General features: G+C 71.1%; 105 protein-coding genes and 2 pseudogenes (2 of these 107 running past the window's edge). 67 read left to right on the plus strand and 40 right to left on the minus strand.

The genetic code is table 11. The features are described 5' to 3' along the window. A protein-coding gene (locus AB0K12_RS02225) for a YbaB/EbfC family nucleoid-associated protein (RefSeq protein ID WP_364555043.1) crosses the window boundary here: on the plus strand, positions 1–210 show its 3' end. It extends 234 nt beyond the left edge of the window; 210 of the gene's 444 nt are visible here — the last part of the coding sequence; the start codon falls outside the window, past its left edge; the stop codon is at positions 208–210. A gap of 31 nt (positions 211–241) precedes the next feature. Here the strand turns inward: AB0K12_RS02225 and AB0K12_RS02230 are convergent, their stop codons facing one another. Genes AB0K12_RS02230 through AB0K12_RS02255 form a run of 6 tightly spaced genes read right to left on the minus strand, consistent with a single transcriptional unit; the run spans position 242 to position 4,652 of the window. Continuing rightward, positions 242–1,681 carry a hypothetical protein gene (locus tag AB0K12_RS02230; RefSeq protein ID WP_364555044.1) on the minus strand — a complete coding sequence of 480 codons (1,440 nt, stop codon included), beginning with the start codon at positions 1,679–1,681 and terminating at the stop codon, positions 242–244. Positions 1,682–1,700: 19 nt separating this feature from the next. Beyond that, a complete protein-coding gene (locus AB0K12_RS02235; RefSeq protein WP_364555045.1) occupies positions 1,701–2,111 on the minus strand; it encodes a hypothetical protein in 411 nt (136 codons plus the stop codon). Further along, complete coding sequence (locus AB0K12_RS02240; RefSeq protein WP_364555046.1) at positions 2,108–3,583, minus strand: hypothetical protein; 1,476 nt, start codon at positions 3,581–3,583, stop codon at positions 2,108–2,110. The genes AB0K12_RS02235 and AB0K12_RS02240 overlap by 4 nt, the downstream gene beginning before the upstream one ends. After that, positions 3,583–3,942 (minus strand): hypothetical protein, encoded by a 360-nt coding sequence (locus AB0K12_RS02245; protein WP_364555047.1) that lies wholly within the window; start codon positions 3,940–3,942, stop codon positions 3,583–3,585. Before AB0K12_RS02245 ends, AB0K12_RS02240 begins: the two co-directional genes overlap by 1 nt. Positions 3,943–3,982: 40 nt before the next feature. Continuing rightward, the gene (locus AB0K12_RS02250; RefSeq protein ID WP_345396304.1) at positions 3,983–4,294 is read right to left on the minus strand and encodes a WXG100 family type VII secretion target; all 312 of its coding nucleotides are present in this window, start codon (positions 4,292–4,294) and stop codon (positions 3,983–3,985) included. 19 nt (positions 4,295–4,313) lie between these two features. Beyond that, positions 4,314–4,652, minus strand: coding sequence for a WXG100 family type VII secretion target (locus AB0K12_RS02255; protein WP_355411184.1), 339 nt, complete (start codon positions 4,650–4,652; stop codon positions 4,314–4,316). A gap of 180 nt (positions 4,653–4,832) precedes the next feature. Between AB0K12_RS02255 and AB0K12_RS02260 the strand changes: the two genes are divergently transcribed. Both AB0K12_RS02260 and AB0K12_RS02265 read left to right on the plus strand, forming a co-directional pair. Then, a complete protein-coding gene (locus tag AB0K12_RS02260; RefSeq protein ID WP_364555048.1) occupies positions 4,833–5,945 on the plus strand; it encodes a hypothetical protein in 1,113 nt (370 codons plus the stop codon). Between the two features lie 6 nt (positions 5,946–5,951). Continuing rightward, complete coding sequence (locus AB0K12_RS02265; protein WP_364555049.1) at positions 5,952–6,758, plus strand: hypothetical protein; 807 nt, start codon at positions 5,952–5,954, stop codon at positions 6,756–6,758. A gap of 12 nt (positions 6,759–6,770) precedes the next feature. Here AB0K12_RS02265 and eccB read toward each other — a convergent pair whose 3' ends face one another. The 3 genes from eccB to AB0K12_RS02280 form a co-directional block, all read right to left on the minus strand. Further along, positions 6,771–8,186, minus strand: coding sequence for a type VII secretion protein EccB (eccB, locus tag AB0K12_RS02270; protein WP_364555050.1), 1,416 nt, complete (start codon positions 8,184–8,186; stop codon positions 6,771–6,773). Between the two features lie 123 nt (positions 8,187–8,309). Continuing rightward, on the minus strand, positions 8,310–9,236 hold the full coding sequence (locus AB0K12_RS02275) for a M23 family metallopeptidase (protein ID WP_364555051.1): 927 nt from the start codon (positions 9,234–9,236) through the stop codon (positions 8,310–8,312). A 104-nt stretch (positions 9,237–9,340) separates the two neighbouring features. Continuing rightward, entirely contained in the window at positions 9,341–14,014 is a 4,674-nt protein-coding gene (locus AB0K12_RS02280; RefSeq protein WP_364555052.1) for an FtsK/SpoIIIE domain-containing protein, read from the minus strand. Positions 14,015–14,334: 320 nt separating this feature from the next. Here AB0K12_RS02280 and AB0K12_RS02285 point away from each other — a divergent pair, with 320 nt between their 5' ends. The 12 genes from AB0K12_RS02285 to AB0K12_RS02340 all read left to right on the plus strand — a co-directional run bounded on the left by AB0K12_RS02285 (position 14,335) and on the right by AB0K12_RS02340 (position 24,687). Next, entirely contained in the window at positions 14,335–15,000 is a 666-nt protein-coding gene (locus AB0K12_RS02285; protein ID WP_364555053.1) for a hypothetical protein, read from the plus strand. Position 15,001: 1 nt separating this feature from the next. Beyond that, complete coding sequence (locus AB0K12_RS02290) at positions 15,002–15,718, plus strand: hypothetical protein (protein WP_345396327.1); 717 nt, start codon at positions 15,002–15,004, stop codon at positions 15,716–15,718. Further along, entirely contained in the window at positions 15,715–17,010 is a 1,296-nt protein-coding gene (locus AB0K12_RS02295) for an ATPase, T2SS/T4P/T4SS family (RefSeq protein ID WP_364555054.1), read from the plus strand. Before AB0K12_RS02290 ends, AB0K12_RS02295 begins: the two co-directional genes overlap by 4 nt. A gap of 2 nt (positions 17,011–17,012) precedes the next feature. Further along, complete coding sequence (locus AB0K12_RS02300; protein WP_364555055.1) at positions 17,013–17,915, plus strand: type II secretion system F family protein; 903 nt, start codon at positions 17,013–17,015, stop codon at positions 17,913–17,915. Continuing rightward, positions 17,908–18,828: a type II secretion system protein gene (locus AB0K12_RS02305; protein WP_364555056.1), complete on the plus strand. Its 921-nt coding sequence runs from the start codon at positions 17,908–17,910 to the stop codon at positions 18,826–18,828. Before AB0K12_RS02300 ends, AB0K12_RS02305 begins: the two co-directional genes overlap by 8 nt. Further along, the gene (locus AB0K12_RS02310; protein WP_355411205.1) at positions 18,828–19,073 is read left to right on the plus strand and encodes a hypothetical protein; all 246 of its coding nucleotides are present in this window, start codon (positions 18,828–18,830) and stop codon (positions 19,071–19,073) included. The genes AB0K12_RS02305 and AB0K12_RS02310 overlap by 1 nt, the downstream gene beginning before the upstream one ends. Before the next feature lie 29 nt (positions 19,074–19,102). Next, positions 19,103–19,501 carry a TadE/TadG family type IV pilus assembly protein gene (locus AB0K12_RS02315; protein ID WP_364365078.1) on the plus strand — a complete coding sequence of 133 codons (399 nt, stop codon included), beginning with the start codon at positions 19,103–19,105 and terminating at the stop codon, positions 19,499–19,501. After that, complete coding sequence (locus AB0K12_RS02320) at positions 19,498–19,899, plus strand: TadE family protein (RefSeq protein WP_345396345.1); 402 nt, start codon at positions 19,498–19,500, stop codon at positions 19,897–19,899. Before AB0K12_RS02315 ends, AB0K12_RS02320 begins: the two co-directional genes overlap by 4 nt. Then, positions 19,896–20,312, plus strand: coding sequence for a pilus assembly protein TadG-related protein (locus AB0K12_RS02325; RefSeq protein WP_364555057.1), 417 nt, complete (start codon positions 19,896–19,898; stop codon positions 20,310–20,312). The genes AB0K12_RS02320 and AB0K12_RS02325 overlap by 4 nt, the downstream gene beginning before the upstream one ends. Positions 20,313–20,381: 69 nt before the next feature. After that, a complete protein-coding gene (locus AB0K12_RS02330) occupies positions 20,382–23,117 on the plus strand; it encodes a BTAD domain-containing putative transcriptional regulator (protein WP_364555058.1) in 2,736 nt (911 codons plus the stop codon). After that, on the plus strand, positions 23,114–23,752 hold the full coding sequence (locus tag AB0K12_RS02335) for a hypothetical protein (RefSeq protein ID WP_364555059.1): 639 nt from the start codon (positions 23,114–23,116) through the stop codon (positions 23,750–23,752). Before AB0K12_RS02330 ends, AB0K12_RS02335 begins: the two co-directional genes overlap by 4 nt. Next, positions 23,749–24,687, plus strand: coding sequence for a hypothetical protein (locus AB0K12_RS02340; protein WP_364555060.1), 939 nt, complete (start codon positions 23,749–23,751; stop codon positions 24,685–24,687). The genes AB0K12_RS02335 and AB0K12_RS02340 overlap by 4 nt, the downstream gene beginning before the upstream one ends. Positions 24,688–24,801: 114 nt before the next feature. On the opposite strand, the gene AB0K12_RS02345 is transcribed toward AB0K12_RS02340, so the two are convergent. The 7 genes from AB0K12_RS02345 to AB0K12_RS02375 all read right to left on the minus strand — a co-directional run bounded on the left by AB0K12_RS02345 (position 24,802) and on the right by AB0K12_RS02375 (position 31,163). Further along, positions 24,802–25,065, minus strand: coding sequence for a hypothetical protein (locus tag AB0K12_RS02345; RefSeq protein ID WP_364555061.1), 264 nt, complete (start codon positions 25,063–25,065; stop codon positions 24,802–24,804). Between the two features lie 166 nt (positions 25,066–25,231). After that, entirely contained in the window at positions 25,232–26,146 is a 915-nt protein-coding gene (locus AB0K12_RS02350) for a hypothetical protein (RefSeq protein ID WP_364555062.1), read from the minus strand. A 31-nt stretch (positions 26,147–26,177) separates the two neighbouring features. Beyond that, on the minus strand, positions 26,178–26,690 hold the full coding sequence (locus AB0K12_RS02355; RefSeq protein WP_364555063.1) for a methylated-DNA--[protein]-cysteine S-methyltransferase: 513 nt from the start codon (positions 26,688–26,690) through the stop codon (positions 26,178–26,180). Further along, complete coding sequence (locus tag AB0K12_RS02360) at positions 26,687–28,144, minus strand: DNA-3-methyladenine glycosylase 2 family protein (protein ID WP_364555064.1); 1,458 nt, start codon at positions 28,142–28,144, stop codon at positions 26,687–26,689. The genes AB0K12_RS02355 and AB0K12_RS02360 overlap by 4 nt, the downstream gene beginning before the upstream one ends. 177 nt (positions 28,145–28,321) lie before the next feature. Next, positions 28,322–29,263, minus strand: coding sequence for an NYN domain-containing protein (locus AB0K12_RS02365; protein ID WP_364365102.1), 942 nt, complete (start codon positions 29,261–29,263; stop codon positions 28,322–28,324). Positions 29,264–29,370: 107 nt separating this feature from the next. Further along, positions 29,371–29,580 (minus strand): acyl-CoA carboxylase subunit epsilon, encoded by a 210-nt coding sequence (locus tag AB0K12_RS02370; protein WP_364555065.1) that lies wholly within the window; start codon positions 29,578–29,580, stop codon positions 29,371–29,373. Beyond that, a complete protein-coding gene (locus tag AB0K12_RS02375) occupies positions 29,577–31,163 on the minus strand; it encodes an acyl-CoA carboxylase subunit beta (RefSeq protein WP_364555066.1) in 1,587 nt (528 codons plus the stop codon). The genes AB0K12_RS02370 and AB0K12_RS02375 overlap by 4 nt, the downstream gene beginning before the upstream one ends. A gap of 36 nt (positions 31,164–31,199) precedes the next feature. Between AB0K12_RS02375 and AB0K12_RS02380 the strand changes: the two genes are divergently transcribed. From AB0K12_RS02380 to AB0K12_RS02390, 3 genes are all read left to right on the plus strand, one after another. Further along, complete coding sequence (locus AB0K12_RS02380; protein ID WP_364555067.1) at positions 31,200–32,018, plus strand: ABC transporter ATP-binding protein; 819 nt, start codon at positions 31,200–31,202, stop codon at positions 32,016–32,018. Continuing rightward, positions 32,015–33,574 (plus strand): hypothetical protein, encoded by a 1,560-nt coding sequence (locus AB0K12_RS02385; RefSeq protein ID WP_364555068.1) that lies wholly within the window; start codon positions 32,015–32,017, stop codon positions 33,572–33,574. The genes AB0K12_RS02380 and AB0K12_RS02385 overlap by 4 nt, the downstream gene beginning before the upstream one ends. 68 nt (positions 33,575–33,642) lie before the next feature. Further along, positions 33,643–36,264 (plus strand): phosphoenolpyruvate carboxylase, encoded by a 2,622-nt coding sequence (locus tag AB0K12_RS02390; protein ID WP_364555069.1) that lies wholly within the window; start codon positions 33,643–33,645, stop codon positions 36,262–36,264. A gap of 67 nt (positions 36,265–36,331) precedes the next feature. Here the strand turns inward: AB0K12_RS02390 and fdhD are convergent, their stop codons facing one another. Then, a complete protein-coding gene (gene fdhD / locus AB0K12_RS02395) occupies positions 36,332–37,195 on the minus strand; it encodes a formate dehydrogenase accessory sulfurtransferase FdhD (protein WP_364555070.1) in 864 nt (287 codons plus the stop codon). Positions 37,196–37,227: 32 nt separating this feature from the next. Here fdhD and AB0K12_RS02400 point away from each other — a divergent pair, with 32 nt between their 5' ends. The 8 genes from AB0K12_RS02400 to AB0K12_RS02435 all read left to right on the plus strand — a co-directional run bounded on the left by AB0K12_RS02400 (position 37,228) and on the right by AB0K12_RS02435 (position 43,522). Beyond that, positions 37,228–38,049, plus strand: a complete 822-nt coding sequence (locus tag AB0K12_RS02400) for a biotin--[acetyl-CoA-carboxylase] ligase (protein ID WP_364555071.1) — start codon at positions 37,228–37,230, stop codon at positions 38,047–38,049. A gap of 59 nt (positions 38,050–38,108) precedes the next feature. Beyond that, positions 38,109–38,621, plus strand: a complete 513-nt coding sequence (locus AB0K12_RS02405; RefSeq protein WP_364555072.1) for a PH domain-containing protein — start codon at positions 38,109–38,111, stop codon at positions 38,619–38,621. A 91-nt stretch (positions 38,622–38,712) separates the two neighbouring features. Next, entirely contained in the window at positions 38,713–39,798 is a 1,086-nt protein-coding gene (locus AB0K12_RS02410) for an S-(hydroxymethyl)mycothiol dehydrogenase (protein WP_364555073.1), read from the plus strand. Next, a complete protein-coding gene (locus AB0K12_RS02415) occupies positions 39,798–40,418 on the plus strand; it encodes an MBL fold metallo-hydrolase (RefSeq protein WP_364555074.1) in 621 nt (206 codons plus the stop codon). Before AB0K12_RS02410 ends, AB0K12_RS02415 begins: the two co-directional genes overlap by 1 nt. Positions 40,419–40,559: 141 nt before the next feature. Then, the gene (locus AB0K12_RS02420; RefSeq protein ID WP_345396402.1) at positions 40,560–40,736 is read left to right on the plus strand and encodes a (2Fe-2S)-binding protein; all 177 of its coding nucleotides are present in this window, start codon (positions 40,560–40,562) and stop codon (positions 40,734–40,736) included. Between the two features lie 24 nt (positions 40,737–40,760). Beyond that, positions 40,761–41,246 (plus strand): bacterioferritin, encoded by a 486-nt coding sequence (gene bfr, locus AB0K12_RS02425; protein ID WP_345396405.1) that lies wholly within the window; start codon positions 40,761–40,763, stop codon positions 41,244–41,246. A 327-nt stretch (positions 41,247–41,573) separates the two neighbouring features. Beyond that, positions 41,574–42,242, plus strand: coding sequence for a response regulator transcription factor (locus AB0K12_RS02430; RefSeq protein ID WP_012888073.1), 669 nt, complete (start codon positions 41,574–41,576; stop codon positions 42,240–42,242). A gap of 2 nt (positions 42,243–42,244) precedes the next feature. After that, on the plus strand, positions 42,245–43,522 hold the full coding sequence (locus AB0K12_RS02435; RefSeq protein ID WP_355411254.1) for an ATP-binding protein: 1,278 nt from the start codon (positions 42,245–42,247) through the stop codon (positions 43,520–43,522). On the opposite strand, the gene AB0K12_RS02440 is transcribed toward AB0K12_RS02435, so the two are convergent. Next, on the minus strand, positions 43,506–43,988 hold the full coding sequence (locus tag AB0K12_RS02440; RefSeq protein WP_364555075.1) for a GtrA family protein: 483 nt from the start codon (positions 43,986–43,988) through the stop codon (positions 43,506–43,508). The genes AB0K12_RS02435 and AB0K12_RS02440 overlap by 17 nt on opposite strands. Positions 43,989–44,292: 304 nt before the next feature. On the opposite strand from AB0K12_RS02440, the gene AB0K12_RS02445 reads away from it, so the two are divergent. The 3 genes from AB0K12_RS02445 (at position 44,293) to AB0K12_RS02455 (ending at position 47,077) form a co-directional block, all read left to right on the plus strand. After that, positions 44,293–45,441, plus strand: coding sequence for a 5-(carboxyamino)imidazole ribonucleotide synthase (locus tag AB0K12_RS02445; RefSeq protein WP_364555076.1), 1,149 nt, complete (start codon positions 44,293–44,295; stop codon positions 45,439–45,441). Beyond that, positions 45,438–45,977, plus strand: coding sequence for a 5-(carboxyamino)imidazole ribonucleotide mutase (purE, locus tag AB0K12_RS02450; RefSeq protein WP_364555077.1), 540 nt, complete (start codon positions 45,438–45,440; stop codon positions 45,975–45,977). The genes AB0K12_RS02445 and purE overlap by 4 nt, the downstream gene beginning before the upstream one ends. Before the next feature lie 209 nt (positions 45,978–46,186). Continuing rightward, entirely contained in the window at positions 46,187–47,077 is an 891-nt protein-coding gene (locus tag AB0K12_RS02455; protein ID WP_364555078.1) for a GNAT family N-acetyltransferase, read from the plus strand. A gap of 65 nt (positions 47,078–47,142) precedes the next feature. Here the strand turns inward: AB0K12_RS02455 and AB0K12_RS02460 are convergent, their stop codons facing one another. Beyond that, the gene (locus tag AB0K12_RS02460; RefSeq protein WP_364555079.1) at positions 47,143–48,486 is read right to left on the minus strand and encodes a UDP-glucose/GDP-mannose dehydrogenase family protein; all 1,344 of its coding nucleotides are present in this window, start codon (positions 48,484–48,486) and stop codon (positions 47,143–47,145) included. Positions 48,487–48,583: 97 nt separating this feature from the next. On the opposite strand from AB0K12_RS02460, the gene AB0K12_RS02465 reads away from it, so the two are divergent. The 6 genes from AB0K12_RS02465 (at position 48,584) to AB0K12_RS02490 (ending at position 53,961) form a co-directional block, all read left to right on the plus strand. Continuing rightward, positions 48,584–49,747, plus strand: a complete 1,164-nt coding sequence (locus tag AB0K12_RS02465; protein WP_364555080.1) for an acyl-CoA dehydrogenase family protein — start codon at positions 48,584–48,586, stop codon at positions 49,745–49,747. Positions 49,748–49,898: 151 nt separating this feature from the next. Beyond that, complete coding sequence (locus tag AB0K12_RS02470) at positions 49,899–50,471, plus strand: HAD family hydrolase (protein WP_364555081.1); 573 nt, start codon at positions 49,899–49,901, stop codon at positions 50,469–50,471. A gap of 96 nt (positions 50,472–50,567) precedes the next feature. Next, on the plus strand, positions 50,568–51,668 hold the full coding sequence (locus AB0K12_RS02475) for a hypothetical protein (protein WP_364555082.1): 1,101 nt from the start codon (positions 50,568–50,570) through the stop codon (positions 51,666–51,668). 861 nt (positions 51,669–52,529) lie between these two features. Continuing rightward, positions 52,530–52,679 carry a hypothetical protein gene (locus AB0K12_RS02480; RefSeq protein WP_364555083.1) on the plus strand — a complete coding sequence of 50 codons (150 nt, stop codon included), beginning with the start codon at positions 52,530–52,532 and terminating at the stop codon, positions 52,677–52,679. Between the two features lie 82 nt (positions 52,680–52,761). Beyond that, positions 52,762–53,388, plus strand: coding sequence for a DUF4240 domain-containing protein (locus AB0K12_RS02485; protein WP_364555084.1), 627 nt, complete (start codon positions 52,762–52,764; stop codon positions 53,386–53,388). Between the two features lie 117 nt (positions 53,389–53,505). After that, the gene (locus AB0K12_RS02490; RefSeq protein ID WP_364555085.1) at positions 53,506–53,961 is read left to right on the plus strand and encodes a hypothetical protein; all 456 of its coding nucleotides are present in this window, start codon (positions 53,506–53,508) and stop codon (positions 53,959–53,961) included. Between the two features lie 84 nt (positions 53,962–54,045). Here AB0K12_RS02490 and AB0K12_RS02495 read toward each other — a convergent pair whose 3' ends face one another. Beyond that, a complete protein-coding gene (locus tag AB0K12_RS02495) occupies positions 54,046–54,375 on the minus strand; it encodes a helix-turn-helix transcriptional regulator (RefSeq protein ID WP_364555086.1) in 330 nt (109 codons plus the stop codon). A 31-nt stretch (positions 54,376–54,406) separates the two neighbouring features. After that, positions 54,407–55,798 carry a hypothetical protein gene (locus AB0K12_RS02500; protein WP_364555087.1) on the minus strand — a complete coding sequence of 464 codons (1,392 nt, stop codon included), beginning with the start codon at positions 55,796–55,798 and terminating at the stop codon, positions 54,407–54,409. 236 nt (positions 55,799–56,034) lie between these two features. Between AB0K12_RS02500 and AB0K12_RS02505 the strand changes: the two genes are divergently transcribed. Further along, positions 56,035–56,514, plus strand: a complete 480-nt coding sequence (locus AB0K12_RS02505; protein ID WP_364555088.1) for a hypothetical protein — start codon at positions 56,035–56,037, stop codon at positions 56,512–56,514. A gap of 113 nt (positions 56,515–56,627) precedes the next feature. Beyond that, positions 56,628–57,005, plus strand: a complete 378-nt coding sequence (locus AB0K12_RS02510; RefSeq protein WP_364555089.1) for a VOC family protein — start codon at positions 56,628–56,630, stop codon at positions 57,003–57,005. A 54-nt stretch (positions 57,006–57,059) separates the two neighbouring features. On the opposite strand, the gene AB0K12_RS02515 is transcribed toward AB0K12_RS02510, so the two are convergent. Beyond that, complete coding sequence (locus AB0K12_RS02515) at positions 57,060–57,860, minus strand: hypothetical protein (protein ID WP_364555738.1); 801 nt, start codon at positions 57,858–57,860, stop codon at positions 57,060–57,062. Positions 57,861–57,969: 109 nt separating this feature from the next. Here AB0K12_RS02515 and AB0K12_RS02520 point away from each other — a divergent pair, with 109 nt between their 5' ends. From AB0K12_RS02520 to AB0K12_RS02530, 3 genes are all read left to right on the plus strand, one after another. Continuing rightward, positions 57,970–58,776: a helix-turn-helix transcriptional regulator gene (locus AB0K12_RS02520; protein ID WP_364555090.1), complete on the plus strand. Its 807-nt coding sequence runs from the start codon at positions 57,970–57,972 to the stop codon at positions 58,774–58,776. Positions 58,777–59,027: 251 nt separating this feature from the next. Beyond that, the gene (locus tag AB0K12_RS02525; protein ID WP_364555091.1) at positions 59,028–60,158 is read left to right on the plus strand and encodes a hypothetical protein; all 1,131 of its coding nucleotides are present in this window, start codon (positions 59,028–59,030) and stop codon (positions 60,156–60,158) included. An 80-nt stretch (positions 60,159–60,238) separates the two neighbouring features. Continuing rightward, positions 60,239–61,060 (plus strand): hypothetical protein, encoded by an 822-nt coding sequence (locus AB0K12_RS02530; RefSeq protein WP_364555092.1) that lies wholly within the window; start codon positions 60,239–60,241, stop codon positions 61,058–61,060. 273 nt (positions 61,061–61,333) lie between these two features. On the opposite strand, the gene AB0K12_RS02535 is transcribed toward AB0K12_RS02530, so the two are convergent. Then, entirely contained in the window at positions 61,334–61,507 is a 174-nt protein-coding gene (locus AB0K12_RS02535) for a type II toxin-antitoxin system prevent-host-death family antitoxin (protein ID WP_364365171.1), read from the minus strand. Positions 61,508–61,560: 53 nt separating this feature from the next. Between AB0K12_RS02535 and AB0K12_RS02540 the strand changes: the two genes are divergently transcribed. Next, complete coding sequence (locus AB0K12_RS02540; RefSeq protein ID WP_364555093.1) at positions 61,561–62,712, plus strand: transposase; 1,152 nt, start codon at positions 61,561–61,563, stop codon at positions 62,710–62,712. Positions 62,713–62,804: 92 nt separating this feature from the next. On the opposite strand, the gene AB0K12_RS02545 is transcribed toward AB0K12_RS02540, so the two are convergent. The 5 genes and pseudogenes from AB0K12_RS02545 to AB0K12_RS02565 all read right to left on the minus strand — a co-directional run bounded on the left by AB0K12_RS02545 (position 62,805) and on the right by AB0K12_RS02565 (position 66,589). Then, positions 62,805–63,533: a DUF4097 family beta strand repeat-containing protein gene (locus tag AB0K12_RS02545; RefSeq protein ID WP_364555094.1), complete on the minus strand. Its 729-nt coding sequence runs from the start codon at positions 63,531–63,533 to the stop codon at positions 62,805–62,807. Positions 63,534–63,623: 90 nt separating this feature from the next. Then, entirely contained in the window at positions 63,624–64,460 is an 837-nt protein-coding gene (locus AB0K12_RS02550; RefSeq protein ID WP_364555095.1) for an LLM class flavin-dependent oxidoreductase, read from the minus strand. Further along, positions 64,457–64,645 (minus strand): annotated as a pseudogene (locus AB0K12_RS02555) (GNAT family N-acetyltransferase); the annotation flags it as partial. The gene AB0K12_RS02550 and the pseudogene AB0K12_RS02555, both read right to left, overlap by 4 nt. A 122-nt stretch (positions 64,646–64,767) precedes the next feature. Then, entirely contained in the window at positions 64,768–65,115 is a 348-nt protein-coding gene (locus tag AB0K12_RS02560) for an STAS domain-containing protein (RefSeq protein WP_364555096.1), read from the minus strand. A gap of 34 nt (positions 65,116–65,149) precedes the next feature. Beyond that, positions 65,150–66,589 carry an LCP family protein gene (locus AB0K12_RS02565; protein ID WP_364555097.1) on the minus strand — a complete coding sequence of 480 codons (1,440 nt, stop codon included), beginning with the start codon at positions 66,587–66,589 and terminating at the stop codon, positions 65,150–65,152. 82 nt (positions 66,590–66,671) lie between these two features. On the opposite strand from AB0K12_RS02565, the gene AB0K12_RS02570 reads away from it, so the two are divergent. After that, a complete protein-coding gene (locus tag AB0K12_RS02570; RefSeq protein WP_364555098.1) occupies positions 66,672–67,688 on the plus strand; it encodes a glycosyltransferase family 2 protein in 1,017 nt (338 codons plus the stop codon). Positions 67,689–67,833: 145 nt separating this feature from the next. Here AB0K12_RS02570 and AB0K12_RS02575 read toward each other — a convergent pair whose 3' ends face one another. Together AB0K12_RS02575 and AB0K12_RS02580 are read right to left on the minus strand one after the other, a co-directional pair. Then, complete coding sequence (locus AB0K12_RS02575; protein ID WP_364555099.1) at positions 67,834–69,570, minus strand: CDP-glycerol glycerophosphotransferase family protein; 1,737 nt, start codon at positions 69,568–69,570, stop codon at positions 67,834–67,836. Between the two features lie 26 nt (positions 69,571–69,596). Further along, a complete protein-coding gene (locus AB0K12_RS02580; protein ID WP_364555100.1) occupies positions 69,597–70,856 on the minus strand; it encodes a bifunctional cytidylyltransferase/SDR family oxidoreductase in 1,260 nt (419 codons plus the stop codon). A 111-nt stretch (positions 70,857–70,967) separates the two neighbouring features. On the opposite strand from AB0K12_RS02580, the gene AB0K12_RS02585 reads away from it, so the two are divergent. The 6 genes from AB0K12_RS02585 (at position 70,968) to AB0K12_RS02610 (ending at position 76,699) form a co-directional block, all read left to right on the plus strand. Continuing rightward, a complete protein-coding gene (locus AB0K12_RS02585; protein ID WP_364555101.1) occupies positions 70,968–72,386 on the plus strand; it encodes a CDP-alcohol phosphatidyltransferase family protein in 1,419 nt (472 codons plus the stop codon). Positions 72,387–72,397: 11 nt separating this feature from the next. Then, positions 72,398–73,006, plus strand: coding sequence for a DUF5941 domain-containing protein (locus AB0K12_RS02590; RefSeq protein ID WP_364555102.1), 609 nt, complete (start codon positions 72,398–72,400; stop codon positions 73,004–73,006). 76 nt (positions 73,007–73,082) lie between these two features. Further along, positions 73,083–73,817, plus strand: a complete 735-nt coding sequence (locus AB0K12_RS02595) for a phosphocholine cytidylyltransferase family protein (RefSeq protein ID WP_364365206.1) — start codon at positions 73,083–73,085, stop codon at positions 73,815–73,817. Between the two features lie 28 nt (positions 73,818–73,845). Then, positions 73,846–74,886: an iron-containing alcohol dehydrogenase family protein gene (locus AB0K12_RS02600; protein WP_345409547.1), complete on the plus strand. Its 1,041-nt coding sequence runs from the start codon at positions 73,846–73,848 to the stop codon at positions 74,884–74,886. Beyond that, a complete protein-coding gene (locus AB0K12_RS02605; RefSeq protein ID WP_364555103.1) occupies positions 74,864–75,631 on the plus strand; it encodes a CDP-alcohol phosphatidyltransferase family protein in 768 nt (255 codons plus the stop codon). Before AB0K12_RS02600 ends, AB0K12_RS02605 begins: the two co-directional genes overlap by 23 nt. Positions 75,632–75,814: 183 nt before the next feature. Continuing rightward, positions 75,815–76,699 carry a glycosyltransferase gene (locus AB0K12_RS02610; RefSeq protein ID WP_355411320.1) on the plus strand — a complete coding sequence of 295 codons (885 nt, stop codon included), beginning with the start codon at positions 75,815–75,817 and terminating at the stop codon, positions 76,697–76,699. A 43-nt stretch (positions 76,700–76,742) separates the two neighbouring features. Here the strand turns inward: AB0K12_RS02610 and AB0K12_RS02615 are convergent, their stop codons facing one another. The 5 genes from AB0K12_RS02615 to AB0K12_RS02635 form a co-directional block, all read right to left on the minus strand. Then, entirely contained in the window at positions 76,743–77,456 is a 714-nt protein-coding gene (locus tag AB0K12_RS02615) for an acetoacetate decarboxylase family protein (RefSeq protein WP_364555104.1), read from the minus strand. 12 nt (positions 77,457–77,468) lie between these two features. After that, positions 77,469–78,509 (minus strand): glycosyltransferase, encoded by a 1,041-nt coding sequence (locus tag AB0K12_RS02620; RefSeq protein WP_364555105.1) that lies wholly within the window; start codon positions 78,507–78,509, stop codon positions 77,469–77,471. A 56-nt stretch (positions 78,510–78,565) separates the two neighbouring features. After that, positions 78,566–80,347, minus strand: coding sequence for an acyltransferase family protein (locus tag AB0K12_RS02625; RefSeq protein ID WP_364555106.1), 1,782 nt, complete (start codon positions 80,345–80,347; stop codon positions 78,566–78,568). A 305-nt stretch (positions 80,348–80,652) separates the two neighbouring features. Next, positions 80,653–82,308: an LCP family protein gene (locus AB0K12_RS02630; RefSeq protein ID WP_364555107.1), complete on the minus strand. Its 1,656-nt coding sequence runs from the start codon at positions 82,306–82,308 to the stop codon at positions 80,653–80,655. Between the two features lie 163 nt (positions 82,309–82,471). Further along, positions 82,472–83,938, minus strand: a complete 1,467-nt coding sequence (locus AB0K12_RS02635) for a hypothetical protein (protein ID WP_364555108.1) — start codon at positions 83,936–83,938, stop codon at positions 82,472–82,474. A gap of 350 nt (positions 83,939–84,288) precedes the next feature. Between AB0K12_RS02635 and AB0K12_RS02640 the strand changes: the two are divergent. From AB0K12_RS02640 to AB0K12_RS02655, 4 genes and pseudogenes are all read left to right on the plus strand, one after another. After that, positions 84,289–84,438, plus strand: a pseudogene (locus AB0K12_RS02640) (transposase); the annotation flags it as partial. Between the two features lie 229 nt (positions 84,439–84,667). Continuing rightward, on the plus strand, positions 84,668–86,686 hold the full coding sequence (locus tag AB0K12_RS02645; RefSeq protein ID WP_364555109.1) for a hypothetical protein: 2,019 nt from the start codon (positions 84,668–84,670) through the stop codon (positions 86,684–86,686). A gap of 100 nt (positions 86,687–86,786) precedes the next feature. Next, entirely contained in the window at positions 86,787–87,716 is a 930-nt protein-coding gene (locus AB0K12_RS02650) for a glycosyltransferase family 2 protein (RefSeq protein WP_355411334.1), read from the plus strand. Positions 87,717–87,719: 3 nt separating this feature from the next. Then, on the plus strand, positions 87,720–88,781 hold the full coding sequence (locus tag AB0K12_RS02655) for a glycosyltransferase family 4 protein (RefSeq protein WP_364555110.1): 1,062 nt from the start codon (positions 87,720–87,722) through the stop codon (positions 88,779–88,781). On the opposite strand, the gene AB0K12_RS02660 is transcribed toward AB0K12_RS02655, so the two are convergent. Both AB0K12_RS02660 and AB0K12_RS02665 read right to left on the minus strand, forming a co-directional pair. Continuing rightward, on the minus strand, positions 88,682–89,653 hold the full coding sequence (locus AB0K12_RS02660; protein ID WP_364555111.1) for a lysylphosphatidylglycerol synthase transmembrane domain-containing protein: 972 nt from the start codon (positions 89,651–89,653) through the stop codon (positions 88,682–88,684). The two genes, AB0K12_RS02655 and AB0K12_RS02660, sit on opposite strands and share 100 nt — an antisense overlap. A gap of 70 nt (positions 89,654–89,723) precedes the next feature. Continuing rightward, positions 89,724–89,924 carry an SPFH domain-containing protein gene (locus AB0K12_RS02665; RefSeq protein WP_364555112.1) on the minus strand — a complete coding sequence of 67 codons (201 nt, stop codon included), beginning with the start codon at positions 89,922–89,924 and terminating at the stop codon, positions 89,724–89,726. Between the two features lie 46 nt (positions 89,925–89,970). On the opposite strand from AB0K12_RS02665, the gene AB0K12_RS02670 reads away from it, so the two are divergent. The 7 genes from AB0K12_RS02670 (at position 89,971) to AB0K12_RS02700 (ending at position 99,367) form a co-directional block, all read left to right on the plus strand. Then, the gene (locus tag AB0K12_RS02670; protein ID WP_364555113.1) at positions 89,971–90,798 is read left to right on the plus strand and encodes a class I SAM-dependent methyltransferase; all 828 of its coding nucleotides are present in this window, start codon (positions 89,971–89,973) and stop codon (positions 90,796–90,798) included. After that, positions 90,795–91,700 (plus strand): lysylphosphatidylglycerol synthase domain-containing protein, encoded by a 906-nt coding sequence (locus tag AB0K12_RS02675; protein ID WP_364555114.1) that lies wholly within the window; start codon positions 90,795–90,797, stop codon positions 91,698–91,700. The genes AB0K12_RS02670 and AB0K12_RS02675 overlap by 4 nt, the downstream gene beginning before the upstream one ends. 93 nt (positions 91,701–91,793) lie before the next feature. Next, complete coding sequence (locus AB0K12_RS02680) at positions 91,794–92,909, plus strand: glycosyltransferase family 1 protein (RefSeq protein ID WP_364555115.1); 1,116 nt, start codon at positions 91,794–91,796, stop codon at positions 92,907–92,909. Between the two features lie 20 nt (positions 92,910–92,929). After that, complete coding sequence (locus AB0K12_RS02685; RefSeq protein ID WP_364555116.1) at positions 92,930–94,021, plus strand: NDP-sugar synthase; 1,092 nt, start codon at positions 92,930–92,932, stop codon at positions 94,019–94,021. A gap of 20 nt (positions 94,022–94,041) precedes the next feature. Beyond that, entirely contained in the window at positions 94,042–94,938 is an 897-nt protein-coding gene (locus AB0K12_RS02690) for a DNA-3-methyladenine glycosylase 2 family protein (RefSeq protein ID WP_364555117.1), read from the plus strand. Between the two features lie 50 nt (positions 94,939–94,988). Next, entirely contained in the window at positions 94,989–97,535 is a 2,547-nt protein-coding gene (locus AB0K12_RS02695) for a bifunctional FO biosynthesis protein CofGH (RefSeq protein ID WP_364555118.1), read from the plus strand. 83 nt (positions 97,536–97,618) lie between these two features. Next, positions 97,619–99,367: a substrate-binding and VWA domain-containing protein gene (locus tag AB0K12_RS02700; protein WP_364555119.1), complete on the plus strand. Its 1,749-nt coding sequence runs from the start codon at positions 97,619–97,621 to the stop codon at positions 99,365–99,367. 3 nt (positions 99,368–99,370) lie between these two features. On the opposite strand, the gene AB0K12_RS02705 is transcribed toward AB0K12_RS02700, so the two are convergent. Continuing rightward, positions 99,371–100,648, minus strand: a complete 1,278-nt coding sequence (locus AB0K12_RS02705) for a coenzyme F420-0:L-glutamate ligase (RefSeq protein ID WP_364555120.1) — start codon at positions 100,646–100,648, stop codon at positions 99,371–99,373. Continuing rightward, positions 100,645–101,583 (minus strand): 2-phospho-L-lactate transferase, encoded by a 939-nt coding sequence (gene cofD, locus AB0K12_RS02710; protein WP_364555121.1) that lies wholly within the window; start codon positions 101,581–101,583, stop codon positions 100,645–100,647. The genes AB0K12_RS02705 and cofD overlap by 4 nt, the downstream gene beginning before the upstream one ends. Positions 101,584–101,764: 181 nt before the next feature. On the opposite strand from cofD, the gene AB0K12_RS02715 reads away from it, so the two are divergent. From AB0K12_RS02715 to AB0K12_RS02730, 4 genes are all read left to right on the plus strand, one after another. Next, a complete protein-coding gene (locus AB0K12_RS02715) occupies positions 101,765–103,609 on the plus strand; it encodes a hypothetical protein (protein ID WP_364555122.1) in 1,845 nt (614 codons plus the stop codon). Positions 103,610–103,925: 316 nt separating this feature from the next. After that, positions 103,926–104,186, plus strand: a complete 261-nt coding sequence (locus AB0K12_RS02720) for a WhiB family transcriptional regulator (protein ID WP_176903063.1) — start codon at positions 103,926–103,928, stop codon at positions 104,184–104,186. Positions 104,187–104,300: 114 nt separating this feature from the next. Further along, complete coding sequence (locus tag AB0K12_RS02725; protein WP_364555123.1) at positions 104,301–107,282, plus strand: glycosyltransferase family 2 protein; 2,982 nt, start codon at positions 104,301–104,303, stop codon at positions 107,280–107,282. Positions 107,283–107,293: 11 nt separating this feature from the next. After that, positions 107,294–108,586, plus strand: a complete 1,293-nt coding sequence (locus AB0K12_RS02730; protein WP_364555124.1) for a DUF5719 family protein — start codon at positions 107,294–107,296, stop codon at positions 108,584–108,586. Between the two features lie 268 nt (positions 108,587–108,854). Here the strand turns inward: AB0K12_RS02730 and AB0K12_RS02735 are convergent, their stop codons facing one another. Next, complete coding sequence (locus AB0K12_RS02735; RefSeq protein WP_364555125.1) at positions 108,855–109,295, minus strand: metallopeptidase family protein; 441 nt, start codon at positions 109,293–109,295, stop codon at positions 108,855–108,857. A 287-nt stretch (positions 109,296–109,582) separates the two neighbouring features. Between AB0K12_RS02735 and AB0K12_RS02740 the strand changes: the two genes are divergently transcribed. The 4 genes in view from AB0K12_RS02740 to AB0K12_RS02755 are tightly spaced (at most 44 nt apart) and all read left to right on the plus strand, a layout consistent with a single transcriptional unit that may run on beyond the window. After that, on the plus strand, positions 109,583–109,951 hold the full coding sequence (locus AB0K12_RS02740; protein WP_106236645.1) for a DUF3499 domain-containing protein: 369 nt from the start codon (positions 109,583–109,585) through the stop codon (positions 109,949–109,951). Positions 109,952–109,995: 44 nt separating this feature from the next. Continuing rightward, positions 109,996–111,351, plus strand: a complete 1,356-nt coding sequence (locus AB0K12_RS02745; protein ID WP_364555126.1) for a phosphomannomutase/phosphoglucomutase — start codon at positions 109,996–109,998, stop codon at positions 111,349–111,351. After that, entirely contained in the window at positions 111,348–111,515 is a 168-nt protein-coding gene (locus tag AB0K12_RS02750; protein WP_345396568.1) for a Trm112 family protein, read from the plus strand. Before AB0K12_RS02745 ends, AB0K12_RS02750 begins: the two co-directional genes overlap by 4 nt. Next, positions 111,512–111,902, plus strand: partial view of an SIS domain-containing protein gene (locus AB0K12_RS02755; protein WP_364555127.1) — the 5' end (the start) only. 716 nt of this gene lie beyond the right edge of the window; the window shows 391 of its 1,107 coding nt (coding positions 1–391); it begins with the start codon at positions 111,512–111,514; the stop codon falls past the right edge of the window. The genes AB0K12_RS02750 and AB0K12_RS02755 overlap by 4 nt, the downstream gene beginning before the upstream one ends.

Here is a 111,902-nt window from a genome sequence, read left to right on the forward strand (position 1 = left end):
AAGCAGGCGTTCACGGAGGCCGCCGCCGATCTGGAGCGGCAGACCTCGGAGGTGATGGAGGACATGTTCGGCGAGGACAACCCGATGCGCTGGGCCCGAGACCCCGACGGCGCGATGGAGATGATCCACCGGGCCGAGTCCGCCTACAACCGCACCTTCGAGGACGTCATGGGCGAGCTGGTCCGCATCCGCAACCGGATGGAGGGCTGACCGGGTCCCGTCGCGGGACCCGGCCGGCTCCTCAGCAGAGCTTGTCCGGGCTGGTCGGCACCGGAGGCGACCAGATGTCGGGCTCGGAGTCGTAGTACTCCCTGGTGTGCTCGTCGCAGTGGTCCTGGGCGCCCGCCCCCATGGCGCCGGGCGGGAAGGCCATGACGCCGTTGCCGGGGGCGCCGCCGCCGCGCAGCACGGCGGGGCTGGTGGCGGCCGGGCCGCCGGTGCCGTACCAGGGGCCGCCGGCCGTGGGGCCGCCGCCGGTGAACGGGGCGCCGCCGGGCGGCTGGGTGGTCGGCAGGACCCCGGGCGGCGTCGAGGTGTAGGGGTTCGACGTCGTGGCGTACGGGTTCGGGGTGGTGGTCGTGGCCGGCGGCTGGGTCGTGGTCTGGGCCAGATCCGTCCCCGAGTCCTCGGCGGTGATGACGGGGGGCACGTCCTGCTGCTGGTCCTGGTCCTGGTCCTGGTCGCCCGGCTGGTCCTGCTGCGGGGTCTCCGTGCCCGGCTGCTGGGTCGCCGGGTCGTCGCCCGTGGACGGGCCGTCCTGGCCCTGCCCGCCCGGGTCCTGCGGCTGGGTCGTGCCGTCACCCTGGTCGCCCTTGCCGGTGCCGTCGCCCTTGCCCGTGCCGTCTGAGCCGTTGCCGGCGCCGTCGGAGCCGGATCCGGTGCCGTTGCCGGTCGAGCCTGAGCCGGTCTGGCCGCCGGAGCCCGCCGTGACGCCGGGGTCGGACGTGCCGCCGTTCCAGCGGCCGTCGCCGTTGCCGTTCGACAGGTCGGTGACCGTGGGCGCGTTCAGCTTGTTCGCCGGCTGGGTGTCCACGGTCAGCGGGTTGATCGTCGGCAGCTCGAACGCGAGCCCGTCGGCGATGCGCGCGTTGATGTCGGCGATCTCGTTGTTCAGGCTCTCCAGATGCTTCCTGGCCCGCTCGTCGGCGTCGGCGTCGAGGGGCGCGTAGCCCATGCTGCCCGAGCCACCGCCACCACCGCTGCCGCCGCTGCCCTGGATCACCGGTGGCGCCGTCTCACCACTGGGCTCGCCGCTGGGGCCGCCGTTCGTCATGCCGCCGCCGGAGTTCTGCTCCGGGTTGCCCGCCGGGGCGGGCACGGTCGAGCGGTAGTGCCGGACCCGCTCGGCGTACTTCTGCATCGGCTCGCCGGTCTTCTGCATGGCCTCGCCCAGCGCGCCCGCGCTGGCGTGCAGCAGCCGCAGCGCCTTCAGCGCCTGCTTGGCGTCGTCGCCGCTCCAGACCTCGGACAGGTCCTTGGCCGCCTTCATCAGCGCGCCCTGGACACCGCCCTCGCCCTTGATCAGCTTGGCCGCCTCGACGTAGCTCTTGCCCGCCCTCTCGACGCTGTCCGGGTCGGCGCCGTTCAGATAGCTGACCACCCGCTCCCTGGTGACGCTCAGGTCCGGCCTGCTCTCACCGAGGTAGCTGTAGATCCTGATGGGCTCCCACTGATCGGCCATCTCTCATCCCTGCCGCTTCTCACGCACTGCTGTCGGCGTGACCCTTCTCATAGTTCGCGACGGCCCGCTCGACCGCCTCCGCCCACTTCTCGACGTAGTCGATGAGCTTGGTGTAGCTGTCGCCGAACACTTCGTACGCGCGGGCGGTGTTGTAGCCGAAGCTGCTGGCCACCTCCCAGGGCCCGGTCTCGCCAGGCCCGACGTTGCCCAGCCCGGCCACCTCGCCGAGCGTGCCAGGGCCGCTCCAGGTGGCGCTCATGCTGGCCGGCTGGTTCCCGTACACCGAGCCGAGCTGCTCGCGCAGCCGCGAGACGACGGCCCTGACCTCTGAGTGGTCGATGTACGGGCCGCGCCCGTCGTCCTCCAGGCCGGGGAAGTCCTTGGCCAGCTCCAGTTCGGGCACCGGAGAGCTGTTCTCAGCCGGTCTCATGCTCTGCCTTTCGTACCGCCGTCGATGTTGGCGTCGATGGTCGGCACGTCGCTGGTGAAGTAGTCCTCTTCGTCCCACACGTACGTGCTGCGCCCCATCTCGCTCCTTTTCTCCTCCTGCTTCTGGCCGCTCGGCGGGGCCATCGGCATCATCGGGAGGCCGGCTCCGCCCAGCCCGCGCATGGCGGCCGCACCGGCCGGTCCGCCGAGGGCGCCGCCCACAGCGCCGTAACCACCGGCGCCCCCTCCGCCCGGGCCGCCGGCGTAGCCGGTGCCGATCCCGGTGGACGTGGGCGGGTTGAGGCCGGTGTTGGGGTTCGGGAGGCCGCCGAGCTGGGACGGGTCCGGCAGGCCGGCCAGCGTGGTGCTGCTCGGGGTGCCGGGGCGCTTGAGGTCGGCCCCGTCGACTCCGGTGCCGTTCGGGAGGTTCGCGCCGTTGGTGGCGTCGAGCCCGGTGCCGTCCTGGCCCGCGCCGTCGAGGCCGGTGCCGCCTGGTCCCGCGCCGTCGGAGCCGGTGCCGTCGGAGCCGATGCCGTCGAGCCCGGTCCCGTTCTGACCCGTGCCGTTCTGGCCGTCGCCGGGGCCGCCCACGCCGCCGAGGCCGGGGATCTGGTGCTGGCTCGGGTCGTAGAGGCCGTCCTGGTTGGGCGGAGCGAACTCGCCCAGGTCGGTGTCCTTCGGATTGGAACTGACGTTGCGCACGTTGGGGTCGCCGCCGTAAGGCGTCCTCGGCAGGTCACCCGGGCCCAGGTCGAACAGCGGGATGTCGGTCCGCAACTGGGGCGGGAAGACCTGGTTGTTCGCCGCGGTGGCCTGACTGAGCAGCCGGAGGTGCTCCTTGGCGAGCCGCCTGTCCTTCTCCTCCTTGGACTCGCCGACGAGGTTGGCGAAGGGCCCGTCGGTGAAGAGGGACGTGATGCCGCCCGCGACCGTGCCGAAGACGGCGCCGATCACCGCGCCGGGTCCCGCCCCCACGCCGCCGAAGAACGCGCCGCCGATCGCACCGACGCCTGCTCCCGTCGTCCCTCCCTGGAAGGCGGCCTCCAGGAAGGAGACGTCTCTGTCGGGCGTCTCGGGCAGCTTGCTCCCGCTGTAGGCGGCCAGTGTGTGGGCCTGCAGCAGGAGGGCGGGGGCGACGCCCGAGGGGTTCGTGGGGCACTGCTTGGCGTCCGCGGGCTGGGCGCTGATCGTCGTGGAGACGTCGGCGGCCGAGTCGCGCAGCTTGCGCAGCGCCTTCTTGACGATCTTGGCGTCATCGCCCTGGGTCCAGCGCGCGTCCAGCGCCCGCAGGTGCCTGTCGAGCACCTCGACCAGGTTGTCGAGGCGCTTCTTGGCGGTCATCAGCTCACCCGCCGCCGTGCGGAGCAGCTCCGGCTTGTTGGCGGTGAGCGTCTCACGCACCATCTGCGTGGTCGCGCCGTCGAACTCGGTCTGGTCGATCTGCGTCCTGATCGGTTGCTGTTGCTCGGCCATCAGACCCGCATCGTGTTCGAGCGCTCGGAGCTGTCCTTCTCCACCTCGTCGTAGCCGCCCACGGCCTCCTCCAGGAGGTCGATCGCGTTCTTCAACTGGCTGACGATGTTCTCGTACGAGGCGGTGACCGCGGCGATGCCGTTGTTGGCGCTCGCCTGGAAGCCCATCGCGGCCGGCCAGAACCCGTACATGGCCTGAGGGTCGGTGGTCAGTTGGTTGACGCCCCCTTGCGACGCGAAGGCCGGCGACGCGTCACCGCCGGCCTTCTCCGGGGCCAGCTGCTTGAGGGCCTCGAGCAGGTCTCTCCGCGCCGCCTTGATCGCTTCCTTGCTGAGGTCCACTCCACGATCGGTGCCCATGCTCCCCCTTGGTCAGGGCCCCGGCGAGATCGCCTGGGTCTTACTTGTGGTCGAAGATCCGGCTGTTGATCATCTCGACCTGCTGCATGTTCATGTTCGTGACGTTGATGTTCGACTTCAGCGCTTCCACGAACTGCGACATGTCCCTGGCCTCGAGCTCCCAGAGCTTGCGGACCTCGTCGAAGACGGTCTTGGTCTGGCCCTGCCAGATCGCGCTCTTGGCCAGCAGGTCGCGCTCGAGCTCGTCGAGGCAGGTGACCATGTCGTTGAACGCCTTGGCGAAGGCTTCCTCGCCCTTGCCCAGGCCCTGGAAATTGACCTTTGTGACGTCGAAGATGTCGTCTGCAGGCATGCTGTCCTCCTGGAGTGCGTCAGGTCCGGCCGTTGAATCCAGCGTTGATCGCGGCGGCGATCCTGTTGGTCGCCTCCTCGCGCTCCTGGTTGAACTGGACGTAGTTCCTGTTGCTCGTCGTGATGTTCTCGGCCAGGGTCTTCAGGCTCTGCAGCACCCTGTCCATGCGCTGGTGCCAGATCTTGTGCACGGCGTCGAACGCCGCCTCCGACTGGCCGACCCAGTTGTGCTTGAGTTCCACGCCCGCGGTGTCGAGGTTGCGCTGGATGGTACGCAGCCGGATGGCCGCGTCCTCGATACGCTGCACCGCCGCGACGAGATCGGCTTGGCTTACTTGAGTCTGCGGTTCGGCGCCCACAGGCTCTCCTTCCTTGCTGGTCGGCTTACTACCGCCGACCGCGCACTGTCGGCATGGTCGTCACAGTAGTGAACATCGATCACTAGGGTCGCACGTGATCACGTCAATTTTCCATATCAATGGGGTGGATGGTGCCGGTTTGCCAGATAACGTATGTGATGGATGTGACAAGGGGGGCGTATGTCGAATCCATCGGCCGCTAGTGACCCGTTCTCCTCGGCGCTGAGCAGCTTCGGGAGTGCCGTCGATCCTTTCAAGAAGGATCCCGAGCTCGACATGAAGCCGGACAAGGTGCGCAGCCTCGGCAAGAACGTCGGGAGCTACGCCCCCACCATGGGCGACCTGAGCGAGAAGACCCGCGCCATCGACATGAGCCCGTTGACGTTCGGCGTGATCGGGGGCGGCCTCAACGTCGTGCACCGCAACGTCCGCGACGGCGCCGCCGACGCGCTGGCGAGCGGCCGGCAGGTGCTGGAGTCCTGGGAGGCCGCGATCAACCAGATCGCGGAGAACGTCGACGCCGCGGAGCAGGCCAGCAAGGCCAAGAACAAGAACCCCGGTGGCCCGGGGGACATCAAGATGCCCCAGGGGCCCGGCGACATGAAGAACATCGGCCCGTTGGACCCGAACCTGAAGCCCCCCGGCGGCCCGGACGTGCCGGGCATGGAAGACATCGACGGCCCCGGCACCCCCGGCGTGGACATCCCCGGCCCCGGCCGCCCGGACGCGCAGAACCCGGACATACCCAACCCGAACGTCCCGGACCCGAACCTGCCGGACCCCAACGCGCAGAACCCGGACATACCCAACCCGAACGTGCCGGACCCGAACCTGCCGGACCCCAACGCGCAGAACCCGAACCTGCCGAACCCCGACTTGCAGAACCCCGACCTGCCGAACCCCGACTTCAAGGGCCTCGACCAGCCCGGGACCTCGGACCTGGCCGGGATCGACCGCAACCTCGCCAACCAGATCCCGCAGACCCGCATCCCCGACCCCAACGCCTTCGACCCGCGCACCACGAGCACCATGCCGCGGACGAGCCTGGTTCCCGAGAGCGGCATAGGCGGCGGTGGCGTCGGCGCCGCCTTGGGCGGCGCGCCGCCCGGCAGCATCTCCAAGGCGCTCAACTCCGGCATGCCGTTCTACCCGCCGCCCATGGGCGGCGGCGCCGGCGCCATGAACCGGGACGAGAAGAACGGCGAGAGCGGCCCGTACCTCAGCGAGGACGAGAGTGCCTGGGGCTTCGACGAGGAACACGGCCCGGCCGTCATCCGCAACGAGGAGGTGTAGCCGCGCATGGCCTATGAGTCGGATCGCAACGAGTACCTGGTCGCCCTGGGCTTGGCTGGACTGGCGTCAACGGTCATGCCGTACGCGCGGCCGCTGGTCGCCCTCATGGCCATGGTCACGATGGACCCGGCCGAGCAGGACCGGGCCGCGGACCAGTGGCTCGACGCGACCCCGGTCGGCGTGAAACCCGTCGCCGACTCGAAGGGGTCGCCGGGCGCGGCCGTCGGCGCCGGCGACCTCGCGGTCCTGCGCTCGGAGCTGAAGCGGATGGTCGCGGAGATCGGCAAGCAGGACTGGAAGGGCCAGGCCTACACGACGTTCCAAAAGAGGGCGGAAGAGCTCGATCGGAAGCTGGAGACGCTCGACAGGAACAGGGAGGGTTGCGGCCAGACGCTCAAGGCATCGGCCCACATCTCCCACTGGGTGCTGCAGTTCTTCAAGTGGATCGCCCGCGCTCTTGCCGGGTTCGCGGCGCTCGTGGTCGCCTCCACCTTCAATCCGGTCGCCCGCATCGCCGTCATGCAAAGCGTCATGAAGGTCGTGGTGAAGATCCACGCGACGGCTTTGCGGATCTTCACGAATCACCGCAAGGTCATCTTGAGGGTCGCGATGGCGGTGGGCGCGGCGGGTGTGGTCTATAACCAGGCCAGCAAGGATCTGCTGGCCATGAACGCCGTCCCCACCAAGACGCCGGACCTGATCGACGGAGCCATCCAGTACGACGTGGAAGAGGTGGACTTCACCAAGTCCCCGCTCGCCGAGGCGGGCGCCAACAAGCCCGATCTGGGCATTCTCGGGAACATGGGCGTCTGAGCCGGGCCCGCGTCACTTGCTCCCGGCCGTCAGCGGTGTCCAGGCGGCGGCCGGGTCCAGGGCGGGGCCCTGCGGGATCGCGTGCATGATGCTCGCCGGCACCGGCGCGACGTCGCCCGCGTCGTAGCCCAGCTTGGCCAGCACGTCGCCCGACGGCAGCGGGTGGCGCACGCCCTGATCGGTGATCAGGGACAGCGCGTTGTTCACCGCGTTGATCTGGCCCTCGCCCGGCAGCAGCCCGGCCACGACGGCGCTGCCCGGCGGCAGCAGGATCTGGTCGTACTGGCCCTGCACGGCCGAGCTCGCCGGGGTGGGGATCGGGATCTTGCTGCCCGCCGTCACCTTCGTGGCCAGCGAGCCGGCCTGTGTGGCGCCGTACACGATGCACAGCGGCACCGAGCCGTTGACGCCCATCACCTTCGGCATGGCCTGCGGCAGCGAGGTGTCCATGACGTTCGTCTTCGAGGGCGAGGCGTTGGCGGAGGCGGCGTCGATCGGGATGGCCCTGACGGCGGCCCTGCCGTACGCCTTCTTGCTCTCGGGGTTCTCCAGCAGGAGCGTGGCCTGCACGGGGGAGATGGGGGCGAGGCCGTCGGCGAGCAGCACGTAGTAGCGGGCCGGCGTGCCCTGCGCGGCCGGCACCGTGAACACCTGGCCGACCGTCGCGGCCACCTTGCCGCCGCCGCGGATCTTCTTGCCGCGCTGCTGCACCCGCGGCCCGTCGAAGTCGTGGCCGACGGGCAGCGCGTTGAGCCAGGCCGCCGGTACCTGCCGGGGCTGCGCGTTGAGGGCGCGCACGCCGTGCGCGGGCACCCGCATGCGGCGCTCGCCCCAGATGAGCCAGTTCTGGCGGCCGTCGGAGACCACCATCGCGTCCCCGCCGATCGGCCGGCCGCCGACGTCCTGCCCGCCCACCAGGCTCGTGTACGACTTGCGACCGAGGAGCTTGTCGGGCCCCTCCACCACGCACACCGACCAGGGCGCCTTGACCAGCTTCTCCTTGACCGGCAGCGAGTCGGGGGCCCCGGAGATGCCGATGAGCGGCCCGCGGGCGTAGTCGGCCAGGGAGGCCGCGGTCACGGTCTTGGTCGTGATCTCGGCGGAGTCGAGCACCAGCCGCGCCGAGACGTAGTTGGCGACCGGCAGCATCCGCCGCTGCTGCTCGCTGTAGATGTACTTGGCGCCGCTCTCCTCCTCGACCAGCAGCTGCCCGGGGTCGGTGAGCTTGGTGGCGTTGCCCGGCTTGATCATCCCCCAGATCCCGAACACCGCCATGATGAGTACGGCGACCAGGATGCCGCCGAAGGTGGCGACGTTCTGCCGCCGGGTGGGCGGCTCGGCCACGTCGGGCTCGGCCTGCAACAGGGCCATGCCGAGCCGCTGCTGCTGCAGCCGGTGGGCCTGGTAGAGGTCCTTCTTGGTCTGCACGGCACCTCCCTGCGACAAAACCCGCGCATCAGCATAAAGGCCCTGCCGTCTCAGCAGCCCCTCAGGTACCGCTGAGACGGCAGGGCCCTGCCGTGAACACCGCTGTGAACGTCCCTGTGGACGTCAGGAGCAGTGCTCGAACGGGCTGTCGTACTTGGCGGAGCCGATCGAGCCGCCCCACTTGACGCAGGTGCGCAGCGCCTTGGCGCGGACCGGGCCCGCGTAGTACTGGAAGCTGCCCTTGTCGATCGCCCGCTTCTTGCCCTTGACCTCCAGGTAGGCGGTCATGGACGCCTTTCCTGATGAGCTGTTGCGCAGCGCGACCACGCAGTTCTGGCCGTTGGAGGCGTTGTAGAGCAGCGCCACCCGGCCCTGGCTGCCCAGCGCGGCCGAGTCGATCTGCCTGAAGCCCGAGCCGCAGACCTGGGGCGCCGAGTACGGGTTGCCGCCGCCGCCCGGCTTCGACGTGTCGCTGGTCGGGGAGCTGCCCCCGCCGCAGTTCCTCGAGGTCACGGTCGCGTTCGGGTAGCCGAACCTGCTGCCGTTGAAGGTGGCCGGAACGATCTTGCCGGCGGAGGTGCGCACCTCGAAGTGGAGGTGCGCGGCCATCTTGTACTTGGCCGACGACTTGCCCAGCGTGCCGATCTTCTGCCCCTGCTTGACGCTCGCGCCCTTGGCGACCGAGCGGCTGTTGAGGTGGGCGTACAGCGTGACCGTGCCGTCGGTGTGCTGGATCTTGATGACGTTGCCGAAGCCGTCGGTGGTCCGGTACTCCGACATCACGACCTTGCCGGCGGCCGCCGCGACCACGGTACGGCCGAGGTCGGCGTCCCCGTCCGTCGCGCTGCCGTTGAAGTCGATCTCGTAACCGGCGGTGTGGGCGGAGCTCTTGCTGCTGCCCACCCACTTCTCCCCACAGGGGAAGGGGAGCTGGTAGGTGACGCCGGCGGCGGCCGCGCTCGCAGTGGAGACGGCCGAGGCGGGGGTCGTCCAGAGGAGGGGGAGCGCCGCGGTGACACACGCGCTCGCGATGAGGATCTTCTTACGCACGGCACCGAAGCCTGCCAGTTCGATGATCGACCCGGCTAGCGGTTTCGCCGGATGTTCACCGTAATGAGTCGATTTTTGTTGATATAAGGGTCGCGCCGGCGGGGTCACTCGTCCGGCAGGGCCGCCTGGATCGGGGTGATCGTCCCGGCCGTCACCAGGAAGCCGCGGCCCTGGGGCCCACCCGTCGCGCCGCGCGGCAGCCGGATCGTGAACAGGTCCCCGTCGGTCTGCCCCTGCACCGCGAGCAGCACCCCCGTACGCGCCTTGCGCGTCTCCGCCACGAACCCCCGGTACGCCACCGCGAGGTCCCCTGTCGTCCCCGCGATCAGCAGCCCGTGGTCGCCGTCCCGCCCGGAGCGCAGCACCTCCTCCAGCGCCGTGCCGAGCGGCCCGTCCGGGTTGATCAGCTCGGCGTCGTCCACCAGCACCACGTAGTCGTGCAGGTCGGCCACCAGCTCCGCCAGGTCGGTGGCCTCGCCGTCCAGCACCGCCACGGCGCCCTCCAGGTCCCGCAGCGGGCTGCGCCTGGGCGCGACCGCGACCACCGGCGTGCCCTGCGCGATCAGCGACCGGGCGGCCGTCACCAGCACCGACGAGCGCCCCGAGCGGGACGGCCCGGCGACCACCGCGCCGGGACCCTGCGCCAGCAGGTCGAGGCCCAGCGGCGCGAGCGCGTCGCCGCCCGCGCCGATCAGCGCCCACAGCGGCGACGGCGGGCTGAAGCCGGGCTCCAGCTCCATCGCCTGCGTGGCGGTGATCCGCAGCGGCAGCGCGTCCACCCGCAGCGGCGGGCCGCCCGCACCCCAACGCCGTCCCGCGGCCGGGCCCGCCTCCCGGGCCAGCGCCTGCAGCGCCGCCACCTGCGCGGGACCCGCCGGGTCGGCGGCGAGCAGCGCGATCTGGTGCTCGACGATGCCGTGCTCGCCCATCGACAGCGCCCGGCCCGGCGGCAGCACCGACGGCAGGCCCTTGAGCGGGAAACCCGCGAGCCCGTAGTCGGCGGCGTCGGACAGCCGCAGCAGCAGCCGGTCGTCGAAGACCGTGGACACCTGGCCGAGCAGCCCCGACCGGTCGCTGGTGACCACCGCGCGCAGCCCAACGGCGGGGCCCTCGCGCAGCAGCTGCAGCAGCGACTCGATGAGCCTGCCGTAGTCGTAGCCCTCGAACGCGGCCACGAAGCCCTCCCAGCGGTCCAGCATGAACACCAGCCACGGCAGCCGGTGCCCCGCCTGCCGGTACTCCGCCAGCGAGGCGTGCCCGGCCTCGGCCAGCAGCTGCTGGCGCCGCCCCACCTCGGTCTTCAGCCGGTTCAGCAGCCGTTCCATGCGGTCGAGCTGATCGCGGGTGATGACCGCGCCGCAGTGCGGCATCGCCACCAGCGGCAGCAGCGCGCCTGAGCCGCAGTCCACCGCGTGCACGTGCACGTCGTCCGGGGAGGTGCGGGCGGCGATCGAACCCGCGATCGTGCGCAGCACCGTCGAACGCCCGCTGCGCGCCGCGCCCGCGACGAGCAGGTGGCCACCGTGCGCCACGTCGAGCGCCAGCGGGCTGCGGTCCTGCGACCACGGCCGGTCGGTGATGCCGAACGGCAGCGGCCGCACCTCGTCGTCCTGGGCCGGCGGGCCTGCGGGAAGGTCCAGGACGAGGCGGTCGGGGAGCGGCTCAAGCCACGGGCTCGGCTGCGCGGGCACGCCCGCCAGCTCGGCGGCCTCGATGAGCGCGTCGGCGACCAGCGTGAGGTCCGTGGTGGCGGCGTCCTCCTCGTCACTCTGAGGGGGCGGCGGCAGCGGCTTGCCGAGGGCGCGCCAGCCCACGTCAAGCACCCGTACGCGGGCCGCGTCGCGCTCGCCGCCCGCCGCCGGGCCGCGCCCGCCCACCCTGGCGGTCTGGACGGCCACCGCCGCCCCCGCGCCCGAGCGCACGTAGCACCGGCCCGGCGTGTTCTTGGAGATGTGCGCCGCGTCCGGCTGGTCGATGACGTCGGCCGACTCGGCCGGCTCGGTCACCCGCAGCGCGATCCGCAGCGAGGTGTTGGCCTGGATGTCGGCCGTCACCACGCCGGCCGGCCGCTGGGTCGCCAGGATGAGGTGGATGCCGAGCGACCGGCCCCTGCGGGCGATGTCCACCAGGCCCGTCACGAAGTCGGGCAGCTCGGCCACCAGCGCGGCGAACTCGTCGATGATCAGCACCAGCCGGGGCAGCCCCGGCCCCTCGTAGTCATCGATGTCCTTGGCCCCCGCCGACAGCAGCAGGCGTTCCCTGCGCCTGATCTCGGCGGCCAGCGAGTCGAGCGCCCGCTGGGTCAGGTGGCCATCCAGGTCGCTGACCATGCCGACCGTGTGCGGGAGCCGTACGCACTCCTTGAAGGCCGCCCCGCCCTTGTAGTCGATGAGCACGAACGTCAGCTGGTCGGGCCTGTTGGCCACGGCCAGCGAGCAGATCAGCGTCTGCAGCAGCTCCGACTTGCCCGCGCCGGTGGTGCCGGCGATCAGCCCGTGCGGGCCGTCGAGCTTGAGGTCGACCGAGAAGGGGCCGTCGGGGCCCACCCCGATCAGCGCCTTCGTGCTGCCCCGCTTCCCCCACCTCGCGGCCAGTTCCGCGGCCGAGGGCGCCGGCATGGCCATCAGGTCGAGCAGGCGGGCCGCGTCGGGCAGGTTGCCGCCGGGGTCGTCCCTGCTCACGTCGCGGATGGGGGCGAGGGCCCTGGCCAGCCGGTCGCACCAGGCGGGCGAGACCCGGTCGGACAGCACGGGACCGATCACGTCGAGGCCGCCGCCGCGCAGGTGGACGAGCCCGTCGTCGCCGCACGCGGCCACCGTCTGGCACTCCTCGGGCAGCAGCCGCTGGTCCTCGTCGATGGCCAGCGTGAACACCCCGGCGCGCGGCCCCTGCCGCAGCACCTGCGGCATGTTCGGCAGGCCGCGCAGCACCTGGGCGCCGTCGAGGATCACCAGCACGTCGTACGGGCGCACGTCGTAGGAGGAGAACGTGGGCTTCTCGGGCCCGCCGAGGTCGTCCCAGCCGGTCGGCACCTTGCCCAGCTCGGGGATCGTGGTGTTCTGGCGCTCGTCGATGAGCGCGGCCAGCTCCGAGACCCGGCGCGCGGCCGACTCGGGGTCGGTGCCCACCAGCACCACGCACTCCTGGCCTGCCTGCGGCGTGCAGTGCGGCAGCCAGCGCAGCCAGCCCCAGCGCCGCTCGGCGTCCGCGTGCGCCGACACCACCACGATGGCCAGGTCACGCGGGCTGTGCAGGGTCGCCGCCTGCGCGATCAGCCAGCCGGCCAGCCCGGTCGCCGCCGTACGCGGGCCCGTCACGCCCGCCACGCCCAGCCGGCGCATCGGCAGCGCGACCGGCACGGAGCGGCAGACGGGCGGATCGATGGGCCCGCCCTGCTCCTCCGACAGCTCCAGGTCGGCGGGCAGGTCGGCGAGCCCCACCCGCAGCCGCAGCGCGTCGGAGTCGTGGATCCTGCGCTCCCACAGCCGCCGGCGCGGCCCCGTCGCGGTCAGCAGCACCTGGGCCGGGTCGGGCGCGTCGGCCCGGCGAGCCGCCTCGTCGGCGGCGCGGGCCCGCTCGACGGCCTCGTCGTACGCCCGCACCTCCTCCTGATGCTCCCTGACCGCCTTCTTGTACTGCTTCTTGCCGTGCCGGCGGTCGCTCCACCACTGGCCGATCATGATGATCGGCGTCATGAAGGCGACGAGCAGGTAGTACCACTGCTTGAGCGCGATCGCCAGCGTCAGCCCGAGCACGGCGGGCAGGCACGCGGCCAGCAGCTGCAGCCGCATGCCCTCGCTCCTGGTGGGCGCCTTCGGCTTGACGAACGTGCGCTGCGGCTCCGGCCTGCGCAGCCGGGGCGGCCGGTTGTAGGCCACGCCGCCCTCGGTGAGCGGCGCCAGGTGCGCGTCCTTCGGCTCGATCGAGGTGAGCACGAACACCGAGGAGCCGCAGGTCAGCACGGCCTGGTCGGGCCACTCGACGGGTTCGGTGACCGGCGTGCCGTCCAGCTCGGGCACCTCGCCGTAGCCGGCCGACAGCTCCGCCGCCTGCCGCTCCGCGGTCCGCGCGGTGAGCTCGGCGACCTCCTCGGCCCAGCGTCCCTTGAGCTTCAGCTTCGGCGCCTCGCCCGGCGGCCGCCAGGCCGGCTCCACGGTGATCGACTCCGGTCGCACGCGTACGGTGACCGCCTCGGGCGCGAGCGCCGGGTCGCGTACCGCGATCGCGCACATCGGGTCGGCCCCGATGACGTGCACGCCGAGCCCCAGCCGGTGCACGGCTCCTGCGGCGGGGCCGCCGACCACGCGGACCTCGGCGACGCCGCCCGGCTCCTCGACGAGGGTGGCGCGGGCGAGCGCGGCGTCCAGCGTGACCTTGTCGCCGTCGCGCAGCACGGCGGTGACCTTGGCCGCGGGGTCCAGCGGGCGGCCGTCGCGCCACAGCACGGGCGGCCCCATGTCGGAGCGCCCGGGGCGGCGTGGCCTGGGCACGTGGGCGCCCGCGGCGGCGGGGGCGTACGGCGCCCGTGATGGGGCCCGTGATGGGGCCCGTGATTGGGCCCGTGCCTGGGGCAGGCGGAGGACGTCGGCCAGCGGGCGCTCGTCGCGGAGCGCCGCGCTCAGCCTGGCCACCGTGAGCCCGTCGTCGGCGTCGATCACGACGTCACGGTCACCCTGCCCGGCGTTGCGCTCGCCGCCGGCTTCGCCGGCCTGCCCATAACGGGGCCCGCTTCCCTGCCCATCACCGGGCCCGCCGATCACGGTGAGCATGATCCGCATGTGCCGTCTCCTGGGTCGACTTCGGGCGCCCAAAGTAGCGTCCGGAACGTGGCCGGGTGCGCCTGTTGACGGGAATGGCATGGCGAGCGAGATCAGGGGGCCGGAATCGCTGTGAAAGCTGTGACGGGAGTTACCCCAGAGGCGACGTGCCGGAAATTTCGAGATTCGTCAACTCGGTAGAAACGATAAGCATCGATGAATTCGGCTTGACACCATGTCACCTGCGAAAGAAGCATGGGTCACCGAATTCCGCCACCTCCGCCGGAGTGATCCCCACATAATGGCGTGAATTCCGCAATTCACTCCGGGAGCCCCCACCCATGAGGACCAGTGAAAAGCCTGCCGCCAACGCGGCGGGGTTGTCCGGGCCGGCCTCGCGCAAGCTCCCCGTGCCTCCCAGGGAACGCAAGCCCGCGCTCGCCGCGCTGGCCGTCCTGCTCATCCTGGGCGGGGCGCTGGCCACGACCATGCTCGTGCTCAACAGCGGCGACAGGGTGTCCGCCATTCGCGTCACGCAACAGGTCGGCGCGGGCCAGAAGTTCACCAAGGAGGCGATCGAAGAAGTGAAGATCGCCGACACCGGCATCGACTTCGTCGCGTGGTCGCAGCGCCAGCAGGTGCTCGACAGCTTCGCCTCCGTCACCATCCTGCCGGGCACGCTGCTCACCAATGAGATGGGCGTACGGACGAGCAGTGAGCTGGGCGAAGGAAAAGCGACCGTCGGATTGTCCCTCAAGCCAGGACAAATGCCAGCGGGAGTAGACAAAGGCGATCGCGTACAGGTGATTCTCGTACCCAGCCGGCAGAGCCAGGGAGAAAGCCGCGTGCTCGCCGCGAGCGCGCTCGTCTTCTCCGTGGGCGAGCGGTCGAGAAGCGCGGCCTCCGGCCAGATCACCGTGGTCGTCGACGCCCCGGCCGCGCCCGAGATCGTGGCCGCCGCCTCCGCCGGTGAGATCGCGGTGGCCGAACTTCCGGGAGCGCGCTGACGTGGGGCTCATCGTACTGGCGGCCGACAAGGGCGCGCCGGGGGTGACCACCGCCGCCACGGCGCTGGCGGCGGTCTGGCCGCGTCCGGTGCTGCTGGCCGAATGCGACCCCGCCGGCGGCGACCTCGCCTACCGCCTGCCCGCCGCCGACGGCGGCGTGCTCAACCCGGCCAAGGGGCTGCTCACGCTCGGCGCCACCGCCCGGCGCGGCCTGGAGGCGGCGCAGATCCAGCAGCACACCCAGAAGATCGTCGGCGGGCTCGACGTGCTCGTCGGGCTCGGCCACGGCGAGCAGGCGGCCGGCCTCACCTGGCTCTGGGGCCCGCTCGGCAGGGCGCTGGCTGCCATACCGGGCGCCGACGTCATCGCCGACTGCGGCAGGCTGGGCGCCCACCCGCAGCTCGGCGACCTCATCGCCGAGGCCGAACAGGTCGTCCTGCTCACCAGGGCCACCCTCGACCACGTCGCCCACCTGCGCGAGCGGCTGCAGATCACCAAGGCGCACGGCGTCGTCGTGATCGCCGACCCGCGCAACTACCGCGGCTCGATCGAGGACGTCCGCAGGATCGTCGGCAACACCGTGCAGTACGTGCACGGCCTGGCCCACGACCCCAAGGGCGCCGAGCTGCTGCGCGGCCAGTGGGGCGGCAGGCTCGACCGCTCCCTGCTCATCCGTACGGCCCGCGACCTCGCGCAGAGGCTGGTGAGCCACCGATGATCGACCACTCCCTCGTCAAGCGCTTCCGCCAGGAGGTCGGCGACCGCCTGGCCCACCAGCGCCGGCTCGACCAGGCCAACGGCCTGCCCCCGATGACCGGCGAGGACGAGCGCCAGTTCGCCAGGGCGCTGATCTCCCAGGTGCTGGAGGAGCACGCCCGCAACGAGATCGGCTCCGGCCGTACCCCGCCCACCGTGGAGGAGGAAGAGGCGCTCGCGGCCGGCATCCACGCGGCGCTGTTCGGGGTGGGCAGGCTCCAGCCGCTGCTCGACGACCCCCAGGTCGAGAACATCGACATCAACGGCTGCGACAAGGTCTTCGTCAGCTACGCCGACGGCCAGGAGCTGATGCACGACCCGGTCGCCGAGTCCGACGAGGAGCTCATCGAGCTCATCCAGATCCTGGCGGCCTACTCAGGGCTGTCGAGCCGGCCGTTCGACACCGCCAACCCCCAGCTCGACCTGCGGTTGCCGGACGGCTCCCGGCTCAGCGCGGTCATGGACGTCACGGTCAGGCCGGCCATCTCGATCCGCCGCGCCCGGCTCGGCAAGGTCTTCATGACCGACCTCGTCGGCAACGGCACGATAAGTCCGGACGTGGGGCGGTTTCTGGCGGCGGCCGTCGCCGCCCGCAAGAACATCATGATCGCCGGCTCCACCAACGCGGGCAAGACCACCCTGCTGCGCGCCCTGGCCAACGAGATCCCGGCCACCGAGCGCCTCATCACCGTCGAACGCGCCCTTGAGCTCGGCCTCGACCAGTTCCCCGAGCTCCATCCCAACGTCGTCGCCTTCGAGCAGCGCCTGCCCAACTCCGAGGGCCAGGGCGAGATCTCCATGGCCGAGCTGGTCCGCCGCTCCCTGCGGATGAACCCCAGCCGCGTCATCGTCGGCGAGGTGCTCGGCGACGAGATCGTCACCATGCTCAACGCGATGACCCAGGGCAACGACGGCTCCCTGTCGACCATCCACGCCAACTCCAGCATGGAGGTCTTCAACCGCATCGCCACGTACGCGCTGCAGGCCTCCGAGCGCCTGCCCATCGACGCCACCCACATGCTCATCGCCGGCGCCATCGACTTCGTCGTCTTCATCGAGAAGCGCAACGACTACCACCTCGGCGGCAAGCTGCGCCGCTACGTCTCCAGCATCCGCGAGGTCAACGGCTGCGACGGCCGCGTGCTGTCCAGCGAGGTCTTCGTGCCAGGTCCCGACGGCGCCGCCGTCCCGCACGCGCCGCTCTCCTGCCTGGAGGAGCTGGCCGCGCACGGCTACCACCCGGGGGGCTGGTGAGCATGCCGTTCACGTTCGATCCGCTCGCGCTGCTGGCCGGCGCCGTGGCAGGCGGCGGCCTGTTCCTCTTCGTCGTCGCCCTGTACGGCCTGCGCCCCCGCCCGGGCCGCCCCAAGCGCCACCTGGTCAAGATGCTGACCACCCGCGCCGCCGTGGCCGCCGTCGCCGCCGTGCTCGTCCTCGTCGTCACCCGCTGGCCGGTCGCCGCCGTCGGCACGGTGCTGCTCGTCTTCGCCTGGCGCGGCCTGGCGGGCGGCGCCGCGGAGGAGCGCGCCGCCATGCGCCGCCTCGAAGGGCTGGCCGCCTGGACGGAGTCGCTGCGCGACACCATCGCCGGCGCCGCCGGGCTCGAACAGGCCATCCCGTCCTCCATCAGGGCCGCCGCGCCCACGCTCAGACCGCACCTGCGGGCCCTGATCGACCGGCTGCACACCAGGATGGCCCTGCCCGAGGCGCTCGCCCGCTTCGCCGACGACCTCGACGACCCCTCGGCCGACCTGGTCGTGGCCGCGCTCATCCTCAACTCCAAGCTGCGCGGCCCCGGCCTGCGCGACGTGCTGGGCGCGCTCGCGGTCTCCGCCCGCGAAGAGCTCGACATGCGCCGCCGCGTGGAGGCCGAGCGCCGCGCCACCCGGCGCAGCGTGCAGATCGTGGTGATCACCGCGCTCGCCTTCGCCGGGCTGCTCGTCGTGTTCAACCCGTCGTACGTGGCCGAGTACGAGGGCTTCCTCGGCCAGGCCGTGCTCGTGGTCGTGGCCGGGCTGTTCGGCGCCGGGTTCGCGTGGATGCGGCGGCTGGCCAGGTTCGACAAGCCCACCCGCCTGCTGATGGGCGGTGCGGCGGTCGTCTCCGCGCCTGCCGCGGAACGGCCGGTCGTCCCCAAGGGAGGTGGTGGCCGTGGTTGAAGGCGCGATCGCCGGAGCGGTGCTCGGGCTCGGCATGTTCGTCCTGTTCCGTGCGCTCTTCCCGGCCCGTCCAGGACTGGTGGCGCGGCTGCTAGCGCTCGACGCCGTGCGCGAGGACGCCGGCGCCCCCCGCATCCAGCTCATACTGCCGGACGAGGAGGTCAGCGCGTTCCGGCGCGGACTCGGCGTCCGGCTGGCCGCCATCTACGGCGCCCGAGGCTGGGAGGTCAGGTCGGTCAAAGCGGACCTGGCCCTGCTCGGCCGCTCGTTCGAGGCGTTCCTCGCCACGAAGGCGCTGCTGGCGGCCAGCGGCCTGCTCGCGTTCCCGCTGCTGCTGGCCTGGCTCGTGCTCATGGAGTGGGGCACCTCCCTGGCCATCCCGTTCTGGGCCGCGCTGCTGGTGGCCGCGATCTTCTTCTTCCTGCCCGACCTGCAGGTCAAGAAGGACGCGGCGGCCAAGCGGCGCGACTTCCGCCACGTCGTCGGCGCCTTCCTCGACCTCGTCTCCATGAACCTGGCCGGCGGCCGCGGCGTTCCCGAGGCACTGATGATGGCCGTCTCGGTGAGCGGCGACCAGCCCAACTGGGCCATGGGCCGCATCCGCGACGCCCTCAGCGGCGCCCGGATCGTCGGCATCACGCCGTGGCAGGCGCTCGGCCAGCTCGGCGAGGAGATCAACGTCGACGAGCTGCGCGACCTGTCCGCGGCGCTCGGCCTGGTCGCCGACGACGGCGCCAAGGTGCGCGCCTCGCTCACCGCCAGGGCCGCCACGCTGCGCCGCCGCGAGCTGGCCGAGATCGAGGGCAGGGCGGGCGAACGCTCGCAGTCGATGCTCGTCGCCCAGCTCCTGCTCTGCGCCGGCTTCGTGATTTTTCTCAGTTTTCCCGCCGCTATGAAGATGTTGGGGGTCTGATGCACCATCCCTGGATCGTTTATCTCACCGCTTATCTCGGCGTGCGCGTCCACCGCGCCCGCACCGCGCCCACCCGGGGCGCGTCGGCCGTCGAATGGGTGATCATCACGGCGATCATCGCCGGTGTCGCGCTCGGCCTGGCCACGCTGATCAAGACGCTGGTCGAGAACCAGCAGAACCAGATCGAGCAGAGCTTCGGCGGCGGTGGCGGCAGTGGCGACGGCGGAGGTGACGAGGCCCCGTGAGAGCCCGGCCACGGCGCGATGAGCGCGGTGTGACGGTGATCGAGCTGGCCATGCTCATGCCGGTCATCCTCGCCACCGCGCTGCTCATCGTGCAGGTCGCCCTCTGGTTCCACGCCCGCCAGGTGGCGGAGGCGGCGGCCAGGGAGGGCGCCCGCGTGGCCAGGTCCGCGCCGTTCGACTCGGGGGCCTGGGAGGGCGCCGCCACCGGCAAGGCCACCGAGATCGTCCGTACGATCGGGCCCAGCCTGCTGCGCGAGGCCACCGCCACGACGTCCGAGAAGGAGCCGGACGAGCGGTTCGTCACCGTGACCGGCAGCGCCGTCCAGGTGATCCCGCTGCTGCCCGAGCTGGCCTTCACGATCACCGCCACCTCCGGTGGGCCCGTGGAGTGCTTCCGTCCCGACAACGGCGGCGAGGACTGCCAATGACCACCCACCCGGACGGTGAGCGCGGGTCCATGGCGGTGGAGACCGTCATGCTGGCCCCGGTCTTCCTGCTGTTCCTCATGTTCCTGGCCGGTGCGGGGGTGCTGGTCGAGGCGCAGGGCCGGGTCAACGGGGCGGCGCGCGACGCCGCCAGGGCCGCGTCCGTGCAGCGCACGCGAGACGACGCCGAGGCCGCCGCCGAGGCCATCCTCACCAGCGTGCTCGACGACCGCTGCCGGTCGTCGGCCGTCTCGCTCGACGGCTCCGAGTACGAGCAGGGCGGGCACGTCCAGGCCGAGGTGACCTGCGAGCTCGACCTCGCCTTCCTCGGCTTCGGCGGCACCAAGCAGCTCACGGGGACGGCCGTGGTGCCGTTGGAGCAGTTCAGGAGGATCGAGTGAGACGGGGCGAGCGCGGCTCGATGTCGGTGTTCACCGTGCTGTTCTCCGTGGTCGTGTTCCTGCTGGCCGGGCTGCTGGTGGACGGCGGCTCGGCGATCAACGCCCGGCTGCGCGCCGCCGACGTGGCCGAGCAGGCCGCCAGGGCCGCCGCCGACCAGCTCGACGTCGACCACCTCCGCGAGACCGGCGAGACCCGGCTGCTCGGCGAGGACGAGGTGTGCGCCAGGGCCGACGAGATCGTCGCGGCCCAGGGCGGCGACGACGTCAGCCCGAGGGAGTGCACGGTCGGGCAGGGCGGGGCCCAGGTGACGGTCACCGTGTCGGTGCGGTGGGAGGCGTTCTTCCTCGGCGCGATCGGCTTCTCCGGCGCCGAGATGACCGGCGAGGCCACCGCCGCACCCGAAGCGAGATAGACCGAATCCCGCCGGTCGATGGCAGCGGGACTTTTCACGGCACGACCCTGGACCAGGAAAGGAGAGGCGATGCCGACGCGACAGCCCGCGCGTCCTCACGGACGGCATGTCCCCGCGCGTGCCTCGGGCAGGCGCAGCGCCGGTGACGTGCTGGCCGGCCTCGCCGCGCTGGTCGTGCTGGCCGGGCTCGTGGGCGGCGTGCCGTACGCGCTGCTCACCTTCGTCGGGCCGCCCATCAGGCCCGAGCTGCTCGACCTGGAGGTGCTGACCGGCAACGTCGGCCCGAGCACGATCATCGCGGTGCTCGTGCTGCTGGTGTGGCTGGCCTGGTTCCAGCTCTTCGTGTGCGTGCTCGTCGAGGTCTACGCCGGCGTCCGCAGGGTCGGCATGCCCGCCAGGGTCCCGCTGTCCGGCGGCACCCAGTTCCTCGCCAACAAGCTCGTCTCGGCCGCGTTGCTGCTGTTCACGGCGGGGGCGATGGTCGCGCCGCTGGTCAAGCTGGCGCCCACGCCCGCCGCGCCGCCGGTGACGGCCGTCGCGTACTCCGCGCCGCTCGTCGAGCAGACGCTGGAGACCCCCAAGACCAAGAAGGTGTACGTGGTGCAGCCCCCGCACGGCCGCCACCACGAGAGCCTGTGGGAGATCGCGGAGAAGTGCCTGGGCGACGGCCGCCGCTACCACGAGATCTACCGGCTCAACCAGGCCAAGGAGCAACCCGACGGCACCCGGCTGAAGATGGCCGACCTGATCAGGCCCGGCTGGGTGCTCGACATGCCGGACGACGCGCGTAACGTCCACATCGTCCCCGCCGACCAGCCGCGCGAGAAGACGCTGCGCGAGCATCCCGGCCGCGCGCAGGTGGAGCGGGAGCTGCCGAAGAAGGCTCCCGGCAAGCACAGCAAGCCGGATGCCGCCCAGGAGCAGCGCCGCGATCAGCGCCCCGACCAGCGCCCCGAGCAGCGCCAGGAGCGGCAGGAGCGCCAGGAGCAGCAGCCGGTCATCCAGGAGAGCCGGGACGGCGACCTCGTCGACTACCTCGCCGCCGCCTCCCTGGCCGCCGCGGGCCTGCTGTTCGTGCTGGCCGGCAAGCGCCGCGAGCAGCTCTGGCGGCGGGTGTTCGGCCGCAGGATCGCCCGGCCGCACGACGACGCCGCGCAGGCCGAGGTCGCGCTCAGGCTCGGCAGCGACGCGCCGGGCGCCCGCGTGCTCGACGTCGGCCTGCGCATGCTGGGCGCCGAGCTGGCCGCGCGCCGCCGCACCCCGCCCACCGTGTACGGAGCCCACCTGTCGCCACGCACGCTCGACCTGTGGATCCACCCGCCGGACCCCGACCCGCCCGCGCCCTGGATCGCCGTGGACGGCGGCCAGGTCTGGCGCCTGCCCGCGCACGAGGGCCGCCTGCTGCCCGACCCGCCCGACAGGGGGCACGCGGGCGCCCCTTACCCGGGGCTCGTGTCCATCGGCACCGACGACGGCGGGCGCGTGCTCATCGACCTTGAGGCCGCGCAGGGCCTGATCAACGTGCGCGGCGCGCAGACCACCGCCGCGCTCGCCGCGCTCGCCGTCGAGCTGGCCACCAACCGCTGGTCCGACCGCATGCGCATCACGCTCGTCGGCTTCGGCGCCGAGCTGACCGCGATCGCGCCCGGCCGCATCAGGGCGGTCGGCGGCCTGGCCGAGGTGCTGCCCGAGCTCGAAGCCGGCGCCGCGCCGCGTACGGAGGTGCTGACCGGCCGCATCACCGGCAGCCCGCGCCGCGCCCACTACCTGCTGTCCGCCGTCGCCCCCACCCACGAGGAGGCGCGCAGGCTGGCGCTGCTGGCCCGCCGCGACACCGCCGGCTACGTGGTGGCGGGCGAGGTGCCGCACGCCACCTGGACGCTGGAGATCGGCGACGACGGCCGGGCCAGGATCGCCGAGCTCGGCTTCGAGGTGGACGCCCAGCTCCTTCCCCGCCGCCACTACCGCGCCCTGGTCGACCTGTTCCGCACCGCCGACCGGCTCGACGGCGAGCCCATGCGCGAACCCGAGCCGCTCGACGGCCTCCAGCAGCCCGCCGTCGAGGTCAGGATCCTCGGCCCCGTCGAGATCACCGGCCTGCCCCCGCTGGAGGAGGGCCGCATGGGGCTGGCCGCCGAACTGCTGGTCTACCTCGCCACGCACGTCGGCGGCGTGCATCCGGTCGTGCTCGGAGGCGTGCTGTGGCCGCGCGGCGTCCAGGACATCGTCAGAGACGCCACCATCGCCAGGGTCGCCGAGTGGCTCGGCCCCCGGCACCTGCACACCGACGCGGCGGGGCGGCTCAGCCTGGGGCCCGGCGTGCGTACCGACTGGGCGGTCTTCCGCGAGCTGGTACGCCGCGCGAAGGGCGACCCCACGGCCGGGGCCGTCCTGCTGGAGAAGGCGCTCGGCCTGGTCAGAGGCCCGCTGCTGGCCGGTCGCCGGCCCGGCGGCTACGCCTGGCTGGCCGCCGACGACCTGGAGTACGACGTGACGGCCGCCGTCGCCGACGCCGCCCACCAGCTCTGCGAGATCCGGCTCGCCCACGGGCAGCCGGACGCCGCGGTGGCCGCCGTACGCGCCGCGCTGCTGCTCGCGCCCGACGACGAGGGCCTCTGGCGTGACCTGCTCAGGGCCACGCACGCGACCGAGGACACCGTACGCCTGCGGGCCGTCGTCGAGGGGCTGACCAGGCGGGCCGCCTCGCACCCGTACGGGGGCGGCATGGCCCCCGAAACCGAGGCGCTGATCGAAGAACTGCTGCCCACGTGGCGCATACATGTGGTGAGGGAGTCATCGGCATGAGACGTACGGCGATGGTGATCGCCTTATTGCTTGCGGCCGGGTGCGGTACGGCGGATCCCCCGTACCGCCCCCAGGAGGCCGCGCAGCCCGCTCCGGCGCGGAGCGCCGCGAGCGCCGAACCGGAGACCGATCCGCCGGAGTCCGCACCCGCGCCGTCACCGGCGGCCGTCCCGACCGGTACGCAGACGGTCGAGGTCGGGGAGGCCATGTGGGTGCGCGTCGAGTGGCCGGCGCGCCCCGACCCGCTGGTCAAGACCATGGTCGACTACTACCTCGGCGTCCGCAGAGCCATCGCGGAAGGCGCGTCGGGCTACGGGCACAACCTGGAGTACGAGGCCGAGGTGTCCATCTCCGACTGGATCCGCGCCTTCACCGACGAGGGCGAGACGATCCGCGGCACGGCACGCCTCTACAACCTGCGCGTCGCCGCCGTGTACGGCAAGGGCGCCCAGATCAACGCCTGCATCGACGAGAGAGACGTCAAGGTGGTCTCGGCCGACACCGGGAAACCCATCCCGAACCAGCCCCGCTGGATGCGCAGCCCGTACCCGCAGAGCGTGCTCGCGCACCGGGGTGACGACGGGGTGTGGCGCATCAGGAGCCGCGCGAGAGTCGAGGAACGGTGCACCCGATGAGAACCCTGATCTCCGTACTGCTGGCGAGCAGCCTCATGGCCGCCTACCAGGCGCCCCCCGGCGAGGGGGAACCGCCCGATGTGAACGTCCGGGGCGGTGGTGAGGGGCGCACCCGCCACCTCGACCTCTCCACGGACACCATCAAGATCAGCGGCTCCAAGGGCGGCGAGGGTGACGGCTACCGCATCAAGCGGCCCTGCTGGTACGAGCCGGCCGGGAACGCCGAGGAGATGTTCAAGAAGATCTCCGACCCCCGGGGCAACAGGACGCAGGCGGACACCGATCGCTTCCGCGAGTTCATCCAGCCGTTCAAGGACAAGCTGGGCCAGGAGGGGCTGTGGTGGGTGCCCGCCTACAACAAGGCCGACCCCAACGGCGCGGCCTGCTGGGCCGGCCTTGAGCTGTTCGTGTTCGCCCCGCCGAACACCACCCCGCCGTCGGGCATCACCCTTGAGCAGCTGGCCGAGGTCGCGCGGGCCGCGCTGACCGTCCCCAAGCCCACGATCAAGCTCAACCCCGACGCCAAGAGCTACGTCAACCTGCCCACCTGGGTGTGGCTCGACGGTGTCGGCGAGCCGACCCGCACGGTCACCGCGTCCATCCCCGGCGTCATGAGCGTCACCCTGGTCGCCACCCTCAAGGAAATCAAGATCGACCCCGGCACCTCGCAGGATCGCGCCGAGGTGACGGAATCGGGCTGCGGGGCCGCGGGCAGGCCGTTCACCAAGAGCGGCACGTTCTCCTGCGGCGTCCGCTACCTGCACTCGTCGATCGACCAGCCGGGCGAGAAGTACACGCTGACGGTCTCCACGGTGTGGCCGGTCGAGGTGGCCGACAACGCGGTGCCGGTGCAGTTCGCCCCGGTAGAGGTCAGCGCCACCCGAGACGTCCCGGTGGGCGAGATCCAAAGCAACGTCACCCCACCGGCGAACTGACCCTCTATAGGCGCGACCCGGCCGCTCCCCGAAGGGGCTCAGCGGCCGGGCCCCGCACGACGCGTGGCACCGAGTAACGCCGGGATCTGACGACCGACGCCGCAGGACTGAGACCTACGCCGCGCCCTCCTCAACCTCCTCGAAGAGCTCGTCGACACTGTCGGCCTTGAGTGCTTTGCCGATCCAGTTCTCGAGCGTTTCGTGGTCGGTGCAGGAGCGGATGCGTTCCTCGGCCTCGGGTGAGACGGAGAGGCCTCGCTCGTTGAGCACCCTGATAAGGGCGTTAGCCATGCCCCTTGCTTCGGCCAGAGCCGCGCCCAATTCAATGTATCGGCGGACGTATGGGACTTCCATAAGTTGTTCGAAGGTTACCGGCACGCGAAATTCTTTCAGTAGGGGGTGTCGCATGTTGGCAGCCCGGTTTCTGGCATCGTCTGTCGGCTGTGCCCGGCTGATGCCGCAGATGTGGCTTACCAACATGCCGTGGCTGGACCTCCGGGCCGGAGCCCACCGTGATGGTGCGGCGCGGCCCGGAGGGTTGAGGTCAGTCGAAGAGCTCGTCCACGTTGTGGATCTTGAGTGCTTTGCTGATCCAGTTCTCGACCATTTCGTGGTCGGTGCAGGAGCGGATGCGTTCCTCATCTTCGGGAGAGATGGAAATGCCCCGCTCGTGGAGTATCTTGATGACGGCCTTGGCCCCGCCCCTTGCCTCGCCCCTTGCCTCGCCCCTTGCCTCGCCCCTTGCTTCGCCCTTAACTTCGCCCAATTCCATCCATCGGCGGACGTATGGGACTTCCTCAAGCTGTTCGACGGTTACCGGCATTCTGGCCTCCTCCAATGGTTGAGTGAAGTTGAAGTCGCGCAGCACGACGGCTACCAGGTCAGCATAATCGGGCCGGCCTTTCGGTCGCTCGACTGCGGCCTGCATGAAAGTCTCTACGACCTGCTTACCCTCTGGAGTGCCGGATTTCCCATGCACGATGACCGAGAGCGCAGTGAGTTCCGGGTTGTCGATCGCCTCATGGAGATCGGTGATCTTAGGGACTTTCGAGGGATCGACGACGATGGGTTTGAGGATCCAGCCCGGGTGGCCCATGTCTATGGGAGTGGCGCAGTACTTGGCGGTTGCCTCGTTCTCGCAGTAGACGATGAGCTTGACCGGACATTTCCGAGATGCCCGTAGTGTCGATATATATACGGGCCAGGACCATGTTTTGCCCTTGTCGGGCTGTCGTTGCACCTCCACGACGACCGCTTGTACCGGTTCGTTCCTCTTCTTGAAGACGACGACCGCGTCGGCCCGGTATTCCGTGGGCCGACGGTCGTTGAAGTCGCCTGAGCCCAGCTCGGCCGCATCGAATGCAGGTACGGGAAGTCCTGACCCGATCAGCAGGTCCCCGACCATGGCGGGGTTGTTGGTCACTAATTCGAGGAGGTACTCATGTTCGATTGTCACCATGCAGAGAACATTACCGAAAGCTACTCGCCCTTTACGCAGGGTTGATGATACCTCCACGTTCGTGGGCGAGCAGCCATTCTTTTACCGGTACGCCGTAGTAATAGCCGCCATATCCACCACCACTGGGCAAAACCCGGTGGCAGGGGACGAAGGGGGCGATGAGGTTTTGGGCGCAGGCTGAGCCGGCGGCTCTCGCGGCTGTCTTCGGGAGGCCGGCCCGCTCGGCCAGCTCCGCGTACGAGACCGTCGTTCCCGCCTTGACCTCGCGGAGCGCCGCGTGCAGGCGGCGGCGGGTGGGGGAGCCGGGTTGCGAGACCGGTACGGCGTCCAGCGCGTCCAGGTCACCCGCGAGGTATGCCTGAGCCGCCTCGGCGGCGGCGCCCAGGTCGTCCACGATCTCCAGGCCCTCCGCCTGCAGGGCGGGCGTGAGCCGGGCGAACATCTCCTTCGGCTCGGCGGTGAAACCGGCCGCGACCAGCACGCCCTCGCGGGCGAGCAGCGCCAGCGGGCCGACCGGCGACGGTACGAGCTGAGCAGCGATCATGATGAACTCCAGAGGTGCAGGGCGGCGTACGCCCGCCACGGGCGCCACCGCTCGATGTGGTCGTTCGGAATGCCCAGGGCGGCCATGCGCTTGACCAGCACCAGGTCGCCCGTGGGCCAGGCGTCGGGGTCGCGCAGGGCGCGCAGGGCGATGTAGCCGGCCGTCCACGGCCCGATGCCGCGGACCTCCAGCAGCGCCGCCACCGCCTCGGCGGGGTCCTGCCCGCCGTCCAGGTCGAGCTGCCCGTCGGCGAGGCGGGCGGCCAGGTCTTTGAGTGTGTCGATGCGGCGGTTGGTCATGCCGAGGCCGCTCAGGTCGGTGTCGAGGAGCTGGGCGGGCGTGGGGAAGAGGCCGCCGGGCGCGGCGGCCCTGGCCACGATCCGGCCGAGCAGCGTACGCGCCCCCGCCACCGAGATCTGCTGGCCCACGACCGCCCGTACGGCCAGCTCGAACCCGTCGAACGTGCCCGGCACCCGCAACCCGGGCCGGGCCGCGACGAGCGGGCCGAGTGAGGTGCGGCCGAGGACGTCCGAGATGGCCTCGGGGTCGGCGTCGAGGTCGAGCAGGCGGCGGCAGCGGGCGACGATCCTCGCGAGCTGCCTGGTGTCCTCGACGGCCACGTCCAGCGCGATGTGGTCGGGGCGCGGAGTGAGGGTGATCGTCCCGCCCTGGACTGATCTGCGGTACGACGTCCGGTCCGCCACCTCCAGGCCAGGTATGGCGCGAGAGGCGAGGAACGAGAAGACGCCGTCCACTTCGTACGGCTCCCGCCGGTGCAACCGCAGCCGAAGCGTCACCGCCCCCGCAGCCGTGCTGTCCACGGGTCTCGCCGCCTCCTCGTCCACGGCCGGAACGGACGCGTGGGCGAGGAGGGCGGGGCGGGGGCCGGCGGTGGCGCGCAGCTCGCTGGGCGTGAACCCGTACGTCTCGCGCATCGTCGCGTTGAACTGCCGCACGCTGCCGAACCCGGCCGCGAACGCCACCTCCGTCACCGGCAGCGCCGTCTCCGTCAGGAGCTGCTTGGCGAGCAGGAGCCGCTTGGTCCGTGCGACCGCCAGCGGCCCGACGCCCAGCTCGGCGACGAAGAGCCGGTGCAGGTGGCGTTCCGTGATGTGCAGCCGCCTGGCCAGCCCCGCCACGCCCTGCTCGTCGGCGGCGCCGTCGTCGATGAGCCGCAGGGCCCGGCCGACGAGATCGCCGCGCAGGTCCCAGCCGGGATCGCCGGGCGACAGCTCGGGCCGGCAGCGCTTGCACGGCCGGAACCCGGCCGCCTCGGCCGAGGCCGCGTGCCGGTAGAAGCGGACGTTCCGCGACGCCGGCGTACGGGCGGGACAGATCGGACGGCAGTAGATGCGCGTGGTCGTCACCGCCGTGTAGAAACGGCCGTCGAACCGGGGGTCCCTGGCGGAGACGGCCCGGTAGCAGGAGTCGAAGTCGAGCTCTTGTAGGGCCATGTCTCCGACGGTATGCGCTCCCCAGGGGTGGCGACTGGCGGAAATCGGACCATGCCGTGACACCCCAGGTGACGGCCTCAGGGCTCCTCACGCGCGACGGCCGGAGTCAGGGCCTTCGGGCGGGAGGGCCCGCACGGGCCGCCCGAGGTGCGGGCCTTTCCGACAGAAGGCCCCCTGCTACTTGGACGAGACGCCCACCCCCAGGTCGAACTCGCGGTACACCCGCGCCCAGAACCCGTCACGCAGCCACACCCGCGCCTCCGGGTAGGGCCGCAGCGAGTGGCCGAGCTCCTTCTCCGCCTCGATCAGCAGCTCGGTGTCGATCACGGTCGGCAGGATCGGTCCGGGGAGCAGGTCGCGGATGTTGTCGCGGCCCCGGGTCAGGATCCATTTCTGGGCGACGTGCTCGCCCACGTCCTCCACGCGCGGCCGGCTGGGCCCCAGCTTGGCGACCTGGCCGGGTTTGGCGTGCGGTTTGACGGGGGCGCGCCCGGCGAAGACCTGCGCGGGCGAGGGCGCGGCGGCGGGTGGGGTGACGGGGACGGGCTGGGGAGCACGGCTGAAAAAGGGCCTCAGGAAATCTGCACTGATCACTTCGACGGTGTCGGACTCCCACACCAGGCGTTCCGCCTGGTTGGTGCCGTAAGGCGGTTCGACGCCCCACAGGTGGATGCGCACGCCGTACGCCTGCGCCGCCTCGACCGCCGGGACCATGTCCTCATCGCCCGCGAGCAGGATCGTGTCGGTGACCGCGTGATGCCTGGCCAGTGCCTCCAGATCGCTCCGGATCTGCGCGTCGACGCCTTTCTGCTGGCCACGGGCGTTCAGGTTGCCGAGGCGCACCTTGACCCACGGAAGCTGGGCGATCACACGCTGGTCGACGGTCGGCACGCGATCACGGGCGGCGTCATACCAATAGATCCGCAGAAGTTCGCCAGAAATACGTGCTTCTGCATGTTTCTGTAGACTCTGGATGAGCTCATCGGCGGCCACCCGATATTCCTTGCGCTCCTTCGCGGCGAGCAGCACTTCACCTGCCGCCGCGTACAGATAACCGACATCCACTAGGACGGCGTACTTGGCTGCCACAGGATGCGGCATGAGGTCTGGGATGGCCATGTCGTCCTCCAGGCCGCGGTGTTAGTTGATCGGCTGACTATATACGCCTACTTTCTCTAGATAGTCCCAACTCCCGGGGAACTTGACACCCGATTCGCAGGATCTATCTAGGGTAGTGCGCTCATCCGCCATGCCGACTTCCCTGGGACGACAGGCTTACGCATAGCTCTGGCGGGGTTTCGCCAGGTTTGGCGACGCGGAACTGGAGTGCCCTCCGTTTCGGCCGCCGGACGGCGCCGCACCGCCAGTGCGGTGACCAACGCGGCGATCTCCTCGGGCGTGGCGTCGCCCCGGACAATACGCAGATGTGGCGTCACAGCGGGATGTTCCCATGCTTCTTGGGCGGGAGCGTGGCCCGCTTGTTCCGCAGCGCGCGCAGCGCCCTGACGACTTGCGGCCGGGTGTCGGCCGGCCGGATCACCGCGTCCACATAGCCCCGTTCGGCCGCGATGTACGGATTGGCCAGCGTGTCCTCGTACTCGGTGACGAGCTCGGCCCGGCGCGCGTCGGGGTCGTCGGAGGCGGCCAGCTCGCGCCGGTAGAGGATGTTGACCGCGCCCTGTGCCCCCATGACCGCGATCTGCGCGGTGGGCCAGGCCAGGTTGACGTCCGCGCCGAGGTGCTTGGACCCCATGACGTCGTACGCGCCGCCGTACGCCTTGCGGGTGATCACGGTGATGAGCGGGACGGTGGCCTCGGCGTAGGCGTAGAGGAGCTTGGCGCCGTGGCGGATGATTCCGTTCCATTCCTGATCAGTGCCGGGCAGGAAACCCGGTACGTCAACAAAAGTCAAGATAGGAATATTGAAGGCATCACATGTTCGAATAAATCGGGCGGCCTTCTCCGATGCCTTGATATCCAGGCATCCGGCGAAATGCATGGGCTGGTTGGCCACCACGCCCACCGGCTGCCCGTCCACCCGGCCGTACCCGACCACGATGTTCGGCGCGAACTGCGCGTGGACCTCCAGGAACTCGCCGTCGTCCAGCACGTGCTCGATCACCCGGTGCATGTCGTACGGCTGGTTCGCCGAGTCGGGGATCAGCGCGTCCAGCTCCGGATCGGGGTCGAGATCGTCGGCCGCCTCGTACGCGGGCGCCTCGTCGAGGTTGTTGGACGGCAGGTACGACAGCAGCGCCTTGACGTAGTCGAGCGCGTCCTGCTCGTCGGTGGCCTGGTAGTGGGCCACGCCCGACTTCGTGTTGTGCGCGTGCGCCCCGCCCAGCTCCTCGAACGTCACCTCCTCACCGGTCACCGTCTTGATCACGTCGGGACCCGTGATGAACATGTGCGAGGTCTGGTCCACCATCACCACGAAGTCGGTGACCGCGGGGGAGTAGACGTGGCCGCCGGCCGCGGCGCCCATGATGAGCGAGATCTGCGGGATCACGCCGGAGGCGTGCACGTTGCGCTTGAAGATCTCGGCGTACAGGCCGAGCGCGACCACGCCCTCCTGGATGCGGGCGCCGCCGCCCTCGTTGATGCCGATGATCGGGCAGCCGGTCTTGAGCGCCAGGTCGAGCACCTTGACGATCTTCTCGCCGTACACCTCGCCGAGCGAGCCGCCGAAAACCGTCACGTCCTGCGAGAACACGCACACCTGCCGGCCGTCGATCGTGCCGTGCCCGGTGATCACGCCGTCGCCGTACGGCCGCCGCTTCTCCAGCCCGAACATGGTCGAGCGGTGCCTGGCGAACGTGTCGAACTCCACGAACGAACCCTCGTCGAGCAGCGCCAGCACCCGCTCTCTGGCCGTCATCTTGCCTTTGGCGTGCTGTTTCTCCACCGCCGCCGCGGACCCCGCGTGCACGGCCTCATCAAGCCGAAGCTCCAGGTCGGCGATCTTCCCGGCGGTGGTGTGGATGTCCGGCTCTTCCGGCATCGGCTCGGCAGTGGTCATGCGCGCAAGGCTAGCCCCTCCTCCTAGAGTGGTTCCATGACGGACGCCGTACGCACGCACGCCCTGTTCAAGCGCTACGGGCAGCAGATCGCCGTCGCCGGCGTCGATCTGGTGGTCCCCGCGGGCAGCTTCGCGGGGCTCGTCGGGCCCAATGGAGCCGGCAAGACGACCACGCTCAGCATGATCACCGGCCTGCTGCGCCCCGACGGCGGCGTCGCCGAGATCGCCGGCCACTCCGTCTGGCACGACCCGGTCGCGGTCAAGGCCCGCATCGGCGTGCTGCCGGAGGGGTTGCGGCTGTTCGAGCGGCTGTCGGGTCGCGAGCTGCTGATCTACAACGGCCGCCTGCGCGGCATCCCCAGGGCCGACGTCGAGGAGCGCGCGAACGAGCTGCTCGCCGTGATGGACCTCACCGCCAGCGCCGACAAGCTGGTCGTCGACTACTCCACCGGCATGCGCAAGAAGATCGGCCTGGCCGCCGCGCTGCTGCACAACCCGTCGGTGCTCTTCCTCGACGAGCCGTTCGAGGGCGTCGACCCGGTCAGCGCCAACACGCTCACCGAGGTGCTGCGCCGCTACACCGCCTCAGGCTCCACCGTCATCTTCTCCAGCCACGTGATGGACCTGGTCGAGCGGCTGTGCGACTGGGTGTCGGTGATGAGCGCGGGCCAGATCGTGGCGCAGGGCCCGTTAACGGACGTACGCGGTGCGCGCAGCCTCAACGAGGCGTTCCTCGACCTGGTCGGCGGCGCGCCGGGCGGCGGCGAAGCGGGCCTCACCTGGCTCGGCTCCCAGTCCGGCCAAGCCCCAGGCCGAGCATCCGGCCAAGCCCCCAAGCAGGGGCCCGCGTCATGAGCACGGTCGCGCTCTTCGCGCAGCTCAAGCTGCGCCTGCTGGCCGGCAACCTGCGCGGCGACCTGCAACGCAAGATCGGCTTCCTGTTCACCCTCGTCGTAGCGGCCGGCCTGGCCGTGCTCGGCTTCTTCCTCATGAGCCTGCTGCGGCTGGCACCGCCCGACGTCGCCGCCTCGCTCGTCACCCTCGCCTTCGCCGCCCTGCTGCTGGGCTGGATGATCGTGCCGCTGCTGGCGTTCGGCCTGGACGACACGCTCGACCCGGCCAAGCTGGCGCTGCTGCCGCTCGGCACGCGCAGGCTGGCGATCGGCATGTTCACCGCGTCCGTCACCGGCGTCTGGCCGGTCGCGCTGCTCGTCATCACGCTCGGCGCGCTCGTCGGTCTGGCTTCCGGGCCGGGCGGCTGGCTGATCGGGCTGCTCGCGGTGCTGGTGCAGTTCGCGCTCTGCGTGGTGGCGTCCCGGCTGATCACCACGGCGCTGTCCAGCGCGCTGCGCACCCGGCGCGGACGTGACGTGCTGGCCGTGGCCGCGCTGCTCGTCGTCCTGCTCGCGCAGCTGCCCAACCTGCTCGTCAACCGCGGCTTCGGCGACCCCGCCGCGCTGCTGCACGGCCTGGCCGGCGTGCTGCGCTGGACGCCGCCCGGCATGCTGGCCCACGCGATCACCGACGGCGGGCTGCTCGCGCTCGGCGAGGTGGCGCTGGTCGCGCTGGTCGCCGTGGCGCTGGCGGTGCTGTGGATCAAGGCGCTCAGCCGGGCCCTGGTCACGTCCGACGTCTCCACGCAGGCGGCCTCCGTCCGCAGGGAGAGCGGCCTGGCCGACCGGTTCCTGCCCGACGGCCCGCTGGCCGCCGTGGTGACCAAGGAGCTGAAGTACATCAGGCGCGAGCCGCGCTACCGCATCGGCTGGTTCAGCGCCATCGTGGTCACCGTCATCCTGGCGTTCTCGCTGACCAGCCAGGGCGGTGGCGGCTTCGGCACACCGATCGGGCTGACCGCGCTCGGCGCCGGGATGATCGCCCTGCAGTCCGTCAACGCGTTCGGCATCGACGGCCGCTCCATCTGGATGAACGCCGTCGCGTTCGGCACCGAGCGCGGCCTGGCCGCCGACCTCGCGGGCCGCCACCTCGCCAACGCGCTCATCGCCGTGCCGCTGCTGACCGTGATCGCCGCAGGCTCCTCCCTGTACGTCGGCCACCCCGAGGCCATCCTGCCCGCTGCGCTCGCCGGGTGGGGCGTGCTCGGCGTCGGGCTCGGCGTGGGCTCGGTGAGCAGCGTCGTGCTGCCGTACACGGTGCCCGACCGGATGAACGCCTTCACCGGCGCCGCCCCGGGCCAGGGCGGGCAGGCGTTCGCGTCGGCGGCGGGCGCCATGGTCGCCATCGCGGTGCTCGTGCTGCCGTTCGTGGTGCCACTCGCGTTCGGGCTCACCTGGATCACCGTGCTCGCGCCCTTCTACGGGCTGCTGCTGGAGACGCTCGGGCGGCGGCTGGCCGCCAGGGTCGGCTTCCGCCGTACGCCGGAACTGCTCGCGGCGGTCTCGAAACCCACCTGACCAGTGGTCTAGTCCAATACCGGAGACCGGTCTGCGGCCGCGAAATCCGACTCGCTACCCTTCGAAACATGATTGACCAGGGGCTCGAGCGTCGCAGTGCCGCCGTAACCGAGATGCCGGACGAGCTACGCCATGATGTGCGCATGCTTGGCAAACTGCTCGGCCAGGTGCTCGCCGAGCAGGGCGGCGAAGACCTGCTGGCCGATGTCGAACGCTTGCGCAAAGCCGTCATCTCGGCGCGCAAGGGTGAGATCTCGGCCGACGTGATCACCGAGATGGTCGCCGGGTGGGAGATCGAGCGGGCCGTGGCCGTGGCCCGCGCGTTCACCTGCTACTTCCACCTGGCCAACCTGGCCGAGGAGCACTACCGCATCCGTACGCTGCGGGAGCGCGACGCCGAGGGCCGGGTTCAGCGCGAATCGCTCGCGCAGGCCGTACAGGAGCTGGGGCACGAACGGGTCGGCGAGCTGCTGGAGGGCCTTGAGCTGCATCCCGTGCTCACCGCCCACCCCACGGAGGCCCGCAGGCGGGCCGTCGTCACCGCGATCCAGCGCATCAGCGGCCAGCTCACCGAGTACAACGCGCCAGGGCGCGGCGCCTCCGAGCGCGCCGAGAACAAGCGGCGCATGCTGGAGGAGATCGACCTGCTGTGGCGTACGGCCCAGCTCCGCTCCACCAAGCTCGACCCGCTCGACGAGGTGCGCACCGCCATGGCCGCCTTCGACGAGACGCTGTTCCGTACGGTGCCGCAGGTCTACCGCTCGCTCGACGCGGCGCTCGACGAGCGCACCGGCACCCGCCCGCCGCAGGCCAGGCCCTTCATCAGGTACGGCAGCTGGATCGGCGGCGACCGCGACGGCAATCCCAACGTCACCGCCAAGGTCACCCGCGAGACCGTGCAGATCCACTCCGAGCATGTGCTGACGGCGCTGGAGACCGCCTGCAGCCGCATCGCCCGCACGCTGACCGCCTCCGCCCAGTTCGCGCCGCCCTCGCCCGAGCTGCGGACGCGCCTCGCGGCGACCGTGGACGCCCACCCCGACGTGGTGTCGGAGCTGGCGACCCGCTCGCCGCGCGAGCCGCACCGGCAGTGGCTGCTGTTCGTGGCCGCCCGCATCGCCGCCACCCACCGCCGCGACCTCGATCTCGCCTACCGCTCGCCCGACGAGCTGCTCGCCGACCTGCGGCTGGCCCAGGAGTCGCTGGCCGCCTCCGCGCCGCGCCAGGCGTACGGGGAGCTGCAGCACCTCATCTGGCAGGTGGAGACGTTCGGCTTCCACCTGGCCGAGCTGGAGGTGCGCCAGCACTCCCAGGTGCACGCGGCGGCCCTGGAGGAGCTGCGCGCTGGCGCGGAGCCGTCGGAGCGCACCGAGGAGGTGCTCGCCACGATCCGGGTGATCGGCTGGATCCAGGAGCGCTTCGGCGTCAAGGCGTGCTCCCGCTACGTGGTCTCCTTCACCCGCACGGCCGACGACATCGCCGCCGTCCACGAGCTGGCCCGGCACGCGCTCGGCGACCGCGCGCCGGTGCTCGACGTGGTGCCGCTGTTCGAGTCGGGCGAGGACCTCGCCAACTCGGCCCGCGTGCTGACCGGCATGCTGGACATCCCGCAGGTGCGCCGGCGGCTCGCCGACACCGGCCGGCGCATGGAGATCATGCTCGGCTACTCCGACTCGGCCAAGGAGCTCGGCCCCGCCGCCGCCACGCTGCGGCTGTACGAGGCGCAGGAGGCGCTGACCGCCTGGGCCGCCGAGCACGACGTCAAGCTGCGCATGTTCCACGGCAGGGGCGGCGCGCTCGGGCGCGGCGGCGGCCCGGCCAACCGCGCGGTGCTGGCCCAGGCGCCCGGCTCGGTCGCGGGCCGGTTCAAGGTCACCGAGCAGGGCGAGGTCATCTTCGCCCGCTACGGCCACATCGCCATCGCCCGCCGGCACCTGGAGCAGGTGGCCAACGCGGTGCTCATGGCCTCCTCGCCCACCGTGAGCGAGCGCACGGCCGCCGCCGCCGAGCGCTTTCGCGGGCTGGCCGAGCAGGTGGCGACCGCCTCCGAGCAGGCGTATCGGGCGCTGACCGAGGCGCCCGGCTTCCCCGAGTGGTTCGGGCTGGTCAGCCCGCTGGAGGAGATCGGCACGCTGCGGCTCGGCTCCCGCCCGGCGCGGCGCGGGCTCGGCGCGCCCCGCTCGCTGGACGACCTGCGGGCCATTCCGTGGGTGTTCGCCTGGGCGCAGACCAGGGTCAACCTGCCCGGCTGGTACGGCCTCGGCACCGGCCTCGCCTCCGTCGGCTCCGTCGACGAGCTGCGGGCGGCGTACCAGGAATGGCCGCTGTTCAACGCGCTGCTGGACAACGCCGAGATGTCGCTGGCCAAGACCGACCGCTCGATCGCCAAGCGCTACCTCGCGCTGGGCGGGCGGGAGGACTTCAGCAGGCAGGTCCTGGAGGAGTACGACCGCACCCGCGAGCTGGTGCTGCGCGTCACCGGGCACACCCGGCTGCTGGAGAACCGCAAGGTCCTCAGCAGGGCCGTGCAGCTGCGCGACCCGTACGTGGACGCGCTGTCGCACCTCCAGCTCCGCGCCCTGCGCGCGCTGCGCACCGGCAACCCGTCGGAGCAGGAGCGCGACCGGCTGTCCACGCTGCTGCTGCTGTCGGTCAACGGGGTCGCGGCCGGCCTGCAGAACACCGGCTGATCGTCAGGTGAGCCCGTGCCGGGAACGGCACGGGCTCACGCCACAACGCGCTGGGGCCTCCGCGCGCTCACGCCTGGACGCGTTCGGCGCCCGCGTACACGTTGCAGCGCTCGCCGCGCAGGAAGCCCACCAGCGTCAGGCCGAACTCCCTGGCCAGCTCCACCGCCAGCGACGACGGCGCCGACACCGCGCACACCACGGGCACGCCTGCCGCCAGCGCCTTCTGCATGATCTCGTAGCTGGCCCGGCCGCTCACCATGAGCACGTGCTCGGCCAGCGGCAGCCGCCCGGTCAGCGCCGCCCAGCCGGTCAGCTTGTCCACGGCGTTGTGCCGGCCGACGTCCTCGCGCACCGCCACCGGCGTCCCGTCGGCCGCGAACAGGCCCGCCGCGTGCAGGCCGCCCGTCTTGCCGAACACGCCCTGGGCCCGCCGCAGCGCGTCGGGCAGCGCGTACAGCAGGTCGGGGGAGAGCTCCAGCCGGCCGCGCGGCACCGGGCGGCAGCGGTCGCGCAGCGCGTCGAGGCTGGCCGAGCCGCACACGCCGCACGCGCTCGAGGTGAGGAAGTGCCGGTCGAGCGCGGGCAGCTCGGGGATGGGGCCGTTCAGGCGCACCGTCACGGTGTTGTAGCGCGCCTCGGGCGGCAGGTCCTCGTCAGTGCAGTACGCGATCGCCGCGATGTCACCGGGCCCCGCCAGCCCCTCGCCGTGCAGGAACCCGGCCGCCAGCTCGAAGTCGTGGCCCGGCGTGCGCATGGTGATGGCGACCGTCCTGCGGGCGCCGTCGGGCGCGGTGAGCCGGATCTCCAGCGGCTCCTCCGTCGCCAGGTCGTCACGCCGGTCGCGCCCCGACGCGCCGGACAGCTCCCTGACGCGGACGCGGGTGATCGGCCCCGGCCGCGCCCGCGCGACCTCACCGGTAGGCATGCTCATCCCTCCGTCCTCCCCCCTGCGAAGATAGGGGGATGCCCGACTCACGCTACTCCGACCTGGAGCGCCCGCCCCTGTCCGAGGCGGCGCTCAACCGCGCCCTGGTCCGCCCCGGCTCGCTGTGGACCGCGCTCACCGTCGTCGACAGCACCGGCTCCACCAACGCCGACCTGGCCGCGGCGGCCCGCGACGGCGCGCCGGAGGGCACGGTGCTGGTCGCCGAGTCGCAGCAGGCGGGCCGCGGCAGGCTGGGCCGCGCCTGGTCGGCGCCGCCGCGCTCGGGGCTGACGTTCTCGATCCTGCTCAGGCCCACGGTGCCGGTGGCGGCACAGGGCTGGCTGTCCCTCCTGTACGGCGTCGCCGCCGCCTCCGCCGTCCGCCGCCTGGCCGAGGTCGACGTCCGGCTGAAGTGGCCCAACGACCTGCTGATCGGCGAGCGCAAGCTGGCCGGGGTGCTGGCCGAGCGGGCCGACGACGCCGTGATCATCGGCATGGGCCTGAACGTCTCGCTCCGCGAGGACGAGCTGCCCGTCGAGACCGCCACGTCCTTGGCCGTCGAGAAGGCGGCCTGCGCCGACCGCGACCCGCTGCTGCGGGCCGTGCTGCGCGAGGTCGAGAGCCACTACCGCGAATGGACGCAGGCCGGCGGCGACGCCGAGGCGGCCGGGCTGCGCTCGGCCTACCTGGCCTCCAACGCCACCGTCGGCCGCAGGGTCAGGGTCGAGCTGCCCGGCGACCGCACGCTCACCGGCCTCGCGACCGGCGTCGACCTGGCCGGTCACCTGCTGGTGGAGGCGGGCGGCGAGCGCCACACGCTGAGCGCCGGCGACGTCGTGCACGTCAGACCGGCGGGGTGATCAGCCCGGTTCGTCCGGTGGCATGGCAGGCCGGTGGCGTTGGTGGCACGATACGGGCCATGACCATTCCCGACCACCATCTGACGCAGGGTGAGCGGCGCGTCCGGTCCTTCCACCCCCACTGGAAGCGGCTCGTCGTCCCCTTCATCGCGCTGGTCCTCATCGCCGCCGCGTCCGGCGCCGCGATCTACTTCATCCCGGGCGACTTCGAGTACGCCTTCTACGCCAGGATCGCGGTGGCCGTCATCGGGCTCATCCTGCTGACGATCTGGTCGTTCGTCCCGTACCTGCAGTGGAAGAACACCGGCTACGTGCTCACCACCCACCGCTTCACGATCAGCACGGGCGTGCTCAACAAGTCGACCGACGAGATCCCGATCGCCAAGGTCAACACGGTGAGCTCCGACCAGACCTTCCCCGAGCGGCTGCTCGGCTGCGGCACGCTGACGGTCGAGTCGGCGGGCGAGCGGGGCGAGATCGTGCTGCGCGACATCCCGAAGATCCAGGACGTCCGCACCGACCTGTTCCGCCTCGTGGAGGATGCCTCCGACGGCGAGATCGACGGCCGCTGACCGCGAGCCGCCGGTCCGTGTGAGAAGTGGTCCCGGCGTGGTCCAGCCCTATGTCTTGCGGAGATCATCCTCCTGACACAAGATGGCTGGCATGCCGTACGAAGTGCAGGGCGTCGTCGCCCGGGGCAAGGGCCAGGAAGTTTCGCTCGAGACGGTGCTCGTGCCGGACCCAGGTCCGGGCGAGGCGGTGGTGAATGTGCAGGCCTGCGGCGTGTGCCACACCGACCTGCACTATCGGGAAGGCGGGATCAGCGACGACTACCCGTTCCTGCTCGGCCATGAGGCGGCGGGCGTCGTCGAGGCGGTCGGCCCCGGCGTCACCGAGGTCGAGCCGGGCGACTTCGTCATCCTCAACTGGCGGGCGGTGTGCGGCCAGTGCCGGGCCTGCCTGCGCGGCCGTCCGTGGTACTGCTTCAACACCCACAACGCCACCCAGAAGATGACGCTCAAGGACGGCACGGAGCTTTCTCCGGCGCTCGGCATCGGGGCGTTCCTGGAGAAGACGCTCGTCGCGGCCGGCCAGTGCACGAAGGTCTCCGCCGAGGCGCCCGCGCAGGTCGCGGGCCTGCTGGGGTGCGGCGTGATGGCCGGGCTCGGCGCGGCGATCAACACCGGCGGCGTCACCCGCGGCGACAGCGTGGCCGTCATCGGCTGCGGCGGCGTCGGCGACGCGGCCATCCTCGGCGCCTCGCTGGCCGGCGCGAGCCGGATCATCGCCGTCGACGTGGACGACCGCAAGCTGGAGTGGGCCCGCCAGTTCGGCGCCACCCACACGGTCAACTCCCGCGCGAACGACCCGGTCGCGGCCATCCGCGAGCTGACCGGGGGCAACGGCGCCGACGTGGTGGTCGAGGCGGTGGGCAGGCCCGAGACGTACGAGCAGGCGTTCTACGCCCGCGACCTGGCCGGCACGGTCGTGCTGGTCGGCGTGCCGACCCCCGAGATGCGCATCGACCTGCCGCTGCTCGACGTGTTCGGCCGCGGCGGCGCGCTGAAGTCCTCCTGGTACGGCGACTGCCTGCCCTCGCGCGACTTCCCGATGCTCATCGACCTGTTCTTGCAGAACCGCCTGCCGCTCGACAAGTTCGTCTCCGAGACGATCGCGATCGACCAGGTGGAGGAGGCGTTCGCGAAGATGCACAGGGGCGAGGTGCTGCGTTCGGTGGTGGTCTTCTGATGATCGACCGGGTCATCACGTCGGGCACGTTCTCGCTGGACGGCGGCACGTGGGACGTCGACAACAACGTCTGGCTGGTCGGTGACGCCCGCGAGGTCGTGGTCATCGACGCCGCCCACGATGCGGCGGCGATCGCCGAGCGGGTGGGCGGACGCGCGGTGCGGGCCATCGTCTGCACCCACGCGCACAACGACCACATCAACGCCGCCCGCGACCTGGCCGAGCGCACGGGCGCGCCGATCCGGCTGCACCCGGCCGACCAGGTGCTGTGGGAGCAGGTCTACGGGCCCGAGGTGGCGTACGAGCCGCTGGGCGACGGCGACAAGCTGACCGTGGGCGGCATCGCGCTGCAGGTGTTGCACACGCCGGGGCACGCGCCAGGCGCGGTCTGCCTGTACGCGCCCGACCTGGGAGCCTTGTTCAGCGGCGACACGCTGTTCAAGGGCGGCCTGGGGGCGACCGGCCGGTCCTACAGCTCGTTCGAGACCATCGTCGACTCGATCAAGGAGCGGCTGCTGACGCTGCCGCCAGAGACCGTGGTGCACACCGGCCACGGTGACTCCACCTCGATCGGCGCGGAGGCCCCGCATCTGGAGGAGTGGATCGCCCGCGGTCACTGATCGGCGGCAGGCCCTCCACCTGCGGGGATAGACGACTGTGACCGACCCAACGTAGGCATGCCTAACCTCAGTGGGCTATCTTAGGTGTGCCTTACCTAAGGCTGTCCCCCGGTTGTCCCTGCGTGAAAGGCCTGCCCCCGCATGTACGTGTGCATCTGTCGTGCCGTGACCGAGAACGAGGTGCACGACTGCATCGCAGAAGGGGCGACCAGCGCCAAGCAGATTCGCGACACCACTGGTGCCGGTGGTGACTGTGCCCGTTGTGTACGGAAGATCTGTGCGATCCTGAAAAGGTCTCAAGAACTGACGACCGCATGACCGGATAGCGATGAGGGGCCCGTTATGCAGGGCGACAAGCAGATCATCGAGTTGCTCAACGAACAGCTGACCGCGGAGCTGACCGCGATCAACCAATACTTCCTGCACGCCAAGATGCAGGAGAACTGGGGTTACACCAAGCTCGCCAAACACACCCGCGACGAGTCCTTCGAGGAGATGCGCCACGCCGAGCGCCTCACCGACCGCATCCTCTTCCTCGAGGGCCTGCCCAACTACCAGCGCCTCGGCACGCTGCACATCGGCCAGACCGTCCCCGAGCAGCTCCAGGCCGACCTGGAGGTGGAGCTGGCGGTGGTGCAGCGCCTGCGGCCGGCGATCCAGCTGATGCGCGAGAAGGGCGACATCACCTCGGCCAACATCTTCGAGGACATCCTCAAGGACGAGGAAGAGCACATCGACTACCTGGAGACCGAACTGGAGCTCATCCAGAGCCTGGGCGAGCAGCTCTACCTGGCCAGGTACACCGAGCCGCGCTCGTACGACGACTGATCCGCCCGGTCCCTCGGGGCGCGCCGCATCCCCTCAGCCGCGCGCCCCGGCGTCCGGCGCGCTATCTGGGCGCGATATCCGGAAATCAGCGGCATTTCCGCTTGATCGAAAATCCGAGTGTTATGGGAGAAACGCCGAACCCCACGGGGTTGCGGCGTTCACGAGCGGGCATGACCACCCGATGACTCCGGCCCCACGGGCCCCGGTGTTTTAATCACCACCTACCGTATTTTAGCTGTGTTTGCCCAGGTCAATGGATAGGTCAACGACGAGTCAAACCGCGCGCTGTGCCCGGGAAACGATCGCCTAAGGTCCTACGATCGCTTTATGACCTGCGTTCTTCTCGCCGAGGATGACACCTCGATTTCCGAGCCGCTCGCGCGCGCGCTGCGCCGCGAGGGCTATCAGGTCGAGGTGAGTCCCGATGGCCCTCAAGCGCTTGAGAGGGCCCTTTCGGGCGGCATCGACCTCATTGTTCTCGACCTTGGCCTGCCGGAGATGGACGGCCTCGAGGTCGCCCGCCGGATCCGCGCCGAAGGCCACGGCACTCCGGTCCTGATCCTCACGGCACGTGTCGACGAGGTCGACACCGTCGTCGGCCTCGACGCCGGCGCCGACGACTACGTGACGAAACCGTTCCGCCTCGCCGAACTGCTCGCCAGAGTGCGGGCGCTGCTGCGGCGGGGCACGTCCGAGACCCCGGTCGTCCAGGGGGTGCGCATCGACGCCGACTCGCGCCGCGCCTGGATGGGCGACAAGGAGCTGCATCTGACCACGAAGGAGTTCGACCTGCTGCGGGTGCTCGTCCGCGACGCCGGCAAGGTCGTCACCCGCGAGCAGATCATGCGCGAGGTGTGGGACACCAACTGGTGGGGCTCCACCAAGACGCTCGACATGCACATCTCCTGGTTGCGTCGCAAGCTGGGCGACGACGCCGCCAAGCCGCGTTACATCACCACGGTCCGGGGGGTCGGCTTCAGGTTCGAGCGCGAGTAGGGATGCGCCGCCGACTGCTCTCCTCCACTCTGCTCGTCGCGGTCATCGCGGTCCTGCTGCTGGGGGTCCCCCTGGGCGTCGTCGTCAGCCGTCTGATCGTCGATGAGGCGGCTCAGGAGCTCGGGGCTGAGGCCAAGCGTCTCGTGGGAGAGGTGGAGTACGCCCGCGTCCAGGAGGCGCCGCTCGACCCCCAGCAACTGGAACAGAAATACCCGGGCAGATTCATTCAGATCTGGGAACGCGGAACCCCCCTGAGGGTGACCGTCGTCGGCGACCCCCCGCCGTCGGGTCACCTCATGACCGAGGACGCCCAGACCAACACCGGTGTCTACGTACGCATCAGCCGCGACCGCGACCAGGTCGAGCAGGACGTACGGGCTCGCCTGCTGCTCATCGTGGCCCTCGCCGGCGCCGCGCTGGCGGTGGCCGTGAGCCTGGCCGTCGTGCAGTCGCGGCGGCTCACGCTGCCCTTGCAGGACCTGGCGAAGATCGCCGACCGGCTGGGCTCAGGAGACGCGCGGCCGAGCAAGCACCGCTACGGCATCCCCGAGCTCGACCGCGTGGCGCAGGTGCTCGACCGCAGCGCCACCCGCATCTCCGACCTGCTCACCCGCGAGCGCGAGTTCGCCACCGACGCCTCCCACCAGCTCCGCACCCCCTTGACGGGGCTGACGATGCGTCTTGAGGAGATCGTGGCCTCATCCGACGAGCCCGAGGTCGTCCGCGAGGAGGGCGAGGCTGCGATCGTGCAGGCCGAGCGGCTCACCGCGGTCATCGACGAGCTGCTGGCCGCGGCCCGCCGCCAGCGGCACGCCCAGGCCGAGCCGGTGGCCGTGGACGAGGTGCTGGTGCAGCAGATGACCGAGTGGGAGCCGGTGTTCAAGGACGCGGGCCGCGTGCTGCAGCTCGAAGGCACGCGCGGGCTCAAGGCGATGGCCACCACCGGCGGCTTCGGCCAGGTCATCGCCTCGCTGCTGGAGAACTCCCTGCGGCACGGCGGCGGCGCCGTCACCGTCACCACCACCTGCGGCGACAACTACGTGGTGATCGAGGTGGCGGACGAGGGCCCCGGCATCGCCGACGACATCGCCCCCAAGATCTTCGACAGGAACGTCAGCGGCGGCGGAGGCACCGGCCTCGGCCTGACGCTGGCCCGCGCGCTGGCCGCCGCCGACGGCGGCCGGCTGGAGCTGGTGCGGCGCAGGCCCGCGACGTTCGCCATCTTCCTGCGGCCGGCCGACGACGACGGGCGCAACAGGGTGGTCAGCGGTCCTGCCTGACGCCGCCCTCCGGCAGCTCCACCGGGATCGGCTCGGTGGCCTCCAGGAACACCCACTTCTTGTACGACCAGTAGCGGAACAACGTGCCGAGCCCGACGCCCACGATGTTGGCGATGTTGAAGCTGAGCGTGTCGTGCAGGCCGAGCGTGTAGGTGGTGAAGCCGATCGTCAGCATGCCGAACAGCAGGGCGATGCCGTTGAGCAGGAAGAACAGGAAGTATTCGCGGCCCAGCCCGCTCTGCTCGCGGTGGCGGAAGGTCCAGAAGCGGTTGCCCAGGTAAGCGAAGGTCGTGGAGATCGTCGTCGCCACGACCTTGGAGGTCAGCGGGCCCAGGCCGACCACGACGTTGCAGAGGTTGAGCAGACTCGTGTCGAGGACGAACGCGACCGCCCCGATGCTGCCGAACTTGGCCAGCTCGTGCACGAGGGACGCGAACCGCTCGTAGAGCCGCTTGGCGAATGTCACGTCTCTGCTCGGTCCTTCCTTGTCGAGCTGACCCACTCAGCGTACCGGCCACGATGAGGGCCGGACGTCAGGCGTACGAACATACCCCGCAAAGAAGGTCTGCAGAAATATCGCCCTATGTGCGGCATACCCGTTAGAGAGGCATTACGCTGCCATGCAGTTCGAGGGCACGCGAATCGCTGGGCGGTCGTGCCTGCGAGGCAACCCGGAACGGCCGTCCAGCCCCCTGACGAGTGCGGACGTTGACCCGGAAGGTCCAGGGCCGGGCGGGGTAAGTGGTTGCGTCCCGGTAAGCTCGCCTGACGTGAGTGCCATCAGCCCCATCGGCCCGGTCGTCGGCATCGTCGGCGCGGGCCAGCTCGCCAGGATGTCGCAGCCGCCCGCCATCGCGCTCGGTGTCGAGCTGCGGGTGCTGGCCAACACTCCTGAGGAGAGCGCGGCCCGGGTCGTCGTCGACACGCGCATCGGAGACTATCGCGATCTTGAGGCGCTCCGGGCGTTCGCGCAGGGCTGCGACGTCGTCACGTTCGACCACGAGCACGTCCCCACCGAGCACATCAAGGCCCTGATCGCCGACGGCCACACCGTGCGGCCCGGCGCCGACGCCCTCGTCCACGCCCAGGACAAGGCGGTCATGCGCGAGCGGCTGAGCGCGATCGGCGTGCCCTGCCCGGCCTGGCGGCGGGTCCCGTCCGCCGGCGACGCCACCGCCTTCGCCGACTCCCACGGCTGGCCGATCGTGCTCAAGGCCGTGCGCGGCGGCTACGACGGGCGCGGCGTGTGGGTGTGCCGCACGCCCGAAGAGGTCGCCGAGGCGTTCGCGACCGGCGTCGAGCTGATGGCCGAGGCGTTCGTACCGTTCGAGCGTGAGGTGTCCGTGCTGGTCGCCCGCTCGCCCCACGGACAGGGCGTCAGCTACCCCGTCGTCGAGACCGTGCAGCAGGACGGCATCTGCGTCGAGGTCATCGCGCCCGCCCCCGACCTCGACCCCGAGGCGGCCGCGAGAGCCCAGCACATCGGCCTGGAGATCGCCCATGAGCTGGGCGTCACCGGGCTGCTGGCCGTCGAGATGTTCCAGACCGCGCGCGGCTTCGTCGTCAACGAGCTGGCCATGCGCCCCCACAACAGCGGCCACTGGACGATCGAGGGCGCCACCACCTCGCAGTTCGAGCAGCACCTGCGGGCCGTGCTCGACCTTCCGCTCGGTTCGCCCCGCATGACCGCGCAGGTCGTCGTCATGGCCAACCTGCTCGGCGGAGACGACCCCGACCTGTTCAAGCGCTACGAGCACGTCCTCGCCCACGATCCCGGCATCAAGCTGCACTTCTACGGCAAGGAGGTGCGGCCGGGCCGCAAGATCGGCCACGTCACCGCGCTGGGCTCCAACCTCGACGAAGTACGCGCCCGCGCCCGCCACGCCGCCGTCTACCTCATGACCGGGGAGTACACATGAGCACGGGCTCCACCACGGGTCCCGCCACGGGCCCCGCCACGGGCACTGTCGGCATCGTCATGGGCAGCGACTCGGACTGGCCGGTCATGAAGGCCGCCGCCGAGGCGGTCGCCGAGTTCGGCGTGCCGTTCGAGGCCGACGTGGTCTCGGCGCACCGCATGCCGGTCGAGATGATCGACTACGGCCGCCAGGCCGCGTCCCGGGGCATCAAGGTGATCATCGCCGGCGCCGGCGGGGCCGCCCACCTGCCCGGCATGCTGGCCTCCGTCACGCCGCTGCCCGTCATCGGGGTGCCGGTGCCGCTCAAATACCTCGACGGCATGGACTCCCTGCTGTCCATCGTCCAGATGCCGGCGGGCGTGCCCGTCGCCACCGTCGCCGTCGGCGGCGCCCGCAACGCCGGCCTCCTCGCCGTCCGCATCCTGGCCGCCGCGGATGAGGGGTTGCGGGCGCGGATGGAGGAGTTCCAGGTGCGGTTGAAGGAGCAGGCGTACGCGAAGGGCGAACGCCTGCGCGCCGAGGCCGCCGACCTCTGACCCCTCCGGCTCGCCCCCGGCCCGCTTCACCTGCGGGATCGTGAACACGCCGAAAGCGCCGAGCACGACCGCCATCACCGCGCGCGCCGTCCCACGCGTGACCTCGGCCACGTCGGCCAGTCGCGTCCGCGCACGCCCCTGTACGTGCCGCTGATCGCGGTCTCTTGCGCCTTTTATCCAGGCGTTTTCCGTGGATAGGGTGCGTTGCCATGGACGACGACCCGATCAAGGGCCATGAGGCCCGCGTACGCGCTGTTGACCCGCTCGTGGCCGACCAGGGCACGCTGGTCGTCAGGGAGCGGGACGTGCCGCTGGAGGTGCCCGGGGGCGTCGGCCTGACCAACGTGGACCGGCTCGACCCCGGCAGCCTCCAGGCCGCGTGGTCGCCGCTGGTCGTGCACCGGCTGCGCGCCCGGGTGTCAGGACCCGACCCGGAGGCCGCGCTGGGGGCGCTCATCGACCGCTGGCTGGCCCTGCCCCGCGACGACGAGCCCGAGCAGGCGCTGAGCGTGGTGTGGCCGAGCCGCGACACCGTACCGGTCAGGGCGCTGGCCAGGCGCGGGTTCGCCCCCATCGTGGCGGTCTCCGTCCACCGCCTGCGCCCGCACGACGCGCCCGCCGCACCGGTGAAGATCCGCACGGCGGCTCCGGACGACGTGGACGTGGTCGCGGACATGTACGAGCGGCTCGCCGCCTACGACGCCCAGTTCGGCTGGGTGATGCCACGGGCCGCCACCCCCGCAAGGATCAGGGAGTCGGTGGCGGGCGAGGTGCTGCCGCTGGAGTGGTGCTGGCTGGCGGAGGTGGACGGCCGCCCTGCGGGCTGCCTCATCGTCGAGCCGCCCGCCAGGGCCCGCTGGATCTCGGGCTGGGTGCACGACGCGCCGGTGGCGTACCTGGGAGTGATGTACGTCGAGCCGGAGCTACGGGGGCGCGGCATCGGTGCGGCGCTGACCGAGGTCGCGCACGCGCACGCGGCGGCGGAGGGCGTGTCGTCGCTGCTGCTGCACCACGCGCTGCCCAACCCGCTGTCGACCCCGTTCTGGGCCCGGCGCGGCTACCGCCCGCTGCTCACCCAGTGGGTCCGCCACCTGACCTGACGACGGTCCCTGGACAGACGGACCCAGCCCGAGCCGATGAGCTCCGCTGAAGAGGGGGTGCGGGGTCAGGGGCGGCCGAGGGCGCGGTAGTGCCAGCCGGCCGAGCGCCACGCCTCGGCGTTGAGCGCGTTGCGCCCGTCCACGATGCGCCGGGCGGCCACCACGGCCCCCAGCTCCTCCGGGTCGAGCCGGATGAACTCCTGCCACTCCGTGAGCAGCAGCACCACATGTGCCCCGCGCACCGCCCCGATGGCCGACTCGCCGTAGTTCAGCTCGGGATGCGCCTTGCGGGCGTTGTCGAGCGCGATGGGGTCGTACACGGTGACCGCGCCGCCCTGGTGGCCGATCGTGACGGCCACGTCGAGCGCGGGGGAGTCGCGGATGTCGTCGGAGTCGGGCTTGAACGCGGCCCCGAGCACGCCGACCGTGCAGCCGTGGAAGGAGCCGCCGGCCAGCTCTCTGGCCAGGTCGACCATGCGGGCCCTGCGGCGCATGTTGATCGCGTCCACCTCGCGCAGGAACGTCAGCGCCTGGTCGGCCCCCAGCTCGCCGGCCCGTGCCATGAAGGCCCTGATGTCCTTGGGCAGGCAGCCGCCGCCGAAGCCGAGCCCGGCGTTGAGGTAGCGGCCGCCGATGCGGTCGTCGTACGACAGCGCCTCGGACAGCAGCTCGACGTCGGCGTGCGCGGCCTCACAGACCTCGGCCATGGCGTTGATGAAGGAGATCTTGGTGGCCAGGAACGCGTTCGCGGCCGTCTTGACCAGCTCGGCCGTCGCGAAGTCGGTCACCACGATCGGAACGTCGCCGATCGGCTCGTACACCTCACGCAGGATCTTCTCGGCGCGTTCGGAGCGTACGCCGAGCACGATGCGGTTGGGGTGCAGGGTGTCCTCGACGGCGAAGCCCTCGCGCAGGAACTCGGGGTTCCAGGCCAGCTCGGCCTCGCCGCCGGCGGGCGCGAGCCGGGCGAGCTTGTCCGACAGCCGCTCGGCGGTGCCGACGGGGACCGTCGACTTGCCCACGACCAGGCATTCGCGGTCGAGGAGCGGGGCGAGGGATTCGATGGCGTTGTCCATGTACGTGACGTCTGCGGCATACTCGCCGCGTTTCTGCGGGGTGCCCACGCAGATGAAGTGCACGTCGCCGAAGGCGGCGACCTCGTCGTACGAGGTGGTGAAGCGCAGCCGCCCGGATTCGAGGCCACGGCGAAGGACGGGCTCGAGGCCGGGCTCGTGGATGGGGAGCTCGCCGGCGTTCAGACGTCGGATCTTGTCGGCGTCGACGTCGAGGCCCAGGACGTCGAACCCGAGATCAGCCATGCACGCCGCATGGGTGATTCCGAGGTATCCGGTCCCGATCACCGTGAGGCGGTATGGCACGAGTGGGCTCCTTTCGATCCGCGCAGGCATGCTACCGGGCCCTCGCTATCTCGTACGTGCCACCTGCACTTCGCCGCAAACCGTACTAGCTGGTAACAAGATGGTCGGACGTCCTAGTATCTGATGCATGAGCTTCCCTCTCTACGCGCCCGCCGAAGAGCACGACATGCTCAGGGAGACCGTGCGGGCCCTGGCCGACGAGAAGATCGCGCCGCACGCCGCCGAGATCGACGAGACCGAGGAGTTCTCCTGGGACGTCTACAAGGCGCTCGTGGCCGCCGACCTGCACGCCGTGCACGTGCCCGAGCAGTACGGCGGCGCCGGGGCCGACGCGCTGGCGACCGTGATCGTCATCGAGGAGGTGGCCAGGGCCTGCGCGTCGTCGTCCCTGATCCCCGCCGTCAACAAGCTCGGCACCGTCCCGCTGCTGCTGTCGGCCTCGGAGGAGCTCAAGGCCCGCTACCTGGCGCCGGTGGCGCGCGGGGAGGCGATGTTCTCGTACGCGCTGTCGGAGCCTGAGGCGGGCTCCGACGCGGCGTCCATGAAGACGCGGGCCGTCGCCGACGGGGACGCGTACGTGCTCAACGGCACCAAGATGTGGATCACCAACGCCGGCGTGTCCGAGTACTACACCGTCATGGCCGTCACCGACCCGTCGGCCGGCGCGCGCGGCATCTCCGCCTTCGTCGTGGAAAAGTCGGACGAAGGCGTCTCGTTCGGGCCCAAGGAGAAGAAGCTCGGCATCAAGGGCTCGCCCACCCGCCAGGTCATCCTGGACGACGTCCGCATCCCCGCCGACCGCATGATCGGCGCACCCGGCACCGGCTTCAAAACCGCCCTCGCCACCCTCGACCACACCCGCGTCACCATCGCCGCCCAGGCCCTCGGCATCGCCCAGGGCGCACTTGACTTCGCGATCGGCTACGTCAAGGAACGCAAGCAGTTCGGCCGGCCGATCGCCGACTTCCAGGGCCTCCAGTTCATGATCGCCGACATGGGCATGAAACTTGAGGCGGCCCGGCAGCTCACGTACCACGCGGCTGCCAAGTCCGAGCGCGCGATGAACGGCGAGCCCCAGAAGGACCTCACCTACCTGTCCAGTGCCGCGAAGTGCGCCGCCTCGGACGCCGCCATGGAGATCACCACAGACGCGGTGCAGTTGCTGGGCGGGTACGGGTACACGAAGGACTTCCCGGTCGAACGCATGATGCGCGACGCCAAGATCACCCAGATCTACGAGGGCACCAACCAGATCCAGCGCATGGTCATGGCCCGCCAGCTCTTGAAGTAGGGCGCTGAGCAGCGGAAACCCCGGTCCTCGATAGCGGAGAGCCGGGGTTCGCCGGCGTTCAGGTCCGGGGCTCAACGAGCGCTGTTCCGTGGCTGTTCCGTGAGACACGGAGCAGAACGGAACGGGAAGCCTCCGTCCGTACGATCGGATCATGCAGCGCCTAGCCCTCTTCGACCTCGACAACACACTCGTGAACTTGGACGAGGCGTTCCAGGTGTGGGCGGGGGAGTTCACCGCCGATCATGGTTTCGGCAGCGGGGCAGTGGAGTGGCTGATCGCCTTGAACAAGGCCGGCCATCCGCACCGTGCGGAGTTCTTCACGTTGGCGCAGGAGCACTTCGCCCTCGCGGCGTCGGTGGAGGAGCTTTGGGCGGGATACCGAAGGCGTATGCCGCATCTGGTGCGGTGCCGCCCGGAGGTGATGGGCGGTCTGGCCCGACTGCGCGAGGCCGGTTGGAAGGTCGCCATCGTCACCAACGGCATGGCAGACAACCAGCTAGGCAAGCTGCAAGCCACCGGCTTGGCCGACGCTGTTGACGCCTACGCGCTTTTGGGCGTCGAGGGCATCCGCAAGCCCGATGTCAGGCTGTTCGAGATGGCCGCCGGCCGGTGCGGCGCGGCGTGCGCCGATGGCGGATGGATGGTCGGTGACCACCTCGTCGCCGACATCGCCGGAGGACGCGCGGCAGGCTTGAGCACCGTCCGCATCGACCGGGGCACATAGCCCGATGCGCAAAATGCCACGACGCTGTACCCCGCAGGGCCGGACGGCGTCGAGGTGATCTCCGCCCCAGCGAACTGGCGCACAGGCCACCTGCAAATGGCCGAAGCCCAGGCACACGCACTCAGTAACGCCTACGACCGGGTTGAGGCCAACGGCAGTGTGCTCGCGAATCCGTACGTGGACATGGTCAGCGGCCAAATCATCGTTCCGGCTGCCACAGCCGACGGCCACGCTATCGGCTCTGCCCCACTAGCCGGCACGGCTTACCTCAGCCTCGGCGGCGTGGACTGGACCCTTCCCGGAGAATACACCGGCGACGATACCGACGAAGACGCCGAAGGGCCTGCTGGCCCATCAGAGGAATACGCGTTCACCCCGCACGTCTCCGACGTGACCAACAGCTACGCCACGCTATCCACCATTACACAAGAAGTCGTGACCCTGGACACCACGCAATTGCCGGGCGCCAACGCCATTATCTCCGCAGGTGCATGGCCCGAACGGAACCAGGTCCTGATCACTGCTAACGCTGTGTCATCCGAGATGCGGCAGGCCCTGGCCCAGCGGTACGGCACGAACAGCATCGTCATCTGGCTGAACCCGGACGCCACCAGGCTCGAGACTCACGACACACGCAATAACGATAACGACGACTACGTCAACGGTGGGGGACGGTTCGTCAGCAACGCAGGATCCCAATGCACCATGGGCTTTGCATGGAATCAAGGGGGCGAAAGGCGCATAGTGACGGCGGGACACTGCCTGCCTGACGATGTAACTTTCGGTACCATCCCGTACGGGCTCCGCTTGTACAGCACCTGGAAGGATGGCACGGGATCAGTGAGGCTGCCTGGAAAGTCCACCACCCATGGAGATAGCGCGCTAGTTTCGATGCTCAACCCGAAGAAGCCAACAGCGTCCATCTTCGTTGGCAGCGCAACGTCCGCTAGCAAGCGCCCGGTCAGGCGAAGCTGGACGCGGCGCGCAATGCCCGGAGATCTGTACTGTGTCGGAGGCGCGACATCGGGACAGATATGCAATTACGAAGTCGGGATCACCGAGGAAAGCTTTCCGATGAACAATCCGGACGGATCCTACTCCGGCGGGAAGTCGGTCGGTCCCCTGTGTGAATCAATTTTCACCGACATCGATGATGTCCGGCGCGCGTACGGCGGCGACGTCATGAAGCGCCGATAGGAATAGATCATCTCAATGTCCTCAGCCCTTCTCGCAATAAGCAGCAAGGCGCTGCTCGTGGCAACGGCGCTCCTCACCATGACCGCTTGCAGCCAGGCTCAATGGCAACAGATTCAGGTGGCGACATTATCACCGGACGAGCGCACATTGACCGTGGAAGTGAGCTTTGGGACGCCTGAGACCAGGCCCAGGGAATGCGAGCGGGTGACGGATACCGAGGTGCGCGAGTCTCCCTCCCAGGTAATCATCGGAGTGCAGGTGCATAACACCTGTTCGAGTCCTTGGCCCTGGGAGGGCGACACGCTCAGCATCGCCTATGTGCGCCGAGTATCGCTCCAGCTTCGCCGGCCGCTCGCAGGACGGACAGTCTTGAACAATACTGGCCACGACCCCGTAGCGATCAACCGGTCGTAAGGCGCATTCTGAGCGCCCCAATCATTCACAGCGCGGCGGAGGATGTTACGTCCCTGCATCGCACGGAAGTCATGGTGCTGACGCCATGGCGGGGACATGTGCGGGATGATCTCATAGCGCTCATGCGTCGCGTGTGTTGTTTGCCCAGGTCAAGCCACCTACGCAGCCTGAATGGCCCCCGCGCTCCTAAGGAAGTGCTTCGCATCTCTGACACTTCAGACCAATCCCGGCGATTCGGTTGCTGCGGTGAGTGGGGCACCCCAAGGTCTCCGGCAAAGCAGGGGCGATTCAGTTCCCCCGGCAATACGGGGCTTACGACGGACGCGTCAGGGGAACACGGTGGCAGCGACGCTGATGAGCCGCGAACCCTCCTTCGGGACCGCCATGAGCGATCTCCAGCCCTGTTCCGTCGCTGTTCCGTGGGAGGGTCGGGAACCGTGAAGAACGATGAGAGCCGGTCGCAACAGTGACCCCTGGTCAGGCTTCTGGTCGACAGGTTTTCGCTGGTGGCTGCGCAGGGCATGGGAGATCAGCCAGATCTACGAGGGCACCAACCAGATCCAGCGCATGGTCATGGCCCGCCAGCTCCTGAAGTGATGCGGGAACCCGGCGCTTCCTGCGGGGTGGGCCGGGTCCGTGATCTTTACGCGGTGGTCCAGGGCTGCCAGCATCGCGAGGCATGGATGTCGATGAGTTCTGGGACCTGATCGAGCGTTCCGGACGTGAGACCGACACGAGGGAAGCGCGTGTCGCGTGGTTGGTGGACGAGCTCTCGCGCCGCCCGGTCGAAGAGATCATCGACTATGACGTCTGGTGGAGGACGACGCAGAACCGCGGCTGCACCGTCGATCTCTACGCGGCGTTCTGGTTCGTGTTCGGCAGGGGATCCCTGGACGGCTTCGAGTACTTCGTGAGCTGGCTCATCAGTCTGGGGCGCGAGACGTTCGAGACCGTCGCCGAGTGCCCGGATCGGCTGATCGAGCAGCCTGAAGTGCTTCGCCTGCTGGACCGGGTGGCCATGTTCGTCGCCGCCATGAAGCGTCGGCAGCGGAATCTGGATGAGGAGTGGGAGGAGCATCCTGAGTTCGAGTTGCTCGCCTACGTGGGGTTCGACGCTTATGAACGGGTGACCGGGAAGGACGCGGACGGCCTCGCCGAGGCCGTGGCTGCTCGGGGCTTCTCAGGCGACTTTCCCCTGATCCCGGCGCTGGGCAGCGTTCCCCATGGAGAGCAGTGGGACTTCGACGACGAACGGGAGTTGGCCCGCAGGCTTCCCCGGATAGCCCGTTATCGGGGTCAGCAATAAGAGGTTTTCGACGGTGGGGAGCGTCGGTCGGTTCGCTCAACTAGCGCTCAACAGGTCCTCAACATCGGCCTGGCTACCTTCGCGGTGTCCGGTACGACGAGCACCAAGGAGAACGCGATGCGAACGCTCAACACGATGGTCCTCGGTGCGGCGGTGACCGCTGCGGCTCTGACCGCGGGCGCCCCCGCGCAGGCCTCCGTACAGACCAGTGCCCAGACCTCGTCCACCACCGTCGCCACGGCCGCGGCGACCGGCTCGGCGGCGTTAGCCTGCCGTCAGGTGCGGGTGTACCGTCCCGAGATGCGCAAGGGGCACGTGGCCGCGACCGGCTGGGCCATCGGCTGCTCCCGCAACCAGCGCATCAAGATCATGCTTCAGCGCAAGCGCTGGTACGGCTGGCAGACCATCTCCAGCGCCACCTGGTACGGGGCCGGAAAGAAGACGCTGTACAAGGGCTGCAAGCGGGGGACCACCTTCACGTACCGCCTCCAGGGCCAGGTCGCCTATTACTCGGGAAGCAAGTACGTCGTCCACAACGGCTACAGCCCCAAGCGACGCGCGAAGTGTCCGTGACGCCTGAGGCGTCGGGGTGAAGCGAGACGGCCACTGCATGATCCTTTGTGCGGTGGCCGTGAGCCACAGCTGAGGGATCTGCGGTCACGCCACCCGTACCGAGTGGGGGCCGACGCTTAGGGTCACGTCGACATGTCCACCGAGCGCGGCGGCATAAGCGCGAATGGTCTCCAGCTCCATCGAGTCCGAATCACCGTTCTCAATCTGAGAGACGCGTGCTTGAGAGATGCCAAGCACAGCTGCCACCTCGGATTGCGTCTTGCCGACGGACTTGCGCAGCTCTTTGAGATGGCGGCCGGCCACGTAGGCATTCAGGTGCGCGTCGGCGGCGGCCTGTCGCTGCGGGTCGGCAAGTTCGGGATGCAACCGGTGCGCTTCCGCCTTGACCTCACGCCAGTTACGTCCTGGGCTCATCGCTTGGCCTCCCTCTTCGTCTTCGCCGACTCTAAAGGCGTAGCGATGTCCGGGCCGTTCGGGTGAACCAGGGGGTGAGTGGGATCAGGGCTGCTGTTGCTGCGGTGAGTACGGGGAGGGCCAGTAGGAGGGCGGTTATGGTCGGCCAGGGGGTGTTGAAGGGGGCTCTTGGTGGTGGGTCCCAGGCGGAGGAGGTGGTTGCGGGCCAGAGCAGGAGCAGGCCGATCACTGCGCCCGTTACGGCGCCCATTGCGGTGGCGCATAGGGATGTGGTCAGGGTGCGGGTGGCCATGAGGAGACGCGGGGAGTCTGCGCTGCCTCTGCGCAGGATGCGGGAGGCGGCGGATGAGCGAGATGCCCATACCGTGGCGGCTGCGGCGATCAGGAACAGGGCGGCGACGGCGTACGTCCAGGTGGTCGTCGGGTGGAAGCCGCGCTCGACGTGCACGGTCGCGAGGCCGGCCAGGCGGCTTTGGAGGCGTTCCTGTTCCGCCGGCGAGAGCCGGTGGTGGGAAGGGTCGATGATGAAGCGGTCGGGGGTCAGGGTGATGCCTCGTTCGCGGGCCGCTTCCTCCGGTACGAACATGACCTCCCAGCGCGGCTGGGGCGGTGGTACGGCGATGACGCGGAGGTCCATGGTGGTGCCGGGGCTGGGGAGGTCGTACTGGATCAGGGCTGAGGTCTCGCCCTTGACCTCCGACGACACCAGGACGGCTGTGGCGGGGTCGTACGGGGTGGCCGGGTTTCCTGTGAGGTGGTGGAGCAGGGTTTCGTCGCCGACGTACGTGTCGGGCGCGAAGTCGAGCTCGATGACGGAGGAGAAGAGGTCGTCGGTGTCGGCGGGCAGGAGTGGTACGCCGGGTAACTCCTGTTCGATGACCGCTCGTACGGATGACGCCTGCTGACCGGCTGAGACGTTGATGGTCGTGGCGTCCAGGCGGCCTTGCGGGCGGTAGCCGGCCCTGTCCTGGGACTCCACGGCGGGGGCGACGATCAGCACGGCTGTGGCGATGCCGGTGAGAGTCATGGCCGCCGCCACGCCCGCCGACGTACGGGCGAGGCCACCGCCCAGCTGGCGAGTCGCCGGGCGGAGGATGGGTGGAAAGCGGGGGGTGCGACGGTCGAGGGTCGCGAGGATCCACGTGAGGAATGGGGCCGCGCCTCGCAGCAGCAGGCCGCCGGCGAACATACCGACCAGCTCGGTCATCGCTGAGCCGAAGTCGTCGTGGTGTCCGTCGTGGTGGGTCATCCAGGCGGCGCCCAACAGGATCACCAGGCCGGCCGCCGCGGTTGTCGCGCCGTTGAGCAGGGGTTCCTTGTACATGTGGTACGGGCGGTGCGCCGGGGCCGAGCGGGCGGCGAACCTGATCGCGGATAACGCGAGGAGCACTGGCAGGGCGAGGATCAGTAAGAGGGCCGCCATGCGCACATCGTACGCAGGGCGATCTTGACGAATGGGCGCGTCAGGCGGGCAGGTCCCACCGGAAGTCGCCGTGGCCCCCCGTCTCCCACTCATGCCGCAGGCGGTGGGTTGGGTCGGCCGGGTGACCGAGGATGCGACGAGTGGGCTGGGGTTAACGGAACGTTCCAACCGACAACCAAACAGCGTAGAGGAGCATCCCAATTACCGTTCGTGGTTGCGGAACGGAAGGGGATGTCATGACCGGTAAGTCCGAGACAGGTAAGCAAGGCACGTGGGGTTGTCTCATCGTCGCGGGGCTCGTCATGGCAGGGTGCAGCGCTCTCTTCGGTGGTGACGACGAGCCGAGGCGCGCTGCTGTGCTCGGCCCCACACCGGTCACCGCGTACACGAGCTCGCCGGCGCCGTCAGAGCCCACGTGGGCGGCCGAGTCGACGCCGACCCCCAAACCACGCCCGGACCTCGACCGCGATGGCATCGCCGACCGGTACGACGACGACAAGGACGGCGACGGCGTCACCAAAGGCCGTGACCTCGATGACCGCGATTCCGACAGGGGACGCCGCCCGCCCGAGCGCACCCCGAAACCGCAGCCCGTACGTGAGCCGGCGCCGCTTACCCGAGCGCATCCCGGCGGGTTCTGCGGCAGTTCTGGAGCGGTGGGGGTGGCGTCCAACGGGCGCACCTATACGTGTCTGGGCGGGCACTGGCGGCGCTGAACGGGAAGGCGTGACTCCGGACCTCGGCACCTCGCAGCCGCGCCGATCGCCCCCGAGCAGGGGCGGCGATCTTGTCGGTGTGGCGGCGTAGGGTCTCCCGCATGGTTGCGGGGATGGTGCATCACATCGAGGTCTGGGTGCCCGACCTGAAGCGGGCCGTCAGGAGCTGGGGGTGGTTGCTGGAGGCACTCAGGTACGCGGTCTTCCAGGACTGGCCTGGTGGGCGGAGCTGGCGGTTGGGGGAGACGTACCTGGTTCTTGAGCAGTCGCCGGCCATGACGCCCGATCGGCATGAGCGGCTGCGGCCGGGGCTCAATCACCTGGCCTTTCACGCGGGGAGTCGGGAGCGGGTGGATGAGCTGACCGCCGAGGCCGTGGCGCATGGGTGGGTGGTGATGTTTCCCGAGCGGCATCCGTACGCGGGGGGTGAGCAGCACTATGCGGCCTACCTGGAGAACGAGGACGGGTTCGAGGTGGAGCTGGTGGGCTAGAGGCCGCGGCCGGTCGCCAGGGTGCGGGCCCCGGCGACCGGGTCGCTCAGGGCGTCAGCGGGTCCAGACCGAGGCGTACACGCCGTCCTCGATGTTCACCTGCACCGGGCGCAGGCCGCGGGCCGCCAGGCTGTCGAATCTGCGCTGGTAGGCGGAGGCGGAGGTGTCGATGTAGTGGTGCCAGGGGCGGACGCCGTCCTTGCGGTAGACCGCGGCGAACCGGGTGCCGCCCGGGCCCACCGCGACCGCCGTCGGGCGGTAGCCCTCGGCGGTGCGCTCGTTGAAGAAGCTCTTGTGTCCGGCGAACGACTTTCCGTACGAGTAGTACCAGCCGCCTCCCCCGCTCTTCCGCCAGACCGCGACGTACCGGGGATCCGACGGCGTGCCGTACATATCAATCGAGACCGGTACGTACCCGTCCGCGTGGGCCTTCCGGTTCTGGGCGGCGAACTGGGCGCCGGTGAGCCCCATGCGGGAGAAGAACCGTTCTGAGCGTTTCTCCCACAGCGCGGCGAACGTCGCGCGGCCCGCAGGACCCGTCGCGGACACCGAGATCGGCTGATAGCCCTGTGCGAGGTACTCGTCGAACCGAGCCTTGAAGCTCCCTTCCGACAGCCCGCTCCGGGAGATCCAGGCTGAGCCGCCGCTCTTGACCCAGACGGCCGCGTACTTCGGCCCTGCCGAGACGCTCACCGTGATCGGCCGGTAGCCCCGGCTGCGCAGGCTCTCGAAGTGGGCCTGGTGCGCGCTCGGGCTCGCGCCGGAGTACGCGCGGAAGGCCATCTCCGTGGTGGCGTGCGCCGGCGCCGCGCCGCCGCAACAACCCAGGGCGACCGCGACCGCCGCCGCGAACATCGTCTTCACTCATTCCTCCTCAGATGGCCGACTTGTTCGGCACGGCTCATCCTTGTCACGCTTTGATTGATCACCACCGATCAGTCATTTGATCAACGAGGCAGGGCGAATGGGCAGGCCAGAACGGAAACTCGATCCCGAGGGCGGGTTGATCGAACGCTTCGCGCACGACTTACGCCAGTTGCGCGTCGCGGCGGGACAACCGACGTACCGGATCATGGGCTCCCGGGTCGGCTGCTCACCGAGCAGGCTTTCGGAGGCCGCGAAGGGGCTCAGGCTGCCCAGCCTGCCGGCGACCCTCGATTACGTACGAGCCTGCGGCGTGACGGACACCGCCGACTGGGAGCGGCGCTGGCACGAGATCAACGACGAGGTCGAGCAGCATGCCCAGCCCGCCGGCGAGCCCGCGCGCACCGAGCCGGAGACGGCGGAGGCATCCCCCCGGCCGCGCGTCGTGTACAAGGTCGCCGGCACGGCACTGGCGTTCCTCGTGGCCGGCGCGGCGTTCTTCTGGGGCTCGGGCGAGGCCGTGCCGGACGTACCGACGCGGTGCCGCTCGCCGCACGCATCCCCGCGCGTGCCGATCTCGATGCAGCCGTGTGTCGCGCTGACCGGCGGCGATGTGATCGCGTCGCTCGACATGCGCGCGGTCGGCGCGGTGGACGGCGCGGTCGCCTACGTCTGGTTGCACAACGCCGCATCCCGCGCGCCGCTGGCGAAGACCCTCCGTACGTGCGAGCTCGGTGCGCTGAGGGGAGACCAGGCGCGAACGTGCGGACCGTTCGCGCACGAGGTGCCGCCCGGGCGCTACACCACGGCTGTCGCGGTGGAACCAGGCCCGCGCCAGAGCGAACCCCCGCAGTGGCGCCGCGGCGCGACGGGAACGCAGAGCCCGCAGCTCGTCCTCACGCCGTAGGCACCGGTGAGGTGGGCGTGGGTGGCCGACACGAAACGCCCGGGGCGTCCCGCAGGCCGATCAGGGCGGTGACCGGTCCAGAGCATGGCGGGCCGCCTCCCGCCTGGACGGCAGCGCTCGGTCCGAGCCGTGCCAGGACCCAATTCGCGAGGGCTTCGCCGTCCGTTCAGGTGGCAGTCAGGCAACTTCACAAACGCGGTATACCGTCGGAAATCGGATTGATCATCGAGCCCCGAAGCGAGTACCGCACCATGCGCAAGGTCCTGACCCTCACCCTCGCCGCCGCCGTCACCGCAGTGTCCACCCCCGCCTACGCGGCCGCCCACCCCCCACAGCGCTTCCCGATGGAGATCTCCGGCGGGGCCTGGACGGAGGGGCACGTCCAGGGCATGGCGATCGACGAGCGGAAGGGGTACATGTACTTCTCCTTCACGAACGTCCTGGTCAAGACCGACCTCCAGGGCAACCTGGTCGGCTCCGTCAAGGGCTTCACCGGGCACCTGGGCGACCTCGACTTCAACGAGGAGGACGGCCGCGTGTACGGCTCGCTCGAGTACAAGGAGCAGGAGTCGTTCTACATCGCGATCTTCGACGTGGACCGCGTCACGCGTCCCGACATGGACGCCCAGACCAGCGACGTGGTCAGCACGGTCTACCTCAAGGAGGTCGTGGCCGACTACACCGCCGACATGAACGGCGACGGCGTCTTCGACGGCAACGTGGCCGACACGCCCGACCACCGCTACGGCTGCAGCGGCATCGACGGCGTCGCGTTCGGCCCCGAGTTCGGCAAGAAGGGCGGGCCGCGCAGGCTGACCGTCGCGTACGGCGTCTACGCCAACACCGGCCGCCAGGACAACGACCACCAGGTCCTGCTTCAGTACGACATCCGCCAGTGGAAGAGGTACGAGCGCCCGCTCACCGAGAGCGCCCCGCACAAGAGCGGCCCCGGCCGCGTGACCGGCAAGTACTTCGCCTACACCGGCAACACCAGGTACGGCGTGCAGAACCTCGAGTACGACGAGCACACCGGCGACTGGATGCTGGCCGTCTACCAGGGCTCCAAGCCGCAGTTCCCCAACTACCCCTTCTTCGTCGTGGACGGCCGCGCCCGCCCGAGGACCGGCGACGTCGCCGGTCAGCCGCAACCGGAGCGCGGCGAGCTGCTCACGCTGGCCAAGGGCGGCCTGCAGGACCCGGCCTCCGGGGTCAGGGGCTGGCAGTTCAACGGCGAGTACGGCCTGATCTCACTCGGCCGCGGCCTGTTCTACGCGGCCGAGGCCGGCAAGGTCACCGAGGACGGCGTCTCCAAGAACACCGGCACCGCCCGCCTCTGGCGCTGGACCGGCCAGTCGCCGACCCCGTTCGAGCAAGTCCGCTGAACCCGCTGCGGTCTGTCTGGAATGACTGTTATGGTCATCCGTCCGACAGAAAACGGTCAAGAAGTGTTCATGGGGGATCTATGCGGACCACCGGAAAGCTCGCGATCGTCGCGGCCGTGGTGGCGGGGGCCGCCGTACCGATGACGGCGACGGCCGGCGCGCAGGCGAGCGCCGCCGGCGGCTGGGAGGCCTATCACGGCCTGACCGCGAAGCAGAGCGTCGAGCGGGCGACCAGACTGATGAAGCAGGGGTACCGGCCGATCACGGTGAACGTCTCAGACGGGGAACGGTACGCCGCGGTCTGGGAAAAGGGCGGCTCGCCGGACAAGTACGGCATCTGGCAGGGCATGTCGGCCTCCGGGTACCAGAAGCGGTTCGACGCCGCGCTGAAGCAGGGCGGGCAGCCGGTGTCCGTCTCGGCCACCGGGCCGGCCGGGTCGGCGGTGTTCGCCGCCGTCTTCGAGAAGAAGCGCGGCGCGTTCCTCGCCAAGTCGAACCTCAAGGGCAGCGTCTTCGCCGCCTACAACAAGTACGCGGAGGCCGACGGGCTGGCGCTGACCAGTGTGGACGCGTACGGCACCCCGGGTGACGTGCGCTACGCCGCCGTCTGGAGCGCCGACACAGGGGGCGAGTGGTACTACTCCTACGGCAAGAACAAGCAGCAGCACGCGGCCGAGTTCAAGGCCAGGAAGGCCAAGGGGTTCCGGCCGGTCAGGGTCGCAGTGGCGCCTGACGGGACGTACGCGGCGGTGTGGCGCAAGGACGGCGTCAAGTCCTGGGCCCATTACGTGGACATGACCGCCGCCGACTACCAGGCCCGCACCACCGCACTCAAGGCGAAGGGCCTGCGCCCGGTGCAGGTCAATGCCGAGAACGGCGTATACGCCGCTATCTGGCAGTAAATCCGGATAAATCGGGTGCGGGGTGGCGGCGAGAACCCGTCCCCCGCACCCGCCATGTCGCGACGCCCGCGCCCCCGCGCCGTGCGTCGCGGCACCGCTCCGCACCCCGGGCACCGCTCCGCACCTCGCGCGCCGTGCGGCGCCCCCGCGCCCCGCGCCGTGCGGCCCGTTCGGCGGCTACCGAGATGCGGGCCAGTGCTCCGGCCTTCAGGCCGGGGGTGAAGGCCCGCGCGGGAGGGCCGTCAAGGCCCGAGCGTGCTCTAACCCGCGGTGTCAGCCGGGCTCGCGCTGCGCTTCGGCGGCTTCCGCGACTGGCACCGGCACGATGGCGGCGACTCTGCGCCCCCGGTTGGTGATGTAGGTGATGCGGCCTCGGACAGCGGCGTCGTTGAGGACGTCCGCGAACAGCCGGCGCGCGTCGGCGACGCTCATCTCTTCCGACTCCATACGGGGCAGCGTACATGGACGCATCTTCATGTACCTAGCTGTACAATTGATCTGTGCAGCTCCGGTACAGGTTCCGCCTCTACCCGACGCCGAGTCAGCGTCAAGCGCTGGCCAGGGCGTTCGGGTGCGCCCGGGTGGTGTTCAACGACGGGCTGCGCCTGCGGCAGGAGGCTCGCGAGAACGGGCTGCCGTACATCTCGGACGGGAGCCTGTCCAAGCAGGTGATCACGCAGGCGAAGAAGACGCCGGAACGGGCATGGCTGGGCGAAGTATCCGCCGTGGTGCTCCAGCAGGCGCTGGCGGACCTGAACACCGCCTACCGCAACTTCTTCGCCTCGATCACAGGCAAGCGGAAGGGGCCGAAGGTCGCCCCGCCCCGGTTCCGGTGCAAGAGGGACAGGCGGCAGGCCATCCGCTTCACCAGGAACGCCCGCTTCACGATCACAACGGGCGGGAGGCTGCGCCTGCCGAAGATCGGCGACGTGCCGGTCCGCTGGTCGCGTTCGCTGCCCGCCGAGCCGTCCAGCGTGACGGTGATCAAGGACTCGGCGGGCCGGTACTTTGCCTCGTTCGTGGTCGAGACGGGCGACGAGCCGCTGCCGGAGACGGTCGCCGAGGTCGGCATCGACCTGGGTCTGACACACTTCGCGGTCTTGTCGGACGGCCGGAAGATCGGCAACCCGCGTTTCCTGCGTCGCGCCGAACGCCGGTTGAAGAAAGCCCAGCAGGCGCTCAGCAGGAAAGCGAAGGGGTCGGCGAACCGGAAGAAGGCCGTCGTCAAGGTCGCCAGGGCGCACGCCCGGGTGGCCGACGCGCGCCGGGACTTCGCGCACAAGCTCTCCACCCAGATCATCCGTGACAACCAAGCGGTGATGGTGGAGGACCTTGCTGTGAAGGGCCTGGCCCGCACGAAATTGGCGAAGAGCGTGCACGACGCCGGATGGGGCCAGTTCACGGCGATGCTCGCCTACAAGGCCGCCCGGTACGGCCGCACGCTCGTCAGGATCGACCGGTTCTTCCCGTCGTCGAAGCTGTGCTCGGCCTGCGGGACCGTCGACGAGTCGATGCCGCTGAACATCCGCTCGTGGACCTGCCCGTGCGGCGCGGCCCACGACCGGGACGTCAACGCGGCGATCAACATCCTCGCCGCTGGACGAGCGGAGAGGCTAAACGCCTGCGGAGGGACCGTGAGACCCGCCGCCTAGCGGAGGGGCAGGACCCAGCGAAACAGGAAGCCACAGAGGTGCCGTACGACGCGGCACGGGCTGAATCCCCGGCCTTCAGGCCGGGGAGCGCGTCAATTCTTCAGGATGCGGACGTCGCCCGTGTCGCTACGCGCGACGATGGTGGCGTCGCTCTTGCGGTCCTGCTCGACCTCCGTTCGCCGGCTGCCGTCCTGGCTGACGGTGGTGACCGCGTACGCGCCCGACGGCACCCGAGCCGTCACCCTCCCGTCGCGTGACCGCAGGTCGAGGTCCTTGGGACGGGTGGCGAAGGCGAGGTCGATGGCACCGTCGGAGGTGCGGACGCGGACATCGGGCGACTTCAGGTTGACGCCCCGCACCGAGCCCTCGGCCCGTAAGCGAAGGCGGCCGGACGAGCCGGTCACCTGGATGCGCTCGCGGCTGACGGCGTCCACGTCCTGGGCCAGGTCGTTGAGGACGACGCCGTCGGGGGCGTCGACCGAGAGCCGGACGCCGGGCGGCACCCTGACGTGGTAGCGGGCGCCGCAGTCGCCGAACACCATGGTGCAGTCGGCGCTGAGCCGCAGGGTGCCGTCGCGCAGGGACCACGAGGATTCGCCGGTGGCCGCCTTGCCGCGCAGCCACCGGTCCACCTTCACGGCGTCGCCGGTGCCCTGGAGCACGCGGACACCGCCCACGGAGACGTCGATGGTCAGGGCGGTGCCCGTGTGCGGGAACGCCCTGGTCGTGTGGACCTCCTTGGCGTCCAGGTCGATCCCGCAACCGACGGTGGCCGCCGCCAGGAGCGTCGTACTTGCCGCAAGTGCCGCGATCTGCCTCATGCCCTCGATGCTGGCCGAACGGGACGCCGGGGCCATCAGCCGTCCGGCCGAACGAACCGCCGCCGGCATCGACCATTCGGCCAAAGAGGGTCAGAGGGCGGACAGCAGGGTCCTCACCTGCCCCAGGGGGTCGGGGCCGAGCGGCCGGATGGCGACCGTGGTGGCGCCCGCCGCCCACAGCTCCTTGACGTGCGCCGCAGCCTGTTCGGGCGTGCCCTCGGCGACCGCCACCTCCGACGGCTCGACCCCGAGGAATCCGGCCTGCCCCTCGACAAGGGCCTGGGAGTCCGCGGTGGTGGCGCCGAGACGCAGGTAGGCGAACACGACCAGCTCGTGGTCGGCGCCGCCGTCGATGCGCGAGACGTAAGGGGGCAGGTCGGCGGGCGCGATGCCCTCGGGCAGGATCGTGCCGTCGGCCACCCGTCCCGACAGCGCCAGCGAGCGCGGCCCCTTCACCCCGGCGAGCACGGGCGGCACGACGACGGGCGGGTGCACCAGCGACACCCCGTCAAGCCGCACCTCCTTGCCGGCGAGGGTGACGGTCTCGCCCCGCAGCAGGGCGCGTACGGACGTGATCGTCTCCTCCAGGAGGGAGAGCGGCGACGGGACGGCGGCGCCCACCTGGCGCATCCAGTCGCCCACCCCGTGGCCGATGCCGGCGGCCAGCCGCCCCGGGTGCAGCCGCGCGAGGTTGCCCAGCTCCATGGCCAGCAGCGCCGGGTTGCGCAGCGGCGCGGGCGTGATGCCGATGCCGACGCGCAGCCGGGAGGTGACGGCGAGCGCGGTGGCCGCCGCCGAGACGCCGCCGGTCCAGCCGAGGTCCTCGACGACCCAGAGGTCGTCGACGGACGTCTCGTCGAGCGCCCGCGCGAACGGGACGAGCTGCTCGGGCGGAAGGTCCCGGTCGTACATGACGCCGAGTCTCACGATGTCCTCCAGTAATAGCGGAACAACCGGCCGACCTCCGAGTATCCAGCACGGCGCAACGCGGCGGCAGCGGGGGCGTTCGCGACGTCGGTGGCGGCCACGATGCGGCGCAGGCCCTCGGCGGCGAGGGTACGGGTGCCGTACGCGAGGAGGTCGTCGACGTAGCCGCGCCCGCGGTGCTCGGGGAACTGCTCGAACAACGTGACGGCCTCCCAGGCGTCGCGATGACCCGACCATGATCTCGCACGCCTGCACGCCGCGGACGGCACCGGGCACAGGCGTTCAGCAGATTTCACGAAAAAGGGAGTCAGGCGGCGCTGCCGAGCGCAGCGCGTGCCCCGTTGAGCGAATCGCTCGTCTCGAAATGGCGGTCGAGATGGGTGATCGTGAGCAGATGGCGGATCATTCCCGGCGCGACGACGAGGATCATCCGGCCGTTCATGTTCTGGATCATGTTGTACGCCGCCACGAGCACCCCGAGCCCGACGGAATCGCAGAAGGGCACCTCGGTCAGATCGACCACCAGATTGGGCGGGCCGGCGGCGGACAACGCCTGCTCCAGCTCCGCGCGGAGCCTGGGCGCTCCGGCCACGTCGAGATCGCCCACGACGTGCAGAACCGTGCAGGGTTCCTCTCGCCAGCAATCGACCACCATGGGCCTCACCTGCCCGTCACCCGGATTGTTATACCTATTTCTTACATATGTTCTCCATTGCCGTTTTAGTGGTTGGTGTAACGCTCGGCTTGGCACTTGGGGTGGCCGTTGACTTCCGTTGCTGGACTTTCGGCTGGTCGCTGCCCAGAATCAGCTCGATGCCGTCGATGTCGGCCGCGCGCAGCTCGGCGCCCGGAATGGCGGCGGCGACCAGTTTCGCCGATTGCTCCATGCCCGCGCCGTAACGGATGAAGGTCTGCTTGTAGTCCTTCTTGTTGGTGTTGCCGGGCTTGCCGGGCACCTTGAACCCGTACGCGACGAGCGCCTCCTTCATCCGCGCCGCCAGGCCCGTGATGAGCGTGCCGTTCTTGACCTTGATCGAGACGTCGCCGGGCGCGAGCGCCGTCGGCTTGGCCGACGGCTTCGGGGACGTGGACGCGGTCGGCTTGGCCGGGTCCTCGTCCGCGCCGATCTTCCTGAACATCTCGCGGGCCGCCGCCTTGTCCCACAGCACCGCCGACTCGCCGGTGGGCGTCTTGAAGTCGACGTCGGCCAGCGGCACCTCGGCGAACTTCACGTCGTCCAGCGACACGTCGCGCAACTGCGTGGCCAGGCCCAGCAGCCCGTCGTCGGGATCGACCTTCACCGTGCTGAGCGTCGAGTTGACGAACGAGGCCAGCTTGCCCGGGTTGGCCAGCGTGTCGGCGCTGAGCGCCCGGTTGAGCAGCGCCGAGATGACCTGCTGCTGGCGGTCGATGCGGTCGAGGTCGGAGCGGGCGGTGGCGCGGGTGCGGGCGTAGCCGAGCGCCTGCACGCCGTTGAGCTGGTGGGTGCCGGCCGGCAGGGTGAGGGCGATCTTGGTGTCGTCGATCGGCACCGGCGTGCACACCGTGACCCCGCCCAGCGAGTCGACGACGTCGATGAAGCCCAGGATGTTGACCTCGATGTAGCGGTTGATCTCGAGCCCGGTCGCCGCCTCGACGGTCTGCTTGGCCAGCTTCGGCCCGCCGAACTGGTACGCCGAGTTGATCTTGTGGTCGCCCTTGCCGGGGATCGTCAGCCACGTGTCGCGCGGCAGGCTCACCACCGTCACCTTCTTGTGGTCCTCCGACAGGTGGATGACCATCATGGTGTCGGTGCGCTGGCCGGCCTCCCGGCCCAGCTTGAGCCGGTTCTGCTGCTGGCGGGTGAGGTCGTCGCGCTTGTCGACGCCGACCAGCAGGATGTTCTCGGCGCCGCTCGACGAGCGCGCGGTCACCCCGGCGTCGACCGTGCCGATCTGGCGCGGCGTCGCCCAGACCACGCCCGTCGTCACCAGCACGCAGGAGGACAGGAAACCGGCGAGTATGACGTTGCGGCGGCGGGCCTTGGCGCTCCTGCGCGGCTTCCGGGTGCGTGCGGGTGAGAGCTTGACGCCGCCGTAGGCGTCGCCGCCCACGAGCACACCGCCGTCCTCCTCGCCCGGGTCGCCCATCCCGTCCCCCTCTTGCTCACGCCGGAGTATCGGGCGTTGGATTGCCCTCCTGCCTCGGTCGTACAGTAGCGTGAGCCCCGCCATGAAGCAGTTCCCCGACTCGCCGCACGCGCCCGCGGAGACGCGCGGCTGGCCCCCCATCTCCGTCATCATGCCGGTCCTCAACGAGGAGCGGCACCTCCGCGAGGCCGTCGATATGGTGCTCGCCCAGGACTACCCCGGCGAGATCGAGGTCGTCCTCGCCGTGGGGCCGTCACAAGACCGCACCCAAGAGGTCGCCGACGCCATCGCGGCGGCCGACCGGCGGGTGACGGTCGTACCCAATCCGACAGGCCGTACGCCCAACGCGCTCAACGCGGCCATCGGCGCCTCACGCAACGGCATCGTCGCCAGAGTCGACGGGCACGCCATGCTGCCCTCCGACTACCTGCGCGTCGCCGTCGAGACGCTGGCCGAAACCGGCGCCGACAACGTGGGCGGCATCATGGCCGCCGAGGGCATCACGCCCTTCGAGCAGGCCGTCGCCTGCGCCATGACCTCGAAGATCGGGGTCGGCGCGGCGGCCTTCCACGTGGGCGGCACCTCCGGCCCTGCCGACACCGTCTACCTCGGCGTCTTCCGCCGCTCGGCGCTCGACCGGGTGGGCGGCTACGACGAGCACTTCCAGCGGGCCCAGGACTGGGAGATGAACCACCGCATCCGCCAGACCGGCGGGCTCGTGTGGTTCCAGCCCCGCATGCGGGTCACCTACCGGCCGCGGCCCAACGTCAAGGCGCTCGCCAAGCAGTACTTCCACTACGGGCGGTGGCGCCGGGTGGTGGCCCGCACCCACGAGGGCACGATCAACCTGCGCTACCTCGCGCCGCCGGCCGCCGTGCTGGCGATGCTGCTCGGGCTGGTCGTCTCGCCGTTCTTCCCCCTCGGGCTGATCATCCCCGGCGGCTACCTGCTCGCCATCGTGGCGGGCTCCGTCCTCACCGGCGGCGGCCTCCCGATGAGCGCCCGGCTCCGGTTGCCGCTGGTGTACGCCACCATGCACTGCTCCTGGGGCTGGGGCTTCCTGACCAGCCCCAAGAAACTCTCCCGCCCCCTCAACTGACCCCCCGCAGATCAGGACCCCGCCGCACTCCGGCGGGGTCCTTTCAGAGAGAAGAGCGGGGTACGGCGCGCCCCCCGCTACCGGACGGCGACCCGTCCGCAAGAGCCTTCACCCCTCAAAGGACCCGCGTGGTGCGGTGGGTGAGTCAGGAGTCGGTGAAGTGGCGTTCTATGGCGGCGTCGAAGCGGGTCAGGGCGTCCGGGTACTCCGGGCCGAACAAGTGGCTGCGGAGCTTGACGCGGGCCCTGGCCAGGGTGTCCTCGCCGTCCAGGAACTCCGTCAGGCCCGACAGGTCGGCGTCGATCAGCATGCCCGCCTCCGTGCTCGGGTAGCGCTCGTGGAAGGCGGACTCCGGGAGGCCGGCGACGTTGGTGACGGCGTAGGGCTTCTCGCTGGCCAGGAAGTCGGCCACCACGCTGGAGATGTCGCTGATCAGCAGGTCGCACTCGTTGAAGCAGTCGTACAGGTGCGGCTCGGGACCGGTGACGATGAGGTGGCGGATGCGGGGCTCCTCGGCGGCGGCGCGGGAGGGGTGGCGGGCCTTCGACGCGGCCAGCTCGGCGGCCTCGATCATGGTGACGATCTTGCGGTGCGCCCGGGTCGCGGCCTTGTCGCGGTGCCCGGTGAGCGGGTGCGGCTTGTAGATGACGCGTAGCGGCGGCTGGTGGTCGAGCAGCGCCCGCACGATGCGCGGCCCCATGGTGACGAGCGAGGTGTGGAACAGGTCGTCGTTCCAGCCCTCCCAGGTGGGCGCGTAGAGGACGGTCCGGTACGGCAGTCCGGGCCCCTTCGTCGAGATGCCCTCCAGTTGCGGTCTGCCGACCTCGTGGATGTTCTCGTCCCTGACGCCCACCTTGGCCCGCCGGTAGCGGTCGCGCCCGGCGGGCCCGGCCACCCACACCTCGTCGTAGACCCGCGAGAACGGGTTGAACGACGCCTCCTTGTCGCTGTCGCCGTGGTTGAGGAAGGCGCTGCGCAGGGTGGGGATGCGCAGCATGTGGACGTTCCTGCCGACGTTCGAGACGTACAGGCAGAGCTTGGCGCCGGCCAGGGCGCGGAAGCTCATGAGGTCGGCCGACGACGGGATGCACAGCATCGGCAGGCTGGTGCCCTCCAGGTGGGCGGCCATGCCGCGCTCGCGCAGGACGACGATGGCGCGGCGGCGGATGCGTTCGAGGGTGGGCAGCCACATCCTGGCCTGGTAGGCGGCGGCGGTGGCGCCGGAGAAGTACAGGATGACCTCGGGGGCGTACCGCTCGACCTGCTCGCCGACGACCTCCAGGACGCGGGCGCGGTCGGTGAGGGGCGCGGCGCGGCGGACGTACGGGATGAGCGCGAGCGCACCGGCGAGCCCGGCCGCGAGCGCCAGGGCGGCCCCGAGCGTGGCGGGCGCAGCCCCCTGGACGGCCCCGAGCACGGGCAACGCGTCGAGGTAGAGGAAGACCACGCTGCGGCCGTCACGCAGCGGCCCCGGCGGCAGCTTGGGGATGCGCAGCGCGGAGACGTCGAGGTTGCGGGTGGTGACCGGCATCCTGCTGAGCATCTGCCGCAGCCGCAGGGCGAGGCCGGTGTGCAGGGCGCGGACGCCGTGCACGGCGAGCATCCCGGCCGCCAGCGCCACGAACCACGGCGAGTCGGCCCCCGTCGTCCGCGCGACCAGCAGCAGCGCCAGGGTCTCGCGGACCGCGAAGCGCAGCGTGATGCCGAGGTGCACCTTGGCCAGCGCCTCGGTGAGGGGGCGGGCGGCGCGCGGTGCGGCGTACTCGACGGCGTAGGACGCCAGAGCTGCCGGCCCGAACAGCACCGGCGCCGGCCACAGGGCCGCGACCAGCAGGACGGGGTAGCAGCCGAGCAGCGCCGCGCTCACGATGAGTCTCCTCATGCGAACGCACGGTAACAAGGTGCGGGTCAAGCGCCGTCAACGCGCACGTCTATGACTTGCCCTGATAGGTCGGAGATGAGAATGTCCAGCGAGGTCTGAGCGACCAGGAGCGGAGAGGCACCGGTATTGACGCAGTTGACCCGGATGCCGTCAGAGGCCCATTCGAGGGCCAGCGCCCGGGTCAGTGCGGCCACCGCCGCCGCGCCGGAGGCGTGCAGCGCGCCCGAGCCGGGCGGCACCTGGAACAGCAGGCTGCGCCGCAGGTGGGGCCGGGCGGCGCGGGCCACGTTGAGCGCGCCCAGGTGAAGGGCGGCGACCGCGTCGGCGACGGTCTCGCCGCCCACCCGCGCCAGCTCGCCCCGATGGCCGGGGCCCGCCGCGACCACCACGTGATCGGCGGGGCCCACGTCGCCGAACGCCTTGGCCACGGAGTCGTAGTCCTCGACCCGCACCCCATCGGCCCTGCTCAGCACGTGGACGTCGGCCCCCTTCGACGGCCCGGGCAGCGCCTCGCCCACCACGACCACGACCTGCCCCGCCAGGGCGTCGTCGCCGCCGCGCGGCACCGGCGCGGGCAGCTCGAAGAGCAGCTCGGCGATGTGCAGGTCGTCGGGATGGGTGATTTTGATGTTGCGCTCGCTGCCCGGCACCAGGTGGATCGGCACCTCGGGAAGGTAGCGCAGCACCACCCCGCAGTCGTCGGTGCCGCCGGCGAAGCCGGGATCGGCCATCGCCAGCTCGTAGGCCCGCCTGATGACCGACAGGCGGAAGCACTGCGGGGTCTGGCTGCGCCGCAGCCGCGACCGGTCGAGCACCTCTCCGATCACCTCGCCGCCGTCCTCCGGCACGGCCGTGAAGATCGTGTCGGAGGACGGGATCGCCACGTTGACGGCCTCGTGGGTCTCCAGCGCGCGGACACACTCCGTGATGATCCGGGGCTCCAGAAGCGGGCGTACGGCGTCGTGCAGCAACACGTTGCACTCCTGCTCGCCGATCGCCTGCAGGGCCCGCCACGTGCTCTCCGTACGGCTCGACCCGCCGTCCACGACCTTGCTCACCTTGCGGTAGCCGCCGGCCGCCACGATCTCCCGCACCCGGTCGGCGTACCCGGGCGTCATCAGCACCACGACCTCGTCGATCTCCGGCGCGCGCTCGAACGCGGCCAGCGAGTGCTCGATGATCGTCCGCCCCGCCACCTCGATGAGCTGCTTGGGCGTGGCCGCCCCGACCCGCTGTCCGACACCGCCCGCGAGGAGCACTCCGACCGATCGCAGCCGTGAATTCATACGGGCAGCGTAACGGTGCCGGTCCGTGATATCGCGTTGACCTGTCGCTACGCTGTGTCTACGCACCCCCCAGTCCACGCACTCCACCCCGACCGGGAGGAGACCTGCGCTTTGCCCGACTCATTGACCCGCGAAAGCACGGCCACATCGGTCGTGCTGCTCGCCACGACGCCCGCCGGCAGGCTTCTCAGCGGCGACGGCACCCTGCTCGACCGGCTCAACGACCAGCTCGCCACCCTGCCCGTCCGCGAGGTGCAGGTGATGAGCGCGGGCGGCGGCCTCGCCGCCGACCTGCGCGGCATCGCCAAGATCGTTCGCACCACCACGGGCGCGGTGGCCGTGCTGCCCGCCGACCTGGTGGCCCACACCGAGGCGCTCGCGCTGCTCCTCGAACATCCCGCGCGCTGCACCGCCGCGCTCATTGCCCACGACGCGACCGCCGCCCCGATGCGCCCGCCCGTCCGCGTCGAGGGCGGCAAGGTCGTGGCCGCGGGCAGCTCGTTCCACCTCGTGCCCGAGTCCAACGCGACCTTCCGCGGCGTGCTGCAGGCCGGCGAGGCCGACCTCGGCACGCTCGCCGACGTCGCTGAGGAGCTGGCGGAGCTGGCCGAGGAGGGCAGGCTCGGCCCCGTCACCCCGGTGGAGGCGGTCGACCTGCTGCTCGTCGGGCTCGTCAGGTCGGGGGTGAGCGTGCGGGCGGCGGCGATCGGCTCGCTGCACGCCGACCGGGTCACCGGCCAGAACGCCGCCGACGCCGCCGTACGCCGGCTGGCGGAGGTCGACGAGGCCAAGGTCAGGCTCGACACCTCGGTCAAGGCCGACGACGGCTTCTTCGCCACCTTCTTCGTCTCCACCTGGACCCGCCACCTCATCAAGCCCGCCGTACGGCTCAAGCTCACGCCCAACACCGTCACCGGCATCTCGGCCGGCCTCGCGGTGCTGGCCGCCGTGTGGTTCTCGGGCGGCACCCGCGGCGCGCTCGTGCTGGGCGCGGCGCTGCTCTACCTGTCGTTCGCGCTCGACTGCCTCGACGGCCAGCTCGCCCGCTACACCCGCAGCTTCTCGCCGCTCGGCGCGTGGGCCGACGGCATGTCCGACCGGCTCAAGGAGTACGCCGTCTACGTCGGCCTGGCGGCCGGCTCCGCCGACCCCGGCATCTGGTATCTCGCCGTCGCCGCCATGGTCCTCCAGGTGGTCAGGCACGGCATCGACGCCTCCTACGCGGGGGCGGTCGAGGACGGCGCCCGCGTCGGCGCCTCCTGGGGCCGGCCCACCCGCAGCCTGCTGGAGACCCAGGACGTGCGCCGCGCGCCAGGCGGGGTGCTCAAGCTCGCCCACCGGCTCGAACGCGACACGATCGCCCGCTGGCTGAAGAAGATGATCGTGCTGCCCATCGGCGAGCGCATGGCGCTGATCGCCGCCACCGCCGCGTTCTGGAACGCCCGCGTGACGTTCCTGGCGCTGCTCAGCTGGGGCGGCGTGGCCGCCCTCTACCAGCTCGCCGGACGGATCGCGAGGTCGGCCAGGTGATATCGGTGCAGATGACCCCCGTACCCCACAGCACCGTCGTCGCCTACCGCGACGACGGGCCGCTCTCGCGCGCCATGGGCCTGCTCGTGGCCGGGCAGCTGCCGCCGCTGCCGCCGGTGCTCGCCGGCACGTTCGTGACGGGCGTGCTGCTGGTCATCGGCGTGGCGGGGGCCGACGGGCTGGCCGTGTTCGCGCCCGCCGTGACGCTGCTGCTGGCGGGCCCGGGCAGCACGCACCCGCACGACGGCAGGTTCGACTGGCTCGTGCCGCCGATCCTGCGGCTCATCGAGTACACCTTCATCGCCGCCTGCGGCTTCGCCAACGGCGTGCACCCCGTGCTGATCTTCGCGCTGCTCGGCGCGCTCGCCTTCCATCATTACGATCTGGTCTACAGGCTGCGCCAGCGCGTCTATCCGCCGCCGTGGCTGGCCACCCTCGGGCTCGGCTGGGACGGCAGGATGATGGCGATCTCGCTGATCGCCCTGTCAGGGTGGCTGAGCACCGGTTACGTCCTGCTCGCGGTCTATCTCTGGGGCCTGTTCGGCTGGGAGAGCCTCACGTGCTGGCTCGCCGCACCCCGATCCGGGGTCGAGGCCGCCGAGGCGGGAACGCAAGACTGACGCCGGATTACCCGCACGGGGCCCAAAGACGAATACTCTTTGGGCCACGGAAGTCATGCCGACTGAGGAGTGCACGTTGCTGGGAATGGTTCTGGCCGCTGGGGCCGGACGACGCCTGCGGCCGTACACCGACACGCTGCCCAAGGCGCTCGTGCCGGTCGACGGCGAAACCACGATCATGGACATCTCGCTGCGCAATCTCGCCGAGGTGGGCCTGCGCGAGGTCGTGGTCGTCGTCGGTTACGCGGCGCAGGCCGTGCAGGAGCGTAAGGACGAGCTGGAGGAGCGCCACGGCGTCCGGCTCACCCTCGTGCACAACGACAAGGCCGAGGAGTGGAACAACGCCTACTCCCTGTGGTGCGCGCGCGACTACTTCGCCCAGGGCGTGCTGCTGGTCAACGGCGACACCGTGCACCCCGTCTCGGTGGAGAAGACCCTGCTGTCGGCTCCCGAGACGAGCGACGTGCTGCTGGCCGTCGACAACGTAAAGAAGCTGGCCGACGAGGAGATGAAGGTCACGCTGACGCCCGAGGGCGCGCTGCGGCGCATCACCAAGCTGATGGACCCGGCCGACGCCTACGGCGAGTACATCGGCGCCACCCTCATCCGCCCGGGCGCGGCCGACCGGCTGGCCGACGCACTGAAGACCACGTACGAGCGCGACCCCCAGCTCTACTACGAGGACGGCTACCAGGAGATGGTCGATCGCGGCGAGCTGATCCACGCCGCGCCCATCGGCGAGGTCGACTGGGTCGAGGTGGACAACCACGACGACCTGGCCAAGGCCCGCACCATAGCCGTCCACTACTGAGGGGGCGCGCATGCCGCTTCTCGCGAGGATGTTGCCGGCGCCCTTGACGATGGACGTCAGGCGGGGCGCGGTGGCCGAGCTCGGCGCCCTGCTGGCCGACAGCCGCGTGGCCACCTCCGGCCGGGTGGCCGTGGCGGTCGGCCCCGGCCAGGGCGACCACATCGAGAGTCTCATCGCGCCCACGCTGGGCGAGGCCGAGGTGTTCAGGGTGGCCGACGGCACGGTCGACGCGGCCGTCTCGCTGGGCGCCGACCTGCGCAAGGGCGCCTACGAGGTGGTGGTGGGCGTCGGCGGCGGCAAGACCATCGACGCGACCAAATACGCCGCGTCGCTGGCCGGCATCCCCATGGTGGCCGTGGCCACCAACCTGTCCCACGACGGCATCTGCTCGCCCACGGCCTCGCTGGTCTACGAGGGTGGCAAGGGCACGTTCGGGGTGCCGATGCCGCTCGCCATCCTCGTCGACCTCGACTTCGTGCACAGTGCGCCGAAGTCGCTGGTGCGGGCGGGCGTCGGCGACGTCATCAGCAACCTGTCGGCGATCGAGGACTGGCAGCTCGGCAACGTCGAGCGCGGCGAGCCCATCGACGGGCTGGCCTGCTCGATGTCGCGCACCGCCGCGGAGGCGCTCATCGGGCGCAAGGACTCCATCGAGTCCGACGCGTTCCTGACCGTGCTCGCCGAGTCGCTGATCCTGTCGGGCATCTCCATGGTGGTAGCGGGCTCATCCCGGCCCGCGAGCGGTGGAGACCATGAGATCCTTCATGCCGTGGATCAGCTCTTCCCCGGCACCTCCAACCACGGCGAGCTCGCCGGCATCGGTGCCGCCTTCTGCTTCTTCCTGCGCGAGGACGCCGCCCGCGTCGAGCAGGTCGTCGGCTGCCTGCGCCGCCACGAGCTGCCCGTCGTGCCCGGCGACATCGGGCTGAGCGCCGAGCAGTTCGCCGAGGTCGTCGCGCTGGCCCCGGCCACCCGCCCCGGCCGTTACACGATCCTGGAGCACCTGCGGATGCAGGACTCGGAGATTCGCGATCGGGTGGGGGACTATGTCCGGGCCTTCGGTAGCTGAGCTGAGGCAGGTGGCCCAGCCCGCGGGCCACCTGGAGCGCCGCAACGGCGAGCACTGGGCGGGCGTGCTCTACATGCGCCGGCTGTCCATCTACGTCACCTGGGCGATGACCAAGACCTCCGTCACGCCCAACCAGCTCACCTGGGTGATGACGGTGGCCGGCGTGGCGGCCGGGTTCGTGCTGGCCCTGCCGGGGCTGTGGGCGGCCGTGCTCGCCGCCCTGCTCATCCAGGTCTACCTGCTGCTCGACTGCTCCGACGGCGAGCTGGCCCGCTGGACGGGCAAGACCTCGCTCGCCGGGGTCTACCTCGACCGGGTGGGCGCCTACTTCGCCGAGGCGGCCGTGCTGGCCGGGCTCGGCTGGCGGGCCTCCGAGGTGCTGCCCGACTGGTACACCGTGCTCGGCTTCGCGGGGGCGCTCGGCGCCATCCTCATCAAGGCCGAGAGCGACCTGGTGGAGGTGGCCAGGGCCAAGGGCGGCCTGGGCGCGGCCACCGAGGCGGCGGCCGTGCAGTTCCGCTCGGGGCTGCTCGGGCTGGGCCGGCGGATCCTGGCGGCGACGCGGTTCCACCGCATCATGCAGCCCATCGAGCTGTCGCTGCTGGCCGTGGTGACCGCGATCATCGACGCGGTCATCGGCGTGCCGACGGCCACGAGGGTGCTCGTGGTGGCCTGCGCCATCGCCGCCGCCGTGCAAGTGGTGCTGCATCTGATCAGCATCATGGCATCGAGACGACTTGCTTGATCTCCACCGGAACCGCCGAGGCGTCTTGTCCGTCGTATTGATCGGACGTCCGCGGTTCGGTGGGGGTTCACTGTCGGTTCCGATACGCTTAGCTTCACCATCCAGGACCATGCAGACCAGCAGACTCGGTGATCATGAAAGAATGCTCCGCTCGTGTTCTCAGCGCGTCAGGACGATGATTCGTTGAAGATCTCGTGCGTCATCCTCACCATGGGCAACCGGGTTGCGGAGCTGAACCGGGCGGTCGAGTCCGCGCTCAACCAGGTCGACGGCGACGTCGAGGTGGTGATCGTAGGCAACGGAGCCGACGTGCCCCAGTTGTCGGCGACGCCACCCGAGGGTTCGGCCGCGGTCGTGAAATCGATCCGGCTCGACCACAACACCGGCATCCCGGCCGGCCGTAACCGGGGCGTCGAAGAGTGCTCAGGCGACGTCGTGCTGTTCCTCGACGACGACGGCTGGTACGCCGATCAGAAGGTCGTCTCCCACGTGCGCGACCGCTTCGCCACCGAGCCCGACCTCGCGGTCATCTCCTTCCGGGTGATGGACCCCGACGGCGGCATCGGCCAGCGCCGCCACGTGCCGCGCCTGCGGGCAGGCGACCCGCAGCGCTCGTCGCCCGTCACCACGTTCCTCGGCGGCGCGTCGGCGATCAGGCGCTCGGCCTTCCTCCAGGTCGGCGGGCTGCCCGAGCGGTTCTTCTACGCCCACGAGGAGACCGACCTGGCCTGGCGGCTGCTCGGCGAGGGCTACCGCATCGAATACGACGCCGAGACGGTGATGTACCACCCGCAGGTGCCGCCGACCAGGCACGCGGAGTTCTACCGCCTCAACGCCCGCAACCGGGTCTGGCTGGCCCGCCGCAACCTGCCGTGGCCGCTGGCCTTCCTCTACCTCACCAACTGGGTGGTGCTCACGCTGGTGCGCGAGCGCGGCTCCTCGGCCGCGCTCAAGGCGTGGTTCTCCGGCTTCTTCGAGGGCCTGCGCACCCCGGCCGGCGAGCGGCGGCCGATGGCGTGGCGCACCGCGTGGCGCATGGTCAAGCTGGGCCGCCCGCCCATCGTCTGACGTTCAGAGCCGACGTTCGGGCCTGACGATCAGAGCCTGACGTTCACAGCCGCCTGGCCTCGCCGAAGCACATCGCGGCGTGCGCGACCGTGCTGCTGAACATCGCCCGCTTGGGCAGCCCCAGCTCGCTCAGCTCCTTGGCGATGGGGTGGTTGCCCAGGCGGATCAGCGCGCCGCTGGGACGCACCTGGGCGCCGCGGGCCCGAACGGTCCACGGCACGACCCTGGTGACGCCGTCGCGGTGCGTGTAGGCGTCGAGCGGCGCCATCACGCTCGCCCCCGGCACCGGCGCGCCAGGTTTGACCAGCAGGTCGAGCACCAGCCGCCCGTCCTTGCGCAGGATGCACCGCTTGTACGGCGACCGCAGCCGCAGCTCGATGTCGGCCAGCTCCTTCGGGAACCCCCACAACGACCGCCCGGCCTCCAGCGTGAACGTCTGGTCGACCGGCAGCCAGTGCACGAACACCCCCGCGTGCCGCAGCTCGCCAGGGCCCACGCTCGCGGGGACGCCCGGCCTGCGCACCATGAAGGCCATGCCGAACTCGTGGTAGGCGTCGAGGTCACCGTCGCGGTAGTCGACGAACACCAGCACGCACACGGCCTTGCCGGGCAGCACCTCGGCCACGTCGAGCCCGGAGTAGGCGATCACCGCCCGCGCGGCGTCGGCACGCACCGGGTAGAAGGCACTGCACACCTCGGCGTCCCTCACCCGCACGGGCATGTCCAGCGTCCGGCCCTGGATCAGATGCGATGCCATGACACCAGTACATCAACCGCCACGTCCTGTGGCCATTCCCGCGCCGGGTGGCGTCCGGCTGTGTCGGGGCAACGGAATCCAGCCCGCGGCGCCATCGTGTCCCGCCCTGGTCGGGCGCGCGGCCCAGGTCTCGGCCCGCTGGACGAACGCGGCCGCGTGGTCGGGCCAGTGGTGGTGCAGGCGGGCCTCCACGTGCCCGAGCGCGCCCAGCTTCAGCCGCAGCGCCGGGTCCTCCTTGAGGTCCAGGACGGCGTTCAGCACGGCGTCCACGTCCAGCGGCACCACCAGCCCGCAGCCGGCCGCCTCGACCGTCGCCGCGCCCTGCGGGGTGGTGATCACCGGCAGGCCGCGGCCCATGTAGTCGAGGATCTTGGTGGGCGGCGTGGCCACCCTGGCGTCGGCCAGCGACAGGCCCGCCAGCGCTCCCTCTGCCATGCGCAGGGCGTGGCGGAGCGGGACGTGGCCGTACCAGTCGAGCAGGCCCACCCGTTGCGCGTCGCGCAGCAGCGGGCGGACGCCGGGGGCGGCGGCACCGATCAGGTCGAGCCTGATGCCGTGCGGCACCAGCCGTTCGGCCAGGCCGATCAGCTCCATCACGCCGCGCTCCACCGACAGGCGGCCGAGGTGCACGACCCTCGTGTCGCCCGGCGCCGGCGGGGCGGGGGAGACCAGGGTCGCCTCGGGCACCTCGGCGGGGGTGATCACCTCGTGGCGCCGGTGCGCGCGGGCCAGCCGCCTGGGGGAGACCTGCTCGCGTACGTCCCAGACGACGTGAGGACGCCGGTGGGGCAGCGTGCGCAGCAGCCGGTAGTCGTGCACGATCAGCAGGTCCGCGCCCCGCAGGCCGCGTCTGAGCGCGGCCCGCGCGCGGCCCGGCGAGGCGAGGTGCGCCACGTCCACCGCGGTCAGCTCCATGGCGGGCGTCACGTTGAAATGGGTGAACGGCGCCACGTAGGTCACCTCGTGGCCCGCGTCGAGCAGCGCCCGGATCTGCCGGTGCATGATCCGGGCGTCCTCGGGATGATGGACGGTCGTGGCGACACATGCGCGCATGTGTCGATGCTCCGCGCCCACCCGGTCAACGGCGTTAATGCGGGGGGAACGATCGCTTAACTTCGTGAGGGGCGGCGATAGAGCCAGGTCAGGCGGGGTTCGAGCACCCACTTGAAGAGCGTGCGGGTCTCGGCCAGGCACAGGATGATGGCCAGCGCGAAACAGCTCGACGCGATCGCGAGCACGCCCAGCGGGCCGTAGAGCCACGGCACCGACAGCCAGCCCATCTCCTTGGCGATCAGCACCGGGATGCCGTGCAGCAGGTAGCAGTAGAGCGTGCGGGTGCCGAGGTCGGTGTACCAGGTCTCCTTCCTGGGCACCAGCGCCAGCACCGCGAAGCACATCGCGAGCGCGCAGATCAGCAGGCCCGTACGCACGCCCAGGCCCATCCACCAGGACAGGTGGAGGTCCTGGTAGCTGTTCTTGTAGTAGAACGGGCCGAGCGGCGACTTGGGCGCGATGTAGACGGCCACCGCCGCCGCGCCCAGCACGGTGAACACCGCGAGGATCTTGATCCAGCGGCGGTTGAGCATCTCGAAGTGCTCGGGCTGCATCACGAGGCCGATCACGAAGAACGGCAGCAGGCCGAAGAAGCGGTCCATGCTGAAGTCGCCCGAGATCTGGGAGAACCCGGCGAACAGGTAGATCGCTATCGCCACCGGCACGGGGTATCTCATCCGCTTCCACACCGGTGTGGACAGCCGCCAGAACAGCAGCGCCAGCAGATACCAGTTGAGCCACGCCGGGTCGATGATCGTCAGGCTCCACTTCTGGCCCAGCGCGAAGCGGAGCGCGGCGTAGCCGACCTCGACGATGACGTAGGGGATGAGGAACGTGTCGACCAGTTTGTTGGTCTTGGCGTTGGAGTTCCAGAAGTTTCTGGACAGGTAGCCGCTGATCAGCACGAACAGCGGCATGTGGAACGTGTAGATGAAGATGTACGCCGCCCGCGCCGAGTCGGCGGCCAGCGTCGGCACCAGCGAGTGGCCGATCGGCACCAGCGCGATCAGGACGAACTTGACGTTGTCGAGGAACGGGTCGCGCTTGCGCTTCGGCTTGTCGGGCTGCTGCTGCGGCTCCGGCCGCTCCTGGCCGCCCGCGCCCGGCGTCGTCGCCGGCCGCTGCCCGGCGCCCGCTGCCACCGGAACGGCGGGCTGCTCGGCACGCCGCCCGGCGGTTCGCCCCGCAGGCTGTCCGGCCGGCTGCCCCCCGGGCTGTCCGGAGGGCACGGCCTGTCCCGGCCCAGGACCCCCAGCCACCAGGACCCCGTCAGGCCCCGCGACCGGCTCCTTGGCCCGCCGCCCGCGCGGCCCTCGCGGCGCCACGGGTTCGTCGCCCGCCACGACCCGAGCCCGCCTGCCCCCAGGGGCGGCGGCGTCGCGGCCTTGCGCACGCGGCTCGCCGATCTCGGGGGCGGCGGCGCGGGCCTGTCCGGCCTCGGAGCCACGGCCACGGGCCTGCCCGGCCTCTGAAACACGACCGCGAGCCTGCCCGGCCTCGGAGCCACGACCACGGGGCTGTCCGGCCTCAGGAGCACGACCACGGGGCTGTCCCGCCTCGGGGGCCCGGCCGCGGTGCTGTTCGCCCTCGGGGTGGCCGCGGTGCTGTCCTGCCTCCGCGCCACGGCCGTTGGCGAGCGGTGAGCCCGGGTCGGCGCGCCGGTCGTCGGCGAGCGGCCGGGCCGGCTCGGAGCCGTGGCCGTTGGAGTAGGGGTGGCCGGCGTCGGCGCCCCTGCGGCCGCGCGAGCGTCCGGCCTCGGGGCTCGTGCCGCGAGACCGGGGGGCGGGAGCGTCCGGGGTGATGGCCGGCTGGGGCTGCGTCAGCTCGCCTGGCGTCACCCCGTGCGGGTCGGTGGACTCGCTCCAGAAGGTCTCTTCCGGCAGCGGCCAACGGGATCCCGTGTTGGCAGGTCCCTCCTCTTCGGGACGCCGCGGGGTCGTGGCCGGTCGGGAGGAACTGGTGTCAGACACAGAAGGAAGTCGCTCAGCTTCGCTCGGGGCCGGGGAACACGACGGCAGCGCGGTGATGGACTGTTGCGGGCCCGTTCAGCGCTGCGTCGCCGACCGCCACAGACTATCCCGCCTTCAGACTCCTGTCTCTCGTAGCGAGCCAGAACGGCTCGTTACACAGGGAACTTGGAGCCTCAGGTGCACACGTTCTTCTGCTCGGACGCGGTGATGGTGCTGTTGTTGACGCTGTCGGGCAGCTTGGTCACCTTGACCGAGTCGAAGTCCTCGCCGACCACGAGCTGGATCACCGGCGTGCCCTTCGCAGGCGCCCCCGCACCGGTCGTGGTGGCCACGGCCCCGGTGTACGGCTGCGCCCCGACCGCCTTCACCTTCCCCGCCGCGGCCTGCGGTTTCGGCAGGACAGACCCCGACAGCGTGCCGGCGTAGTCGGGGGCGGTCTCCGCGGTCTTGGCGTAGTGGATCTCGCTCTTGGCCAGGCTCACACCGCCCGGGGCCTCGTAGTTGCCCAGGCCCACGACCGTGAAGCCCTGCTTGGCCAGCTCGTCGGCCACCTCGCGGGCCTTGCCGACGGTCTTGGTGCCGTTGAGCACCTGGACGCGCACCTGCTCAGGCTTGATCTTGGCCTTCGGCTTGGCCGGCGTGTCGGCGCCCGCCTCGGCGGTCTTGGTCACCTCGGTGTCGGTCTTGATCGAGGTGAACAGCTCGTTGGCGTCGGGCTGCTTCCAGACCACCCGGTTGGTGTCCTCGGGGTCGGGGACCCAGGGCACGGTGGTGAACTTGACGCCGTTGGCGGTCATCTCCTTCGCGCTCAGCGCGATCTGGATGAGCTGCTCGGTGTCGTTGGCCAGCTCGGGGTCCATGGTGACCGAGCCGGCCGCCGCGGCGATGAAGTCGCGCAGCCGGCCAACGTCGGTCAGCAGCTCGCTGCTGGTGGCCTTGGCGACGACCTTGCTGAGGAAGATCTGCTGGCGCTTGATGCGCTGGATGTCGCTGCCGTCGCCGTATTTGCGCAGGCGTACGTAGCCGAGCGCCTTCTCGCCGTTGAGCAGGCTCTTGCCGGGCGGCAGCACCAGTTTGGACGCCTTGTCGTTGACGCCCGACTTGAGGCAGATCTCGATGCCGCCGAGCGCGTCGACGATGTTCTTGAACCCGCTGAAGTCCACCTCGACGAAGTGGTTGACGCGGATGCCGGTGAGGGTCTCGATGGTGGAGATCGTGCAGGCGATGCCGCCCGAGTTGTACGCCGAGTTGATCATGTCGCGGCGCGGCGGCATCTCCTGCTTGGTGGCCTCGTTCTTGCACCTGGGGATCTGCACCATGGAGTCGCGCGGGAAGCTGATCAGCCGCGCCTTGTCGCGGTCGGGCGACAGGTGCAGCAGGATGATCGTGTCGGTGCGCTTGCCGCCCGCGTCGGCCTCGCGGGCCAGCTGCTGGCCGTATCTCGCGTTGCCGGCGCCCGCGCGCGTGTCGGAGCCGACGAGCAGCACGTTGAGCGCGCCCGTGTCGGGCGGGCGCGGGTTGATGATGTCTTCCTTGACGCTCTTCTCGTTGATGTTGCCGAAGGCGTCGCGATAGGCGGTGTACGCCGTCAGCGCACCCGCCACCATGACCGTGGTGACGCCGATGCTCACGTACGCCAGCACGCGCATCTTGGTCTGGCCGCCGCCGGAGCCGCCCGAGCGGTGGCTGCGCGGGGGACGGTCGTCGGGCGGCGGAGGCGGCGGGGCTGCGGCGGCCGCTCTGCGGGCCATCCTGCTGCCCGGCTGGGTGGCGGCCGATCGGCGGTCGTGCACGGAATCGACTACCGGCACGCTCCTGTAGTCAGTCATACGCCCCCCGACCTCACTCCTTGCGCCGCCGGCATGGTCGCTCCGCGCCACGAGACTAGGTCACGTACGGCGTGCCACGGGTCATGAACGTGGGGAACGGCCGTGACCCGGGTGTGATGTTTCCGCCGCACAGCATACTCAGAGCCGGACATTGGGTGGAATATCATCGCCAAACTCTTTCTCCCCGACCAGGGCGTCCTCGCTCGTCACGTCCCCGGCCGCGTCGTTCTCGTTCGCGTCCTTGTTCGCGTCCTTGTTCGCGTCGTCTCCGCTCCGCGGGCCCGATGGCGAGGGCCGCCGCCAGACAGGCCACCGGCACGGCCGGCAGGACGTACCGGTAGTCGAACTCGGCGGCCGCGGCCGGCGTGATCAGCAGCACGACGGCCACCGACCAGGGCGCCAGCCAGGGCGGAGGCGTCGTCAGGCGGTTGCCCGGGCGGTCGCCCGCGCGTCTGCGGGCGATCGCCGCCACCGGTGGCACGAGCAGGACTGCCAGCAGCAGCGTGCCGGGCAGGCGCGCCACGCTCTGGTAGGCCCGCAGCCAGCCGGCATATGGCTCGACGATCTCCGTGCCGATCGCACCCTGCTCGTAGAGCTTGGCATACTCGGCGCCGACCTGCGCGGGATAGCGGCCAGGTGGCCCGGGGCGCTCGTCCGGGAACTGGTAGTAGCCGTAGATCTCGGCGTCCGGATAGACCGGGCGGTCCCAGCGGAACGTGCGGGCCAGCTCCGACAGCACCGACCCGGCGTAGTCGAGCGGCTGCTTGGTGATCGCCAGCATCGCGAACCTGCCCGCCAGGTCGTCGGTCTCCTTCGTGAACGTGATGCCGGGCCGCCGCACCAGCGGGGAGTCCTGGGCCCAGATGTACTCCTGCGAGGGCGGCCGCTGGTCGGGCGGGCGCGCGTCGCACAGCTCCCGCAGGTCGGACGGCGGGTCCATCTCGGCGCAGTCGGCGAAGGACATCGTGCGGGCGTACAGGAAGACGCCGTTCGCGCCGATCAGGCCCACCCGCTGGTACGTGGCGTAGAACCAGGCCCCGTACGCGAGGAGCGGCACCAGCGCGACCGCCACCAGCACACCCGCCAGTCTGATCCGCCCGCGCAGCACGAACCAGGCCGCCAGCAGGACGATCAGCGGCTGCCCGACGGTCCTGGTCAGCGTGGCCGCCGCCAGCAGCAGGCCGATGCCCGCCACCGTCGCAGGGCGGGCCGTCGTGGCCAGCACGACCGCCGTCGCCACGAGGAACATGAAGAGCGTGTCCGAGACGAGCAGGTGCTCCAGCTCGATCTGGTACGCGTCCAGCAGCACCGGCACCGCCGCCAGCGTCGCCGCCCACCTGGGTGCTCTGCGCGCCGCCCGGTAGATCAGCACCCCGGTCGCCAGGCCCAGCAGGTGCTGCGCCACCGTCACCGCGCCGAACGCGTGCAGCGGCTCCAGCAGCTTGAGGAACATCGAGTAGCCGGCCGGGCGCACCAGGTCGGGGCGGGGCCTGAAGACGGTGACGATGTAGGTGTAGGAGTCGGGGAACCACAGCGCGGGGCGGTACCCCAGCATGGCGAGCAGCCGCAACACGGCCCCGAGCCCCAGCACGGCGAGAAACCACCGATGCCGCCGCACCCGCTCCCGCACCCCGGCCCCCCTCCGCCGCCGCCCGCCCCGCTTCACCGCCCCCGCGCCCTCCTCCGTCTCTGCGGCCTCCGTGCGCTTCGCCTGGTCTGTGGGCGTCGCCTGGTCGTCCGCGTGCGGCTGTGGGCTCGTGGGCTGTTCTGAAGGTGTGGGGTTCGCGGGCCTTTCGGCGTGCGGGCCCGCCATCAGAGTCTCCCGAGGGGACCGTCGCCTTGGGGCGACGGGGGAGTCGGGAGCGGGAGGGCCGTCGAGGCCCGGGCGTGCAGTGACCCGCCTGGTCTGCACATGAGAGATCTCCGTTTCGTCGCGCGTGACCTGGACAGCGCTGTTGTAACGATCGTGTGATTCGGCAGGTGCGCGCTTCCCCGGGCGCGGCGTACGACCTTGGATACCACGTGGTGTGGTGTCCGAAGTACCGCTGCCCGGTCCTTGGCGGCCGGGTGAAGGACCGGGTGGAGGAGTTGATCCGTGCCGAGGTCGGCGAGCACGGCCGGGAGGTCGTGGCCGCGCACGCCGACGTGAACGCGGCGGTCGACATTCTGAGGGCAGGGCCTGCCCTTCGCCAGGCCGCAAAAGCGGCTTGGCGAGAAGCCGTTCCCTTCAGGGAGCGGAGGAGTCACCTCCGGCACGTCGCGTACGCCACCGGCGTTTCCGCCCTTCCCGTGCCTCCGGGCCGTCCGGCGGTTCCCGTGGCCGCGAGGGGTGCGCGGGGTTGGATACGCTCGGTCTCCGATGGAACACGATCATCGTCCCGGCCGGTGGCTCGCCGCGCTGTCGGTGCTCCCCGCGCTGGCCGTGGCGGGCTGGTTGCTGGCCGGGCTGCCGCTGTTGCTGCTCGGCCGGTTCACACCGGTGCTCGTCACCGTGCTCGGGGCCCCCATGGCGGTGCTGCTGTGCTGGGCGGGGACCCGCGGCCTGTGGGCCGGAGCGCTGCGGGCGGCTTGGTGGCAGCTCGGCGGGGTCGTCGGGGTGGCGGTGGCGTCCGGGGTCTTCAACCTGCTCCTGCACAGCGAGCAGCTCGCCGTCAGGCGTGACCCGGCCACCTACGCCCAGTACGCCGCCTGGATCGCCGCCCACGGCTCGCTGCCGATCCCGGCGCAGGCCGAGGCGTTCGGCGGCCCCGACACGGGGCTGGAGTTCGACAGCGTCGGGTTCTACGCGGTGGACGGCGGGGTGTTGCCGCAGTTCATGCCGGGGCCGCCGATGCTGTTCGCGATCGGGCACTGGCTGGGGGCGCCGTTCGTGGTGCCGGCCGTGCTGGGCGCGCTGGCGGTGCTGACGCTGGGCGGCGTGGTGGCGCGGCTGGCGGGGGCGCGGTGGGCGGTGGTGGCGGCGACGGCGTTCGCGGTCTGCATGCCGGTCCTCTACACCTCGCGGACCACGTTCAGCGAGATCCCGTCGATGATCCTGCTGTTCGGCGGGCTGGCCCTGGCGTACGACGCGCTGGCGCGAGCCGGTGACGGCCGGCCGAGCCGGGGCACGGCGGGGCTGGCCGGGCTGGTGTTCGGGCTGGCGGTGCTGGTCAGGATCGATGGGCTGCGCGACGTGCTGCCGGTGCTGGCGTTCGCCGGGCTGCTGATCGCGCTGCGTCGGCTGGGCAGGCCGGTGGGGCGGCTCGGTCCGCCGCTGCTCGCGGGACTGCTCGTCGGGGCCGGCGTCGGGCTGGCGGCGGCGTATCTGCTGGCCAGGCCGTATCTCGACTATCTGAGCGGCTCCGTGCGGCCGCTGCTGCTCATCTGCGCCGCCGTCCTCGTGCTCACCCTCGCAGGCACGGCCGCCGCTCCCGCCCTGGCTCGGATCAGCCCGCCGAGCCGGCTGCCGAGGACCGGCGCGGTGCTGACCGTGCTGCTGATGGTCGCCCTGTACGCCCGCCCGTGGTATCAGACCGTGACCAGGGACCCGGCGAACCCGGAGGACTGGCGCACGTACGAGATGATCCGGCAGATCCAGCGCGCCAACGGCCTGCCGGAGGACGGCACCCGCCTCTACTTCGAGAACTCCCTGCACTGGCTCACCTGGTACGTCGGCCCCGCCACGCTCGCATTGGCCACGATCGCCGCCGCCCTCCTGGTGCGCAGGCTGCTGCGCGACGGCTCGTCGTTCGCCTGGCTGCTGCCGCTCGCGGTGGTGGGCTGGACGACGGTCACGACGCTGCTGCGCCCTGAGATCACCCCCGACCATCCGTGGGCCGCCCGCCGCCTGGTGCCGGTGGTGATCCCCGGGGTGATCCTGCTGGCCGCGTACGGGCTGGCCCGGCTGCGCCGGCTCATGGACCGGCACGGCCCGCTGGTGCTGAAGTGGGGCACGGTGATGGCGGTGCTGCTGGTGCTTGCGCCGCCGGTGGTGACCTCGATCGGCACCGCGTTCACGCCCGTAGAGCGGGGCGAGGCGGCGGCGGTCGAGGAGATGTGCGCGCGGCTGCCCGACCGGGCGTCGGTGCTGTTCGTGGAGCGGGTGACCGGCGACCGGTTCGTCCAGGTCGTACGGGGAATGTGCGGAAAACCGGCTGCCAAGGTCAAGCGTGCGGGCACCGACGTCGCGCCGGAACGCGAGGTGCGCCGCCAGATCGAGCGGGTGCGCGCGGCCGGCCGGGTGCCGGTGCTGCTGGGCGCCGAGGAGCGGCAGGTCGCGCCGTACGGGCGGCCCACGCAGGTGATGCGGCTGGTCACCCGGCAGGACGAGCGCTCGCTCATCGAGGCCCCCAATGCGACGTGGTCACTGCGGATCAACGTGTGGATGGCCGTCGCTTGACCGGGATGGGTCACACTGGAAGGAACAGCCCTGGAATCGGGGGCACCCGGTGGAGTGATGTGCACTCGCCTTCCGGCGGGGCAGAGTAACCTCGACCCCCGTGAGCACGCCTGAGACCCCCAAGAGTGGAACCGCCGTGGAAGAAGCGCCGTACGTCACGATCGTCCTGCCCTGTTACAACGAGCAGGACCACGTCATCGACGAGGTGGAGCGCATCACCAAGGCGATGGACTCGAGCGGCTACACCTACGAGCTCGTCGCCATCGACGACTGCTCCACCGACGACACGCTGGCCAGGCTCAAGGAGGCCGCGCCCGACTATCCCCACCTGCGCATCCGCGCCTTTCACCGCAACGGCGGCTCCGGCACCGTGCGGCGCATCGGCACGCAGGAGGCCAGGGGCGAGATCGTGGTGTGGACCGACGCCGACATGTCCTACGCCAACGAGCGCATCCCCGAGCTGGTGCAGATCCTGGAGAAGGATCCCTCGGTCGACCAGGTGGTCGGCGCCCGCACCAGCGAGGAGGGCTCACACAAACTGCTGCGCGTGCCGGCCAAGTGGGTGATCCGCAAGGTGGCCGAGATGCTGGCCGGCCAGAAGATCCCCGACCTCAACTCAGGGCTGCGGGCCTTCCGCAAGTCGGTGGCGCGGCCCTACCTGCGGCTGCTGCCTCCCGGGTTCTCGTGCGTCACGACGATCACGCTGTCGTTCCTGATGAACCAGCACGACATCTACTACCTGCCGACCGACTACGCGAAGCGGGCCGGCAAGTCGAAGTTCAGCTTCGTCTCCGACGCCTACCGCTACATCCTGCAGGTGCTGCGGATGATCATGTACTTCAACCCGCTCAAGGTGCTCATGCCGCCGGCGCTGTGGCTGGTGGGCATCGGGTTCGTCAAGGGCGTCTGGGACATGATCGAGCACCCGTTCTACTTCCCCGCCAACACCGTCATGATCTTCCTGTCGGGCATGCTCATCGGGTCGGTCGCGCTGCTCGCCGACCTGATCGTGCGCTCGCGGGGAGAGTGACCGGTGCGCATCGCGATCGTCGGGCCGACGTATCCGTACAAGGGGGGCGGGGCCCAGCACACCACGGAGCTGGCGCACCGGCTGGCGGCGCTCGGCCACGACGTGGTGATCGAGTCGTGGCGCGCCCAATATCCGTCGTTCCTCTATCCGGGGCAGCAGACGATCTCCGCGCCTGAGGGCACTCCCTACGACAGGACCGTGCGGCGGCTCGACTGGCGGCGGCCCGACGGCTGGGTGGCCGCCGGGCGGCGGCTGCGCTCGGCCGACCTGGTCGTGCTCGCCGTGCTCAGCCCGGTGCAGGTGCCCGCCTACCTCGGCATCCTGTACGGGCTCAAGCGCCGCACCAAGGCGATCGCCCTGTGCCACAACGTGCTGCCGCACGAGCGCAAGCCCTACGACGAGCCGCTGATGAAGGCGCTGCTCAAGCGGGTCGACGGCGTGCTGGCCCACTCCGAGCAGCAGGCGGAGCTGGCCCGGGGGCTCACCTCCAAGCCGGTCAGCGTGGCCGGGCTGCCGCCCCACCTGCCCTCGACGACGGCGGAGCGCTCGGCCGAGGTGCACCGCAGGCTGCTGTTCTTCGGCATCGTGCGGCCGTACAAGGGGCTCGACCTGCTGCTGCGGGCGCTGCCCGAAGGCATCTCGCTGACCGTGGCCGGTGAGTTCTGGGGCGGGCTCGACGAGACCAAGGCGCTGATCGCCGAGCTGGGCATCGGCGACCGGGTCGAGCTACGGCCGGGCTACGTCGCCGCGGGAGAGGTGCCCAGGCTGTTCGCCGCCGCCGACGCGCTCGTGCTGCCCTACCGCAGCGCCACGGCCAGCCAGAACGTCTGGCTCGGCCACGAGCACGGCGTGCCGGTGATCGCGACCAGGGTGGGCGCGCTGGCCGAGCACGTCACCGACGGCGTGGACGGCCTGCTGGTCGAGCCGAACGACGTGGGGGCGCTGCGCGAGGCGATCGAGCGGTTCTACGCCTCGGGCGAGCCCGAGAGGTTGCGGTCGGGGGTCAAGGCGGTCGATCCCGAGCCGTTCTGGTCGGCGTACGCGGGCACGCTGCTGGCCGCCTGACGCCCGAGCAGCACGAACAACCCCGCGAGTGCCGCGTCGGCCAGCGTGAACGCCACCCGCGACACGATCGCCACCGCGAGCGCCGCCGGCGTGCCGATGACCGGCCCGAGCACGAGCACGAGCGCGCCCTCCCTGACGCCGACGCCGGCCGGCACCACGACGATCAGGATGCCGGTGGCCCAGGCGAACGCGTAGGCGCCGGTCGCGATCACGTAGAGGTCGGCCCCATGGATGGCGCTGCCGGCCACCAGCCAGATGTGCAGGCCGTAGACGAGCCAGCCGAGCGCCGTCCAGCCCACCGCCACCAGCACCGTACGGCCGGGCAGCACGCTCTCCAGCGGCTCCCTGCGCGCGATGCGCAGGGCCAGGTTGAGCCCCCAGGCCAGCACCTTGGGATGCAGGCAGACGATGATCACCGGCACCAGCAGCACGAGGTACCACGCCTGCCGCACCGCCTCCAGCGTGCCCAGCGTGGCCGCGGCGATCGAGATCGCCACCCCGAGGTTGATCACCAGCCCCAGCGAGATCGTCGCGAACGTGCGCCGCGGCGGGCTGCCGTGGTCGCGGCCGAGGTCCATCATCGCCGCGTACGCCCACACCGCACCCGGGATGTACTTCCCGAGCTGCCCCACGAACATGATCCGCCCGGCCACCCGCACCGGCACCCGCGTGCCCAGCCCCGCGAGGATCTCCCGCCAGGCCACCAGCATGAAGAACTGGCCGAGCAGCACCGAGCCGAACGCCCCGAGCACCGCCCAGGGCGACATGCGCGCGAGCGCGCCGGTGGTCTCTTCCCAGTTGGCGGCCAGCCCGTAGCCCAGGAAACCGAGCGCGACCAGGGCGAGGAGGAGGCGCAGCAGGCGGCGGAGCATTGGCTCAGGTTACGCGCGGTACGCCTGGTAAAGCCAGACGACGACGGCCACCGGCGCAGGCGCCGCCGCCTCAGGCGCGCTGCGACTCGCGCGCGACGAGCCGGGCGCCCATCGTGATCTCGTTGTCGTGGCGGGGGAGACGCCAGACGAGGGTGTCGCGGCTGTCGTCCAGCCCTTCGACGATGTCGATGAACTCGCCGCGGATCTTGTCGAAAAGCGCCGCTATGCCCCCGTCCGTCGGCCTCCCGCCAGGTCGGCCACCGTACCCCAACCGGTTTGACGTCGGATGGGCGCAGAGGTCGGTACGGTTGGGAGTCGTGGTGAAAGAACGGGTCGCGCAGCTCGAATACTCGGAGTTCCAGTCCGCCATGCTCGACGAGGAGAAGCGGCGGCGGAAGGCGGCGAAGATCATCGCAGTCCTCGAGCACTTCCATGGGCCGCTCGACGGCCTCACGGTGGGCGACGTGGGCTGCTCGGCCGGCTTCATCGCCGACGAGCTGGCGCAGGCCGGTGCCCGCCACACGCTGGGCATCGACATCGACGTGCCGGGGCTGCGCAAGGCGGCCGACCGGTTCGGCGAGCGGGTGGCGTTCGTCTGCGGCGACGGCACGGCGCTGCCCTTCCCCGACGGCTCGATCGACGTGCTGGTCTTCAACCACATCTACGAGCACGTCGTCGACCCCGACGCGGTGGTGGCCGAGATGCACCGGGTGCTGTCCGACGACGGCGTGCTCTACCTGGGGCTCGGCAACCGGCTCGGCATCATGGAGCCGCACTACAAGCTGCCGTTCCTGTCCTACCTGCCGCCGGCGCTCGCCGACCGCTACGTCCGCGCGTCCGGCCGGGCCGACCACTACTACGAGCGGTTCAGGACGCGGCGCGGGCTGCGCAAGATGCTGCGGGCCTTCCACATATGGGACTACACGTTCCCCGTGCTCGCCACACCGACCACGTTCGCGGGCGGCGAGCTGTTCCCCGGCGTGCTCGGCAAGGTGGTCAAGGCCGTCCTGTCGCGTACGCCGCGCGGGGTGCTCAAGCTGCTGCTGCCGGTCGTGCCGACGTACCTGTGGGTGGCGACCAAGCGGGCCCGCCGCCCGGCGGGCGCGCACCTGCCGCAGCCGCCCGAGCGGGTGCGGCCGCTGTGACCACCGACGAGGCCGCTTCCGAGGCCGTGCCCCGGCGCTCACCGGCTCGCCGGTTGGTGAGATACGGCTTCCTGGCCGTCGCGCTCGGCTTCGGCGCGTGGGCGGTGATCAGGGAGTGGGACGCCGTGGTGGCCGGGTTCGCCAGGCTTTCGGTCCCCGCGCTCGCCGGCTCGCTGGTCGCGGTGGTCGCCGCGCTGCTCGGAGCCATGCTGACCTGGCGCACCCTGCTGGCCGACCTCGGCTCGCCGCTGCGCCTGCGCCCGGCCGCGAAGGTGTTCTTCGTCGGCCAGCTCGGCAAATACATCCCCGGCACGGTCTGGCCGATGCTCGCCCAGATGGAGATGGGCCGCGACCTCGGCGTGCCGCGCTCGCGCAGCGCGGCGGCGTTCTTCCTGATGATGCCCGTCCAGCTCGCCACCGGCCTGCTGGTCACGCTCGTCACGCTCGGCTGGGACCGCTACGGATGGCTGCTGCTGTTCATCCCGCTGCTGCTCGTGCTGCTGGAGCCCAAGGTCGTCAACGCGGTGATCGGCCTCGTCCTGCGCAAGCTGAAGCGCGAGCCGCTCGAACGCCCGCTGACCAGGCGCGGCATGCTGACCGCGCTCGCCTGGGCGCTGGCCGGCTGGGTGGCCTACGGCGTGCACCTCTACTTCGTCGTCCCGCAGGGCGGCCTGGTCTTCGCCGTCGGCGCGTTCGCGCTGTCGTGGTGCCTCGGCATCATGACCTTCGTGATCCCCGCGGGCGCGGGCGTCAGGGAGCTGGCCATGGTCGCGGTGCTGGCCCCGCAGCTCGACCGGGGCTCCGCCATCGCGGTCGCCCTCGCCTCCCGGATTGTGATCATCGCCGGTGACCTGATCTGCGCCGGAACCGCCGGAATCGCAGCTCGTCGCGACTCAGTGTGATTTGGCCCACGATTTAGGGGAGGCTGGTCATAAGCTGAATTTCAAGAGGGGGACGCCCGTCCCACGTTGATCTTGAGGGGAGAAGATCTTCGTATGCCTCGTGTGCTCGTCGATGCGGCGGCGGTCCCCGCGGACCGCGGCGCGCTGATCAGATACGTGGACGGGCTCGTGGCCGCGCTCGACCGCGCCGGCGCCGAGCTGTCCGTCGTCTGCCAGCGTTCCGAAGCCGAACGCTACCGGCGCCTCGCGCCGTCCGCCCAGATCATCCCCGGCCCCGTCGCCATCACCAACAGGGCCGCCAGGCTCGCGTGGGAGCAGAGCGGCCTGCCGCTGCTGGCCCGCAAGGCGGGCGCCGACGTCATCCACGCCCCCTACTACTCCATCCCGCTCGGCTCCGGCGTGCCGACCGTGGTGACCGTGCACGACGCGACCTGGTTCACCGAGCCCGACCAGCACAGCCCGCGCGCCTCCTTCTTCCGCTCGGCCACCCGCACCGCCGTCCGCCACGCCCGGCGCATCATCGTGCCGTCCAAGGCGACCAGGGACGAGCTGGTCCGCGTGCTCGCCGCCGACCCCACCCGCATCGACGTCGCCTACCACGGCGTCGACCTGGCGCAGTTCCACCCGCCGACCGAGGAGGAGATCCAGCGGGCGGCCACGAGGTGCGGGCTGCACGGCCAGCCGTACGTCGCGTTCCTGGGCGCGCTCGACCCCCGCAAGAACGTTCCCAACCTCATCCGCGGCTTCGCCGCCGCCGTCAAGCGGCTCGACCGGCCGCCCGCGCTGGTCATCGGCGGCGGCGTGCACGAGGACGACGTGGACGCCGCGTGCCGGGAGGTCGAGGCCACGGTCAGGGTGATCAGGCCCGGCTACCTCAGCGCGCCCGACCTGCCCGGCTTTCTCGGCGGCGCGCTCGTCGTGGCCTTCCCCTCGCGCGGCGAGGGGTTCGGGCTGCCGGTGCTGGAGGCCATGGCCTGCGGCGCGCCGGTGCTGACGACGCACCGTTCGTCGCTGCCCGAGGTCGGCGGCGACGCCGTCGCCTACACCGAGCCCGACGCCGACAGCATCGCCACCGCGCTGGGCCAGCTGCTGGCCGCCCCCGAGCGCAGGCGGCAACTGCGGGAGGCGGGGCTCGCCAGGGCCCGCGAATTCACCTGGAACGCCTCGGCCGAGGCGCATCTCAGCTCCTATCAACGCGCGATCGAATAGTTCGGTAACCTCACGGAGTGATGGAGAGCTCTTTGCCAGACCTCGAGGCGATCCTCCTGGTCGGGGGGCAGGGCACGCGCCTGCGTCCGCTGACACTGGGCACGCCGAAGCCGCTGCTGCCGACCGCCGGGGTGCCGTTCCTGGCCCACCAGCTGGCGCGGGCGCGATCGTTCGGCGTGCGCCGGATCGTGTTCGCGACCTCCTACAAGGCGTCCATGTTCGAGCCGGCCTTCGGCGACGGCTCGGGGTTCGGGCTCACGCTCGAGTACATGACAGAGGAGACCCCGCTCGGCACCGGCGGCGCGATCCGCAACGCCGCGGAGGCGCTCACGTCGGGGCCCGACGACCCGGTGCTCATCCTCAACGGCGACATCCTGTCCGGCCATGACATCGGCGAGCAGGTGCGTCTCCATCGCGCGCGCGAGGCCGCTGTAACGCTCCATCTGACGGAAGTGGACGACCCGAGCCGGTTCGGCTGCGTGCCGACCGACGACGAGGGCCGCGTGACGGCCTTCCTGGAGAAGACGCCCAACCCCGTCACCAACCGCATCAACGCCGGCTGCTACGTCTTCACCCGCTCGGTGATCGACTCGATCCCGCGCGACGAGGTCGTGTCGGTCGAGCGCGAGACGTTCCCCGGGCTCATCGAGGCGGGGCGGCTCGTGCTGGGCTACGCCACCCGCACCTACTGGCTCGACGTCGGCACGCCGGCCGCGTTCGTGCAGGGCTCGCGCGACCTGGTGCTGGGCCGGCTGTCCTCGCCCGCGCTGCCCGGCCCGACCGGCGAATACCTGGCGCTCGACGGCGCGCGGGTCTCGTCCGAGGCGAAGGTGCTGGGCGGCACGGCCGTCGGCGCGGGCGCGGTGATCGAGGCGGGCGCCACGGTGGCCGGCTCGGTGCTGAGCGACGGCTGCGTGGTCGAGGCGGGCGCCTCCGTCACCGACTCGGTGCTCGGCCAGGGCGCGCGCGTCTGCGCCGGCACGGTGGTGCGCGACGCGGTCATCGGTGACGGCGCGATCGTGGGGCCCGGCAACGAGCTGCAGCACGGCGTACGCATCTGGCCGGGCGTCGAGCTGCCCGAGCGGGCGCTGCGCTATTCCAGCGACGTCTGAGCACGCGGCAGACTGGACGCGTGAAAGAGCGCAGGTGGGTGCCCGGCGGGCCGCTCGACGTCGAGCTGGCCCTGCACCCGCACCGCAGGGGCGGCGGCGACCCCACCTGGCGCAAGGGCAATGACGGCTCGGTCTGGCGCACGTCGAGGACTCCTGACGGGCCCTGCACGCTCCGGGTGAGCGTCGCGGCCGGCACCGTGCTCGGGCGGGCGTGGGGGCCGGGCGCCGACTGGGCGCTGGAGACGCTGCCCGCGCTGCTCGGCGCGGACGACGACCTGTCCGGGTTCAGCGTCCGGCACGAGGTGCTGGCCGAGGCCGTACGCAAGCATCCGGGAGTGCGCATCGGGCGGACCGGCCGCGTCATGGAGGCGCTGGTGCCCGCCGTGCTGGAGCAGAAGGTCGTCGGCAGGGAGGCGTGGCGGGCCTGGCGCTGGCTGCTGGCGCATTACGGCGAGCCCGCGCCTGGTCCCGCGCCCGAGGGCATGCGGGTGGTGCCCGAGCCCGTGGTGTGGCGGCAGATCCCGAGCTGGCACTGGCACCGGGCGGGCGCGGAGGCCGTCCGCGCGCGGACCATCGCCACCGCGGCCTGGCACGCCGACAAGCTGGAGTCGGCGGCCACCACGCAGGAGCTCGACCAGCTGCTGCGGGCGCTGCCCGGCGTCGGGGTGTGGACCTCGGCGGAGGTGCGGCAGCGGGCGCTCGGCGACCCCGACGCCGTCAGCGTGGGCGACTTCCACCTGGCCAAGCTGGTCGGCTACGCCCTGACGGGGGAGAAGACCGACGACCGGGGGATGCTGCGGCTGCTGGAGCCGTACGCGGGGCATCGGCACCGGGCGACCGTGCTGGTCTGGCTCACCGGGCTGCGACCGCCGGCCAGGGGGCCGCGCATGCCGGTGCGCGACTACCGGTCGTTCTGAGCCGACCCTGGGTGCGTACGGCGAACTCAGGCCGACGTACTGTGCACCTTATGAGTTCTGACTCCGCGCTCCGCCGCGCCCTCGCCCGCGCCAGGGACGGCAAGACGCTCGACGTCACCGAGGCGACCGTCCTGCTGCACGCCCGTGACGGCCACCTCGACACGCTCCTCGACCACGCCTCCCGGGTGCGCGACGCCGGGCTGCGGGCCGTCGGCCGCGAGGGGATCATCACCTACAGCAAGAAGGTTTTCATCCCGTTGACCCGGCTGTGCCGGGACCGCTGTGGTTACTGCACCTTCGCGACCGCGCCGCACAAGCTGCCCGCGCCGTTCCTCAGCCCTGACGAGGTGCTGGAGATCGCCCGGCAGGGGGCGGCGATGGGGTGCAAGGAGGCGCTGTTCACGCTGGGCGACCGGCCGGAGGACCGCTGGCATCAGGCGAGGGAGTGGCTCGACGCCCATGGCTATGACGACACGTTGTCCTACGTGCGGGCCATGGCGATCAGGGTGCTGGAGGAGACCGGTCTGCTGCCGCACCTCAACCCCGGGGTGCTGAGCTGGCGTGACCTGCAGCGGCTGAAGCCGGTGGCGCCGTCGATGGGCATGATGCTGGAGACCACGTCGCGCCGGCTCTATGAGGAGAAGGGGCAGCCGCACTACGGCTCGCCCGACAAGGATCCGGCCGTGCGGCTGCGGGTGCTGGAGGACGCCGGGCGCTCCAACGTGCCGTTCACCACGGGCATCCTTATCGGCATCGGCGAGACCGTCGAGGACCGCGCTGAGTCGATCTTCGCGATCAGGAAGGTGGCCAGGGAGTACGGCGGTGTCCAGGAGGTCATCGTGCAGAACTTCCGCGCCAAGCCCGACACCGCGATGCGCGGCCTGCCGGACGCCGACCTGCAGGAGCTGGCCGCCACGATCGCGGTCGCCAGGCTCGTGCTCGGCCCCCGCGTACGCCTCCAGGCGCCGCCCAACCTGGTGGACGCCGAGTACGAGCTGATGATCAGGGCCGGCATCGACGACTGGGGCGGCGTGTCCCCGCTCACCCCCGACCACGTCAACCCGGAGCGGCCGTGGCCGCAGATCGACGAGCTGGCGGCACGCACGCGCGATGCCGGGTTCGCGCTCAGGGAACGCCTGACCATCTACCCCGAGTACGTCCGCGCCGGCGAGCCCTGGCTCGACCCCCGCCTGTTCGCCCACGTCGCCGCGCTCGCCGACCCCGAGACCGGGCTGGCCCGCGAGGACGCCGTGCTCGAAGGCCGCCCCTGGCAGGAGCCCGACGGCGGGTTCGCCGCGTCCGGCCGGGTGGACCTGCACGTCGAGGTGGACACGACCGGCCGCACCCACGACCGCCGCGACGACTTCGACCACGTCTACGGCGACTGGGACGCCCTGCGCGAGCGGCTCGGCACGGTCGCCGCCGGCACGCCCAGCGACGTGTGGCAGGCCCTGCGGCGCGCCGAGTCCGACCCGGCCGGGCTGACGGACGCCGAGGCCGTGGCCCTGCTCGGCGCCGACGGCGAGGCGCTGGACGAGCTGGCCGCCATCGCCGACGGGCTGCGCCGCGAGGCGGTGGGCGACGACGTCACCTACGTCGTCAACCGCAACATCAACTTCACCAACGTCTGCTACACCGGCTGCCGCTTCTGCGCCTTCGCCCAGCGCAGGACCGACGCCGACGCCTACACCCTGAGCCTCGACCAGGTCGCCGACCGGGCCGAGGAGGCGTGGGCGGCCGGGGCGACCGAGGTGTGCATGCAGGGCGGCATCCACCCCGACCTGCCCGGCACGGCGTACTTCGACATCGCGCGGGCGGTCAAGGAGCGCACGCCGGACATGCACGTGCACGCGTTCTCCCCGATGGAGGTCATCAACGGCGCCAGCCGGACGAACCTGTCCATCCGCGACTGGCTGGAGGCCGCCAAGGAGGCCGGCGTGGACTCGCTGCCCGGCACCGCGGCCGAGATCCTCGACGACGACGTGCGCTGGGTGCTCACCAAGGGCAAGCTGCCGGCCAAGGAGTGGATCGAGGTCATCACCACCGCCCACCGGGTGGGCATCCCCACCACCTCCACCATGATGTACGGCCACGTGGACAACCACCTGCACTGGGTCAGGCACATCAAGCTCATCCGCAGGCTGCAGGAGGAGACCGGCGGCTTCTCGGAGTTCGTGCTGCTGCCGTTCGTGCACACCAGCGCGCCCATCTACCTCGCGGGCGTGGCCAGGCCGGGGCCCACCGCACAGGAGAACAGGGCCGTGCACGCGCTGGCCAGGATCCTGCTGCACGGCGCCATAGCCAACATCCAGTGCTCCTGGGTGAAGCTCCAGGACGACCTGTGCCGCCAGGTGCTCCAGGGCGGGGTCAACGACCTCGGCGGCACGCTCATGGAGGAGACGATCAGCCGGATGGCCGGGTCGGAGAACGGGTCGTACAAGACGATCAGCGAGCTGCGCGCGATGGTCGAGGTGAGCGGCCGCCCGGTCAGGCAGCGCACCACCGAGTACGGCGTCCCCAGCGCGGAGCGGCTGGCGGCCTCGGCGGCCAGCGACGGCGTCTGCCAGAGCGTCAGAAAGGTCCTGCCGCTGGCCTAGTTGTAACATGTTCTAACAACGTCTTGCGTGCGCCAGGTGAGGCGCTGGGAGAATCGTCACTCCCCCGGGAGAGAGGTTCACCGTTGCGGTCGGGTCGGCACCACGCCGCGCTGTCCCCCGAGCAGCGCCGCAGGAAAGCGCTCAGGCGCGGCATGCTGGCGGGGCTGACGGCCGTGGCGATCGTCGCGGCCGGTCTCGTCGTCGTCTTCGGCGGCGGTGGCCTGCTGTGCCGTACGCGAGAGCCTGTTCTGGTCGACGTCGCGGCCGCGGTGGACATCGCGCCGGCCGTCATGGAGGCGGCCGACGCGTTCAACGCGACCAAGACGGCCGCGGGTGGCCGGTGCGTGCTCGTCCAGGTGACCGAGCAGCCGCCGGCCACGGTCCTGCGCACGCTCATCGGCGACCGGGCCGGCGTGCTGCGCGAGCGGCCCGACGGCTGGATCGCCGACTCCTCGGCCTGGATCAGGCTGGCCCGCCGGCAGGGCGCGAGCGCGCTGCCGGCCGAGGAGAGCGTGGTGGCCACCTCTCCGCTGGTGTTCGCCACGCGGTCGTCGCTGGCCAGGCGCTTCTCCGTGGGCGGCACGCAGATGAACTGGCGGATGGTCTTCCCCTCGACCGTGCGCGGGCGGCTGGCGCCCACCGCCGACGAGCCCGACGTCGTCCGCGTGCCCGACCCCTCGCTGGCCGGCGCCGGCATCGCGACCGTGGCCGCCGCGAGGGACGTCGTCGGCTCGGGGCCCGACGCCGACAAGGCGCTGACCGCGTTCGTCCGGTGGGCGCAGGCCGGCTCCGCGCCCGACTACCGCAGCATGCTGGCCGCCGTGGACGACCGCACGTTCTGGCAGCGGCCCGTCGTGATCGTGCCGGAGCAGTCGGTCTTCCAGCACGGCCTGCGGCCGTCGGCCGACCCGGTGGTGGCACTGCACCCGCGCGAGGGCACGATCAACCTCGACTACCCGTACGTGGTGACCGCCGGCGACCCGGCCGTGGCCGAGGCGTCCAGCGCGTTCGCCGCGTGGCTGCGCGGCCAGCAGGCGCAGGAGATCGTCAGGCGGGCCGGGTTCAGGTCGGGCGACGGCCGACAGGGCCCGATCTCGCCGGGCCCGCAGCTCCCCACCACCGCGCCCCTGACCAGGACGTCGGTCTCACCGGACGACATCGACGCGGCCCTGCGCGCCTGGAGCCGCCTGGCCCCCGCGACGAACATCCTCGTGCTGGCCGACACCTCCAAGCACATGGCCGAGCGGCTGAACGGCCGCCCCCGGCTGGACGTCGCCCTCGAAGCCGCCAAGATCGGCCTGCGGCTCTTCCCCGACTCCACGCACATGGGCCTGTGGGAGTTCGCCGACGGCATCGGCGGCATCAAGGGTTACCGGCAGCTCGTCGGCCTCGGCCCGATCAGCGAACCGGAGCGCGGCCAGGTCGTCCGCAAGGGCCGGCTCGACGAGCTGACCAGCACGATCACCGCGCATCCGCGCCGCGACAGCTCCCTGTACGACGCGGTGCTCAGCGGCTTCCGCAGGGTGACGAGCGACTACCGGGAGGAGATGAACAACTCGCTTCTGGTCATCACCGGGGGCAAGGACGACGGCAAGGGCGTCGAACTGCCCGACCTCGTACGGCGGTTGCGCGAGGAGTGGGATCCCGACCGGCCCGTGCAGATCATCGTCATCGCCTTCGGCAAGGGCGTGGACCGCGACGGGCTGGCGCAGATCGCCGCCGCCACCAACGGCTCGCTGCACGAGGCGCAGGAGCCCGGCGAGATCATCGACGTGTTCCTCGCCGCGCTGGCCCGCCGCCTGTGCCACCCCACCTGCAAGCCGACGACCTGACCGTCAGCGGACGACGATGAAGTCGGCCGGGTCGCGGGGTGCGCGGTCGCGGGGCGGCGCGGCGGCATGACCGACGGCCACGCAGCCCATCGGGTCCCACGACTCGGGCAGGTCGAGCACCTCGCGCACCACCGGCCGGCAGAACATCGTGGACGACACCCACGCCGAGCCCAGCCCCTCGACGGCGAGCTGGATGAGGAAGTTCTCCACCCCCGCGCCCGTCGCCACCACGAACATCTCCCGCTCCGAGGCGTTGCGCCGGTCGTCGCGGTAGGTGTGGGAGCCCTCCATGACCAGGCAGGGCACGACCAGGTAAGGGGCGTTGCGCAGCACGTCGCCGCGCCTGACCCGCTTGGCGATCGACTCCTCGGAGAAGCCGTCGCCGCGCAGGTCGGCGATCCACGCCTCGCGCATGGCGTCGAGCAGCTTCGTCCTGGTCTCGGGCGACTCCAGCAGCACGAACCGCCACGGCGTCGTGTGGTGTGGCGCGGGCGCCGCGATGCCCGCGGCGACCGCCCTGCGCACCGCCGCCGGATCGACGGGCTCGCCGGAGAACTCCCTGATCGTCCGGCGGGCGAACACCACGTCACGCGAGCCGTGACGGAACAGGTCCTCGTCGGCCGGGCGCACCAGCGGCCGGACGCCGGGCCCGTCGTCGTCGGTCACCAGATGGGCGAGCCCGCGCACGATCGCCACGGGGACGCCGTCGAGCTTGCCCTTGACCAGCTCGGCCGCGCTCGCGATCTCGTCGGCCAGCGCGGTGACCGTGGCGCTCAGCTGGTTGCCGTAGGAGTCGGCGCGGCCGCGGTAGTCGTCGAGCGGCCGCAGCCCGGCCACCCCGATCGCCACGTCGGTCAGCCCGTTGCGCCACGGCCGCCCGAACGTGTCGGAGACGATCACGCCCGCGCGCCGGCCGAGGCCCGCCCTGATGCGCCTGGCCGAGGCGTCGGGGTCGGCGGGCAGCAGCAGCACCGTGCCGGGCTCGGTGTTGGAGGCGTCGACCCCGGCGGCGGCCATCACGAAGCCGTGGCGGGTCTGGGTGATGACGGTGTCGCCGCGCCGCGCGACCACCCGCGCGGTCTCCTCCGCGATCGCCGCCGTGCGGTCGGGCGCGTGGCGTACGCGGCCCTCCGCCTTGCTCACGATCTTGGACGTGACCACCACGATGTCGCCGTCGCGCACGTCCGCGCCGGCGAGCAGCGCCGCCACGTCGTCGCCCGGCCGCACCTCGCCGATGCCGGTCACCGCGATCACTTCGACGTGCTGGGGAGTGGTGGTCATCGGCTGAGCTCCTGGGCGAGGTCGAGTGCGGTACGGGCGATGCCGGCCGCGGCGTCGGCGTCGTGCATGAGGATCGGCCCGGCGACCACCCTGACGCCGTCGAGCGCGGCCCCGGCGTCCTCCTCGGCCACCAGCCAGCCGTCGATCAGGTCGGCGCCGTACAGCTCGAGGACGGCCTGCGCGGTCGTCTCGACGCCGATGGCGGTCAGGCAGGCGTCGGCCATGCCGCGCACCGGCGCGCCGCCGATGATCGGCGAGACGCCGACGACGGTCTTGGGCAGCAGTGCCTCGCGGATGCCCGGCACCTGGAGGATCGTGCCGATGCTCACCACCGGGTTGGACGGCGGCAGCACCACCACGTCGGCCTGCTCGATCGCCTCGAGCACGCCCGGCGCGGGCTTGGCGGTGTCGGCGCCGACCAGCGCGAACGACTGCGCGGGCACCGAGGCGCGCAGGCGTACCCACCACTCCTGGAAGTGGATCGCGCGCCTGCCGTGCTCGTCCTCGATCACGACGTGGGTCTCGCAGCGGTCGTCGGTCATCGGCAGCAGCCGCACGCCCGGCTGCCAGCGCGCGCAGAGCGCCTCGGTGATCTGGGAGAGCGGGTAGCCGGCCTCCAGCATCTGCGAGCGCACGATGTGGGTGGCGAAGTCGCGGTCGCCGAGCCCGAACCACTGCGGCTCGACGCCGTACGCGGCCAGCTCCTCCTTGACGACGTGGGACTCCTTCGCCCTGCCCCAGCCCTGCTCCTCGTCGATGCCGCCGCCGAGGGTGTACATGACGGTGTCGAGGTCGGGGCAGACGCGCAGGCCGAACAGGGTGATGTCGTCGCCCGTGTTGCCGATGACGGTGATGGAGGCGTCGGGGGCGGCGGCGCGCAGGCCGCGCAGGAACCGGGCGCCGCCGATGCCGCCGGCGAGGGACACGATGTGCATGCGGACCAGTCTTCCACCGGCCCGCGGCGAGCCCGTCGCGGGATCTGTTTTACGGAAGCGCTCTGCCTTATATGTCGAGGTATTAGCCGATTTGATAGGCAAGTGCTTTCTGTGACTCCCGGCGGCTGAGTCGGTGATGTGGCAAACTCCCTTCGGACCAATGGGTCTGATGGGGGTACTTGTGAGCAAACTTGACGTAGCCCGGCTGAAGGAGCCGGCCGCTTGGATCATGCTCGTCACCGGGTTGATCAGGGTGTTGCTGGCGATCGGCCACCTTCTGGTCGGGTCGTCGGCCTTGTCGTCGTTCACGGAACGCGCGGCCACCAACCTGTCGAGCCTGACCAACCCGGTGGTGACGGCGCTGCTGCTCGGGTCCGTGCTCCTGGTGACCAAGGTGGGCGAGCCGTCGCCCAAGGCCAAACCCATCGCGTACGGCGCGGCGGCCGGTCTGGGCCTCGCCGCGCTGTTCGGACTCGTGGCGTTCTTCGCCGGGCTGGCCGCGGGGCTCGGCGGGCGCGGCGTGATCGAGTTCGTGCTGACCGGGCTGACCTCCCTCGCCCTGACCGCCATCGCCCTGGTCTACCTCCTTCCGCAGGTGCTGCCCGAGCGGCCGGCGGCGCAGGTGTATCACGGCCAGTTCGGGCCGCAGCCCGGCTTCTTCGACCAGCAGCCGCCGTACGGGCAGCCCGGCCAGCCTCAGGCGGGGCCCGGCCAGCCCGGCTTCCAGCAGCCCGGCTACCACCAGCAGGTCCCCGGCGGGCCCGGCTACGGCCAGCAGGACCCCGCTTACGGCCAGCCGGACCCCGCGTACGGCCGGCAGCCGTCCTCCACCCCCGGCTACGGCCGGCAGCCGATGAGCGGCCAGCAACCGGCCCCCGGCCAGCCCGCTCAGCCGGCCCAGAGCCAGCAGCCCGCCCAGCCCGCCCAGCAGCCCGTTCCCGGCCCGCACTCCGGCTACGGCCAGGAGCCGCCGTCGAGTCCCGGCTACGGCCAGCAGGACCCCGCGTACGGCCAGCAGCCGCCCTCCACCCCCGGCTACGGCCAGCAGCCCCCCTCCGTGCCCGGCTACGCCCAGCAGCCGATGAGCGGCCAGCAGCCCGTCCAGAGCCAGGAGCAGCCCCCCGCTCCCGCCTACGGCCGGCAGCCGCCCTCCACGCCGGGCTACAGCCCGCAGCCGCCGAGCTTCGGCGGCCAGCCGGAGCCGCCGGCGGCCCCGCAGATCAGGGGCGCCCTGCCGGCCGCGCCCTCGGACCAGCAGCAGCCCGAGCCGTTCGCCCCCCAGAGCTTCGAGCAGCAGCCGGAACCGCAGCCCTTCGCCGCTCAGAGCTTCGAGCAGCAGCCCGAACCGCAGCCCTTCGCCGCTCAGAGCTCCTACGCCCCCGCGGACACGGCGCCCGCGTCCCCGCCGGCCGGGGAGTACACCCCCGCCCCTTACGTCCCGGCCGACAGCCAGCCGAACGTCTACGGCCAGGCCGGCCAGAACCCGTACGCCCCCCAGGGGGACCAGAGCCCGTACGCTCCGCAGCCCGAGCAGAGCCCGTACGCGCCTCCGGCGAACGACCAGCCCTACCCCACGGGCGACACCGCCCCCAACGTCTCGTACCAGGGACAGAGCGCCTTCGACCAGCAGCAGGGCGGGCAGCCGTTCACCGGCTACTCGGGCCACGAGTTCGCCCAGCCCGCCTACCAGGAGCCCGACCCGCCCGTGGACCCGCGCTCCCAGCAGCTCATGGACGCCTACCAGCAGGCGGACACGTACCAGTCGAACGCCGGCGCCCCGCAGCCCCGCCCGTACGACGACCCGTTCGGCCACCCCCAGGGCGCCGGGTACGAGCCGCAGCAGGGCCAGTACCAGCCCACCCACCAGGCCCCGGCAGCCCAGCAGGGGCAGTGGGAGGGCGCACCTGCCGACTCCACGATGCGGCTGGACCAGTTCCAGCAGGGCGCGTTCGGCGATCAGCGCGGGCCGGGGGACGACCCCATCGACCCGACCGCCATATACACCCCCAACGAGCCACGCAGGTAACGGACCGGCAATGAACGACTAGAGAGAAGGTGGGCCACGGGCGGGCGTCTTTCCCGCCCTGGTACGGTTCCGACCGCTGAGAGTGTTGCACGAGCCAGGACGACCCATGCGCACGGTGTCAGTCCGGCTTCGAACATGACATGCCGAGCACACCGGGGCGAGATCTGGTCTTTCCCCGGATACCTGCATGCCGCTTGACGCCGCGTACAGCACACGCGTGTAATTACAACCATGTTGTTACGCCTTCCCGTGGGTGGGTAATAAGGAAGGCGTCCATGGGGGGCTCCATTGCGGGCGGGCGGCAGGGAGGTGTGCAGTGACCGATCCGGTCATCGCACAGGAACAGCTTGACGCTGAAGAACTCGGCTGGCAGGAACGCGCCTTGTGCGCGCAGACGGATCCGGAGGCGTTCTTCCCGGAGAAGGGCGGCTCCACCCGAGAGGCCAAGAAGGTCTGCCGATCGTGCGAGGTCCGTGCCGAGTGCCTGGAATACGCACTCGAGCACGATGAGCGCTTCGGCATCTGGGGTGGGCTGTCCGAGCGGGAGCGCAGACGGATCAAGCGCCAAGCCGTATAGGACGACAAGGGGGGGAAGGGGTCACGCGGAACGCCGTGTGACCCTTTTCGCATCTCTTGATCGGCTTGTCGCTGTATGGTGGGCGCGCCTGATCATCCCCCGGGAGCCCCAGCGATGTCACGTCCCTACGTCACCGCGATCGTCGTCGCTCATGACGGCGCGCGCTGGCTGGGGGAGACCCTGCGTGCGCTGATCAACCAGAGCCGCAGACCGGACCGCGTGGCGGGCGTCGACAACGGCAGCAGGGACGGCTCCGCCGACCTGCTGGCCCAGGCGCTCGGCCCCGGCAACGTGCTCTCCCTGCCCCGTTCGACCGGTTTCGGCGAGGCGGTCGCCGAGGTGGTGGCGAAGCTGCCGCCCGCCGGGCGCGAGGAGTGGATCTGGCTGCTCCACGACGACAGCGCCCCCGACAGGCGCGCGCTGGAACAGCTGCTCACCGCCGCCGCCCAGGACCCCAAGGCCGCCGTGCTCGGCCCCAAGCTGCGCGACTGGCTCGACCGGCGGCGGCTGCTGGAGATCGGCGTGACCGTGGGCCGCACCGGCCGCAGGGACACCGGACTCGAACCGCTGGAGTTCGACCAGGGGCAGCACGACGGGACGCGGGAGGTGCTGTCGGTCTCCACGGCCGGCATGTTGATCCGGCGGGACGTCTGGGAGCGCACCGGCGGGCTCGACCCGTTCCTGCCGATCTTCCGCGACGACCTCGACCTGTGCTGGCGGGTCCGCAACGCCGGGCACAAGGTGCTCAACGTCACCTCCGCCGTCGCCTGGCACGCCGAGGCGGCGGCCCGCAGGCGGCGGCGCATCACGGTCAGCGGCGACCATCCGCGCCGGCTCGACCGGCGCAACGCGATCTTCGTGGTGATGGCCAACCTGCCGTTCCGCGCCATGCTCTGGGCCCTGCTGCGCAACCTGCTCGGCTCGGCCTTCCGCACGCTGCTGTTCATCGTCAGCAAACAACCCGCGAACGCCCTGGACGAGGTGGTCGCGCTCGGCTCGGTGCTGGCGCATCCGTTGCGGCTGATGCGGGCGCGGCGAACCCGCCGAAACGGGCGCAAGAAGGGGTATGGGCGCATCAAACGGCTGATGACGCCCCGCGGCGCCGCCTGGCGCCGGCTCACCGACATGGTGCAGAGCTTCCTCGCCGGCCAGGCGCCCGTGGACTCGGCCGGGCGGCACCACGTCGCCGCCGCCGACCCCGATCAGGAGGTCGTGCCGCCGCCCGACACCGGGGCCTTCCAGCGGTTCATCGGCCGGCCAGGCGTCATCCTCATGGTCGCGCTCACGCTCGTGACGCTGGTGGCCGAGCGCTCGCTGCTCGGCGGCGAACGGCTCGGCGGCGGCGCGCTGGTCCCGGTGATCGGCGGGGCCCGCGACCTCTGGGAGTTCTACACCGAGGGGTTCCACGACATCGGGCTCGGCTCGACCGCGCCGGCGCCTCCCTACGTGGCCGTGCTCGCCGCCCTGTCCACGCTGGCGTTCGGCAAGACGTGGGTCGCCGTGTCCGTGCTGTTGCTGGGGTCGGTGCCGCTGGCCGGGGCGGCGGCGTACCTGGCCACCCGGCACGTCATCCCCGGGGTGCCGGCGCGGGCGTGGGCGGCGGGCACGTACGCGCTGCTGCCCGTCGCCACCGGCGCCATCGCGGCCGGACGGCTGGGGACGGCGGTGGTGTTCGTGCTCGTCCCCGTGTACGCGTGGCTGCTCGGCATCACCCTGCTCGCCGCCGACCGGCGCAGGGCGCGGCGGGCCGCATGGGCGCTCGGGTTGTGGCTGGCGGTCGGGACGGCGTTCGTGCCGCTGGTGTATCCGCTGTTCGCGGTGCTGGGCGTGCTCGGCGCGGTGGCCTTCGGCGGCACCGGCCGATCGGCGGCCGGCCGCCAGGCGGGCGGGCGGCTTCGCGGCGGCGCCGGGCCCGATGGCGGTGGGCGCGGGAGTGGGCGCGAGAGTGGGCGCGGCGGTTCTGGGCGTGGCTCCGGGCGCGGCGGTTCTGGACGGAATGGCTCTGGGCGTGGGCGTTTTCGGCGGGGCTCGGGCGCGCGGGGTGGGATCGCGGTGTCGATGGGCATCGCGCTCGCCGTGCCGCCCGCGTTGCTGCTGCCCTGGCTGGCGAGCCTGGCGACCGACCCGGGCAGGCTGCTGCTGGAGGCGGGGCTGCACGACCCCGCGCTGGTGGACCAGGCGCTCGCCCCCGAGTCGCTCCTGGCGCTCAGCCCCGGAGGCCCGGGGCTGCCGCCGTACTGGGTGACGGCCGGGCTCGTCCTGACCGCGCTGGCCGCGCTGCTCATGCGCCGCCAGCGGATGATCGTCGCCATCGGCTGGGCCGTCGCCCTGTACGGCGTGCTGGCCGCCATCCTGGTCGGCCGCATCACCGTGGAAGGGGCGCGGGCCTGGCCGGGGGTGCCGCTGGCGTTCGCGGGGACCGGGCTCGTGGTGCTCGTGGGCCTGACCGCGCACCGGCTGCCCGAGCTGCGCGCCTCGGGCGGGCTGCGCCGGCTGGGCGCGGGTGCGGTGGCGGCCGTGGCGTTCAGCACGCCGCTGCTGGCCGCCGGGTTCTGGATCGCCACCGGCGTACGCGGGCCGCTCGTCGGCGACGCCCCCGACGTCATGCCGGCCCTGGCCGCCGCCCGTACCGTGAACGGCGAGCGCACCCTCGTGCTCAAGGGCTCGTCGTTCACCCTGCTGCACGGGCGCGGCCCGCTGCTCGGCGAGTCCGAGTTACCCGTCGGCTCCCAGGAGCGCGCCCGCGTGGGCAACGCCGTGCGCGGCCTGGTCGGCGGCCGGGGCGGCGACGCGGCCACGCTCGCCCAGCAGGGCATCGGGATGGTCGCCGTCGCGCCGCCCGTACCGGCCGCGCTGGCCGCGACGCTCGACTCGCAGCCGTCGCTCGAACGCATGAGCCTGTCGCAGACGGGCGGCGGGTTGTGGCGGCTGGCCGAGCCGGTGACCCGCGTGCCGGCCCAGCCGGTCGGCGTCCTGCACACCATGTATCTGTACGTCCAGGGCGCGATGGTGCTGGTCGTGGCCCTCCTCGCGGCTCCCGGCCGGCGCCAGGAGGAAGGCGCGGAGGCGGGCGCCGTGGCACTGGCGGGGGCGTGATGAAGGCGTTCGTGGAGAACAGGTTCGGCCTGCCGGCCCTCGTCGTGGTCGCTCTGGCCGCCATGTACGGCATCGCGTACGTCACCAGGCCCGAGCCCCTCCCGCCCCCGCCGACCGGCCCCACCAAGGTGGCCGTCGAGTCCGTCACCACCGTCTGCCCCGGCGCCAAGGGCCGCCGCGTGGACGTCTACCTGCCCGGCTCCCTCACCACCGAGACCATGGAGAGCGGCGGCCCGTACGTCACCAAGGGCCCAGGCGGCCTGGAGGCCGGCCACCTCACCCGCGCCACCTCCGGCGCCGCCCGCGGCCTGGCCGGGGTCCGCTGCACCGAGCCCGCCCCCGCCACCTGGCTGCTCGGCCCCGGCCCGGCCGACGCCGACGTACGCCTGTACCTCACCAACGCCGACAAGGCGCCCGCCATGGCCGACGTGCAGGTCTACGCCGCGGAAGGGCTCGTCTCCGGCGACGCCGGGATCGGCCTGGAGATCAAGCCGGGCGAGCACCGCGAGATCGACCTCAGGACTCTCGCGCCGTCGGCCGACGTGATGGCGGTCAGCGTCACCACCACGTTCGGGCGGGTGGCCGTGGCCGCCAGGACGATGCTGGAGAGCGGGGGCGTGGACTGGCTCCCCGCGGCCGGTACGCCTGCCACCCGCGTCGTCGTCCCCGGCATCCCGAAGGGCGGCGGCCTGCGCCGGCTGCTCGTCGCCGCCCCCGGCGAGACGGACGCCGCCGTGCAGATCAGGGCGGTCAGCGAGGACGCCGAGTACGCGATGAAGGGCCGCGAGACCCTCGACGTCCCGGCCGGCACGGTCGCGGCCCTCGACGTCACGACCGGCATCGCCGGCTCCGCCGCCGCCCTCGTCCTCACCTCACCGACCCCCATCGTCGCCGGCGTGACGATCATCGGGACGGGCGAGAAGCCGGACGTCGCGTACACGGCCGGCACCCCCTCACTCGCGCTGGGCAGCGCCGTGGCCCGCAACACCACGGGCGCCCGCCTCCTCCTGACCGCCTTGGGCACAGCCGGCAAGGTGCAGGTGCAGGTGGTGGGGGCCAAGGGCAAGGCGGAGCCGGCGTACGAGCTGGAGATCCCGGCAGACAGAACCCGAGACGTCCGCGTGAAGGCGAAGGGCGACTTCGCCGTGGTGCTCACCCCGATCGCAGGCGAGGTCTACGGTGCCCGCCTCCAGGAGGAACGCCACAAATCCGGCACTCTCCTCACCACCCAACCCCTCTCCCCGGCCCGCACCTGGACCATGCTCCCCGCCCTCACGGACACCCCTCGCGTGGTCCTGCCGTAACGGCGACACGCGTATCGCACAAGTGTGCTGACGCTCACCGTGCCTCCGCGCTTCCCGGCCTCGCCGACGCTGACGTGCAGTTTCGGGTGGTACGGGACGACGCCGCAGGCCCAGTGGCCGGCGGCCGTGTAGTCGGCGCGGGGGATGTCGCGGGTGCTGTAGGTGGTGAGGCGGTGTTTCGGTCCGGCGGGCGGCAGGGATTGGCTGCGGCGGTCCTAGCGGAATCGACCGGGATCAGCGGTGGTGGTCGCCGCGACGGAATCCGGGGTCAGCGGCGGTCGTCGTAGCCGGGGTCCACGGTTTCCGGGGCCAGGCCGAGCAAGGTGGCGACCTGTTCGACGACCGTGTCGTGAACCATGGCGCCCAGGGTGTCGCGGTCTCGGGCCCTCGCCTCCAGCGGGCGGCGGTAGACCACGACCGAGGCAGGGGAGTTGCCGGTGGCGGCGTCGGCGCGGCCGAAGGGGATGGGGTCGGAGTCGAGCCCGGGCCCGTCGCCCAGCTCGCTCAGCGGCGGCACCTCCTCCACCGCGAACTCCACCGCCGACAACTGCCGCTCCCACCGGGGACGCAGCCGGTCGACGGCGTCGAGCACGAGGTCGTCGAAGCGTTCGCTGCGCGACTTGGCCATGGGGACGTGGGAGGGGGCGAGCGGGCCGCGGAGGCCGCGACCGTGGCGATCGCGCCGTCTGGGACCGCGCTTCTGAGTCACGTGTGCCAGTGTACGGGCCCGTTCAGCCGATGCCCGGGAGCGGTCGCGTGGTGTCCGAAAGGTGGGGGTGCCAACCGGGACGAACGTGATCTTCAGTGAAGATCGGAAAGGCAGGATTGGGCTGGTGACGGGGTGGGGAAAGGCGGGAATGGAAGCGCGGGCAAAGGGGCGGAGGTCTCGGGGCATGTGGGTGGAAACGCTGCGACAGGTGTCCGAATTGTGGCGACACGCTCGTTAAGAGCGCTCAGGTAGTGGCGCCTCGCACTCTTACCAGATACGGTCCCTCCGTGAGCCCCGTCCGCCGCTGTTCCCGCACCGCCTGCAGCCAGCCTGCCGTCTTCACGCTCACGTACGTGTACGCCGACTCGACCGCTGTCCTCGGCCCCCTGGCGACGTACGCGGAGCCACACTGTTATGACCTGTGCGCCGAACACGCCGAGCGACTGACCGCGCCCCGCGGCTGGGAGGTGGTGCGGCTGCCCACCGACGGCGCCTCGCCCAGCTCCGACGATCTCGAAGCGCTGGCCAACGCGGTCAGGGAGGCCGCGAGACCGACGCCGTCGGGCGGTGGCGAGCCGGTCGGGCAGGGCGTCGAGGTCGGCCGGCGTGGGCACCTGCGCGTTCTGAGATCGGCCCAGCAGCACCGTGACCGGTAGGCTCCTTCTGTAAGGCGGAAACGACCTAGGGGCGGAGCTGGAGAGTGGGCGACCTCGCCAAGATCTTCAAAGCGTATGACGTTCGCGGGGTGGTGCCCGACGAGCTTGACGAGCAGACCGCCGAGGCGGTGGGGGCGGCGTTCGTCGAGGTGACCGGGGCCGGCTCGATCGTGGTCGCGCACGACATGCGCGAGTCGTCGCCGGTGCTGGCCGAGGCGTTCATCCGCGGCGCGCGTTCGCGCAGGGCCGACGTCGTGCACGCGGGCCTGGGCTCCACCGACCTGCTCTACTACGCCAGCGGCAGCCTGGGGCTGCCCGGCGTGATGTTCACCGCCAGCCACAACCCGGCCCGCTACAACGGCATGAAGATGTGCCGCGCGGGCGCGGTGCCGATCGGCGGCGACACCGGTCTGACGGAGATCCGCGACAGGGCGTCCGAGCTGCTCGCGACGGCCGCGCAGGACACGAAGGCCGGCTCGGTGATCGAGAAGGACCTGCTGTCCGGCTACGCCCACCACCTGCGCACGCTCGTCGACCTGAGCGGCATCCGCCCGCTGAAGGTGGTCGTCGACGCGGGCAACGGCATGGGCGGCCACACGGTGCCCGCGGTGTTCGACGGCCTGCCGATCGAGCTGGTGCCCCTCTACTTCGAGCTCGACGGCGGCTTCCCCAACCACGAGGCCAACCCTCTGGAGCCCCAGAACCTGCTCGACCTGCAGCGGGCGGTCGTCGAGAGCGGCGCCGACATCGGGCTCGCCTTCGACGGCGACGCCGACCGCTGCTGGGTGATCGACGAGCGCGGCGCCTCGGTCTCGCCGTCGGCGATCACGGCGCTGGTGGCCGTACGCGAGCTGGCCAAGGACCCCGGCGCGACGATCATCCACAACCTGATCACGTCGCTGGGCGTGCCGGAGATCGTCCGCGAGCACGGCGGCGTGCCGGTGCGCACCCGGGTCGGCCACTCCTTCATCAAGGCCGAGATGGCCCGCACCGGCGCGGTGTTCGGCGGTGAGCACTCCGCCCACTACTACTTCAGGGACTTCTGGTTCGCCGACTCCGGCATGCTGGCGGCCATGCACGTGCTGGCCGCGCTCGGCGAGCAGGACAGGCCGCTGTCGGAGGTGGCCGCCGCCTACTCCCGCTACCACGCCTCGGGCGAGGTCAACAGCGCGGTGTCCGACCAGGCCGAGGCGCTGCGGCGGGTGCGTGCGGCGTTCGCGGACCGGGGCGAGTTCGACGAGGTCGACGGGCTGACCGTGACGGGGTCGGGCTGGTGGTTCAATCTGCGTCCCTCCAACACCGAGCCGCTGCTCAGGCTGAACGCCGAGGCGGCCGACGAGAGCAAGATGACGGCGATCAGGGACGAGGTCCTCGCCATCGTGGGAAAGGTGTCAGAGTGAAGATCGACGACTGGCTGCTGGAGATCCTGGCCTGCCCGGCGTGCAAGGCTCCGCTGCGTGCCGAGCACGAGGCGGAGGAGCTGGCCTGCACGGGCTGCGGCCTGATCTACCCGGTGAGGGACGACATCCCGGTCCTGCTCGTCGACGAGGCCAGGAAGCCGTGACCTGGGAGCCGGAGCGGCTCGACGACCAGGGACACCTCACCGAGGCCGACCCCGGCGGCATGCTTCCGGCGGTGGCCGCATCCGCGGCCCACATCCGCACCGGCCACCGCGTCGCGATCGAGGCGGGCGTCGAAAGGCTGGCAGGCCACGGGCGCCCGCGGGCCATCGTGGTCGCGGGCATGGGCGCCGCCGGCCTCGCCGGCGACATCCTGGCGGCCGTCGTCGGCAACGGCGCGCCGCTGCCGATCGTGACCGTGCGCTCCTACCAGCTCCCCGGCTGGGTAGGAGCCACCGACCTGGTCATCGCCGTCTCCGGCTCAGGAGACACGGAAGAGACGCTGGCCCTGGCCACCCAGGCGGTGCGCCGGGGCTCCTCGCTGCTCGGCG

Source organism: Nonomuraea sp. NPDC049419 (assembly GCF_040676995.1).
Classification (GTDB): domain Bacteria; phylum Actinomycetota; class Actinomycetes; order Streptosporangiales; family Streptosporangiaceae; genus Nonomuraea; species Nonomuraea salmonea.

Excerpts from the sequence above, each read along its gene's own strand:
- AB0K12_RS02405 (WP_364555072.1), top strand. The coding sequence starts at position 38,109 with ATGACCATTCCCGACCACCATCTGACGCAGGGTGAGCGGCGCGTCCGG.
- AB0K12_RS02505 (WP_364555088.1), top strand. The coding sequence starts at position 56,035 with ATGACCGGTAAGTCCGAGACAGGTAAGCAAGGCACGTGGGGTTGTCTC.
- AB0K12_RS02385 (WP_364555068.1), top strand. The coding sequence starts at position 32,015 with ATGAGCACGGTCGCGCTCTTCGCGCAGCTCAAGCTGCGCCTGCTGGCC.
- AB0K12_RS02510 (WP_364555089.1), top strand. The coding sequence starts at position 56,628 with ATGGTGCATCACATCGAGGTCTGGGTGCCCGACCTGAAGCGGGCCGTC.
- AB0K12_RS02560 (WP_364555096.1), bottom strand. The coding sequence starts at position 65,115 with ATGGTGGTCGATTGCTGGCGAGAGGAACCCTGCACGGTTCTGCACGTC.
- AB0K12_RS02380 (WP_364555067.1), top strand. The coding sequence starts at position 31,200 with ATGACGGACGCCGTACGCACGCACGCCCTGTTCAAGCGCTACGGGCAG.
- AB0K12_RS02695 (WP_364555118.1), top strand. The coding sequence starts at position 94,989 with ATGAGTTCTGACTCCGCGCTCCGCCGCGCCCTCGCCCGCGCCAGGGAC.
- AB0K12_RS02320 (WP_345396345.1), top strand. The coding sequence starts at position 19,498 with ATGACCACCCACCCGGACGGTGAGCGCGGGTCCATGGCGGTGGAGACC.
- AB0K12_RS02535 (WP_364365171.1), bottom strand. The coding sequence starts at position 61,507 with ATGGAGTCGGAAGAGATGAGCGTCGCCGACGCGCGCCGGCTGTTCGCG.
- AB0K12_RS02420 (WP_345396402.1), top strand. The coding sequence starts at position 40,560 with ATGTACGTGTGCATCTGTCGTGCCGTGACCGAGAACGAGGTGCACGAC.
- AB0K12_RS02590 (WP_364555102.1), top strand. The coding sequence starts at position 72,398 with ATGACCCCCGTACCCCACAGCACCGTCGTCGCCTACCGCGACGACGGG.
- bfr (WP_345396405.1), top strand. The coding sequence starts at position 40,761 with ATGCAGGGCGACAAGCAGATCATCGAGTTGCTCAACGAACAGCTGACC.
- AB0K12_RS02300 (WP_364555055.1), top strand. The coding sequence starts at position 17,013 with ATGCCGTTCACGTTCGATCCGCTCGCGCTGCTGGCCGGCGCCGTGGCA.
- AB0K12_RS02580 (WP_364555100.1), bottom strand. The coding sequence starts at position 70,856 with ATGAATTCACGGCTGCGATCGGTCGGAGTGCTCCTCGCGGGCGGTGTC.
- AB0K12_RS02335 (WP_364555059.1), top strand. The coding sequence starts at position 23,114 with ATGAGACGTACGGCGATGGTGATCGCCTTATTGCTTGCGGCCGGGTGC.
- AB0K12_RS02340 (WP_364555060.1), top strand. The coding sequence starts at position 23,749 with ATGAGAACCCTGATCTCCGTACTGCTGGCGAGCAGCCTCATGGCCGCC.
- AB0K12_RS02575 (WP_364555099.1), bottom strand. The coding sequence starts at position 69,570 with ATGAGGAGACTCATCGTGAGCGCGGCGCTGCTCGGCTGCTACCCCGTC.
- AB0K12_RS02500 (WP_364555087.1), bottom strand. The coding sequence starts at position 55,798 with ATGGCGGCCCTCTTACTGATCCTCGCCCTGCCAGTGCTCCTCGCGTTA.
- AB0K12_RS02465 (WP_364555080.1), top strand. The coding sequence starts at position 48,584 with ATGAGCTTCCCTCTCTACGCGCCCGCCGAAGAGCACGACATGCTCAGG.
- AB0K12_RS02330 (WP_364555058.1), top strand. The coding sequence starts at position 20,382 with ATGCCGACGCGACAGCCCGCGCGTCCTCACGGACGGCATGTCCCCGCG.
- AB0K12_RS02475 (WP_364555082.1), top strand. The coding sequence starts at position 50,568 with ATGGCCGAAGCCCAGGCACACGCACTCAGTAACGCCTACGACCGGGTT.
- purE (WP_364555077.1), top strand. The coding sequence starts at position 45,438 with ATGAGCACGGGCTCCACCACGGGTCCCGCCACGGGCCCCGCCACGGGC.
- AB0K12_RS02515 (WP_364555738.1), bottom strand. The coding sequence starts at position 57,860 with ATGTTCGCGGCGGCGGTCGCGGTCGCCCTGGGTTGTTGCGGCGGCGCG.
- AB0K12_RS02360 (WP_364555064.1), bottom strand. The coding sequence starts at position 28,144 with ATGGCCCTACAAGAGCTCGACTTCGACTCCTGCTACCGGGCCGTCTCC.
- AB0K12_RS02435 (WP_355411254.1), top strand. The coding sequence starts at position 42,245 with ATGCGCCGCCGACTGCTCTCCTCCACTCTGCTCGTCGCGGTCATCGCG.
- AB0K12_RS02485 (WP_364555084.1), top strand. The coding sequence starts at position 52,762 with ATGGATGTCGATGAGTTCTGGGACCTGATCGAGCGTTCCGGACGTGAG.
- AB0K12_RS02350 (WP_364555062.1), bottom strand. The coding sequence starts at position 26,146 with ATGGTGACAATCGAACATGAGTACCTCCTCGAATTAGTGACCAACAAC.
- AB0K12_RS02230 (WP_364555044.1), bottom strand. The coding sequence starts at position 1,681 with ATGGCCGATCAGTGGGAGCCCATCAGGATCTACAGCTACCTCGGTGAG.
- AB0K12_RS02240 (WP_364555046.1), bottom strand. The coding sequence starts at position 3,583 with ATGGCCGAGCAACAGCAACCGATCAGGACGCAGATCGACCAGACCGAG.
- AB0K12_RS02400 (WP_364555071.1), top strand. The coding sequence starts at position 37,228 with ATGCCCGACTCACGCTACTCCGACCTGGAGCGCCCGCCCCTGTCCGAG.
- cofD (WP_364555121.1), bottom strand. The coding sequence starts at position 101,583 with ATGCACATCGTGTCCCTCGCCGGCGGCATCGGCGGCGCCCGGTTCCTG.
- AB0K12_RS02725 (WP_364555123.1), top strand. The coding sequence starts at position 104,301 with ATGTCACGTCCCTACGTCACCGCGATCGTCGTCGCTCATGACGGCGCG.
- AB0K12_RS02545 (WP_364555094.1), bottom strand. The coding sequence starts at position 63,533 with ATGAGGCAGATCGCGGCACTTGCGGCAAGTACGACGCTCCTGGCGGCG.
- AB0K12_RS02410 (WP_364555073.1), top strand. The coding sequence starts at position 38,713 with ATGCCGTACGAAGTGCAGGGCGTCGTCGCCCGGGGCAAGGGCCAGGAA.
- AB0K12_RS02520 (WP_364555090.1), top strand. The coding sequence starts at position 57,970 with ATGGGCAGGCCAGAACGGAAACTCGATCCCGAGGGCGGGTTGATCGAA.
- AB0K12_RS02295 (WP_364555054.1), top strand. The coding sequence starts at position 15,715 with ATGATCGACCACTCCCTCGTCAAGCGCTTCCGCCAGGAGGTCGGCGAC.
- AB0K12_RS02480 (WP_364555083.1), top strand. The coding sequence starts at position 52,530 with ATGAGAGCCGGTCGCAACAGTGACCCCTGGTCAGGCTTCTGGTCGACA.
- AB0K12_RS02680 (WP_364555115.1), top strand. The coding sequence starts at position 91,794 with ATGCCTCGTGTGCTCGTCGATGCGGCGGCGGTCCCCGCGGACCGCGGC.
- AB0K12_RS02265 (WP_364555049.1), top strand. The coding sequence starts at position 5,952 with ATGGCCTATGAGTCGGATCGCAACGAGTACCTGGTCGCCCTGGGCTTG.
- AB0K12_RS02620 (WP_364555105.1), bottom strand. The coding sequence starts at position 78,509 with ATGCGCGCATGTGTCGCCACGACCGTCCATCATCCCGAGGACGCCCGG.
- AB0K12_RS02685 (WP_364555116.1), top strand. The coding sequence starts at position 92,930 with ATGGAGAGCTCTTTGCCAGACCTCGAGGCGATCCTCCTGGTCGGGGGG.
- AB0K12_RS02570 (WP_364555098.1), top strand. The coding sequence starts at position 66,672 with ATGAAGCAGTTCCCCGACTCGCCGCACGCGCCCGCGGAGACGCGCGGC.
- AB0K12_RS02705 (WP_364555120.1), bottom strand. The coding sequence starts at position 100,648 with ATGACCACCACTCCCCAGCACGTCGAAGTGATCGCGGTGACCGGCATC.
- AB0K12_RS02250 (WP_345396304.1), bottom strand. The coding sequence starts at position 4,294 with ATGCCTGCAGACGACATCTTCGACGTCACAAAGGTCAATTTCCAGGGC.
- AB0K12_RS02375 (WP_364555066.1), bottom strand. The coding sequence starts at position 31,163 with ATGACCACTGCCGAGCCGATGCCGGAAGAGCCGGACATCCACACCACC.
- AB0K12_RS02660 (WP_364555111.1), bottom strand. The coding sequence starts at position 89,653 with ATGCTCCGCCGCCTGCTGCGCCTCCTCCTCGCCCTGGTCGCGCTCGGT.
- fdhD (WP_364555070.1), bottom strand. The coding sequence starts at position 37,195 with ATGAGCATGCCTACCGGTGAGGTCGCGCGGGCGCGGCCGGGGCCGATC.
- AB0K12_RS02415 (WP_364555074.1), top strand. The coding sequence starts at position 39,798 with ATGATCGACCGGGTCATCACGTCGGGCACGTTCTCGCTGGACGGCGGC.
- AB0K12_RS02235 (WP_364555045.1), bottom strand. The coding sequence starts at position 2,111 with ATGAGACCGGCTGAGAACAGCTCTCCGGTGCCCGAACTGGAGCTGGCC.
- AB0K12_RS02455 (WP_364555078.1), top strand. The coding sequence starts at position 46,187 with ATGGACGACGACCCGATCAAGGGCCATGAGGCCCGCGTACGCGCTGTT.
- AB0K12_RS02490 (WP_364555085.1), top strand. The coding sequence starts at position 53,506 with ATGCGAACGCTCAACACGATGGTCCTCGGTGCGGCGGTGACCGCTGCG.
- AB0K12_RS02245 (WP_364555047.1), bottom strand. The coding sequence starts at position 3,942 with ATGGGCACCGATCGTGGAGTGGACCTCAGCAAGGAAGCGATCAAGGCG.
- AB0K12_RS02630 (WP_364555107.1), bottom strand. The coding sequence starts at position 82,308 with ATGACTGACTACAGGAGCGTGCCGGTAGTCGATTCCGTGCACGACCGC.
- AB0K12_RS02390 (WP_364555069.1), top strand. The coding sequence starts at position 33,643 with ATGATTGACCAGGGGCTCGAGCGTCGCAGTGCCGCCGTAACCGAGATG.
- AB0K12_RS02355 (WP_364555063.1), bottom strand. The coding sequence starts at position 26,690 with ATGATCGCTGCTCAGCTCGTACCGTCGCCGGTCGGCCCGCTGGCGCTG.
- AB0K12_RS02645 (WP_364555109.1), top strand. The coding sequence starts at position 84,668 with ATGGAACACGATCATCGTCCCGGCCGGTGGCTCGCCGCGCTGTCGGTG.
- AB0K12_RS02460 (WP_364555079.1), bottom strand. The coding sequence starts at position 48,486 with ATGCCTGCGCGGATCGAAAGGAGCCCACTCGTGCCATACCGCCTCACG.
- AB0K12_RS02565 (WP_364555097.1), bottom strand. The coding sequence starts at position 66,589 with ATGGGCGACCCGGGCGAGGAGGACGGCGGTGTGCTCGTGGGCGGCGAC.
- AB0K12_RS02615 (WP_364555104.1), bottom strand. The coding sequence starts at position 77,456 with ATGGCATCGCATCTGATCCAGGGCCGGACGCTGGACATGCCCGTGCGG.
- AB0K12_RS02525 (WP_364555091.1), top strand. The coding sequence starts at position 59,028 with ATGCGCAAGGTCCTGACCCTCACCCTCGCCGCCGCCGTCACCGCAGTG.
- AB0K12_RS02280 (WP_364555052.1), bottom strand. The coding sequence starts at position 14,014 with ATGCGGATCATGCTCACCGTGATCGGCGGGCCCGGTGATGGGCAGGGA.
- AB0K12_RS02470 (WP_364555081.1), top strand. The coding sequence starts at position 49,899 with ATGCAGCGCCTAGCCCTCTTCGACCTCGACAACACACTCGTGAACTTG.
- AB0K12_RS02600 (WP_345409547.1), top strand. The coding sequence starts at position 73,846 with ATGTTGCCGGCGCCCTTGACGATGGACGTCAGGCGGGGCGCGGTGGCC.
- AB0K12_RS02365 (WP_364365102.1), bottom strand. The coding sequence starts at position 29,263 with ATGGCCATCCCAGACCTCATGCCGCATCCTGTGGCAGCCAAGTACGCC.
- AB0K12_RS02605 (WP_364555103.1), top strand. The coding sequence starts at position 74,864 with ATGTCCGGGCCTTCGGTAGCTGAGCTGAGGCAGGTGGCCCAGCCCGCG.
- AB0K12_RS02430 (WP_012888073.1), top strand. The coding sequence starts at position 41,574 with ATGACCTGCGTTCTTCTCGCCGAGGATGACACCTCGATTTCCGAGCCG.
- AB0K12_RS02285 (WP_364555053.1), top strand. The coding sequence starts at position 14,335 with ATGAGGACCAGTGAAAAGCCTGCCGCCAACGCGGCGGGGTTGTCCGGG.
- AB0K12_RS02260 (WP_364555048.1), top strand. The coding sequence starts at position 4,833 with ATGTCGAATCCATCGGCCGCTAGTGACCCGTTCTCCTCGGCGCTGAGC.
- AB0K12_RS02310 (WP_355411205.1), top strand. The coding sequence starts at position 18,828 with ATGCACCATCCCTGGATCGTTTATCTCACCGCTTATCTCGGCGTGCGC.
- AB0K12_RS02495 (WP_364555086.1), bottom strand. The coding sequence starts at position 54,375 with ATGAGCCCAGGACGTAACTGGCGTGAGGTCAAGGCGGAAGCGCACCGG.
- AB0K12_RS02530 (WP_364555092.1), top strand. The coding sequence starts at position 60,239 with ATGCGGACCACCGGAAAGCTCGCGATCGTCGCGGCCGTGGTGGCGGGG.